This window comes from Isoptericola sp. NPDC056618, assembly GCF_042792715.1.
Lineage (GTDB): Bacteria > Actinomycetota > Actinomycetes > Actinomycetales > Cellulomonadaceae > Isoptericola > Isoptericola nanjingensis.
In genome coordinates this window covers 262,466-352,127 of record NZ_JBHTVZ010000002.1, presented here as the reverse complement: position 1 = coordinate 352,127, position 89,662 = coordinate 262,466, and the positions used below count along the sequence as shown (strand labels likewise).

The window sequence follows — 89,662 nt, the reverse complement described above, 5'->3', positions numbered from 1 at the left end:
CCCACCACCCCGGGGGGGGGCGCCGGGGGGCGGGCCCCGCCCCCCCCCCCCGCGCCCCGGAGACGGCCGACGCCTACGGTCGCGAGCCCGTCGCCGACCTCGCCCGCGAGACCCGCGACGTCGTCCAGGTGGTGCGCGACCTCTGGGACTCGTGGGAGGACGACGCCGTGATCCGCGACGTCGCGACCGGACGCTACGTGGACCGCGACCGGCTGCACCACGTCGACTTCGTGGGCGAGACCTTCTCGGTGAAGGGCCCGCTCATCAGCCCCCGGCCGCCGCAGGGGCAGCTCGTGGTGCTCGCCCCGGCCGGCGACGTCGCGCCGTCGGTACGCGACGAGCCACTGGTCGACGTCGTGCTCGTCGGCGGCTCCGACATCGCGGCCGCCCGGGCGGCGGCGCGCGCCGCGACCTCCCCCGGGCCCGGCGCGCACGACGGCGCCGCCCTGGCGGTGGTCGACCTGGAGGTGGTGCTCGACGCCGGCGGCCGCACCGCACGGGCCCGGCTCGCCGAGCTCGACGCCGCGGCCCCCACGGGGGCGCGCACGGGCTGGGGGGCGGGTGCCCTGCGGTACTCCGGCGACGCCGCGGGCCTGTCCGGTCTCCTCGCCCGGCTGGCCACCTCGGGCGACGTCGCGGGCGTGCGCCTGCTGCCCGCCGTGCTGGACGTCGACCTGCCCGTGCTCTCCCGCGACGTGCTCCCCGCGCTGCGTGCCGCCCGGCTCACCGCGGCGCCCCGTGCGGGCGCCACCCTGCGCGAGACGCTCGGGCTCCCGCGCCCCGCCAACCGCTACGCCACCCGCCCCGACGCCGGCACCCGGGCGCGGCACGCCGCCCCGCACGCCGCCGCGACCGCCTGAGGAACCCCGATGACCGCACCGACGACACCGCCCCACGCCCCCGACGCCCCGATCACCCGCCCCCGCGCGCAGGTGCACTTCGGCGTCTTCTTCCAGGGCGTCAACCACACCACCATCTGGTCCGACCCGGAGTCCGGGTCGCAGACCGACTTCGCGTCCTTCGAGCGCGTGGTCCGCACGGCCGAGCGCGGCCTGTTCGACGCGTTCTTCCTCGGCGAGGGCCTGCGCCTGCGCGAGACCCGCGGCCGGATCCACGACCTCGACGTCGTGGGCCGCCCCGACGCGATCACCCAGCTCGCCGCGCTCGCGGCGATCACCGAGCGCATCGGCCTCGTGGCCACGCAGAACACCACGTACCACGACCCCGCCGACCTGGCCCGGCGCCTCGCGAGCCTCGACGTCCTGTCCGGCGGGCGGGCGGCGTGGAACGTCGTCACGACGGACAACGCCTGGACCGGCGAGAACTTCCGCCGGGGCGGGTACCTCGACCACGCCGACCGCTACGAGCGCGCGGCCGCCGTCCTCGCGGTCGCCCGCGGCGTCTGGGACGCGTTCCCGGACGCCACCGGCGCGGCCGGGGAGGGAACGGTGGCGCGCGTGACCGTGCCCGGCACCGACCTGCGCACGCCCCGCGACCTGGTCCTCGACGCCACCACGCCCCGCAGCCCGCAGGGCCACCCGGTGATCTTCCAGGCGGGGGACTCCCCGCAGGGGCGGGACTTCGCCGCCGCGCACGCCGACGTGATCTTCTCCCGGCACGGCGCGGTCCTCGCCGACGCGCTGGGGTTCGCCGCCGACGTCCGCCGCCGCGTCGTCGCCGCCGGGCGCCCGGAGGACGACGTGAAGATCTTCCCCGGCACCGCGATCGTCGTGGGCGACACCCCGGCCGAGGCCGAGGAGAAGGCCCGCTGGGTGCGCCGCGCCCAGGTCACCCCCGCCACGGCGCTGTCGATCGTCGGCAACATCTGGGGCGAGGACCTCTCGTCCTACGACCCCGACGGTCCGCTCCCGGCGCACGACCCGGTGGTCGCCGAGCTCGGCGGCGAGCGCGGCTCCGCCACGACCGGCGCCCGCACGCACGAGATCGCCCGGCAGTGGCGCGCCGTCGCCGAGGCCGAGAACCTGTCGATCCGCGAGCTCGTCATCCGCAACGCGGGCGAGCGCGGCTTCACCGGCACCCCCGGGACCGTGGCGGACGAGCTGACCCGCTGGGTGCGCACCGGCGCCGTCGACGGATTCAACCTCAGCCCGTGGATCGTGCCGTCAGGCCTCGACGACGTCGTGGACAGGGTCGTGCCCGCGCTGCAGGAGCGGGGGGCCTACCCCACCGCGTACGAGGGCGGCACGCTGCGCGAGCACCTCGGGCTGCGCGCACCGCTGACCCGTCGTGCCCGGGACCGGTCCGGGGCCCTCGACGCCGACAGCGAACCGACGCCCGTACCGGTGCCCTGAGCACGTACGCTGCACCGGCAGACCAGGAGGCGACATGACCACCACGACCACCATGCCCGACGCTCCCGCCGGCACCCCCGACGAGGCGTCCGAGGCCGTCCTCGACAACCCGCGCTGGTCGTCGCTCACGGGGGCGCACGCCCACATGGCGGAGGGTAACGACCTGGTGCTGCGCTACCCCGCCGACGTGTCCCCGTTCGCCGCCGTGCGGTCGTGGGACGACCCGGACGTGTGGGACGCGATCGTCGACGTCGCGGGCCGCGGGGCCGAGTTCCCCGGCCCGCCGGCCGACGTCGTGCTCCCCGCGGGCTGGGAGCGCGCCTCGCTCCACGAGGGCGTCCAGCTCGTCGAGACGGACCGGCTGCGCACCCGCGCCGACGACGAGGCCGTCGTGCTCGGTGCCGAGGACGTCCCCGACATGCTGGCGCTCGTCGAGCGCTCGCGGCCGGGCCCGTTCCTCCCGCGCACCTACCTCATGGGCCGGTACGTCGGCATCCGGCGGGGTGGGCGCCTCGTCGCGATGGCCGGCGAGCGCCTGCAGCCGGAGGGCTGGACCGAGATCAGCGCCGTGACCACCGACCCCGACCACCGCGGCCAGGGCCTCGCCACGCGCCTGGTGCTGGACGTCGCCCACCACGTCCGCGAGCGTGGTGCGCGCCCCATGCTGCACGCGGCGGGGAACAACGCGAACGCGATCCGGCTGTACGAGAACCTCGGGTTCCGGCTGCGCGCCCGCACCGCGTTCGGCGCGGTGCGCACGCCCTCGGCCTGACACCGACCGCGACGGCCCGGGTCCCCGCACGGGGGCCCGGGCCGTCGCACGCTGCGCTCCCGGCGCCTGGTCGCGCCGTCGCCTCAGGCCTCCAGCAGGTCCGGCTGCGGGTGCCGCACCCCCTGCACGGCGCCGCGGGGGATGGCCTCCGAGATGGCCGCGACGTCGTCGGGCGACAGCGTGATCGACGCGGCGGCGACGTTCTGCTCAAGGTAGCGCAGGCGCTTGGTGCCCGGGATGGGCACGACGTCGTCGCCCTGCGCGAGCAACCACGCGAGCGCGAGCTGCGCGGACGTGACTCCCCGGTCCGCAGCGAGGTCCTCCAGCGCGCGGACCAGGGCGCGGTTGTGCTCGAACGCCTCCCCGGCGTACCGGGCGTGCCTGCGCCGCACGTCGTCCTCCGCGAGCTCGGCGACCCGGTCGACGGTGCCGGTGAGGATGCCGCGCCCGAGCGGGGAGAACGGCACGAAGCCGATGCCGAGCTCGCGCAGGGCGGGCAGCACGGCGTCCTCGGGGTCGCGGGTCCACAGCGAGTACTCGCTCTGCACGGCCGTGACCGGGTGCACGGCGTGCGCGCGGCGCACGGTGTCCGCGCCCGCCTCCGAGAGGCCGATCGCGCGGACCTTGCCCGCCGCGACCAGCTCGCCGAGCGCCCCGACGGTCTCCTCGACGGGCACCTGCGGGTCCACGCGGTGCAGGTAGTAGAGGTCGAGGCGGTCGGTGCCCAGGCGTGTGAGGGAGCGGTCGATCGCTGCACGCAGGTACTCGGGTCGCCCGTCGACGGGGCGGCCGTCGGGGTGCTGCCCGAGCCCGGCCTTCGAGGCCAGCACGATCCGGTCGCGCTGCGGGCCGAGCACGCGCCCGATGAGCTCCTCGTTGCGCCCGGCGCCGTACACGTCCGCGGTGTCGATGAACGTGACGCCGAGCTCGAGGGTGCGCCGCAGCACCGCCTCCGCCTCGGCGGCGTCGGCCGGGCCGTACGAGTCGGCGACGGACATGCCGCCGAAGCCGAGCGCGGACACGGTGAGGGCGTGATCGCCGGAGCCCAGGGTGCGGGTGGGCAGCGTGCCCGTGGAAGGTGTCGTCATGGCCGCAGCCGACCACCGCGACCGCCGGCGCGCAAGGGCCGGGGCGCCCCTCTCGGATGCTGGACGAGCGGTGCGCGCGAGCGGGTCAGCCGACCGAGCGGCGGTGGCGCTCGGCGAGCTCCTGGTACTCGATCGCGTTGCGGCGCACGCGCTCGGCGCCCTCGGCGTCGAGCTCACCGCGGTCCTTCGCCGGGACGCCGACGGCGAGGTGCCCGGCCGGGATCTCCTGGCCCTCGCGCACCAGCGCGCCGGCCGCGACGAACGCGCCTTCGCCGACGACCGCGTTGTTCAGCAGGGTCGCGCCCATCCCGATCAGGCTGCCGTCGCCCACCGTGGCGCCGTGGACGATCGCGCCGTGGCCGACCCCCACGCCGGCGCCGATGGTCGCGGGCACGCCGGTGTCGGTGTGCACCACGCAGTTGTCCTGGATGTTGGAGCCCTCGCCGAGCACGATCGCGTCCATGTCGCCGCGCAGCACCGCGCCGTAGAAGACGCTCGCCCGCGCGCCGATGTGCACGTTCCCCACGATCGTCGCCGTGGGGGCGACCCAGGCCGTGGGGTGGATGTCGGGAGTGTGACCGTCGAAGGGGAGCACCGTCGCCATGGCGGCGACCCTACCCGCCCCGGGCAGGCGCCACGCCACCGGCGTATCGCCACCGACGGAGCGCCAGCGACGTCGTACCCGCTGTCGCTTCCCGGCCCGGAAGCGACAGCGGGTGCTACGTCGAGGTCCCGGACAGCGCCCGGCGGCCCGGGATGGCCGTGACGAGCTCGCGCGTGTAGTCCTCCCGCGGGTCGAGCAGGATCCGGTCCGCCGCGCCCTGCTCCACGAGCCGGCCCCGGTGCATCACCCCGACCTGGTCGGCGACCTGGCGCACGACGGCGAGGTCGTGCGAGATGAACAGGTACGCGAGCCCGTGCTCCGCCTGCAGCCGCACCAGCAGCTCGAGGATCTGCGCCTGCACCGAGACGTCGAGCGCGGACACCGGCTCGTCCAGCACGACGAGCTCCGGCTGCAGGGCGAGCGCTCGCGCGATGGCGACGCGCTGGCGCTGCCCGCCCGAGAGCTCCCGGGGGCCGCGCCGCAGCACGTCGGCCGGCAGCGCGACGTCCTCGATCAGGGCGCGCGCCCGGTCGGCGCGCTCCGCGCGGTCGCCGACCCCGTAGGCGCGCAGCGGCTCGGCCACGATCTGCTCCACCGTGAACCGGGGGTCGAGCGACGCGTACGGGCTCTGGTAGACCACCTGGAAGCCGCGGCGCAGCCCACGCAGCTCCCGTCCGCGCGCGTCCGTGATGTCCCCGCCGCGGAACACGACGCGCCCGGCGGTGGGCTGATCGAGACGGAGCGCCAGGCGCGCCGTCGTGCTCTTGCCCGAGCCGGACTCCCCGACCAGGGCGTAGGTGCGCCCACGCCCCACGGCGAGGCTCACGTCGTCGACCGCGACGAGGGTGCGGCGCTCCGCCCCGCGCGGCAGGGGGAACTCCTTGCGGACGCCGTCGAGCGCGAGCACCGGCGACGTCGTGCCCTCCGCGGAGGACGTCGCCGGCTCGGCGCGCCGCGCGGCACCGGCAGCAGGGTCGCGGTCGCCGCCGACGACGAGGCGCGAGCTCGCCAGGCTCGGCGCGGCCGCCAGGAGCGCGCGCGTGTACGGGTGCTGCGGGTCGGCGAGCAGGCGGGCGGTGGGACCCTCCTCGACCACCAGCCCCTGCTCGAGCACGACGATGCGGTCGGCCCGGTCGGCGGCCACCCCCAGGTCGTGGGTGATGAGCAGCACCGCGGTGCCCGTCTCGCGCACGAGCGAGTCGAGGTGGTCCAGGATGCGCCGCTGCACGGTGACGTCGAGGGCGCTGGTCGGCTCGTCCGCGACCACCAGGCGCGGCCCGGCCGCGATGGCGATCGCGATGAGCACCCGTTGACGCAGTCCGCCCGACAGCTGGTGCGGGTACTGGCGCGCCCGGGCCGCGGGATCGTCCACGCCGGCCTGGCGCAGCAGCTCGACGGCGCGGACCTTGGCGTCCGCGCGTCGCGCCAGCCCGTGGATGACGAGCACCTCGGCGACCTGGTCCCCGACGCGGACCACCGGGTTGAGGGAGACGGTCGGGTCCTGCGGCACCAGGCCCACGTGGCGGCCGCGCACGTCCTGCCACTCCTTCGCCGTGAGGTCGGACAGGTCACGGCCCTCGAGCCTGATGCGGCCTGCCGTGACCTCGCCGCCGCGGGGCAGCAGGTGCAGGGCGGCGTGCGCCGTCGTGCTCTTGCCCGAGCCGGACTCGCCGACGAGCGCCACCACCTCCCCGGCCCCGACCCGCAGGTCCACGCCCCGCACGGCGGGGCGGGTGCCGCCGTCGGCGGCACGGTAGGCGACCTCGAGCCCCGCGATCTCGAGCACCGGGGCCCGTCGCTGACTGTCGGTCACTGGTCCTCTCCCGTCTTCTCCAGGGCCCGCGACACCCGGTTGGCGGCGAGCACGACGGCCACGATGACGAGGCCGGGCAGGGTGGTGAGCCACCACGCGGTGGCGAGGTAGTCGCGCCCGCCCGAGACGAGCGCGCCCCACTCGGGCGCGGGCGGCGGCGTGCCGTAGCCGAGGAAGCTCAGCGCGGACACGGCCAGCACGGCGGTGCCGAAGTCGAGGGCGACGAGCGCCAGCACCGGGCCGGAAGAGTTCGGCAGCACGTGGCGCCCGAGCACGGCGGGCCAGCGCAGCCCGGACGCGCGGGCCGCCTCCACGTACACGGAGGTCGACACGCGCAGCACTTCGGCGCGCATCACGCGAGCGAACGTGGCCACCGAGCCGATGCCCACCGCGACCGCCACCTTGACCGGGCCGAAGCCGAGCGCGGTGATGATCGCCAGCGACAGCAGGATGCTCGGGATCGCCAGCAGCACGTCGACGAGCCGGCCGATCAGGTCCTCCACCCAGCCGCGCAGGAAGCCCGCGAGCAGGCCAAGCAGGGACCCGAGGACGAGGCCGACGACCACCGCGAGCGCGGTCGTGCGCAGCGTGAGGGACGCCCCGTGCACCACCCGCGCGTACACGTCGCGGCCCAGGTGGTCCGTGCCGAACCAGTGCGCGCCCGACGGTGGCTGGAGCCGGTCGGCGGGAATGCCGACCAGCGGGTCCTGGGCGGTGAACGCCTGCGGCACGACCGCCCAGGCGGCGACGAGCAGCAGCACGGCCACGGCGATCAGCAGCCCCGGCTGTCGCAGCAGGTGGCGGACGGCACCCGCCGCGCGCAGGGATCGGCCGCCGCGCGCCGCGCCGGCGGCGGGCGCCGGGTCGGGAGAGGCGGCCGCCGCGGCGGGCCGGGAGAGGATCTGGAGCGTCATGCGGTCACCGCCGTGGGGCGCCTCGTGCGGGCCCGGTGCGGGGCCCGCATCTGGATCCGGGGGTCGAGCAGGGGGTAGACGAGGTCGACCACGAGGGTGACGACGACGAAGACGAGCGCCGAGAGCACGACGATCGCCAGGACCACGGGCACGTCCTGCTGGTTCACCGACTGCACCGTGAGCCGGCCGAGCCCGACGCGGGAGAACACGGTCTCGGTGACCACGGCGCCCCCGAGCAGGCCGCCCACCATGACACCGAGCACCGTGAACGCCGGGATGGCGGCGTTGCGCAGGGCGTGCACGAGGTGCACCCGGGTGCGGCTCGCGCCCTTGGCCCACGCCGTCTCGACGTAGGGCTCGCCGAGCGTGCCCCGCAGGGAGCGGGACAGGATCTGGGCGAGCTGGGCCCCGGCCGGGACGGCGAGCGTGATCGTGGGCAGCACGAGGCTGATCGCGCCGTCGTTGCCGATCGCCGGGAACACCGGCACCCGGAACGAGAACCATTGCAGCAGCACCAGGCCCACGAAGAACGTGGGTAGCGCGACCCCGAGCGGGGGCAGGGCGGACAGGGCCTGCCGCAGGAACCGGGAGCGCGGGAAGACGCTGGCCACGGCCACCGCGGTGCCGCCCACGACGGCGACCAGGAGCGCCGCCCCGGTGAGCTTGAGGGTCTCGGGCAGCGCCTGCGTCACGAGCGACGTGGCGGGCGCGCCGCTCACGTACGAGTCCCCGAAACTGCCGGTCAGCGCGCCCAGGAGGGCGTCGCCGTACTGGACGAGGATCGGGCGGTCGAGCCCGTACTCGGCGCGCAGGGCGGCGAGCTGGGCCGGGTCGACCTGGCTCACCTCGCCGCCCCCGGACGCGACCAGCGCGGCCGGGTCGCTCGGCAGCAGGTAGAGGACGAAGAACGCGACGGTGAAGGCGGCCCAGAGCACGAAGACCCCCTGCCCGGCGCGTCGGAGCACGTAGCGCGTCATCTCACTCCCCCGCGCCGTCGGTGACCCACGCGTCGTAGAAGTCCAGCCGCGACGAGGCCTCGAACGTGAGCCCCTGCACGCGGTCGGCGGCGGCGATCGTGGTCGACAGCTCGTAGACGGGGATGGCGTGCCCGCGCTCGATCAGCAGCGCCGACGCCTCGGTCACGAGCTTCTTGCGCTCGTCCGCGTCGGTGGCGGCGGCGGACTCGTCCAGCAGCTGGTCGACCTTCTCCGGGTCGCGCTGGTTGATGTTGCGGGCGTTCGCCGAGAAGATCGTGCGCAGCACGTCGGCGTCGGACCGGGTGAGGTTGTAGTAGTCGAAGTCGAAGTCGCCGGCCTCGTTGGCCGCCTCCTTCTCGGCGACCGTCACGTGCTTGAGCTGCAGGTCGACGCCGATCTGGCGCAGCTGCTGCTGCACGAGCTCGAGCGGCTCGGGCACCTGCCAGAAGGTCACGGTGGTGGTGAGCTTCTGCCCGTCCTTCTCGCGGATGCCGTCGGCGCCCTCGGTCCAGCCGGCGTCGTCGAGGATCTTCTTCGCGCCCTCGGGGTCGTAGGCGAGCAGGTCGCCCGCGTCCTCGAACAGCGGCGTCGAGTGGGACAGCACGCCCGTGGCCGGCCGGTCCTGCGGGGTCAGCACCGTGTCGACGATCTGCTGCCGGTCGATCCCCTTGACGAGCGCGGTGCGCACGGCCTCGTCGGCGGCCAGCGGGCTGGACTCGTTCGGGAACAGGTTGAACACGACACCGGGGTTGGCGCGGTACTCCAGCCAGAAGCCGTTGCCGTCGAACTGCGGCAGGTCGACGGCGTTGAGCGCGGCGGTGGCGTCGATCTGGCCGGACTGCAGGGAGCCGGTGCGCACGCTCGCCTCGGGGATGACCTTGAAGGTCACGGTGTCCAGGTAGGCCTCGCCGGTGTGGTCGTTCGCCTCCGAGCCCCAGGAGTAGCCCTTGACCTTCTCCAGCACGATCTCCTGGTCCTGGGTGTACGACTTCACCGCGAACGGGCCGGAGCCCACGTACTTGCCGGCGCAGCGGTCCTCGGCCGAGAGCTTCGCCGAGTCGGGCGACAGCAGGCCGAGGGAGAAGGTCGACGTCGCCTGGAGGAACTGCGCGCTGGGCTCGTCGAAGTCGACGGTCACGGTGTGCTCGTCCACGACGGTGGTGCCCGCGTAGCCGACCAGGTACTGGGACCCGAGGGACGCGACCGCACCCAGGTCGACGATCGCGTCGAGGTTGGTCTTGACGGCCTCGGCGTCGATCGGGGTGCCGTCGGCGAACGTGGCGTCGTCGCGCAGGTGGAACGTGTAGCTGGAGGCGTCGCCGTTCACGTCCCAGCTCTCCGCGAGCCAGGGCAGGATCTCGCCGGACTCCGGGTCCTGCGCGGTGAGGGAGGCGACGGTCTGCCGGGCGGCCGCGATCGCGTCGTTGTTGCCGACCTGCTGCGGGTCGATGCAGTGCGAGTCCACCGTGATGGCGAACGTCAGGTCGCCGCCGGCGACGGGCTCGCCGTCGGCGGAGGCGCCGGTGCCCGCGGCGTCGGCGCCCGTGGAGCAGCCGCTCAGCAGGAGGCCGGCGGCCGAGACGGTCGCGGCGAGCCCGACGACGGTACGTCGCGGGGTGCGCCTGGGGTCCTGGGTGCGCGGTGCGCGCGGGGTGGTGGTCATCGCGTGGTGTTCCTCGTGGTCATGGCGGGTCGTCCCCGCGCCGGCACGGGCCGGGGCGCGGTCGTGGACGACCGGAGCCGTGCTTACCCCGCCGCGGGCGCGGCGGGGTCAGGTCGTTCCCGGAGCACCCCGTCACGTCGAAGGGTTGCTGGCCAGCGAGCCGGGCCTGGGTGCTGGCGCTCGTCACCTGGGCGGCAGGGAAGCCGCCGCGGCCGCACGAGTCAAGGGCTGGCCGGGCCGTCTCACATCACGGACGCGGACGGGCCCCTTCGGTGCCGCAGACGCCGAAGGCCCCGCCGTCGGTGACGGCGGGGCCTTCGCGGGTCGGGTGGTGGGCGGCGGCCTCAGCGGGCGGAGGGCCGCAGGCGCGCGCCGAGCAGGTAGAGCTCGCAGCCGAGGCACAGGCCGACGACGGCGTTGAGGCCGGCAGCGACGAACGCGATCCCCGCGGCCCACGGCACGGCGGCCAGCACGCCTGCGAGCCCGAGCACGACGCCGACGCCCGTGACGACGAGGCCGACGAGCTGGGCGAACCGCGGCGGGCGCGGGTCCTCGAGCTCGACGGGCGGGGCGAGCCGGGGGCGCACGAGGGTCTTGAACAGCCAGCCCTGCACGGTCCCCTGGGCTCCGCGCACGGTGCCCAGCAGGAAGCCTGCGGCCACGACGGCGAGCAGGACGAGTCCGGCCGTGCTCGCCCCGAGGAGGACGACGACGGCGAGCAGCAGCGCCGTGATGGCGGCGCCCACCCGCGGGCCGCGCGGGTCGATGCCGGCCGGGGCCCGCGTGACGGGGGCCTGGCCGGCGGGACGCTCGGAGGTCATGGGTTCTCCTCGGGGACGGGTCTCGACGGGCTCAGCCGACGGGGACGACGGCGGCCAGTGCCTGGCGCGCCTGCGCGGGCGACATGCCGCCGCTGCTGCGTGCGGCCTGCGCCCCGGTCGCGTCGAGCACCAGCACCGTCGGGGTGGTGAGGACGCCGAGCTCGCGCACGAGGTCGAGATGGTCGTCGACGTCGAGCTCGTGGTGCTCGACGCCGGCCTCGCGCTCGACGAGGCCCTTCAGCACGCGGGCCGTGGCGCGGCACGGGGCGCACACCTCGGCGGACAGCTGGACGAACGTCGCCCGCTCGCCCAGCCGGACCCCGCGGGCCGCCCAGTCCACGGCCGGGTCGTGCCGCGCGGGCGTGGTGCGGACGCGCCCCTGGCGGGACCTCCACACCGCGCCGAGGACGGCGGTCGCCAGGACGAGCACGACCAGGATCACCAGCTGGGTGGGCTGGACTGTCACGGTGGTGGCCTCCTCACGCGGTCGACGTCGCGGTCATTCTCCCCGCCGCCCACCATCCGGTCGACAGGATGACCGCATGCCGGACACCCCGTCGGACGGTCAGACGGTCAGCGCCGCGGCACGCGCGCCGCCGTGCACCGTGGGCGCCTGCGCCGCGGTGAAGCCGGCGGCCCGCCGCTCGTCGTCGGGCCCCCAGAGCGTCGTCGTGACCTCGGCGCGGACGACGGGCGCGACCTCGGCCGCGAACCGACGCAGCACGTCCTCCTGGCGGGACGGCTCCAGCAGGTGGTTCACCGAGACGGACTGCAGCACGTGCCCGAAGGAGCCGTGGTAGTCGAGGATCTTCTCGGCGACCCGCTCGGGCGAGCCGACCAGCGCCGGGCCGCGCTCGACGGCGTCCTCGATCGTCTCGAACGCCTGGGCCTTGCCGACGTGCGTCGCGGGGTCGTAGCCGCGCGCCCGCAGCCGCGCGACCTGCCCCTCGTACAGCGGCCGGTACTGCTCGATCGCCTGCTCCGTGGTGTCGGCGAGGAACAGGCCCCCGGAGCCGGCGCCGACGAACCCGTACGCCGGGTCGTGCCCGGCGGCCGCGTACCGCTCGCGGTACCGGTCGATCAGTCGCCCATAGCTCTCCCGCGGCTGCAGCGCGTTGGCGCTCACGATCGGGTCGCCCCACCGGGCGGCCAGGTCGACGGCGAACTCGCTCGTCGCGGACCCGTGCCAGATGCGGAAGGGCCCGGCGAAGGGTCGCGGCAGGGTGGTGGCGTGCTCCAGCCGGTGGCGGTGGCGACCGGACCAGGCGACGTCCTCCGACGACAGGAGCAGCCGCAGGAGCTCGTAGTTCTCCTCGAGGTACTCGTACTGCTTCGCGATGTCGAGGCCGAGCAGCGGGTACTGCAGCTCCTCGTTGCCCTTGCCGATGACGATCTCCAGCCGCCCGCGGGAGAGCTGGTCGACGGTCGCCAGGTCCTCCGCCACCCGGATCGGGTCGAGCAGGGACAGCACGGTCACGCCGGTCGACAGCAGGATGCGGCGGGTGCGGGCCGCCACCGCCCCGAGGATCACCGTGGGCGCGGAGGACAGCACGTCGCCGGCGTGCCGCTCCCCCACCGCGAACGAGTCGAACCCGAGCTCCTCCGCCAGCACGGCGTGCTCGACGACGCGCTCGAGGCGGTCCGCGGGCGGCACCGCCTCGCCCGTGACGGGATGCGGCGGGTTGAAGACGATGTCGAGCAGCTGGAAGCGCATCAGGCCACGCGCTCCTCGTCCGCGGCTCCCGGGGTCTCGGCCTCGGCGGCCTCCGCGGCGGCGCGGTCGCGCGCGGCCACGCCCTCTCGCACCAGCGGGATGACGTACCGGCCGAAGTCGATCGCGTCGTCGAGCAGGTCGTACCCGCGCGCCGAGATGACCCGCACCCCGAGGTCGTAGTAGGCGAGCAGCGCCTCGGCGACCTGCTCGGGCGTGCCGACCAGCGCGTTGGAGTTGCCGGCCCCACCGGTGGCCTTCGCCGTGGCGGTCCAGAGCGCGGAGTCGTAACGGTCCCCCGCGGCGGCGATCTCGAGCAGGCGCTGCGACCCGGCGTTCTCGGGCCTGTCGATCGGGTGCCGCCGGGACAGCTGCCCGCCGAGCTCCGCCTTGCGCGCCTCGATCCGGTCCAGCACGCGGTGCGCCTTCTCCCAGGCCAGCTCCTCGGTGGGCGCGACGATCGGCCGGAAGGCCGCGTGGATGCGCGGCGGCGTCGCGCGTCCCGCGGCCGCGGCCTCGGCGTGCACGCGGTCGATCTGCTCCTTCGTGCGGGCCAGGGGCTCGCCCCACACGGCGTAGATGTCGGCCTCGGCCGCCCCCACCCGGAAGGCGGCGTCCGAGGACCCCCCGAAGGAGATCGTCGGCACGTGGCCCGCGGCCGGCTTCGCGTCGAGCGCGAAGTCCTCGAAGTCGTAGAACTCGCCGTGGTGGTCGAACGCCTCCGCGCTGGACCACGCCTGCTTGACGATCCGGATGTACTCGTGGGTGCGCGCGTACCGCTCGTCCTTGGTGAGCCGGTCGCCCTCGCGACCCTGCTCGTGGTCGTTGCCGCCGGTGATGAAGTGCACCGACAGCCGGCCCCCGGAGAGCTGGTCGAGGGTGGCGAACGTCTTGGCGGCGTACGTCGGGTACGAGACGTTGGGCCGGTGCGCCAGCAGCAGCTCGATGCTCTGCAGCCGCGCGGCCGTGTACGCGGCGAGGGCCGCCGGCTCCGGGCCGGACGACCCGTAGGCGAACAGGACCCGCGTCCACCCGTTGTCCTCGTGGGCGCGCACGATGCGCTCCAGGTAGGCGGGGTCGAACGCGGCGGTGGTGCGGGCGGACGTCTCGGAGGCGTCGTTCGTGGTCGCGATGCCGAGGAACTCGACGGGCATGGTGGTCTCCTTCGCTGCAGCGTGGTGGCTGGGTCGTGCCGGTGCCGGGCGGGTCAGGCGCCCGCGACGTCCGACGGCGCGGTCGCCGGGAGGCCGGCGTCGCGCCAGGCGGGGAACCCGCCGTCGACGTGGGTCACGTCGGTGTAGCCGCGGGCCGCGAGCGCCGCGGCGACGGGGCCGGAGCCGTTGATCGAGCCGCACACCACGACGACCGGGGTGTCGAGCGAGATCGCGGGTGCGTCGGCCGGCCCGAAGAGGGCGTCCAGGTCGTCCCTGTCGGCGAGCGTCGCCCCGGGGATGTCGCCGGTGGCGGCGCGGCCGCGCGCCGACCGCACGTCGACCAGCAGTGCGCCGTCGGCGACCCGCGCGCCGGCCGTGCGCGCGTCCTGCGTCGGCGGGGTGGTCGGACCGGTGCCCTCGGGGGCCGTCTCGTGCGTGGTGTCGGACGTGGTCTCGGACGTGGTCATGGGTCCTCCTGAGGGGGGTGGTCGGTCGGTGCGGGTCAGCGCGTCGCGGCCAGGGCGGGGACGCGGGGCGCCTCGCCCTCGGTCGCGCCCCACGCCTGGGCGAGCAGCGCGAACGACCGCTGCCGGTCGGCGGGGTCGTGCGTGGCGGTGGTGACGAGCAGCTCGTCGGCCCCGGTGACGCGCGCGAGGGTCTCCAGGCGTTCGACGACGGTCGCCGGGTCGCCGACGACGCGCGTGTCCACCCGGTCGGCGACCACGGCTCGTTCGGCCTCGGGGCGCTCCGCCCAGGCCGTGGCGTCGGCAGGGCGCGGGTAGGCGATCGCGCCGTCCGCCCCGCGGCGGATGGACAGCACCCAGTCGGCGAACGGCGCCGCGAGCTCCCGGGCCCGCTCGGTGGTGTCGGCGACGAGCACGTCGGCGGAGACGACGACGTACGGCTCGGCGAGCACCCCGGGGCGGAACGCCGCCCGGTACGCGGCGACGGTCTCGAGGGTGTTCGACGGGCTCACGTGGTAGTTCGCCGCCAGGGGCAGACCGAGCTCCCCGGCCACGCGGGCGCTCTCGCCGCCGGAGGACGCCAGCACCCACAGGTCGAACGCGGCGTCCTGCACGGGCGGCGACACGTACCGGCGGCCGCTGTCGTCGGCGTACGTGCCCGCCCGCAGCCCGAGCACGAGCTCGACCTCGGCGCGGAAGCTCGCCGGGGTGCGCGAGGCCCCCACCACGGCGGCCTGCGCGAGGGCGCGCTCGCGCAGCACGGAGTCCCCCGCGGTCGGCGGCGCGGGAGGCACGTACAGCCCGTCGACGACGCGCGGTCCGCTCGCCGGCGCCGCCGCCGGGGCCGGGCGCGCCGCGCCGCCCTTCGGCGGCGTGAACGCCCGGCCCAGGCCGAGGTCCACCCGCCCCGGGTGCAGCGCGGCGATCGTGCCGAACTGCTCGGCCGCCACGAGCGGGCTCGTGGTGCTCAGCAGCACCGCGCCCGAGCCGACGCGGATGCGCTCGGTGCGGGCGGCGACGGCGGCCGCGAGCACCGCCGGCGCGGCGGACCCGACCCCCGGCGACAGGTGGTGCTCGGCGTACCAGACCCGGCGGTAGCCGAGCCGGTCGAGGTCCACGGCGAGGTCGACGGCGTCGCGCACCGCCTGCGCGCCCGCGCGCCCCTCGGGCACGAGGGCGAGGTCGAGGACGGACAGGGGCACCCTGCTGCTCAGGGTCGCGGCGGGGTCGGTCATGGTGGTCTCCAGGTGGCAGGTGGCAGGTGGTGCGGGTCGGGCGGTACGGGCGTGGCGCGCGGTCGGTCAGCGCGACGGCAGCCCGAGTGCGGTGAGCGCCTCGCGCAGGCGCTCACGGCCCTTGAGCGAGCCGCCGCCGCGCAGCCGGTCGACGACCCGTCGCGACCACGAGCCGTCGAGCCGCTCGTCGCGGTAGAAGGCGTCGATGCGCGGCGCGTAGTCGGCGACGTGCGCGACGCGCCCCTCGTCGTACGTCTCGCGGTGCAGCACGGCCGCCTGGGGCAGGCGCGGCTTGACGCGCGGGGCGTGGCCGGGGTCGGGGTGCCCGACGGCCAGCCCGACGACGGCGACCGCGCCGGGCGGCAGGCCGAGCTCGGCCGCGAGGTCCTCGGGGTGGTTCCGCACCGCTCCGACGTACACGGTGCCGAGGCCGAGGGACTCGGCCGCGACGACCGCGTTCTGCGCCGCGAGCGCGGCGTCGAGGAACGCGACGACCGTCGTCTCCAGGTAGCCGGCGGCCTCGAGCTCGACGCCGTCCTGCGCGCCCAGCTGCCGGGCCCGGGCCACGTCGGCCACCCACACGAGCAGCAGTGGCGCGTGGCGCACGTGCTCCTGGTGCCCGGCGAGCGCCGCGACCCGGGCCAGCCGGTCGCGGTCGGTGACCGCGACGACGCTCCACAGCTGCAGGTTCGACGACGACGGCGCGGACTGCGCCGCCGCCACCACGGTGGGCAGCACCCACGGTTCCAGCGGCCCCGGCAGGAACGCCCGCACGGAGCGGTGGCCCAGCTGGACGTCGAGGACGGCCGGCGCGCCGGTGACCGCCGTGGTGAGCGACGCGGTGAGCGCTGCGGCGACGCCCGGCGCGGCGTCGTCCGCGTCCTCGGGCCGCACGCCGTAGCGGGCGGCGACCCGGGCGCGGGCCTGCAGGTCCCGCAGGTCCGCGGCCACGCGGGGCGTCGTCGGACGGGCGGGGCGGGGGCCGCTCGGGGGTCGCGGCACCGCGACTGCGGACGGCGTGGCGTTCTCGGTCACGTGCACTCCTCGGGACGGTCGGGACGGGGACGGGGACGGGGTGCGGACGGTCGGGTGCCGTCACTCCGTCTTCGGCAGGCCCGGCGGGTTGGTCTCGGGCTTCTCGACGGCCTCGGTCTCCAGGCCCCAGCGCTCGAGCACCTGGGCGTACGTGCCGTCGTCGAAGGCATGCTGCAGAGCGGCCGTGACGGCGGGCGCGAGGTCGTTGCCCTTCTTGGTCGCGACGGCGATCTGCGCGGTGTCGGGCCAGCCGCCGTTGAGCGTGCCGACGACGGCGAGCTCGTCGGGCGCGATCTTGGCCTGGTAGGCCAGGGACGCGTTGGGGCCGACGTAGACGTCGAGGCGGCCGGACTTCAGGGCGAGGAGCACGTCGGAGAGCTGCTCGTAGTACTCCGGCTGACCGCCGGCGAGGGGCTCGAGCCCCTCGGCGACGTTCTGGTCGTTCCACTCGAGCAGGATCTTCTCCTGGTTGGTGCCCGAGCCGACGCCCACCCGCAGCCCCGCGACGTCCTGCCGCTCGGCGATCTCCGGGACGTCGGAGCCCGCCTTGGTGAGCCAGCCCAGCTCGTCGTTGCGGTAGGAGGAGAAGTCGATCGTCTCCTTGCGCTCCTCGGTCACGGTGACGTTGGAGATGACGGCGTCGACGTCGCCCGACTGCAGGGCCAGGGGCCAGTCGGCCCAGGCCTTGACCTCGAGGCGCAGGTCCTTGCCGAGGCCGTCGGCGACGAGCTGCGCGATGTCGGTCTCGTTGCCGATGGGGGTCTTGTCGTCGTCGGCGAAGAAGCCGAGCGGAGGCGCCGCGCCGGCGCTCACGGCCACGACGAAGTCGTCCTTGTCCGCGAACGCCTCCGGCAGCAGGCCGACGGCCTCGGCCGACTCGGTCGACCGGATCCGGTCCTGGTCGGGGCTGGTGCTGACCTCGAGCCCGGCTGCGGCGGCTCCCTCGGAGCTGGTGCCGGCGGGGGCCTCGGCGCCGTCGCCGGTGCCGGCGGCCTCGGGGGCCGAGGTGCTCACACCGGCGCAGGCCGTGAGTGCCAGCAGGGGGACGGTGGCGAGCAGGGCGAGCGCGCGGGCTCGGCGGGTCGGTGCGGTCACGGGTGTCTCCAGGGGATGGGTGTGCGGCCGGGGCCGCAGGTCAGGGGGATGTGAGCGGTCGTGGGAAGGCGTCTGGGGCCGGAGAAGGTCAGAGGACCTTGTCGAGGAAGGCGCGGGTGCGGGCGTGCCGCGGGCGGGAGAGCACCTCGGCGGGCGGCCCCTGCTCGACGACCACCCCGCCGTCCATGAAGACGACGTTGTCGGCGACCTCGCGGGCGAAGCCGATCTCGTGGGTGACGACGACGAGGGTGGTGCCGGTGCTCGCGACGTCCTTGATGACCTCGAGCACCTCGCCGACCAGCTCGGGGTCGAGCGCGGAGGTCGGCTCGTCGAAGAGCAGCACCCGGGGCCGCAGCGCGAGGGCGCGGGCGATCGCGACGCGCTGCTGCTGCCCGCCGGACAGCTGCCGTGGTCGCGCGTCCGCCTTGTCGGCGAGCCCGACGCGGTCGAGCAGCTCGCGGGCCTCGGGCTCCACCTCGGCGCGGGGGCGGCGCTGCGCGGACAGCGGCGCCTCGACGACGTTCTCCAGCACGGTGAGGTGCGGGAACAGGTTGAAGTTCTGGAAGACGAAGCCGATGCGGGTGCGCTGCCCGAGGATCTCCCGCTCCTTGAGCTCCTGCAGCACGTCGCCCCGGCGGCCGCCACGTCGGGTGTGCCGGCGTCGGTAGCCCACGAGGTCGCCGTCCACCGTGACGAAGCCGGCGTCGACCTTCTCGAGGTGGTTGATCGCGCGCAGCAGCGTGGACTTGCCGGAGCCCGACGGCCCGAGGACGACGGTGACGGTGCCGGGTTCGAAGGTGAGGTCGACGTCCCGGAGCACCTCGAGGGTGCCGAAGCTCTTGTGCAGGCCGTGCACCTCGACCCGGCCCGCCGCGCCGTCGTGCGCCGTCGTGCGCGTCGTCGTGGCGGTCATGCGGGGCCTCCCGAGGTGCGGGTCGTGCGGGTGAGGACGCCGACCCGGGCGCGGGCCGCGAACGCCGGCGGCACGTGCGAGGGCACCGGGCGGCCGGTGAGGCGGGCCACGGCCACGGCGGACGACCAGCGCAGTCGCTGCAGGGGCGTGGGCGGCAGGGTGCGCACGGCGCCCTTCGCGTAGTGCCGCTCGACGTAGTACTGGACGATCGTGATCAGCGTGGTCAGCACCAGGTACCAGATCGCCGCGACGATGAGCAGGGGCACGACCTTGCCGTTGCGGCCGTAGATGACGGACGCGATGTAGAACAGCTCGCCGTACGCCAGGACGTAGACGATCGAGGTGCCCTTGAGCAGGCCGATGACCTCGTTGACGGCCGTCGGCACGATCGAGCGCATGGCCTGCGGCAGCACGATGCGGGTCACCTGGCGCCGGCGCGGGATGCCGAGCGACGCGGCCGCCTCCTGCTGCCCCTGGTCGACGCTGAGGATGCCGGCGCGCACGATCTCGGCGGAGTACGCGGCCTGCGAGAGCCCCAGGCCCAGGATGGCGGCGCCGAACTTGTCGATGACGCCGAGGGTGTCGAACCAGAGGAACTCGGGGCCGAACGGCACGCCGAGGCTCAGGTGCGGATACAGATAGGCGAGGTTGTACCAGAGCAGCAGCTGCAGCAGCAGGGGCACGGAGCGGAACACCCACGTGTACGCCCACGACACCCCGACGAGCAGCGGCGAGCGCGACAGCCGCATGAGCGCCAGCACGGTGCCCAGCGCGAAGCCCACCACCGACGCCGCGGCCGTGAGCCGGATCGTCGCCCAGGCGCCGGACAGGATCGAGGGCCAGGTGAGGTACTGCGCGACGACGTCCCACTCCCACCGGTCGTTGGTGAGCAGCGAGCTGACGACCATCGCCAGCAGCACGGCCACGCCGGCCGTCGCGACCCAGCGCCCCGGGTGGCGGGCGGGGACGATGCGCAGGGCCGCGTACGGGGTGGCCGCGGCGTCCCGAGCCGGTGCTGCGGGCCCCGGACCCTGTGCGCCAGGAGTCTGTGTGCCAGGAGTCTGTGCGCCCGGCGTCGTGACGGCGGTCATCGCGGCGCCCTCTCCCCCGCCGTGACGGCGAACGGGACGTGGTTGCCCGGGGGCGGGGCGGGGCACGTGCCGTGGTCGCTGAACGCGTACGGCAGGTTGACGGCGTGGTTGAGGTCGAGGCGTGCGACGCCCGTGTCGCCCGGGGTCAGGGACCCGCGGAGCTCGGGGCGCGCCACGCGCCAGGGCGCGACGCCAGGGGCCTCGTCGCTGAAGAGCAGCGTCGGGGCGCCCCCCGGGGAGCCGGTCAGGACGAGCGTGACCGTCCGGTCGCCGCGCGTCAGGTCGAGCTCGCCGACCGCCTGCAGCCGGTGCACCAGGCCGGGGCGGGCGGCCCCGACCACGAGCTCGCGGGGTTCGTCGTACAGGCGGACGGGCGCCTCGACCTCCCACGAGAGGTCGTGGTCGAAGACGGGCACCCCGGCGAAGTCGAGGCGCGTGCGGGCGTGCGGGTCGCGCAGCCTGATCGCGAGGCGTCCGGTGCGCCGCACCAGCTCGATCGCCACCGCGGCCGTCTCCCCTGCCTGCTGGTGGTCCGGGTCGGCGCCGTCGACGGGCTCGCGCCCGGAGGGCAGGAACGTCCCCAGGACGACGCTGCCCCCCTCGGGGACGTCGCCGTCGTACGCGCCGTCCACTACCTCCGGCCCCCGGACCCGGGGACCGCCGGTCTCCCCCGGCCGCAGGTGCGCGCCGGCGGCGTCGGCGAGCCACAGCCCGGGCACGCCTGGCAGCGGCTCCGGTCGCGAGGGCAGCCAGTGGAACCCCGCCAGGCTCAGCCAGCCGTGGGGCGCGGCGAGCGCGCGCTCGCGGTCGGCCCGCCGGCGCGCGCGCCGGGCCACGGCAGGACCGGCGACAGGATCGGCGGCCGGTGCGTGGGCAGGGGCGCCTGCGGGGTCGGTGGGGCGGACGCGCGGTGCGTCGGTGACGGTCATCGGGGACCTCCGGTCACAAGAGGGCGTGCGGCGTCGCGGCGGGTGTCGGCGACGCGGGCGGCGGGGGCGACGTGGCGGGCGTGGGTGCGGGCGGTCACGCGCGCACCAGCCGGGAGTCGGCGGTTCGGCCCGCCCGGGCGCGCGGCCGCGCGTGCGCCGACGCGGGGGCGACGACGGCGCTGCCGGCGCTGCCGGCAGGCCCCACGTCCGGCAGCCCGAGGGTCGCGCGGAGCGTGCGCGGCGCCGGTGACGCCACCGCCCGCACGCCGTCGCGCACGAGGCGCGGGAGCACACCGTCGACGAGGGCGTCCAGGTCCGGGCCGAGCGACGAGGGCCGCAGCAGGAACCCGTCGGACGCGCCGGCGTCCCGCCAGTCCACGATCGTCTCGGCGAGGTCGTCGGGGGTGCCGGCCACCACGAGCAGCCCGCCGGAGATCTCCGGGCCCTCGAGGGCCTCGACCAGCTCGAGCCGCGCCTGCGCGCTGGCGCGGTCCTCGGCCAGCACGACGTACGCCTCGGTGAGCACGCGCAGCGTGTCGGGGTCGCGGCCCGCGGCCTCGGCAGCGTCGCGCAGCCGGGAGCGCAGCCGGACGGCGCGGGCCGGCGCGGTGGCCGCGACGCGCACGACGTCCGCCGTCCGGGCGGCGAGGTCGAGCGCGGCCTCGCTCCGGGCGGAGACGACGACGGGCGGCCGGCCCTGCCGCGTCCCGGCGCCCCGGGGCCCGTCGGCGGCCCGGCTCTCGGCAGGCCGGTGCCGGCGCACGGCGAAGCGGATGCCGTCGTGGTCCACGCGGAAGCGCCCCTCGTCGTCGACGGCGACGGCGCCGGCGGTGTCACCCGCGTTCGGCCCGGTCCCCGTCGCGAGCCCGTCCCAGTGCCGCACGACCTGTGCCGCGACGCCGCGGGCCTGCTCCGCCCACGCGTCGTCCTGCACCACGGCGCCGGTGGGGAGCCCGACCTGCCACCCGGCACGGCCGGAGCTCGCCTGGTCGACGCGGGCGACGGCCTGGGCGACGTGCGCCGGGTCCACGTGCGCGGTGTCGACGGCGGCGACCAGCCCGGCCCGCGTCGTGTGGGGGGCCACCCGTGCGGCGGCCACGGCCGCGTCGAGCCGCCCGGTCACCTGCCGCCGGCCCGGGTGCAGCAGGAAGCCCTCGTCGAGGGTGACGAGGTCGAGGCCGCCGCCGTCGGCGGTGCGCACGAGCTGGACGAAGCGCTCGGCGTCGAACGACCGGGGCTGCACGATGCCGCGCGCTCGGTGCACGCCGGGCCGGGCGCCGGCCGCCGTGAGGTCGACGCCGACGACGAGAGCGGACGGGGTGCTGGGGGTGGACGTCGAGGGCAGGGAGGAGGGCACGTCGGCTCCGATCAGGGCGCGGCGGACGGACGCACTCGGGCGCGGGTCGTGGACCTGCGGGTGCGCGCCACCGCCGGGAGGGCACGGGGAGGAAGGCCCGCCGGGACCGGCGGGCGGGGCCGTCTGCGGCCGGGGCCCGGCAGGTGCCGGGCCGTCGAGGAGGGTCGTCCGCCGCGAGGGGCGGACGATCAGGCCGCGATCAGCGGCGTCGACACCACGCCCGGGCGGACGCCGAGGTCACCGGCGAGGCGGACGGCACGTGCCGGGACGACAGGGGGCGCACGGTGGTGGCGTCGCGGTGCATGCTCGTCCTCTCCTGCTCCCCGCCGGGGCGGGGGTCGCGTGTTGCCGTGCCGTCGGCGACGGCCGGCCTGGTCCTCACCCGGGGCACCCGCCCGCGCTGGGGGTTGCCGTCCGACGAGCCGGGGCTTCGCGTCGGAGCTCGTGACCACCCGGGACGTCCGGCCGCACCACCTGGGGCGCCGCGGTCGTCCGACCCGGTGCGCAGGAACGTAGGTCTCCGGAAGGGGGGTGTCAACGGTTCGTCCCGACCGTCTCGAATACCGAACAGTCCCGACCGGTTTTATCGGATTCTCGAGCGCCAGGAAACCTGGCTACCGTGGTGCCCGTGAGCCAGGACGCAGGGCAGGACGCACGGCAGGACGCACGGCAGGACGCACCGCACGAGCACCGGGACGGCGCCTCCCAGGACGCAGCACCGGAGACCCCGCACCACTCCCCCGAGGCCGCGGAGATCCGGGCTCTCGTCGACCGCCTGCGGCGGCTCGTGCTGACGTACAAGTTCGGGATCGACGAGGTCATGACCAAGATCTCGATCCTGCGCGACGAGTTCCGGCACATGCAGAACTACAACCCGGTCGAGCACGTCAGCTCGCGCCTCAAGTCGCTCGAGTCGATCGTCGCCAAGTGCCGGCGCAAGGGCATCCCGCTGACGCCCGAGGGCGTGCGCGAGCACATGTTCGACGTCGCCGGCGTGCGGGTGACCTGCAGCTTCGTCTCCGACATCTACAAGGTGCGGGACATGCTCATGAACCAGGCCGACCTCACGGTCCTGGAGGAGCGCGACTACATCGCCCACCCCAAGGCGAACGGCTACAAGTCCCTGCACCTCATCGTGCAGGTGCCGGTCTACCTGTCCGACCGGGTCGAGCACGTCATCGTGGAGATCCAGCTGCGCACCATCGCCATGGACTTCTGGGCGAGCCTGGAGCACAAGATCTACTACAAGTACGCGCGCGACGTGCCGCGCCACCTCACGGACTCGCTCAAGCTCGCCGCCGACGTCGCGTCGTCCCTCGACAGCTCCATGGAGCGGATCCACGACGAGGTGAAGGCGATCGCGGGCGCCGAGGAGCCGGTCGAGCACCGCGACTCGCTGCTCACCCCCGAGGAGATGCTCCGCAACTTCTGGAGCGCCGCCGAGGTCGAGGGCGACGCGCTGCGCACGTCCCGACAGGACTGACACGGCGTGGGCCCCACGCAGCACCAGGACGTCGCCGCCGCCACCGCGCTCGCGCTGCCGGGCGTCACCCGCACCTGGCCGTTCGGGCCCGAGCACGACGTGTTCAAGGTCCGGGCGAAGGTCTTCTGCATGACCACGGAGGTCATGGGCACCCCGCTCGTGACGCTCAAGTGCGCGCCCGACGACGGCGAGGCGCTCCGCCAGGAGCTCGAGACCGTGACCGCCGGCTACCACATGAACAAGCGCCACTGGATCTCGCTGGCCGCGGGGCCGGGGATCACGCCGGACCTCGTGGAGGAGCTGGTCCTCGAGGCGTACGCGCTGGTCGTCGCGGCGCTCCCCCGGCGCCTGCGGCCGATCGACCTCGACGACACGGAGCGGTTCCGCACCGGACTGAGCGAGCTGATCGACGGCCGGCCCCCGGCGGGCGGCTGATCCTGCCGGCCGGTCAGGACGGGCCGGCGGTGCTCGCGCGCACCACGAGCCGCGGCTCGCACGTGACGAGCCGGTGCCGGTGGGCCTCGGGCCCGGTCTCCAGCTCCTCCAGCAGGAGCCGCACCGCCTCCCGGCCGACCGCCTCCCCCGGCTGCCGGACGGTCGACAGCGGGACGGCGGAGTCCCACGCGGCGCGGTTGTCGTCGTAGCCGATGATCGCGACGTCGTCCGGCGCCCGCAGCGAGGACGACAGCAGCAGCGACTGCAGCACGCCCACGGCGAGCAGGTCGACGTACGTGCTCTGCTTCTCCTCCGACATGTCGGAGTTCGCCAGCAGCAGGTTCAGCCCCGCCCGGCCGGCCTCCTCCTCGGCGCCTCGCGCGATGTCCAGGAAGTAGGAGTTCGCGAGGTCGATGATCACGAAGCCGAGCGTCGAGCTCCGGCCGGCCGCCAGCGACCGCGCGACGCCGTTGCGGACGAACCCGAGCTCCCGGATCGCGGCCTCGACCCGGGCCCGGGTCGCCGGGGTGACGCGCACCGTGCCGTTGAGGACGTTCGACACCGTGCCCATCGACACACCGGCGGCGCGCGCGACGTCCGAGATGCTGGGGGACGAACGTCTCACCAGGGTCGTCGCTCCTCGGGCCGGCGGGTGGGGACGAGAGGAAGGCTCGGGTCGTCCCCTCGGGCGGGCACGGGCACCTGCGCCTACGGTCCAGGCATGCCGTCCACGCCCAGGGTCTGCGTCATCGCCCCCGAGCCGCTGCTCACGATCGAGATCGAGACCGACCCGGTCCGCGACGCGCCGGAGGTCCACGTCCACCCGGGCGGTCAGGGACTGTGGGTCGCGACCATGGCACGGTCGCTGGGCGCCGAGGTCGTGGTGTGCGGGGCGTTCGGCGGAGAGACCGGCGAGATCGCCGCGCACCTGGCCCGCACCCGCGAGCTGGAGGTGCGGCCGACGCGTCGCGGCGGGGGTGGCGCCCTGGTGCGGGACCGCCGCCACGGAGACGATCCCCACCACGTGGTCATGCCGTCGGTGCCGCTCGACCGGCACGCGCTGGACGACCTCTACGGCACGTCGTTGGTGGCGGCGCTGGAGGCGGACGTGTGCGTGCTGACCGGGACCCAGCACGGCGTCGGGCTGCCCCAGGACTACCTCACCCGCCTCGCACGTGACGTCGCGGCCTCGGGCACGCCGGTCGTGGCTGACCTGAGCGGGGGCCTGGCCGCCGCCATCGACCGCGCGACGCTCTCCGTGCTGAAGATGAGCCACGAGGAGATGGTCGACGACGATCTGGCGGACGCCGACTCGGTCCCCGCCCTCCGGGCGGCCGCCGGCCGTTGGGTCGCCGACGGCCTCGACGCGTTCGTCGTCTCCCGGGCCGACGAACCGACGCTCCTGGTCACCGCCGACGGCACGGCCGCGCTGACCACGCCGCCCGTCTCGACGGTCGACCACCGAGGCGCGGGCGACTCGATGACGGCCGGCGTCGCGGTCGGTGTCGGCCGCGGGCTGCCCGTCGTCGACGCGGTGCGCCTCGGTGCTGCGGCGGGCGCCCTCAACGTCGCCCGGCACGGCCTCGGCACCGGCAGCCGCGCGGAGATCGAGAGCTTCGCCGAACGGGTCACGGTCGACGATCTCGGGTGACACCGGGACCACCGCACGACAGGAAGGACCACGATGCTGGCACTGGTGACGAACGACGACGGGATCGACTCCCCTGGTCTCGCGGTCCTCGCGCGCTGCGCGGTCTCCCTCGGCCTCGACACCGTCGTCGTGGCCCCCCGCGAGGAGTCCTCCGGCGCGTCCGCCGCGCTGCACGGTGCGCAGGAGGGCGGTCAGCTGATCGTCGAGCAGCACGAGGCTCCCGGGCTGCCCGCGGGCCTGCGGTCTCTGGCGGTGGCCGCCGACCCCGCCCTCATCACCTTCGTGGCGGCGTACGGGGCGTTCGGCGACGTCCCCGACGTCGTCCTGTCCGGAGTGAACCGCGGACCGAACGTGGGCAACGCCGTCCTCCACTCCGGCACCGTGGGGGCGGCGCTGTCCGGGGCCTCGCTCGGGATGCGGTCTCTCGCCGTCTCCCTCGACGCGGCCGCGCCCGAGCACTGGGACACGGCGGAGCACGTCGCGGCGCACGCCCTGGCGTGGTTGCTGGAACACCCCCGCAGCAGGCGGACGCTCAACATCAACGTGCCCGACGTGCCGCGCGACGGCCTGCGCGGGCTGCGACAGGCACCCCTGGCCACCTTCGGCGCGGTCCACGCGCGCATCGCGCGGAGCGACGACGACCCGGGCCTCGTCGTCCGTTACGAGGGCACCGAAAGGTCCACCGAGCCGGACTCCGACGCGGGGCTGCTGGCACGCGGGTGGGCCACCGCCTCGCTGCTGCTCGCGCCGTACGCGGACGAGTCCGAGACCGTTCCCGGACTGCCCGGAGACGCCGGTCAGCACCGCTAGCCCGCGGCGAGGAGCGACGTGCAGTGCTCGAGCAGGTCGGGGTTCCCGTCCACGACGTCACGCTCGGTCATGTCGTACCGCTCCTCGCCGGCCACCCCGACGTCCTCGATCGCGAGGCCCGCGGAGGTGCCGGACCGGACCATGCGGCGCACCGCGATCGCGAAGCCGACCCCGGGCGGCAGGGGCGGGAGCGTGCGGTGGGCCGCGTGGTAGGCGTACTGGACGTCGTCACCGGTCCAGACGTTCGCGCCGCCCCCGCCGGTCGCGGCGCCCACGGCGACCACCCGCCCGATGCCGTGGTCCACGATCCCGGCCGCGAACAGGTCGCCGCACGAGTAGGTGTTGGGGTCGACGACGGCGACGACAGGTCCCCGGTAGGCGCGGGCCGCGCCGTTGCAGAGGTCGGGGTCGGCGAGCGGCAGGTGCTGGGAGAACTCCTCGCCGAGGTCGAGGGCCGCGCGCAGGGAGCCCGCCCAGTCGGCGAGGTCGGCGCCGTTGCCGTCCGCCTCGGCCAGGTCGGCCATCGCCGGCGTCGCGCGGCACGCGAACCGCACCGGCTCGACGTGCCGGTCCGTGAAGAGCTGGAACAGCCGCTCGGCCGCGTCGACGACGCCCCCCGGGTTGGAACGCAGGTCGACGACGAGCCCCTCCTGGGGCAGCCGGCGCAGGAGCCGGGCGACCTCGTCGACGAACCGGCCGGGGTGGCGCACGTCGAACGTCCAGATGCGCAGGTAGCCGAACGTGCCGTGCGACGTCGTCACCGGCCGGGCGGCGAGGGCGTCGGCCACGCTGGTGCGCAGCCAGCCGGAGCCCTTCGCCCGGGGCTGGACGCCCTGCCGGTCGCCCTCCCACAGGTCGGTGGCGAACAACAGCTTGCGGGCGCGGCGGGCGGTCTCGCCCACGACGTCGATCCCGCGGCGCGTCCGGGTCGCGACCCGGTCGTCGGCGGTCGCGGCGGCCCCCGGGCGGATCGCCCGCCACGCGAACCGGGCGGTGCGGTCGGGGTCGCCCGCCGGGTCCCCGGGAAGACGGAAGCCGACGTCGACCCACAGCTCGTCCGGCGGGGGCAGGTAGGCGAGCGGCCGCTGGGTGAGCGTCTCGAGGGCCCGCGCCCGGCGCGCGTCCGGCCGGCCCCCGGTGAGGGTGTCGGCGAACAGGTCGACCGCCCGGGTGAAGGGCACGGCGTTCCAGGTGGTGAGCCGCACCCCGGGGGCGAACGCCGGGTCGGGCACCTCGCCCGTCGTCTTGGTGACCAGGAACGTGGGGGACGTGTACGGGCCGAACGGCTCCACGAGGAAGGGCAGCGCCGCGACGTACGGCTCGGCCCCCGGTGCGCCCACGAACAGCTGGGTGTGCTGGTCGCGCAGCCGGTTGACCACCCTGGTGAGGGCCCGGAGGAACCCGGCGCTGTCGAGCAGGGGAAGCTCCCGGCGCAGGGCCGCGAGCGCCCGCAGCGGGTCGTAGCCGTAGAGCGCGCGCTTCTGCCCGGCGTGCACGTACACGTCGGTGAGGAGCGTGGTCCAGAGGTCGACGAGGTCGTGCTGCTGCGTCGCGGTGAGCGCCACCGGCTCGGGTCCGGGCTCGGCCCTCGCGGGCACCACGTCGTCGAGGCGGCTGCCGGCGCGTGCCCGGAGCGCCGCCGGGCTCGGGGTCGTCACTGCCCGAACCTCGCGCGCAGCGGGGCGAGCACGCCCTGCGGGATCGGCGCGGCGTCGAGGAGGTCGAAGTACGCCGCGTCGTGCTCCGGCGCCGGCACCGGCGGGATCCGCACCGTGGCCGGGTCCTTGGGCGGCCCCGCGCGGCCCGTGCGCCGGGTGTCGGGCATGTCGAGGAAGAGCTCGAGCTCGGCGTCCTCCGCGAAGCGTGGCCCGGCGGACGCGCGCGCCTGGGCGGTCGCGATGGCCTGCTGGGGGTCCTGCTGCACCTCCCGCAGCGTGTCCAGGACCGCCCGCCACGACCAGGCCCGCTGCGGGTCCGCGGGGTCCGGCAGCGCGACCCGGCGCCGTCGGCCCCCGACCGTGGCGGCGAAGCTGGGCGGCGCGGCGGCCGCCGTCATGAGGCTCGTGTCCCCGTAGCGCGCGACGCCGCCGACGACGACGAGGGCGACGTCCCGTTCCCGGGCGGCGACGACGCGCGTCCAGGCGTCGCCCCGCCCCCGTCCCCGCACCACGGTGACGTCCGCGAGCGCCCCCGGGACGAGGCGGCCGACGGGTCGGTGCCAGCACCGCTCCAGCAGCGTGCCGGGGTTGCTGGTGACCATCTCGACGATCTGCGCGTCGGTGAGGTCGTAGCCGAGGTGGTCGGCGGCGATGCGGGCCACCTTCATCTCGCCGAGGAGGTTCTTCGTGCCCGACGGGCCCCAGTCGCTGCCCAGGCACACGGTGATCCCGCGGGCGCGCGCGTCGTCGACGAGCGTCGTCTCGGCGTAGAGCAGGAGGTTGGACAGCGGCGACCAGACGACGCCGCCCGCCTCGGCGGCGTCCCACCGGGCCCACCCGTCCGCGTCCACCGCGCAGGCGTGCACGGCTAGCAGGGTGGGGAGCAGCCCGTCGGCGCGGTCGAGGTCCGTGTAGTCGGACAGGACGCGAGAGCCGCGGCGCCCCTCCGCGCAGTGGTAGATGAACCCGGAGCCGGCGGCCATGCGTCGGACGGCCGTGGTGAGCGCCTCGCCCGTCTTGGTGACCACCGAGGTGTAGATCAGGTCGTCCCGGCCGGTGCCGACGTCCTCGGCGTCGACGTTGCGCATCACGGTGCGGTACCCGCGGTTCGCGGTGGGCCACCCCTGCGCCGCGGTCGCTCCCCCGGCCATCGCCCGCACCTGCACGTACGCGAGCAGGGCCTCGGGGCAGGCCTTCGCGTACACCCAGGCCGGCTCGGTGATCGACTCGGTGTAGGTGTCGGCGTCCGGCCAGTGCTTGTTGTGCAGCCACGGCTCGGTGCGGCCGGGCTCCGTCCAGAGCGGCAGGGCGTTGTAGGCCAGGTGGTTGTGCATGTCGACGAACCCCGGCAGCACGACCGCGGCGCCGACGTCGACCTCCTGGGCCCGCGAGAAGCCGGCGACCCGCCGGCGCCCGGTCGTGACGTCGACGACGGTGTCGCCGTCGATCCAGACCCGTCCGGGCACCAGGGACGCCGTCGCCCCCTGCGCCATCGTCGCGACGTTCCCGGTGATGACCAGCTGCGCCATGGCCGTCCCCCTGAGGTCGACCCCGGCGGGGCGGGCGCCCGCACCGGGACTGCTCCCTCATTGTCGGCACGGGCGACAGCGTCCCACCGGCTGCGCGCACCGACTTCACCCGGTCCCGCGCGTGCGTGCGGACGCCGCGCGGCGCTCCCTGTCGGTGAGGAGGCGCCATGATCACCGACCCGTTCGACCCCGGGCCTACCGGCCGGTTCCGGACGCTGTGCCGCCGCTACCCCGACGACACGGTGTTCCGTGGCGCCGACGGCTTCCGCTCGCTGTGGGGGCCCGTGTTCTACCGGGGCCGCGCGAACGGCACCGCCAGGCTGCTCGTCGTCGGGCAGGACCCGGCCCAGACCGAGGCGTTCACCCGGCGCATCCTGTCCGGGCAGGCGGGACGGCGGGTGCAGGGCTTCGTCGAGAAGCTCGGGTTCACCTCGAGCTACCTCATGGTCAACGCGTTCCTGTACGGCATCTACAACCAGAAGATGGCGCTGCCCCACCTGAACGACCCGGAGGTCGTCGCCTACCGCCACCGGTGGTTCGCGGCGGCGCTCGCGCCGGGCCGCATCGAGGCGGTGGTGACCTTCGGCACCCCGGCCTTCGAGGCCTGGCGCACGTTCGTGACCTCGCCCGAGGGCGCCGACGTCTCCGTGTTCCACCAGCGAGCCCTGCACCCGACGGCGGACAAACCGGGCGGGCCGATCAGCCGCCGGGACCTGCTCGACAACTGGAACGTGGCGCTGGGGCGGCTGCACGCGAGGGTCCAGCAGCCCGACGAGGCGCGCCCCCTCGTCCCCTACGGCGCCGACTTCACGCCCGCCGAGCTGCCCGCCATCCCGAGCCGCGACCTCCCCGCCGGCCTCCCCGGCTGGATGCGCGACACCGACTTCTGGGCGACCCTCGGCGACCCGCCGGGCACCGAGCGTGCCAACATCAGCGTCGAGGTGCCGCCGGCCTGACGTCGACCGCCGCCGCACGCACGGTTCGACCGGCAGCCGACCGAGCCACGTGTCGCGGCCGGGCGCCCGCCCGTCCAGACTGCTCGTCGGCAGGATCGCCTCGACCGCACCTGGGAGGACCGGCGTTGGACGGATCGACACCGGCGGACGTGTTCGCCGCGACCGCCGAGCGGCGGCGCGCCGTCGCCGACCTGCTCGAGGCGTTGGACGTCTCGCAGCTCGCCGCGCCGAGCCTCTGCTCCGGCTGGGACGTGCGCACCGTCGGCGCGCACCTCGCGCAGACCGCGGCCCCCGGCGCCCTCGGGGAGTTCCTGCGCGACCTCGTCCGCGCCCGGGGGAGCATCCATCGCGCCAACGACGCCGCCGCCCGGCGCGCCGGGCGGCGGCCGGTCGCGGAGACCGTGACACTGCTGCGCGAGCGCGCCGAGAGCCGCTTCAGCCCGCCGATGACCGGCCCGAGGGCGCCGCTCACCGACCTGCTCGTCCACGAGGGCGACATGCGGCTCCCCCTCGGGCTCGCCCACGACCCGGACCCCGAGACGGTCCGTGTCGGGCTGGAGTTCGTCACGACCGGGCACGCGATCGGGTTCGTGCCGCGCGGCCGGCTGCGCGGGCTGCGCCTGGCGGCCTCCGACCTCGACTGGGCCTGGGGCGACGGCGCCGCGCTCACCGGCCGTGGCATCGACCTGCTGATGGCCGCGTGCGGGCGCTCCGCCGTCCTGCCCCGTCTCGACGGTGCGGGCCTCTCCGCCCTCGCGGGCCGGCTCTAGCCCCACGAGCCGGATTCCGCACGAGCCGGGGGGCCGACGGTGATCTCGCGGCCCGCCGGCCTCAGTCGCGAGACCTCGCCATGAAGCGGGCGGCCCGCATGCCGAACACGGTGGCGGGGCCGATCGTCGAGCCGGGACCCGGGTACGTGCGCCCCATGACGGACGCCGAGGCGTTGCCGGCGGCGAAGAGTCCCTCGATGACCGTCCCGTCCTCGCGCAGCGCCCGCCCGTCGGCGTCCGTGACGACGCCGCCCTTGGTCCCGAGGTCGCCGATGACCACCCGGTACGCCGTGAACGGCCCCCTCTCGATCGGCCCGAGGTTGGGGTTGGGGTGCACGAGCGGGTCGGAGTAGTAGCGGTCGTAGGCCGAGTTCCCGCGCCCGAAGTCCCCGTCGACGCCGGAGCGCGCGAACCCGTTGAACCGCTGCACCGTGGCCCGGAACGTCGCCGGGTCGACGGCGATGGCGTCCGCCAGCTCCTCGAGCGTGCCCGCCTTGCGCACGATGCCCGCGGCCCTCATCGCCGTGGTTGCTCGTGGGTCCATCGCGAAGGTCTGCAGGTACCGGCGCGGCGCGCGGGAGTCGAAGACGAGCCAGTACGGCCCGTCCTTGTCGTGGTCGAGCATGTGATGCCCGAGGTCGACGTACGACTCGGACTCGTTGGCGAACCGCGCGCCCTGCGCGTCGACCATGATCGAGTACGGCATCGACCGTTCCCCGACGATGAACGCCGGCGTGCCACCCGGCGGCGCCTCGATCGACGCGCCCCACCAGGCGTCGTCCATGAGCTCCAGGGCCGCGCCGGCCTCGCGCGCGATGTCGATCACCTGCCCGACGTTCCCCGGGTTGCCCGACGGGTTGCCGTCGATCCCGTGGTACTTCTGCCGCCAGTCGGAGTTCGACTCGAAGCCTCCCGCCGCGAGCATCACGCCGCGGCTCGCGCCCACCGTCACGACCTGCCCCTCGCGGCGCACCCGGACGCCGACCACCCGGGCCTCGTCGACCACGAGGTCCTCCAGCGGCGAGGACAGCCACAGCGGCACGTCCCGCTCCACCAGCAGCGCGCGACCGAACGACGTCATCAGCGCGTTCCCGATCCCCACCAGGCGCTTGCCGGTCACCAGGCCGCCCAGGGCGCGGAACACGAACCGGGCTCCCCGCACGAACCCGGACGGCGTCGACCACGCCCGGCCCAGCAGCCACACGTCGTCGGTCTTCGCCGGCAGCGGCACCGCGGAGCGGAGGGTCCCCCACCAGTCGCCGAGCGGCCGGGAGTCCAGCGGTTCGACCTCGATCGACCGCCCGATCTTCCCGCCCGGGAGCTCCGGGTAGTAGTCCGGGTAGTCCTTGCCGCGCGCGAACCGCATCCCGTGGCGCTCGGCGGTCGTGACGAAGTCCGCGACCCCGTCCACGAACGCCTCCTTGCGCTCCCGCGAGGTCGACCGGCCGACCTCCCCGACCGTCTCCTCGAGGTAGGTGAGGGCCTCCTCGCGGGAGTCGCCCGCGCCCGCACGCTCCATCAGCGGGTTGACCGGCAGCCAGAGCCCGCCCCCGGACATCGCCGAGCTGCCACCCCACTTCTCCGTGCCCTCGACGATCAGGACGCTGAGCCCCGCGTCCACGGCACCCAGGGCGGTCGCGAAGCCCGCGGACCCGCTGCCCACCACCACGACGTCGTAGGTGTGGTCGAACCGGGGCTGGGACGGCACGGGCATGACGGCTCCTCTCATCCGGACACTACTGTCCGGTTCGCTGGCACCGATCGTCCTGCACCGGAGGCCGGGCGTCAATGGGCCAGGCGAAGGCCGACAGGCCGGTCGAGTCGCACCGCGGCCCCGCTCGCCGACAACGTCCTCTACCCGCCGACTCCGGACCTGATCACGCTCGCGTCGCGTGGCTCATCGATCGACGCGTCGATCGGGCCCGTCGGGGAAATCGAGGTCGCGGCTCTGGTCTGCGTCCTGACGCAACCCCACGAGCCTCCGGACTCACCGGGACGGCTCAGTGCCCATCGGCTCTCATGCGTCTGGTGTCGTATGCCCACATCGCGACCTCGACGCGGTTGCGGGCGCCGAGCTTGGTCATCAACGATGCGACGTGGGTCTTGACCGTGCTCAGGCCGACGAAGAGCACGGTGGCGATCTCGGCGTTGGTCCGGCCCCGCGCCACCAGCGCGAGCACCTCCTCCTCGCGCTCGGTGAGCGGGTCGATGGGCTGGACCGGTACCGCCGGCGCCTGGTCGGCGAAGGTTGCCAGCAGCCGCCGCGTGACGTTGGGGGCGATCAGCGCGTCCCCGTCGGCCGCCGCGTGGACGGCCTGCACGAGGAGTCCTGGCCCGGCGTCCTTGAGCAGGAAGCCGCGGGCACCGGCGCGCAGGGCGCCGAGGACGTACTCATCGAGGTCGAAGGTGGTGATCACGACGACCGCCATCGGGTCCGTCACACCTGGCCCGGCCAGGCGCCGCGTCACCTCGACGCCGTCGAGCCCGGGCATCCGGATGTCGACGAGGAGGACATCAGGACGCAGTCGAGTCGCCAGATCGAGCGCTGCGGGCCCGTCTGCCGCCTCCCCCACGACCTCGAGGTCGGGTTGCGCACCGAGGATCATCACCAGCCCGGTCCGGACCAGGTCCTGGTCGTCGGCCACGACAACACGGATCGTCATGTCGGCGTCTCCACCGGCAGCACGGCCTCGACCACCCAGCCGCCCTCGGGTGCCGGGCCCGCGGAGAGCGACCCGCCGAGGAGCTGGGCACGTTCGGCCATGCCCAGCAGGCCGAATCCAGGCTCCGGTGCGGGCCCTGGCTCGGTCCGTCCGTCGTCGCTGACACGCAGCCTGACGGCGTCGCCCTCCCGGCGTACGTCGATCCCGACGCGGGTCGCGCTCCGGGCGTGCCGTACGGCGTTGGTCAGCGACTCCTGCGCGAGCCGGTAGATCGTGGCGTCCACGGGTCGTGCCAGCCGGGTCAACGAACCGTTCAGCGAGACCTCGACGGTGGGCGTCGCGTCGGCGCGCGCCAGAGCAAGCAGATCCGCGACACCCCGCTGCGGTGAGCAGGCGACGGCGTCCTCCTCACGCAGCACCCGCACCATGGACCTCATCTCCTCCAGGGTTCGCGACGCTTCGGACTCGATCGCAGCGAGGACCTCGACAGCCTTCTCGGGCTGGACGCCGGCGACCACGCCACCGGCCTGCGCCTGCACCGCGATGGCCGAGACGTGGTGGGCCACGGTGTCGTGCAGCTCGCGCGCCAGCGCCACCCGCTCCTGATTGCGGATCTCGCGCTGTCGGCGATGCCAGAGGTCCGCGCGGTAGCGGAACACCACCGCGAGAGCGACGAACAGCAGCAGGAGGACGGTCCCGCCGAAGACGTCGGCCCAGGTCGCGGACGAGGCGAACATCCCGAGCACGACGACGACCGCCACGAACGCCGTCCCCAGGACGATCTCCCGTCCCGAGCCCCACCGCACCAGGGAGTAGAGCAGGATCGGGACGGCGATCATGGAGTAGAGGCCGAGGTCCCCGGCGTGCGTCGTCAGCTGGAGGACCGAGAGCAGCCCGGCAACGCCCCACCCGACCAGGGCGGCCGTCAGGGGGCGGCTCCGCCGCCAGAGCAAGGCAGGGATCAGCGCCAGGGCGAGGACCGACACCAGGGGTCGCCAGGCCACGTCCGGCCGGACGATGCCCTCGACCAGGGCGGCCGCCACGAACATGCCCACCAGCAGCCAGTCGAGCCGACCGACGGGTCGGGCGCCAGCGGGCCGCGGCTCGTGCCAGATCGAGCGCCGGACTGTGACCACGGCTCCAGCCTAGGGATCGGCGTGCCCCAGCGTACCGGCCGAAAGCATGAGAGGGAGACCGTCCGATCGGCCAGGTGGGCTCCGGCCCCCTGGCCGGTGCGCACGCCGCCCGGGCTCGACGAGCGTGGACCTACCGATCCTCACCACGACGACGGAGCCCATGATGAGTACACGACAGCCCACCACCACGCTGGAAGACCCGCGGATCACGGTAAGAGCAAAGCTTGCCGCAGCATGGACCAGCTTCATGTTCCTGTACGCCTACGTCGACATCCTCGGCTTCTTCACGCCCGGCATCGTCGAAGACATCCTCGACGGCCGGGTCTTCGAGTTCGACCTCTCCCAGATCTTTTCGACCACGGCACTGACCCTCATGGCCATCCCGATCTTCATGGTCGTGCTGTCGATGACGCTGCCCGCCCGCATGAGCCGCACCGCAAGCCTCGTCGTGGCCGTGCTCTACGTCCCCGTCACCGTGTTCAACGTGGCCGGCGGGTTCTGGCTGTACTTCTACGGGCTCGGCGCCGTCCTCGAACTGATCGTCCTCGCCCTCATCCTGAGGTACGCCTGGACCTGGCCCCGCACTGCACCCACGGCAGCCGCGGCGACCAACCCGGAACGTGAAGCCGCTCGCGCCCAGCAGGAGGCGTGACCCCGAGCGCAGTCCGAAGTGACCAGCATCATCGCAGGTCAGGGACTCGCCGCTGGTCCCACAGCACGCACGGCAAAGGCCCCCTGCTCAGCGTTTCCGCTGGCCAGGGGGCCTTGCTCACGGGTGGGCGATACTGGGTTCGAAGCAGCGACTTCCGCCGCTCTGACCAGCATCGATGATGCTTCCGAACCTGCCGTGGGCCACCAGTGGGCCAACGATCCGCAGCTCGTGAGAGCCGGACTCACAACTGGAGCGAGCACCGCGCGAGGCGGCTACCGCCAGCACCAATCCTAACGATCGTGGGCGCAACCAGCCGACGCCAGGCGACGCTGGCCAGCGATTCCGAGCGCAACCCCGACGGGCACTGATCGCGCCAGCGTCCCACGTCAAGCTGCTGCCGACCTCCAGAAGCACGTACTGCAGCACGCGAGCCTGGCCGTTCCGGAATAGGAATCGCTCTTGCCCCTTCCACGATGCGTTGGCAAGACCGTGGTCGGCACCGCCTGACACGTCTAGGACTCCGCACGGCAGGGGGCGTACTCGGGTAGACCCACCTCCCAGAATGACGTGAACTCGTCAAGCACGACGGCGCACCGCGTGACGGCACCCATCAGCAGGTCGCACGCTGTCGGTTCCAAGCGACAAGATGGCCACCGTGACGACGAAGCAACTGGAGCTGCCGGCGCGGTTGTGGTCTTTCCCGGACGGCCCGCGGCCGCGCCCGCCGGTTCAGACTCGCCCGGCGCTGCTGCCCGTGAACGAGTTGACCCCGGAGAACGCGGAACGCCTGTTCACCCGACTGCTGGAAACGGAAGCGCACATCGACCACGCCACCCTGTACGGGCTGCCCGGGCAAGCCCAGGCCGGAATCGATGTGTACGCACGGATGGCACCCTCACTGGACCCATCGCCAGCGGCCGGGAGGGGTTTTGTGGCCTTGCAGTCACGCCGAGTGAAGGACCTCACCCCCGCGTCGATCACCTCGGCGGTCACTGACTTCCTCGCAGGCGAGTGGGCGGACCGATGCTCCCGCTTCTACTACGCCACGAGTTCGTCGCTGCGCGACACGAAGCTGGATGCCGCTATCCGGTCCGCGCATGACGCCCTCGCAGGGAAAGGCATCGCGTTCGAACCGTGGGGTGCGGAGGAGGTTTCCGTCCGACTCCGCGATCACCCCCGGCTCGTGGACGACTTCTTCGGCCGGGCGTGGGTGACCGCGTTCTGTGGGGAGGACCGCGCTGAGGAACTCGCCCGGCGAATCACCCCTGAGCGGGCACGAGCTGCCCGCGCCGCCCTCGGTAGCTTGTACCGTGCGGCATTCCGGGCGCAGGGTGCCGCGCCGACAGTCACCGGCACACACACGCCGGGCATGTCGTATCTCATCCTCGATACGCAGCCGGTCTCCGAGGACACATCGGCGCGGGCGGCTGCCCTGGAGCCGGAGCAGACAGAGCCGCCGGTATCGATCCGACCGCTGGAGGAGTACGCGGGAACGCCCCGAGTGATGCGTCGGCGCACCCGCCGACCTGCGCCGCGGAACCCGGTGCGGACGGCGGATGAGGATCGGGCACGCACACCTGTCGACGAGTGGGCCGAGTCCGCGCGCCTCCGGCTGCTCGTCGGCGCGCCCGGGTCAGGCAAGTCCAGTTTCCTGATGTTCGCTGCCGCGGACATCCTTGCGTCCGAACCTCAGTCCGCGGCGCTGCAGCGTGCACATGGCGGTGACTTGCCGCTGTGGTTGCCGTTCGGGTTCCTTTGCCGTCATCTCGACGGGTCCACCACGAACTCGGTCGTATCGGCCATCCAGGCCTGGGTCACCCAGCAGGGTGGACCGTCGGCGTGGGATCTCACGCAACCGGCGCTCGACGACGAACGGGCGATCCTGCTCGTCGACGGCGTCGACGAGTGGAACGACCCTGCTTCTGCGGAGTACGCGCTCGGGCTCATCGAATCGTTCGTGGCCCAACGCAGTATTGGTGCAGTCCTCACCGCCCGCCCCTACGCGGTGGACCGGTTGAACTGGGTGGCGCCCTGGGCGAAGGCGGTCCTTGCCCCGCTCTCGCACGCTCAGCAGGTCGGCCTGGTCACCCGGGTGTTGTCCGAGTCCGACACGATCGGTCGAGACGGGCCGTCCACCCCGCATGCAGAGGCGTTCCTGGCCGAACTGAGCCAGGTACCGGCGTTGAGCCCTCTTCTAGGCACACCGCTGTTCCTCGGCCTACTGGCGAAGTCGTGGCGTGGTGAGTCGCTACCACCGCAACGGTTCCGCCTGTTCTCCGCACTCGTCCAGCTTCTGGTCGACAAGCATCCGCAGATGCGCCGCCGCGCCTCCTCCGCGGCGGGATCCGAGTTCTCCACCAGCGACATGCTCACCGTGCTCCGGGGTGTCGCCTACCAGGTCCGGGTCGAGGGGGGATCTGCGATTCTCCCTAGGCGAGAGGCAGAGCGACGATTCCGGGAGGAGCTGCGCCGCGATGACGGTCTCGCATACCCGGCGGCCGACGCGGCCCGGGTCGCAGCGGCGGTGCTGTCGCAGGCGGAGGACGAGTACGGGCTGCTCGTGCCGCAGGGCGTTGGCATGGTCGGGTTCTTGCATCGTGTTCTGCTCGATCAGCTCGCCGGCGAGCACCTGGCCAAACTCCGACCCGACGAGCAGGAGAGCGCCCTGACCGCCCGGGCCGGCGACCCCACCTGGCGGGACGTCCTCATTGCCGGGCTGGCCACGCAGGTCAACGCACATGTGAACGCGTCCTTGCTCGCCCGGCTCAGCGAGCATCCCGACGTGGACCCGGTCGACAAGTACGAACTTGTCGCCGAGACCATCGCAGCCAACGTCGCTCTCACCGCGCAGACGCAACTACAGTGGGTGACGCAGATCGTCGACCGAGTCAACGAGCACGCCGTCACCGCCCACAGGGCCACGCTGATCGCGTCGCTGGTTTCGATGACGAAACACGCCTCGCTGCGACCGCTGCTGCTCACAACCTTCAGACGATGGCTCAACGCCGCGCACCCCGAGCCGACGTCACCGCTGTGGATGCTCCGCGACGCCGCGGTCGCGGAGACGGGCGTCCTACCTGCGCTGCAGTGGGGGCTGCGGCACGAGGACGAGGCGGTGCAGCTCAACGCTGCTCATGCCATCGCGATTCGCTACGCCGGCGATGCTTCGGTCGGCGCCCGCATCGAAACGAACGTCCGTGAGGGTGCCAACGCCATCGACCAGGCGTTCGCGCTGCTGTGCCTGGGGACAGGGTGGCCAGACTGGCCGCAACTGCCCGCCCTCCTGGAGTGGGCAAGAGCGCAGATCACCCCGGAGCTGCGAGTGTGCGCTCTGCACCTGATGCGGGAAGCCGCGGGACGGCAGTTCGATCACCTCTCCGCCGCCGAGCGCCACTGGTTCGGAGGGTTCTTGTGGCGTGAGGGGTTGCGGCCGCGAGAGCACTGGACGGACCTCGCCATCCCGTTCGTGCAACATGTGCTGTCCGAGCAACCGAAAGCGGCGCAATTCGTCCTGCAGACGCTTTCGGGCAACGGTCAGAACGGCGGCGACAGGTCGATGGCTTGGCTGCTGGCCTGCACCACCTTCAGCAACGACGACGCGATCAAGAACTGGGTGGCCAGTGAACTGGAACACCCCGACCGCCACGGGCTCATACTGCACAACCTCGCGCTCATCCCGGAGTCGTGGCGCGCAGACCCCGCTTTCGCGAGCAGCGCCGTGGCGACTATTCGCGAAAAAACTCCAAACCCTCCGTTCAGCGAAGGCATAATCACCCTCGCAGAATCGTTGCCCGACGACGAAGCGCTCGATGTGCTCCTGCCCGCCCTGGACTCGTGGCGTCCCGTGCGTGTCGGGGCCGCGTTGCTGCAACGCTTCGGGAAGCGTCCCGAGGTGCGCGCGCTGTTCGATGAGCGCCTGCACGGGCCTCTTGAGTCGGCGGCACCGCTCGCGCCGCTCGCGCTGGAGGCGCTCGGTGCCGCGGAAGGCTTCCGGGTGCTCGTCGCGTTGTTGCGTGCCTCGGCCGACGAAAGTGACGGGGAAGCGCGGGTCCTGGTCGCGATGTCCGTCGCCGACGCCTGGGCGCAGTTCGCCAACAGCCCGGAGGATCCTGAGTCCATTGCGATCCTGCGCGAGTACGACCCTGGCGAACTCGCGATGCGCTGCACCGCAGTCGGAACCGGGCACCTCACCTGGCATGTCGACTCGATCATTGCCGCGTGGCCCACGCACGAGGCCGTCGTCGCATTCGCGTTGCGGGACCTGAAGCACCCCCGGTACATCAGCAGCGGCATCCACGACCCAGCACCCCCGGCGATCGTGCGCGCGTATGGCGCCCGCGCCGACGCCACCGCCAACATGATGATGGATGCGGTTCTCGACCAGCTTGCCTACCTGCCACCGCACCTGCGGGAGGTGCTCGTCGATGCTCTGACCCGCTCCGATCTGGCCCCCGCGACCCTGCGAGAGCTTCTCGGGGACTGGGGTGAGGACACGGACCCCTGGGTACAGCGCGCCGCACTCACTGGACTGGTCCGTCGCGTCGAGCGGTACCGGATCTCACCGAACGCTGAGCACAGGCAGACCGAGCAGACCAAAGACTGGTTGCGCGCACAGGTTCGGGCCGAACTGTGCGGGTACGGGCAGGCTCACGATGACCGCCGGCAGACCGGCTGGGTCGCAATGTTGCTCCTAGGTGAGCTCGGGCTCCATGACGGGCTACTGGAGACCATCGGGCAACCTACTCGACCGGGCGTGCGCCTTCGGCTCCTATTCGGAGGCGTCGACCGGGAGCTGGTCGACCTGCTCAACGCCAACTGGGACAAAGTGTCAACGCACTTCGGCGATGAGATCTTTGCTCTGCTGTCCGCCTCCAACGCTAGGGACATGCCCGCGGACGCTCGAGCAGCCGTGCTCGGGCAGTTGAGCACCTGTTCGTCGCCGCACCCCGCCGTCAGCGAGCTCATCCGCGCGGAGGCGGACGCGAACCCCCAGTTCCGCAACAGCGCCGAGTATCTGCTCTGGTCGCATCGCACTGGACGCCACGATGTCGACCTCTATCGTGCCTGCCTAGAGCACGCGGGATCCTCCACCTTTAGACGGACGGAGCCAGACGAGGTCTACGACCTCCTGGTCGACCCGGACTTGTGGCAGATCCCGGTCGAAGCGCTCCGCGACGCCCTGACGCAGCAGCCCTACTTCGAGATCGATCCGCGACTGCGAGCACTCTTCTGCGAGCTGTTCCCGAACGACAGACGCAGCCGCGCGATGTTCGCCGATCTGGTGGCTTGGTTCCAATCCGACGAGCCCCGAGATCGCCGCGAATGGATCGACTCACTCACCATCGCCATCCGGTGTTCACCAGCGAACGTCCTCCCCGCAATCGTCGAACGGGCACACCAGCAGCTCATGCTCCAAGACGCCTCCGACCTGTCCCCCATGCTCACGGGCCCGCTGCTGCGCCGACTGCGCCACGACGCGAGCGCAGCCACCGCGCTCCGCTCCGCAATCGTGGACCCTGCCTCCGCCGATACCAACACGCCGATCTGGGCCCAGGCACCCCAGGCCACAGAGACCCGTGACCCGGTGATGAACACCCAACGGTCCTACCTCTTGGCAACATTCCTCGACCACGCCGGGCTGCTCGACGACGGCACCGCGGCAATAGCACGGACCATGCTCACCGCCACCAACCCGAACGTGGTGGTCCATGACCCGTTCACCGGTGTCGAACGCAGCGCACGTGCGGCAGCAGTAACCCTGGACTACCCTCCCACCGGCCCGGGACTAGCGCTGGTCTAAGGCGAACCTGAGTGGCCTATGTTCCGTCGAAACTGTTGTGAAGCTGGTCAAGCGGAGGCTCGGAAATGACGCCTCGACAGTTGTCGGAGCAGTGTTGTGATGGTAGCGGGTGTCCTCGAGGTCGGCGGGCGGACCATCCCGATCTCGCTGTCGAGACGCTTTGGCGGCAACGTCGTCGCACGCGTACCCGACGGACCCGACCCAAGCATCGATATCGTGCTCGGGCAGCCGGTGGGTGGACGCGATCGAGGTTGCATGGGACCAGGCGTCGGAGTGGTGAACCAGTCGCGACTGGTCGCGCCATCGGTGCGGCGGGTTCCAAATCGCCATCGAACAGATCTCCGGACCTATAGTCAGACCCGCGCCCGTGCTCGCGAAATCTCTCGTCGCGCCATCTGCAATAGAGCACGCAGACTTCAATTAACCTGATACCTGTAGTTCGAGCATCGTGCGCTGGACTTCACGGAAGAACTCGACCGAAGTAAGACCGCTAGAACCACGACAAACAAACTCGACCGACAAATGTATCTCTCGACCCGTGCGGGGATTAACGATCCCAACTGATTCAATCTCGACACCGCTCGCCGCATACATTGCACAATATGTCAACAGCTGCCGAAAGTCACCGCTCCTAAAGGGTCGAGTAACGCACTTTACTTCCAACAGTCGCAAGCCGCTCAGAATATCCCCGCGTGCGGAATCTACGACACCGCATCCCGGAATCTCCGGCCAAAACTCGATCGTCGGCATCAATGAAACATTTGTTCCCAGTGAGCGCGCCAGTCCACGGACCTCCTCCAATTCCTCAGCATCGAGGTTGGTCGCAGGCATTGGATACTCGCCGACTCGAAGTACGTATTCCCGCACTATCCGCAGGTCCGCATTCGAGAACGAATCCCACGAACGCCCGCTTGCAACAAGCCCAAACGCTGCCTCAGCGATTAGGGCGTTATTGGCAGGCTCGCCTCCATTTGCTGGAACAGGATCAGAAAATTCAGTGTAATTCTCGTTCGCCCAGCGCACCACCGGCTCGAGCGTTGGCGCCAAGTTGGCCCAGATGGACCGCTGACGCGAGAATACTCGGGTCGAGATCATAGCGGAATCCGCCAATCTAGCAGCTGCACCTTGTCGCCAGCCCACTCAAGCATCAGTTGATCGTACTCAATCATCGCCTTCTTATTCGCGCGACGCCAATGTCGCCCTTCGTCGCCCAACGAGTAGGAAGCTACCGCGAAAGCCCGCTTGACCCATGGGTGCATTGTTTGATACCTAGACCGCTGGTCGCTAAGCCAGAAACGCACCTCCCAGCGCCCCAGCACTAGCATAATGTCCCGCTGAATCAGTGGAGATGGCGCGTTCCTATAGCCGTGTCCTCGATCGTACAACCTGATTAGGAGTTGCTCGGTCTCGGGCGAATGATCCATAGCTAGCAGCCGGATCATGTAGGCGAGATTCAGTTCAACCCGAGCAAGATAGTGGTCTCCTTCAATTCTAGACCGAATCTCTTTACAAACGAAAGCAACGAATTCGTCGCTGGCCCCTACAAGAGCCGCTCCAATCGACATTAGCACCTGTGGCATTATTGGTGCTAACCGTTCAAAATTGCCTTGATCAAGGAGCGACCGGACGGCAAGTTCTCGAGACTGGACATCCAGAAACCTCAGCGCTTTTACAAGCTTCTTCGTGACCGAGGTGTGCACTTGCCCCTTGAGCAGTTCTCGTCGCAGGAGGTCCAGGATATCGAACTGATCAATCTCACCCCGCAGACGCTCGTAGTCCTCCAAAGGAGTTTCGGAGTACGGATCAAAATGCAGATGTAGCTTTAGAAAGCGAGATGCGCTACCTTCTGGCGGATCTGTCGGGTCTAGAATCGCAAGATACTCGTCACCACGCATGATGGTCGTCTTGCTTTTCTGGAGCGACAGTCCTTGATTCAGGAACAGCTTTTCTGACAGGAAGCCAACCGCATGGTGCGCTGACTGGAGATCGTCGACGAAGATTCGATAGTCGTCTGCGAATCGGCAGAACTCCCCGTTCTTCAATTCTGCCAGTAACAGTCGGTCAATCTGATCGATCGTAATCTCCGAGAGGATTCGCGCCGCAGGGCCACCAACCGGTAGTCCGTATGACGTCGAATTGGATAGGCGAATCAGTATATCCATTATCTGGCCGGTCTTGGCGCCGGTGGCGTCGAGGGGCTGCAATGCGTTTTCGATCCTATGGTGGTACAACCTAGGGTAGAAATCCGCTATATCGGTGACGACCACATACTTGTACCTGGAGGCAAGTTCGCGAGTTCGCTCTTGAAACGCTGACCACCCATCTGACCAGAAGAGGCGGTCAGCCTCGGGCTCGAAGCGATACGAGTACACGTGTCCGCTCGACCTTGGGATCCGCGCGGCCTCGATCGACTGGGCTAAGGATAGCGTCACTCCCAGAAGGTACGCGTTCCAAAGAGGATCGATCTGAGTTGCCCAGCGAAACCCGCTGTATCCGACCGGCGATAGTGTCGAGTGGCTTAGGACTGGGTAGGCATGCAGCGACGCTGTCAGGTCGCTTCCCATTCCTTCCAGAATCCTTGCCAGTTCCGGTGCCTTGTCGTGCGCCACGTGATTATCGATGGGGAACGGAAAAATATCCGTATCGCCCCAGTGTGCAATATTGTGAATCGCACGTTCGAAGAAAGTTTTGTCCACCAGCGGCACTGATGGCTCCTTTGGCGTTGGAGGGTTTAAGGAATAAGGGATCAAGCCTGACCTGGGTTCTTTGGCCATGACTGACACGAGTTTTGTTGCGCATTCTCCAATCTGCCCTACCGTCTCCAGGTCCTACGGCCCGTTCTTGCTCGCCACCGCGGCGACCACGCCCGCGCCACGATGGTAGCGGGGCACCCTCGTCCGGATGCGAGGTTCAGGACAGCTGCGGTGATCTCTTACGACGTCGCAGAGCTCCATGACGCCATACGGGTCAGTGGGCTGATCACTCCTCTGGGCATCAGGGACGCCGAGGTCGGCGACGGCCCAGGCGCTGTGGGACCGGCGCGGCCGATCGCCGTGGGCCCCGCAAGGGCGCGACGGTCTGTCGCAGCCCATCCGTCGGCCCGCGGCTCGTGCATGGCAACGTCACGAGTATCGATGGCGATGGGATGAGAGGCCAGCCAAACACACTCCACCGCACTTGGGGCCCGGCACACTCGGCAGACGGCCGATACCCACGCGGTCGTGTTCAAGCGGCGACGACATGCCGTTGGGCGACAAGCGGCTGTGGCCACGGGTGAGTCTGTAGTACTCGCCCGGCACCTATCACGGGTCTCGCACCAGGGCGACGGCCCCCGGCGCTTGTCTGTTCGTCGCGCGCTTTGCGGCACGGTCGTCGCTCCGCCGGAGCGACGACTTGGGCGCCTGCGTGAGGATCGCTGCGAAGTCGGCGCGCTGCGTGACGGCGCTTGTCGCGGGTAGCGTGGGACGACGCTGCGGCTCGAGCGTGCGGAGCAGACGGAAGAAGTTCGGGTTCGACTGCGGAGTCACGACATCGAAGACCGACCGCCGACGACGGACGCCGCCCGCGCCGGGCGCATCCAGCGTCTCCTCACCGGTCGCCACGAGGAGTGTTCCCTCCGCTGCGCCTCGTCGCGTGGCGTGGGCGATGCGCAGGTCTACTTCGTCGAGTGCCTCGACCAGGCGTGAGGCCTGCTCGGCGGTGATCGTTGTCGTCCGCGCGACCTGGTCGGTGGCAACAGTGCCGTAGGCGACGACGTACAGGCCGTCACCGAGTGTCCCGCTGACATTGCGCATGGCGGTGACAAGTCCGGCGTAGATCTTGCCCCGGACGTTCAGGGCCGCTGCGCACTTGGTGTCCCCGGCCGCCAGCGCGAGCTTGCTAGCGAGCACCGAGAGCTTCCGCTGGGACCGGAACAGGATGCGCAGCGACAGGGGGCGCGGGAAGTCCGCATCGATCACGGCCGAGAGGTTCTGCAGCGCCGTGATCGCGCCGTCGACGGTTCCGCCGGCTACGTCGAGCCTTGGCTCAGGCTGATAGCCAATGCGATCGACGGTGAAGCCGTCCGGCGTGATCTGCCGCGCGATCCATTCGTTGAAGAACCTTGTCGTCGCACTTAGCCCTCGCGCGTGCTCCCCTGTCGCGGCACGTGATGGCCGGTCAGACCTGATGCCCTTGGTGCCTGCGAGCCCGTGCCAACCGGGCAGCCGGCCGTGGCGGTCGTCGAGCCGGATGAGCGCACGGATGACGTCGGCGACGTCCTTGAGCACGACGACGTTCTGCTCGGCAGTGATCTGCTCGCGCATCGGTGCGAACTCCCGCTCCCGAGCGATGAAGGCCGCGACGGCGGCGCGGCGCCACAGCTCGACGATCACATTGTGCTGCTCGGTCCCGAGCTCGGAGGCGTTGGCGAACCGACCGCCCGGCAGTTCGTCCCGTGACGGGACGGCGCGTTCGACCCAGCGCAGCCAGTTCTCGACGATCGTCACGTCGCGCGGGAGCCCGGCAGTGTGGGTACGGGCCAGCTCCGCGCTGTACTGAAGGACGGCGGCGCGGTACCGCTGGATGAGGTCAGCGCGTTCGCGGAACCCATCCAAGGGCGTGTCACGGCTGTAGTGCTTGCCTCCGAGCTCGTAGTAGGGCCTGGCGTGTGTGAGCAGCTCGGCCAGCGACTCGCGCAGTCGGGTGGCCACTTCTCCGTAGGTCATGGCGCAGCCCTCACGGCGCCGGGATCCTCGGCCCAGGCGGCGTCGAGCAGGTGGCGAGCCTCGAGCAGGTTGACGGGGTCCAGGCCATAGCGGCCGAGGTCCTCGATCGCGCGGCGCGCGGCGACGTACATCGCGTACCGGCTGACGCCGCGCACGGGCAGCGCGACGGCGAGCTGGTCCGGCGGGTGCAGGAAGTCGATGACGTCCAGCACGTCCCAGTAGTCATGCAGGCGCCCCGTCTCGGTCGCATCGGCGAGCGCACAGAGGTTCGATCGGGCGACCTGGTACGTCAGGTAGTGGCCGAGCAGCATGGGCTCGCCGCCACGCTTGACGGCGGCCGCTTCAGGGCCCGTGTGGATGGTCATCGCAGTTCTCCGAGGTCTCGGGCACGCCGACGGCGGTCCCCTAGTCAGGAGGAAGGTGTGCGCGCGGTACCAGCGGGCTACGCGGCACGCCACCGGCGGTAGGCGTCCACCCGGCGCACGGCGCGGCGGCGCAACACGCGGTAGGCCCACGCGAACGGGCTGCGGATGGCGACGTGCGCGAATTTGATCGCATTGAGCGCTGCCCACAGCGTGGGCACCCACCACCAGGCGGAGCCGTCGGCGCTCAGGTGCTCGCCGCTCCAGGTCATGGCCAGGTAGTACGGGGGCGTCAGCGCGGCTCCGACGGGCAGGCCCCATGCGATGCCGCGGTCAGTGTCGAGCCAGCGAACCAAGTGGTTCGTGGGCATCCACGCCTGGCAGAAGGCGTAGCACCGCCGCGCGAGAGTGAACCAGAAGCGGAAGAGGAGGTAGAAGAACACGAGGTTGCTCCCTTCAGGCCGGGGCCGGCTCGCGGTGAACCGGCCTCGCAGCGAGAGTGCGCGCGGTAATCCTCCTGCGGTGCGAACGGCCATCGTCCTGTGGACAAGGCGCTCCGGGACCTGCGGATAGCCGTCGTTTCGGCCGTGAGGGCGACCGGAGGCGCCGCCCTGTCCACAGATTGCTGACCAGGGGTTTCACTGCAGGAGACGGTCGCGCACGCTGGATCTCATGCGTGTGGTTCCGCGGAAGTGCTGGCGGGTGCTAGAGGGTGCGCCCGTACGCGTGAGCGCCGCTTTGCCTGCTCGCGCGGGACTGGGTGAGTGCCTCGGCGCGGTGCAGTGCCTCGGCCGCTCGACGGCGGTCTCGTTCCTGGATGACGGTCCGCGTCGAGGCGCCGAGCGGCGCCTGCCCCGTGACGTCGTACCGGTCGCGGTAGGCCGCGATCACGGTCAGCTCGACCAGCCACTGCTCGCCATCACCGGCGCCAGCTGGCCGGTCGCCGACGCGACGCACCCACGACACGCGGTCACGTGCGGCAGCCTCGGCGAGGGTGCGAGCGCGCGTCTCGATCAGGTCGCGGCGTTCGGCCAGGGCCAGGGCGACGTCGGCCGGCAACGGCCCGGAGGCTGCGGGGATGAGCCCGGCGACGAGGTCCGGCGTCGCCCCGCGGGCGGGTCGTCCGGCGGCGCGTGCGAGGCGGGCAGACAGGGCGGAGGCGACGTCGTCGGCGTCGAGCAGGCTGCGCTGGGCGACCAGGCGCGGGAGGAGAGCCGCGACGTCGTGCCGATTCGCCTCGGCCCTGCGCAGCTCGGCCATGAGGACGGCGAACGCCTCGGACTCGATGACCTGTCCGGCCTCGGCCGGCGTGAACCCGCCCGAACGAACGAGGGTGTCCTTGACGAGGGCGGTCCAGCGGTCCCGCTGCGCGGCGGTGGCGATGGTCTCGTACTCGGCCGCCACCTGTGCGATGCCGGTCCACCGCTCTTGCTCGGCGGCGGTGGTCTCGTGCGCGGACAGCTCGAGCCCGGAGTGGTTAAGCACCCCGAACAGGATCGTGCGGGCGGAGACGTCGTCCTCGACCGGGGTGTCGTGCAGCGGATCGGGCTTGTCCAGAGCGACGTACGCGGTGTTGGAGCAGCGGCCGCGGGTCATCGAGACGTACAGGTTCTCGCGGGTGGTCGACGGCGACACGACGACGTGCGCGGTGTCGACGGTCAAACCCTGAGCGCGGTGCGCGGTGACCGCGTATCCGAGGTCGACGTGCCGGGCCACGTACTCGGCGGGCAGCGTGACCGTCCGACCCGCGGGGTCCCCGTTGCGGCGGACGGCGGCCGTCCCATGACGGCCGACATGTGCGACGGTCCACCGGTCGCCGTTGCGGACCCAGCTGCCGTCACCGGTGCGCAGGCGGCGGTCGTTCCGACGCGTGATCACGACGTCGCCGGCCGAGGCGCGCGCCTCCTCGCGCAACGCGACGTCCCGCACCGCCGACGTGACGCCGGTCTGGATCCGTTCGGCGCGGGCACGTTCGTTGAGCTGGCGCACGGACTCCGCGGCCTCAGTGAGGAGGATCGAGGATCGCCCCTCGCGGAGATCGTCCTGCCACGCGTCGAAGGCGGCGTCGATCATGGCCTCGGTGGTGCCCTCGCGGAGACGTTCGTGGCTCTGGTAGACGTCGATCGCGGTGACGTCGCCGTCACGCAGGGCAAGCGATGCGCCCCTCTCCCACGCGTGGACGAACCGCCGGACCTCGACCAGGCTAGGCACGTCGCCGTCGCGGGCGGCGGCGAGCATGGAGACCGCTCCCCCGGCCTCCACCGACTGCAGCTGGGCGGGGTCGCCGACCAGCACGACCTTCGCGCCGACCTCAGCGGCGCGGGCCGCAATGACGTCCAGTGCACGGGTCGAAGCGAGCGTGGCCTCGTCGAGGATGACGAGCTGCCCGGCACGGAAGTCGGCCCTGCCATGCCGGTGGTCGTGGATCCACTTGGCCGTGTTGTCGCAGCCGATGCCAAGGTCTTCGGCGAGCACCTGGGCCGCGCTGGCCGAGGGCGCCATCCCGACCACCGATCCGGCGCCGTGCTGCACGGTCCAGGCACCGAGCAGCGCGGCCATCGCGGTGGACTTGCCCGTGCCGGCGGGGCCGATCAGCAGGTCCAGCCGCCGGCCCGAGATCAGAACCTGCGCGAGCGCCGCGGCTTGTTCGGCGTCGATGACCACGCCGTCCACGCGGGCACCAGGCACCTCATCGATGATCCGCTGCGAGACGACGAGATGCGGATCGCGGTCGTCCACGAGCGCGAGGAGCCGGTTCTCGGTCGCGAGCACGTGCTGGCTGGAGAGGTACGTGGAGTGTCGAGTGCGCAGGGTGCTGGTGCCGTCGTCGCGGCGCATCGCGGCCGGGCTGGAAGCGATCTCGTTCGGAGTGAGCGGGACGGACTGGCGGGTGGCGGCGTCGGCGATGAGTGCGACGACGAACTCGCGGTCGTCGACGGTCCCGAACCTCCAGCCCATCGTGCGGCGGGAGGCTTCGGCCCACAGGTTCCAGTGCCGCCACGTCGACCGCTTCTCCGCGACGGCCTCGACCACCTGGGCGGCGACCTGATCGATCATCAGCATGGGCACCGACTCGTGCGTGAGCGACGTGGTCGGTGTGGCGGTGGTGAGCCGGCGTGCCCATTCGGTGGGGTCGCCGTGGATGATGCCGTGCGCGCGGCGGCGCCACTCGGCTGTCAGGTCCGACAGGGCGCGGATCGTCTTATCGGGACGGGTATCGAGGGTGGCGTCTGCCCGCATTCGCACGATGTGCCTGTCGGACGGACGGTGGCCGTGCTCGCGCTCGTAGTCGTCAATCTTGGCGTCGGTGGCGACGTCGATGTCCCGGGCGCGGGAGGAGAATTCGCGCACAAGGTCTTCGCTGATGCCCTGGATCTCCCATTGCGGGTTGTGGCCGTCGCGTTCGCGCCGCTCCCAGGTCAGGCCGAAGGTGCCGGTGAGTCGGTCGGCCAGGACGGCGTTGTAGTACTCGGACAGCGCGACGATCGAGTGGTGGATGGCCCTGGAGTCCAGGGTGCGCCACTTCCCGTCGTGGGCGGTCAGCACCTTGTTCGACACCACGACATGGGTGTGCAGCTGCGGGTCGTTGGCGCGCGAGTCCCAGTGGTCGTAGGCGGTGGCGGCGATCCCGACAACGGGGACCTGCGCGACGCCGGCGTGCCCGACGCGGGTGGCGGCGACCTCGCGCTCGAAGAACGCCAGCACCTGTGCGACGGCGGCGTGGTGGGCCTCGGCGATCAACTCCTGGGTGTTCGCGTCGGCGACGCCCCACAGCACCGAGACCGACTTCGGCACGGAGAACGTCAGGTCGAACCCGGCGGTCGCGGTCTGCCGTCCGCGGGCGGCCTCGGCGGCCTGGATGCGGGTGACCTCGGCGTCGAACTCCTCGGCGGGCAGTGTCCGGTCCACGCGAGTGGTGAGCGTCGCCGTGCGCTCGGCGACGGTCGGGTACTCGCGGAACGGCCGGCCGAGGTTCTCGCCGTTGACGGGGTCGTTGCCGCGCCCCAGGAGAGTCTGGAGCTGCTCGGGCGTGACCGTCATCCCGGGGCGCAGCTCGCCGTTCCCGAAGTAGGCGACACCCTTGCCCATCCATACCCCCGGCGGTGTGCCCGCCTCGGCGAAGTACCGCGTGAACGCCGTCGCCTGCGCGGCGTCGCCGTCCGACTGCACGACCGACCGGAGCAGGTAGCCGTAGCCCTTGCCTGCCGAGACCACTCGCAGCGAGACCGTCACACCCGCCAGGTGCGCGACTCGATCCGCGTCGGGTGCCAGAGGTGTCGGGATCACGGATCGGCGACGTTCGGGGTCAGGCACGGATCCGGGTGGCGACGGCCGCACACCTGGGTCTCGACGCCGCCCTCTGGCTTCGGCACGAAGCCTCGGGCACGGTTTCGGATTGCAGGACGGGGTGAGTGATGGCATACCTGAGCAAGTACGTCTTCATCCGCGCTTGTCGCGGTGGAGTCGTTCGTGTACCGCCCGAAGGAGTGCGGTGCTCGGCGAAGGGCCTCGCAGGAATGCGCCAATGGGGACGAGCTGGGACGCCGACGACAGCAGTCCTACTGCTTGCCGTCCTCGTCGCATGCACCCCGAGCACCGAGGCCTCCCCCACGCCCACCCCAACCACGACGTCGTCGACGAGCACGCCGACGTCGGATCCTTCACCCTCACCGACCACCGACTCCGAGGTCGCCGCACAGAACGCGACGGAACTGCTGCACCAGTACTACGCCGTGATCGACGCCCTCGGCGCGGAGCCGGATGAGCCGCTGTCGCGCCTCGAGTCGGTAGCCATCAGCAAGGACCTGAGCGTCTGGGAGCAGCAGCTCAAGCGTGACCGCCGCGACGGATACCGCCAGACGGGCGAGACGAAGCTCGTCGAGGTCGCGGTCGGGTCGGTCAACCTCGACAACTCCGATCCTGACGCCGGCACCGTGCCCACCATCCAGCTCGACGTCTGCTACGACGTGTCCGGTGTCGACGTCGTCGATGCCGACGGGAAGTCGATCGTCGCCGACGACCGGGCCGACACCGGCTGGGTCCGCCACACCGTGAGCAACTACTCGTGGGACACCGACCCCGACGACGGGTGGCGGGTGTCCACGAGCGTGGATCTCGAGCAAGCGCCATGCGACACCGAGTCCTGACCCGCGCGCTGGGCCTCTTTGTCGCCCTCGCGGGCCTGATCTCTCAGGCCGCCCCCGCCGCCGCGGGTGGAGCTCCGGATTGCGAGCGGACCGATCCCCGAACCGGCCAATGTCTCGTCGCGGTCGTCGTCCCCCCTCGCCAGGACGAGAACGCCCAGCCGGCCGCAGATAACGGGAATGGCGCCGACCACAAGGATGGACCGAAGGATTCCGGCTCGGGCTCACCGTGCTACTTCGACCCGTCGAAGCAGGGCTTCACGACGGTGAAGGCCGGCCCGGTGCCTTGCAAGAGCGACCTGGGGTACTGGTCGAACGCGCACCAGTGCTACATCCGGGTCCTTGAACCGCAACCCGGTCCCGACGACCCTGCGTGGCAGGGCCACTCCCCCGACGACGACGGCGCGGTCTACGGGTGCCACCAGCCGCTGCCGGTCGACATCAGCGTGTACATGTGGCTCGCCGCTCCCCCGGACGCATCCGGCACGGGGCCCTCGCCACGGCAGGTCGCGGAGATGGCTGTCGACAAGATGGACCTGCACGCGATCACCATCGGGATCGCACCTGAACCGGGCGAGGGATCCCAGGGTGTGGTCGGGATGCCGGTGTGGATGTGGGCGGTCGACCCCGGTCCCAGCACCGTGGGCCCGGCGACCGCATCGGCCTCCGCGGGTGGCATCACTGTGACCGCGACCGCCCGGATCCACGACATCGCCTGGGACATGGGCGACGGCACCGTCGTGACCTGCCAAGGGGCGGGCACCCCGTACGCCGCCAGCTACGGGCGTTCGGAGTCCCCTGACTGTGGCCACGTGTACTCGACCTCGAGTGTGGACCGGCCGGGCCAGCAGTTCACCGTCTCGGCGACCTCGGACTGGGTCGTCACCTGGGAGGGCGCCGGACAGACCGGCACCATCCGCCTGGACGGGCTCACCGAGTCGGTCCAGATCGCGGTCGGAGAGGTGCAGGTGCTCACGACGGACTGAGGCATACCTGCGGGAGAGAAGGTCACCGATGACCACCACAACCTCACGTCAGACGACCGAACCGGCACCACCGGCCCTCGGTCCCCCACCGCGGCTGCGCCGGCGCCCTGCCGTCGTTGCAGCCGGGGTCGTGGTGGCCCTCGTGTCCAGTCTCGCGGTGGGGTGGATGTGGACACGCTCCAACGACCGGATCGAGGTCCTCGTGGCCGCCAGTGCGGTGCCGCGCGGCGCTGTCATCGATTCCGAGGACCTGACCACGGCGCACATCAACTCCGACGACGCGCTGAACCCGCTTCCAGCCTCGCGTGCCGAGAACATCGTCGGGCAGCGGGCAGCCGCGGATCTGTCGGCCGGTTCCCTCATCACCGGCGCAATGCTTCAGGCCGACGCGGTTCCCGCCGACGGGGAATCGCTGGTGCCGGTGACGCTGCCCGCAGAACTGGCGACCGGCCTCGACCTGCAGGTTGGCGACCGGGTCAAGGTCGTCCTCACGCCCGGCTCCGGGCAGGAGGCCGCGGGCAATCCCGCGTTTACACCCGCCGAGGTCGCAGGCGTCAGCTTCGCACCCGAGACCGGCGCGACCGTGGTCTCGGTGCTCGTCCCCGAGACGGACGGACCGGTGCTCGCGGCCAGGGTGGCGGCGGGCAACTTCTACCTCGTGCTCGACTCCCGGAGCAGGTGACCCCGATGGCGGTGATCGCCCTGTGCTCGGCCACCGGCTCGCCGGGGGTGACGACGACGACGGTCGGCCTGGCGACGGTCTGGCCACGGCCGGTGCTGCTGATCGAGGCGGATCCCTCAGGCAGCAACGGACTATTGGCCGGCTTCCTGCGCGGTGCCCGCGAGTACGAGTCCGGACTGCTCGAGCTCGCCTCGTCACCACTTCCGGTCGCCGATGCTCTCCGCGACGTCGTTCGCCCCATCGAGGGAACCACCGTGAGCTACCTCGTCGGAGTGCAGTCACCCGCCCAGGCGGGCGGGCTGCACGACCTGTGGGCCCCGCTGGCGGAGGCACTCGCCGACCTCGAGCGCGGCGGCCAGGACGTCCTGATCGACGCCGGCCGTCTCGGCCTCACCGGCTCGCCCGACCACCTCCTCGCCTGGGCGGACCTGACGCTTCTGGTCACGCGCACCACCCTGCCCGCCCTCGCCGGGGCCCGGCCCCGGGCCGAGGATCTGCGCGCCCCCGCCGGCCAGTGGCGCCAGCCCGGCCTGATGCTGATCGGTGAAGGGCAGCCGTACCGGGCCAAGGAAGTCACCAGGGCGCTCGGCCTGCCTGTCGTCGCGTCGATCGTCGACGACCCGGCCGGCGCCGCGGTCTACCACCGAGGCGCGACGCCGCCACGCCGGTTCTCCTCCGACCCCTTGTCCCGGAGCCTGCACGCCGCGGTCGCGGCGATGACCACCGCGGTGGCACGGCACCGTGACGAGCTCACCAGCGACGTCACCGGAACCACCGGACCGAAGTCAATGGGCGGTGCGGCATGACCACTGTCGACCCCATCCGCACCGCGAGAGCGGCAATCTCCGTCGACGACGTCGACTGGCAGCTCGTCGCGCAGCTGCGGTCCCGCGCTTCGAACCAGCTGTCCGAGGCCGTGAGCGAGCACGGGACCCTGACCAAGGGCGACCAGGAGGAGCTCGGTCGCACCATCATCCTCGACCTCGTCGAAGCTGCTCTCGCCGACCGCATCGACGCCGGCCTACCGGTGTGGACGCTACCGCAGCAGCAGGCGTTGGCGAGAGCGACCTTCGACGCTCTGTTCCGCCTCGGCCGGCTCCAGCCGCTGGTGGACGACGACCGGGTCGAGAACATCATGATCACCGGGCACGACAATGTGCTGCTTGAGCTGGCCGACGGGACCGTCCTCACCGCGCCCCCGGTGGCGGACTCCGACGAGGACCTCATCGAGTTCCTCGTCTTCCTCGCCTCCCGCTCCGAGGTCAACGCCCGCGAGTTCTCCGAAGCACACCCCACCTTGCACCTGCGCCTGGACGGTGGCGCGCGGCTCGCGGCGAACGCCTGGGTGTGCCCCCGCCCTCAGATCAACATCCGGCGCCACCGCCTGGTCGAGGTCACTCTCGACGACCTCGTCAAGCTCGGGATGCTCACCCCGGTTGCGGCGTCGTTCCTCGTCGCGGCCGTGCGGGCGCGCAAGTCCATCGTGGTCTCCGGAGCGCAGGGCGCCGGGAAGACGACTCTCGTGCGGGCGCTGTGCGCGCAGATCGACCCGTGGGAACCGATCGGCACCTTCGAGACCGAGTACGAGCTGCACCTGCACGAGCTGACCGACCGGCACCGGATCGTGCGCGCCTGGGAGGCCCGCCCCGGCACCGGTGAGATCGGACCCGACGGGCGCCGGCCAGGAGAGTTCACCCTCGACGAGGCCCTCGTCGACTCCTTCCGCTTCAACCTCTCCCGCCAGATCGTCGGCGAGGTCCGGGGCAAGGAGATCTGGGCGATGATCAAGGCGATGGAGTCCGGCACCGGCTCCTTGTCCACCACGCACGCCTCGGGAGCCGTGGCCGCGATCCGCAAGCTCGTCACCTGCGCAATGGAGGCCGGCCGCCACGTCACCCAGGAGCTCGCGACCTCGAAGCTCGCCGCCACGGTGGACCTCGTCGTCCACCTCGACCTGTCGGCCACCAGCAGCCCCGGCGGCGACCTCGAGCGGACCCGGCGGATCGCCGAGATCGTCGCCGTCGCGCCGGGCGAGCGGGAGACCGGGTACGCGACCACCCACATCTTCACCTCTCGTGCCGGCGGCGACGCCGTCCCCGGTGTCCTGCCCGACGACTACCGGGTGTTGGCCGACGTCGGCTTCGACCTGCCCGGCTACCTCGCCGCCCAACACCGCGCCGAACACGGGGAGGCGAGGTGATGCTGCCGATCGTCATGGTCTTCGGCGCCCTGATCGGCGTCGGGCTCATCGCCATCGTCGTCGGGCTGATCCCCAGCCCACCGCCGACCCCGCGCGCTTCGACGGCTGCCCGTCGAGGCCTGGCCCCCCGGACTCGGCTGATGCTCGTCGCCGGCCTCGGCGGCGGACTCCTCGCGTGGTGGGCCACCGGCTGGGTGCTGGCCGTGATCGCGGTCCCCGCCGCGGTACTCGGCCTGCCCGCACTGATGTCCACCACCAGCGCGAAAGCCCAGATCGCACGCCTGGAAGCGATGGAGGAATGGACCCGCTCCCTCGCCGGAGTGCTCACCGTCGGCATAGGCCTCGAGCAGGCGATCATCGTCTCGATGCGCTCGGCCCCCGAGCCGATCGCCCCACAGCTGACGCGCCTGACCGCCCGGCTGCGGGCCCGCTGGCGTACCGAGGACGCTCTGCGCGCGTTCGCGGACGAGCTCGGCGACGCGACCGGCGACCTGATCGCCGCCAACCTCATCCTCGCGGCCCGCAAACGCGGCACCGGCCTCGCCTCCGTCCTCGAAGGACTGGCCGAATCAGTCGCCGAAGACGTCCGAGCTCGCCGCCAGGTCGAGGCCGACCGCGCCAAGCCACGCGCCACCGCACGCTGGGTCACGGCCATCTCCGCCAGTGTCCTGGTCGTGCTGTCCCTGGCCAGCACGTACACCCAGAACTACCGGACCCCCGTCGGCCAGCTGGTCCTCGTCCTCCTCCTGGCCGCGTACGTCGCGACGCTGGTGTGGATGAAGCGCATGGCCGCCGGCAAGCCGTGGCCCCGCATCCTGATCCCGACCGCCGACGGCACCCCGGCCGCGGCTGCCTCCACGACGTCTGGGGCCCGGCCATGACGTCGTCCCTGGTGCTCGTGATGGCACTGGCCGCTGCGACGGGGCTCAGCGTCGTCCTCCTGGTCGCCCGCCTGCGGCCAGGTCACGTCGACGTCACGGACGCCTTCGAGCGCATCACCCCGGCGCGCAACCGAGCCAGGCGCACGATGACCGGCAGCGGAGAGCTCGCCGGCAAGGAGCGGCTCGGCGTGTGGGCGATGCGCACCCTGCCGCCGTCGCTGTGGGTACGCACCCCGGTGCGCGAGCTCGCGCTGCTGCGCATCCCGTTGACGCGGTTCTACGCCGACAAGCTGATCTTCGCCGCGCTCGGGCTGGCGATCCCGCCATTCCTCGGCGCGGTGTTCCTCCTGCTCGGGATCGACCTGCCCGTGGCGATCCCTGCCGTAGCGGGCCTCGGGCTGGCCGCCGTGATGTTCTTCCTCGCGAACTACAACGCGCTCGACGACGCGAAGAAGGCACGCGCCGAGTTCCGCCGCGCCCTGTCCGCCTACATCGACCTGGTCGCGACCGAACGACACAACGGCGCGGGCACCCGGCAGGCCATGGAGACCGCCGCCGAGGTCGGCAACTCCTGGGTCTTCACCCGCCTCGCCGAGGAGCTCCGCCGCTCCCGCTGGTCAGGTACCCCACCTTGGGACGCCTTGCGATCGCTCGCCGACGAGCTCGGGCTACCCGAGCTCGCAGACTTCGCCGACATCATGCGCCTGTCCGGCGCCGAAGGTGCCGGCGTCTACACGAACCTGCGCGCCCGGTCCGCCGCGATGCGCACCGCCATGCTCGGGGACGAACTCGCCGAGGCCAACGCCATCGGCGAACGCATGTCCATCCCGGGCTCCGTCCTCGGGGTCGTGTTCATGGCACTCCTGCTCACCCCCGCCGTGCTCGGCATGCTGCAGAGCACCTGACTAGGAAGGAGGAACCTCCCATCACCCGCGACACCAGTTCCTCGGGGAACACGTCATGAAGGGACTGCTCCCATGCCTCACCTCATCGCCGCCCTGACCATCCTGCGCGCTCACCTGGCCCGCCCTGACGACGAGTCCGACCGCGGCTCGGTCACGATCGAGCACGTGCTGTGGGCCGTCGCCGTCATCGCCATCGTCGCCATCGTCGTCGCCGCGATCACGAGCTATGTCACCAGCCAAGCCGGCAAGATCACCTGACCGCCGGGCTCCCCGGCACGCCGGCCCGCGACAGCGACGTCGGACGGACGAGCGCGGCTCCGCATCGGTCCAGCTCGTCGTCCTGCTGCCTGCGCTCGTTGCCATCGTCTTCCTCGCCCTGCAGGGAGCGCTCTTCGTCCACGGCCGGTCGGTCGCCATCGCCGCCGCTGCCGAAGGTGCCCGAGCCGCCGGCACGCTGCACGCCACCACCCAGATCGGTCAGGCCGCAGCCGCGGACTTCGTCGCCGACGTCGGCGGCGACGCGCTCAACGACGTCGCCGTGAGTGGGCAGAGCACGACCACCACCGCCACGATCACCGTGACCGGTCGATCGATGTCCGTCATCCCCGGCTGGCGGCCGGTGGTCAGCCAGTCCGCCAGTGTCCCGGTCGAACGGCTCACCGCACCATGACCGGCTCCAGGCGTCGATGCCACGTCTCGCGGGGATGGCTCGAGGACGGCGAACGCGGCTCGGCCGCCATCGAGGCGGTCATCGGAGTTCCGGCCTTCGTGCTGTTCGTGGGCCTGGTCATCGTCGGCGGTCGGATCGCCATCGCCCATCAGGCCGTCCAAGCCGTCGCCGCAGACGCCGCCCGCGCCGCGTCCATCGCCCGCACCGTCGACGACGCGCAAGCCGCCGCAGCCCAGGGGATGAGCGCCGGACTGGCCAACCAGGAACTACGGTGCGCCGCCACCCACCTGACCCTCGACACCACAGGCCTGGCCAGCCCGCCCGGAGTCGCGGGCACCGTGACGGCGACCGTTTCGTGCACGGTTGACCTCGCCGACGTCTCCGTGCCCGGCGTCCCTGGTGCGCACACCGTCATCGCGACGATGACGAGCCCCGTCGATGCCTGGAGGGCCGACCCATGAGCCTCACGCGCCGCCGGCGCAGCCTCAAACGTGGCACGACGTGTGCCCGGCAGGTCGAGCGCGGCTCGGTGAGCACCTGGCTCGTCCTTGCCTCGTTCGCGATGGTCATCGTGGTCGGCCTCGCCGTCGACATCTCTGGTCAGGTGCACGCCCAGCAACGCGCTCGCGACGTCGCCGCGCAGGCTGCCCGCACGGGCGGTCAGTACCTCGACTCCGCCGCCGTGCAAGGCCGATACCCCTCGATCGATGTCGGGCAGGCTCGGGCCGCAGCACAGGACTACCTCGCCGCCACCGGGGTCAGCGGCACAGTCACGGTGACCGGCGGGACAACGATCCGCGTCGACGTCAGCGACACCTACGACCCGCTGTTCCTCGGCGTCATCGGCATCCACGACCTCACCGTCACCGGGGACGCCACTGCCCGCGTCATCCGCACCATGGGAGACGACGAAACATGAGCACCCCGACGACGCCCGACGCTCGGCAGCGACTCGCAGGTGCGGCGGCCACCCTCGGCCTCCTTGCCCTCGTGATCGGCGTCCCGCTTGCCCTCATCGCACTCGACCTGAGCCCCGCCCGGATCGCTGCCCACCCGATCTGGACCAACCTGCTCGCGCCCGACGACGGCACGCTGCTCTGGGTCGCGTTCGGCGTGCTGGGCTGGATCGTCTGGGCCGTCCTCGCCGGCCTGGTCGTCCTCGAGGTGGTGTCCGAGCTGCGCGGCGTCCACGCACCTGACATCCGCCGCCTTGCAGGACCCCAGCGCGCAGCCCGCACCATGATCGCGTGGGCATCACTGCTGTTCGTCGCCGCACCAGCAACCGGCTCGCTCGTCAGCGCACCGGCCGCGGCCGACGAGCTGCCGGCCGTCCTCACGACCGCGCCGATCCGACCTACCACCGTCGCCCCACCGCGAGCAGCGGCGCCCACGGCCCGAACGGGGTCCCCGGCCGCGAAAGTGGCGACGCCCACAGGCCTCGAGCCGCGCGCACCCGTGGCCGGAACGACCCCCTACCAAGTCACTCGGGGCGACAGCCTATGGCGGATCGCCGACAAGATGCTCGGTGATCCCCTGCGCTACACCGAGATCGCCGAGCTCAACAAGGACCTCCTCGGCGACAACCCCGACTTCATCGCCCCGCCCATGGTCCTGCTCATCCCGGACGACAACCACGGCGGCGCCACGCCAGACGATGCGGAAGCGGACTCGAGCACCTACACCGTGCAGCCGGGCGACACTCTCTCCCAGATCGCGCTCGAGGAGCTCGATGACCCGAACCGATACCCCGACATCGTCGAGGCGTCGCACACCGTGCAGCCCGACGGCGAGCGCCTCACCGACCCCGACCTCATCCTGCCCGGATGGAAGCTGACCATCCCCGACGAAGACTCCGCCCCACCCGCCAACCACCAGCCCCACACTGTCACCACGCACGACCGGAAGCTCGGCGAGAGCGCTGCCGACAAGGGCCCGAGCACAGATCACGCTGAGCCCTTCACGGAGCCGATCCCCACACGCGCTGGGGACACTTCAGTACCCCACGGCCAACTTCCGACTCGCGCTCCCGCCGCGGACAAGCACCTGCCCACGCCCACCGCCAACAGCACCCCTGACGCGGGCGACACGTCGGCTCCGGCGTGGCTGGTGCCGGGTCTCGCCGGTGCCGGGGCACTCCTCGCGGGCGCCGTCTTCCTGACGATCCGCGCCCACCGACGGTCGCAGCTACGCTTCCGCACTCCCGGGATGCTCATCGGCCCCGAGCCCGCCGCGACCATGCCCGTCGTTCGCACGAGCCGGGTCGTGGGCGGCCCGAAGGCACCCAGGATCCAGGCGCTCGACGCCTTGTTGCGCTCCCTGGCCTCGGCGTTCGCCGAACCGTCCGGCTACCCGCCGCTGCTCGCCGTCGAGCTGTCGGCCGAGACGGCGACCCTGCACCTGGCCGACGATGCCGAGCTCGGCGCACCGTGGACCGGCGCGGGCACCCGCTGGACCGCACCCCTCGACACCAGTGTCGAGAGCACGGACGATGTCGCGCCGTACCCGATGCTTGTGTCGATCGGTGCCGACGACGCAGGCGTGGCGTGGCTGCTCAACCTGGATCGGTTCGGCGTGCTGACCGTCGCCGGCGAGGCCGAGGCGACGCAGCGGTTCGGCCGGCACCTGGCCGCCGAGCTGGCCCTGTCACCGTGGTCCACCCTGGTCCAGGTCCATGCGCTCGGGTTCGGCGACGAGCTCGCCGACCTCGACGAGTTCCGGCTCGTCTCCTACGCGGCCGGCGACGCCCGCGCGCTCGACGCGGCCACCCGGTCGGCGGTGGCCTCGGACGGCGACGACCCCGAGGAACTGCACGTCGTGGTCATTGCCTCGGGGGCCGCCCCCGCAGAGGGCGTTACCCGGCTCGCCGAGGTCATCGCAGCGCACGCGTCACGGCCGGGCGCGGTCGTCGTCACGCTCACCGATCCGGCCACGGCTTCGGCGGTGATCATCAAGGTCGACGACGAGCGCCTGCGGGTCCCCACCCTCGGCATCGACCTCCGCGCGCCCGGGCTGAGCGAGCCCGAGGCCGCGGCGGTCGCCGAGATCGTCCGCGCCACCCAGAGTCGAGTGAACGTGCCCGTGCCGGTTGATGTCACGATCACCGAGGGATACAGGGCGTTCATCAACCAGACCGGCGCGCTGCGCGAGCCGCTGGTCGACGAGCGTCCCGCGCCTGACGTGGAAGCCGGGCCGACGTCGCTGCTGCCTAAGCCTGCCACGGCCTACGTGGAAGCCGCGGCCACCACCGAGCAGGACGTCGCCGCGCTTGCCCCGCCCGTACCGCCGTCGACCACCGACACCGTGCTCGCCTCCGACCCGACGCTCGACGCCGACCTCGAGCTGTGGCGCCTGGGCGACAAGTGCCCGGTTCCGCGCGTCATGCTCCTGGGCAGACTCCGCGCTACCGCGCACGGCGTCAGCCAGGAAGTTTCCGAGCGCAAGCACCACTACATCGAGCTCATGACGTACCTGTGGGCCCGACCGCATGGGGTCCCCTCGGCCACGCTGTCCGACGAGTTCGGGTACACGCGCGAACGCGCCCGCGTCGACGTCAGCCACCTGCGCAAGTACCTCGGCGTCGATCCACGCACAGGCGAGGAGTACCTGCCTACAGCCCCGAGCACCCGCGAGCGCAGCGAGAACGGCTGGACTGGGTACACGCTGCACGGCGTGCTGTTCGACGTCGACCTATTCCGCCGCCTGCGCGCCCGCGCCCAAGCGCGTGGCACCGACGGCCTGCCCGACCTGGTCGCCGCTCTCCGGCTGGTGCGCGGCGAGCCGTTCGCCGACCTGCGCGCCGATTCCTGGACGTGGATGTTCGAAGGCGAACGCTTCGACCAGGAGTTCGCCGCCGCGATCACCGACGTCGCCCACCTCGTCGCCACCCGCTCCATGAAGGACGGCGAACTGCCCACCGCACGCCGCGCCGCCGAGATCGCGCTCAGCGCCTCCCCATACGACGAGACCGCCCGGCTCGATCTCGCGAGGATCGCCGAACTCGAAGGCAACCACGCCGAGGCAGCGCAGATCAGAGGTGAGGGGATTTTCCAACGCACCGACGACTACCGCCCGCCGCTCGATCCGTCCGAACGTACGCAGAGGATCGACGCAGCCCGAAGACGAGGTTCCAAGCTGTAGCGGGTCGATCGGAATGATTCACCCACCGTGGACTACGCGACGCGGTCGCAGCCGCGTAGCGTCCCGGGCATGGCACTCCTGATGACTATGTCGCTGGCGAGCGCGCCAACGAGCACCACGGCGAGCACGGGTTTCGACTGGACGGCGGTCGGTGGGTTGGCGGCGGCTGTGACGGGTATCGTCGCTATCCGGACCCTCGTCCACGCCGCCAACGACAGCCGAGAGCGCAGCCGCCCGGTGATCGTGGCCGAGTACCGAATCCCCGAGAGGGCGTACAAGCGCATGGACCTCGTGGTGCGCAATGCTGGCCCCTCGGTCGCGCGTGACATAGATGTCACGTTTGATCCGTCGCTGGGCACCCTTCCTCTGATGAAATCTGGACCGGAACTCCGGGAGGCCATTGTCGTGCGCTACGGGCGGCGCATCGACAGCCTCGGGCCTGGCCACGAACTGACGAACATAGTGTCGGTGGACCTCGCTGCCCAGGGGGAGAGCGACCTCCCGCTCGACGTCACGGTGACCGTGTCGTATCGGCGGAGCCGGCGTCGTAGATACGAGGAGAAGTACCGGCTCGATGCGGTCATGTACGCGCAGCACTCCTTCTCGACGCAGTCGGACTCACCGCTCGGGCAGTTGACGGCGATCCGCCAGGAATGCAGAAGCTCACCGGCTCATCCCGAGGGAAGAACTCCCTCGCGGAGATTCAGCAGGAGTTGCAGGCCATCACGACGGAGTTGCAGAAGCGGAACGAGGACGACGCCACGGCTCACAACTAACCGGCACGGCCAGCCACACCGGCCAGCGCCCGCGCGAGCCCTTCGGAGCAATCTCGCGTGCCACGGTGACATAGAAAGGCCCGGCACCCTGGGGTGCGAGGTCCTGGACCGTCCGCAAGCGACAGTGCGTACGGGGTGGCGCAGCGAGTCGGGTGTCGCCGCCCACCAAGGCTGGTGCCAGCCTTCTTGAAACGATTCCCCGTACGCACTCTGACCTGGGCGAATGTCAGAACAGTTGGTGCGTACGGGGTACGTACGGGGTGGTGCACCCCGTACGTTTCCGGTAACGCACCCGGCGCAGCGTGGCGCGCATGGAACGCTCTACCGCTCCCGTGGGCTCGACGCAGGCGACACTCATCGCGGCGTCGTCCACGCCGTCTCTCGGGCAGGCAGCGCTCGCCTACGCACGGGCGGGTGCTGCAGTGTTCCCTTGCCGGCTGGCGGGGAAGGCGCCGCTGACGCGGCGTGGCTTCCACGATGCCTCGCGCGACCTGCGGCAGGTGACCGCGTGGTGGCGCCGCTGGCCGGAGGCGAACATCGGCCTGCCGACCGGCGCCGCGTCCGGGGTGGATGTCGTCGACATCGACGCGCACGACGGCGGCAGCGGGTTCGCCGGGTTCGAGCGCGCCCGACAGGCGGGCCTCGTGGGGTCGTGGGCGTGGGTGGTACGCACACCGTCGGGCGGCGTCCACGCCTACTTCCCGCACGAGCCCGAGCAGCGGTCGTGGACTCTCGCGACGGCGCACGTCGACTTCCGCGGCGACGGCGGGTATGTCGTCGTCCCGCCGTCCCGGGTCCGAACGGCGGACGGCGTCGTGCGCGAGTACGAGGTGATCGTCGTCGCTCACCGCTCCCCCGCGCCGGTGGACGCTGCCGCGCTGCGGGACCTGCTGTCGCCGCCGCGCCGCGAACCCGCGCCGGGCGGCGCCGCGCCCGTAGTGAACGCCTCGCCGCAGCACCTGGCCGAGTGGGTGGCCTCGCGCCCGGAGGGCGGCCGCAACGGGGGGCTGTTCTGGGCGGCGTGCCGGATGGTCGAGGACGGTTTCGACCGCGTCTCGGTGCTCGGGCTGCTCGGCGATGCGGCCGAGCGTGCCGGGCTCGGCGCCCAGGAGACGGCCGCGACGATCCGCTCGGCATTTCGCCGCACTGGTCCGCGTGAACCGGCTGCCCGTCGACGCGGCCACTCACGTGCCCCGTCACGGTCGACCGAGGCGGTGACCCGATGAACCCCGACGACGACCACATGCAGCACGACGACGAGCGTCACCCACCTTCCCCGCCCACGAAGTGGTCTCAAGACCATCGGCCGATCGCCAGCGACGAGGCACCCACCGGGGTCCCCGACGGCGGTGGCGGCGAGGCCGAGTCGAGGCCGGAGGTGCCGTGGGTGCGGCCGTCCGAGCTGCCGATGGTCGTGGTCGCTCCGGCGCTCGGCAAGGTCGTCGAGCGGAGCCTGGCGGCGCAGTCGAGGGCGACCCGGCCCGTCGTCCTCGCGCCAGCCGTCGTTGCGCATGCGGCCTCGCGGCGGGTGCGGGCCCGTCGGGCGACTCAGCGGGCGAAGGGACTGGACCGATGAGCACCCCGCGGTTCACGTGCGCGGCCGGTCTGCGACGGATGCTGATCGAGCTGCACCGCTGCCCGGCGGGGTGGGACGGGCCGGAAGCCCAGGAACTGCTGAGCCACTGCGCCGAGCGGTACCGGGGCCTGGCACGCAAGTACGGGCAGACGGGCGAGGACGCTGCCACGACCGCCTACGAGGCGCTCACCGCGCCGGCGACGCGCTGGGCGCGGGACCCGTGGGGCGTGGTGACCCAGGCGGTGCAGCGCACGTTGCAGGCCGAGCACCGGGCGAACGGCCTGTTGTGCGGGGTCGAGCAGGCTCGGCACCTGATGCATGAGCCGCTGTTCGACGCGAAGCGGTTTGCCGAACACGTCTCGGTCGAACGCGAGCTCACGGCCTGCGGCGCCCACGTCGAGGACTCCCTCGAGACCACCATCGGCGTCGAGCCGGTCTCGGCGCGGTTCGTGCCGACGGCCTCGGCACTGGCCGACGCGGTGAGGGTGTTCTCGTTCTGCGGCTGGCCGGCCGACGTCGCGTGGGGCGCACTGGAGCTGATCTGTTCGCGCCTCGTCGAGGCCGGGCAGCGGCGCCGCGCGTTCGAGTACCTGCGCCGCCACCGGGAGGGGTGGGCGCACCTGGACCTGAGCCAGGAGCAGTGGACGCGGGTACTCACCGTAGTGCTCGGGGCGCCAAACCCGGACCTTGCCGCGACGGACCTCGGCCGGGGGCTGCTGTGGCGGCTGGTCGTCGGCCAGTCGCGCGAGGAGATCTGCTGCGACACGCGCGTGACGCGTGCCCTGGCGAGGTCCGCGCCGCTGTGCCTGGAGGTGCGGCATGCCTGAGGCGAAGGACTACCTCGGCGCAGAGCGCCTGGTCTCCTCGATCACCGTCGGGATCCGCCACCGCGTCGAGCTCGGTGACCTGACGGCGCTCATGGCGTCGATCGAGCGGGTCGGCCTACTCCAGCCGATCACCGTCACTCCGGACGGTGTGCTCGTGTGCGGGCGGCGGCGCCTGGAGGCGATCACCCGGCTCGGCTGGACGAGCGTGAAGGTCTGGGTGCGGGCCGGGATCTCCGACCCCTTGTCCGGGCTGCTCGCCCAACAGGACGAGAACGCGCTGCACAAGCCCCTCGCCCCGACCGAGGCCGCCAGGCTCTACCGAGAGCTGAAGACGGTCCTGGCCGAAGACGCACGCCGTCGGCAGAAGGCCTCTCGCTTCGGCGGGAACGGCGACGTCGGGGAAGAGAACGGTGGTGAGGACTCCTCACCACCGCGTAGCGACTCCTCGCGCACCCGCTTCCGCGCCGCCGTGATGGTGACCGGATCCGGTTCCTTCCAGCGGATGGAGCAGATCGGCCACATCCAGGACGTCATCGACGACGAGTCCTACCCGCTGGAGGTCCGCCGTCTCGCCGAGGCCGAACTGGACAAGATCAACGACGGCGGCCCGGTCGACCCCGCGTACCGGGCGGTGATGGAAGCGGTCGAGCTCCGCGCAATCGTTTCGGAGCCGGGCAACGAGGCCGACCTCGAGGATGAGCCGACGCCGGAGGAGATCGCCCAGCTGAGCGCGAAGGCGTTTGCTAGGGCCAAGGAGGAACGCAAGCGGCGCGTAGAGCTGCTGTCCTCGCACCGCGTCCCGCAGGCGCCGGTGAAGCGGTCGGTCACAGCGCTGGTGATGTCGTGGACGGACCTGGACGGCTGGACCCAGCACTACGACGCGGCCGAGGTCGCGGCCAAGCTCTCCGAGGCCGACTGGGAGATGCTCGAGCGGACCGTCGCCGAGTCCACTCGCTTCGTCGACCTCGTCCGTGCTGCCCGCGCGGGCGCGGCGTGAGGAGGCCGGCGATGCGTCCCGTCTCGTGGTCCGCCGCCCGGCCGCTGCATCGCGTGCGCACGGTGCTCGGCGTCGTGCTGGTGATCGCGGCAGTCGCGTTCGCCGTCTACATGCTCCTCGCACGCCACGACTCCCCCGCCGCGTTGCCCACGGACACCACGACCCGGCCAGGTTCGACGGCCTCGGCCGACGTCCCACCCTCGCCCGCGCCGACGTCGAGCGAGCTTGCACCGATCGCGACAACGACGGACGAGGTCATCTTCGTGACCGAAGTCGCGCACGCCCTGTTCGAGTGGGACACGACAGGCCCATACACGCTCGCCGACCACAAGGGCCGCCTGCTGGCCGTGGCCGACCCGAGCGGCGTCGACTCCCCCGGCCTGGTCGCGGACCTCGACGGCTACCTGCCCAGCAAGCAGGCCTGGGACTTCCTCGCCGACTACGAGACCCGGCAGTGGATCGCCATCGCCGACGTCGTCGTCCCGGACCAGTGGGCCGACGCCGTCGCGGGCGCGGGCGACGACGTGGCTCCTGGAATGACGGCGCTGACCGTCACCGGGGTCAGGCACCGGGCCGGCGTCTGGGAGTCGAGTCCGGCCAGCGATGCGTTCGACGTCGCGTTCACCGCCGTCGTCGCCTGCGAGCCGGCTTTCCCGCGGTGCTACCTGCTGCGCCTGTCCCGCCTCGATGAGCCGCTGCGGTGAGGAGCCGGTGATGAAGCGACTGATCCTCGCCGGTGCCGCGGCCGCCGTGGTAGTCGCACCCCTGAGCGCGGTGCCGCTGGTCGCGCTGACCGTCGCCCCCGGCGCGACGGCGTCCTGCCTCGCACCGGGCCTCGTCGTCGGGCAGGTTCCCGACCATCTCGACGTCACGACGGCCGAGGGCACGTCCGTGCGCCTTGGCCGGGCCCAGCTCGCGCACGCGGCGACGATCATCTCTGTCGGCTCCGGGATCGACGGGGTCGGCCGCGAGGGCCTGATGGTCGCGCTCATGGCGGCCCTGACCGAGTCCCGCCTGCTGATGTACGCGAACACGGCCGCCTACCCCGAGTCGGCGTCGTTCCCGCACGACGCGGACGGCTCCGATCACGACTCGCTCGGGATCTTCCAGATGCGCCCAGCGGCCGGGTGGGGCACTGTCGCCGACCTGATGGACCCCGAGTATCAGGCGAGGGCGTTCTTCGGCGGGCCATCTGGGCCCAACGGCGGCTCCCCGCGCGGCCTGCTCGACATCCCCGGCTGGGCATCGCTGCCCAAGGGCGCCGCGGCGCAGGCCGTGGAGGTGTCCGCCTACCCCGCCCGGTACGCCGTCTGGGAGCCGGCCGCCCGGCAGATCCTCGCCGCGCTCACCTCCGGGCAAGCCGCGCCTTCGCCGGGGACGACTTCCCCCGCCCCCGGCGACGCCCTCCCCTCTGTGACGACCACGGTGTTTCCGCTTCCGGTCGGGACCTGGACACGCACCAGCGGGTACGGGATGCGCCGCAACCCAGTGCTCGGAGTCCGTCGGCTGCACGCCGGCGTCGACCTCGCCGCCCCGGCCGACACCGCGGTGCTCGCGACGGCGGCCGGACAGGTCGCGTACGCCGGGAGCAGCGGAGGGCTGGGCAACCACGTCGTGTTGGAGCACCGGGTCGACGGGCGCGTCGTGGCGTCGGTCTACGGGCACCTGCGCGATGGCGGCATCCACGTCCGCGCGGGCGACCTCGTCACCGCCGGGCAGCACATCGGCGACGTGGGGTCGACCGGCAACTCCACCGGCCCGCACCTGCACTTCGAGATCCGGCCCGGCGGCGCGGCCAGTGCCGCCGTCGACCCCGGCACGTGGCTAGCCACCACCGAGAAGTCGGGGGACGTCGCGGTAGCTGCCCCCGCACCGGCCCGGTGCCCGGCGGTGACGTCATGACCGCCGTCGCGATCGCCGTCACCGGCGCCGTCACTGCCGCCATCGGGCCGGACTTCGGTGCCGTGACCGCCTCGGGCGAGCTGACCCGGATCATCGGCGCGCTGCTCACTGTCACGCTCGTCGTCGCCGTCGGAGCCCTGGTGGTCTGCGCGGTCACGTGGGCGCTCACCGCCTCCAGCGGCCACTGGCACACCGCGATGCGCGCCCGCACCGGCGCGTGGGTGGCACTCGGCGCCGCGGCGCTGGCCGGCGCCGGGCTCGCCTGGGCGAACTTCCTCCTCGACGTCGGGGCTGGCATCTAGGCCCGCCCCGCCCCCACCCATGGATGCGGAGACCAGTCATGGACATCAACGGCGTCGGCGTCTTCGTTGCCCAGGTCGCAGCCCAGATCGACATCGCCCCGAACAGCGACGGGCTGCCCGGGATCGCACAGCTGCGCACGATCGTCGGCGCCGTCATGACCGTCGGCCTGATCCTCGCGGTCCTCGCCCTGATCGTCGCGGCGATCGTGTGGGCGATGGGCGCCAACTCCTCCAACCCGCACCTGGCCGGCCGCGGGAAGACCGGCGTGCTCGTCGCGCTCGGCACCGCGATCCTGTGCGGCGGCGCGGTCACGCTCATCAACTTCTTCTGGGACGTCGGTCAGGCGGTCTGACATGGGCGCCTGTGACCTGCCGGTCCTGAACGCGGTCTGTGACACCGTCGGCGAGGGCGTGGCGACGGCGGTCATCGCCCCGTTCCGTTGGCTCGCCGACGCCGCGGTCGCCGCCGCCGGCTGGACCGTCGACATCATGTGGTCGGCGTTCGAGACCACGACGTTCGTCGACATCACCAGCGGCCAGTTCACCGCGATCTACAACATCGTCTTCGGCATCGCGGTCTTCGTGATGCTGATCTTCTTCCTCGTCCAGCTCATCGGCGCTGTCGTCCGCCGCGAACCGGCGGCGCTGTCCCGCGCCGTGGTCGGGCTCGGCAAGGGCATCATCGGCTCGTTCATCGCCCTCGGCCTGCTGGCCGCGGCCCTGGAGATCACCGACCGGCTGTGCCTGGGCCTCGTCGCCGCCGCGGGCACGACCGTCGAGGAGATGGGCGGGCGAGTCTCCTCGCTGACCGCGGGTCTCGCGCTGTCGGGCGCGGGTGGACCCGTGATGCCGATCCTCGTCGTCATCGCCCTGGCGGGGCTGACGGTCGCGGCGGCGTTCGTCGTGTGGATCTCGCTGCTCGTGCGTAAGTCCCTGCTGCTGGTCGCGGTCGTGCTCGCACCGATCGCGTTCGCTGGCGCCACGTGGGACGCCGCACGCGGCTGGGCGGCCCGCTGGGGCGCGTTCGTCCTCGCGCTGATTGCGTCCAAGCTCGTGGTCGTCGTGATCTTCCTGCTCGCCACCACCCAGGTCTCCGCTCCCATCTCCGCCGACCTGCAGTCCTTCGCCGACCCGATGGCAGGCGTCGTGCTGATGATGGTCGCTGGGTTCGCGCCCTACCTGACCTACAGGTTCATCGGCTTCATGGGCATCGACACGCACCAGGCCACGGGTGCCGAGCAGGAGACCAAGCACGCTCTTGACCGGCCGATGCCCACACCTCACCGCGCCCCGCCGCGACGGGCGCCGTCGAAGGTGCTCGACGACGAACAGCCCGCACCCAGCGTCCGCAACGAGAACGCGCCGACCCCGCCCGGGGGCGGGAACCCTGGCGGTTCGCCCGCGTCGCCCCCTCGAGGTGGAAAGCCTGCACCGGCCGGCGCGGGAGCTGTTGCCTCGGGTGGCGGCGCGACGACCGGCTCGAGCGCGGGCGCGGCTGGTGGAGGCGCGACGGCGGGTGCGGGTGCAGCAACAGGCGGCGTGGCCGCGGGTGCTGCCGCCGTCACCGGCGAAGCCGCCAAGGCCGGCGCGGCGACCGGCCGGTTCGTCGCGGGATATGCCGCGCAACAGGACGAGAGGGCGCGGGGCGAAGGCTCATGACTGCTCACCGAGACGAGGCCGGCCTTGAGCCGGTGAAGTTCTCCCGCCTGGCCAAACGCGGCGTGCTGCTCGGACTGTCGGCGCCGCAGCTCGCCGTCGTCGCCGTCGCGGCGGCGACGTTCGTCGCCACGCTCTACCTCGGGCAGGCCGCCGTCCTGTTCGCGGCCCCGGTCGTCGTCGTGTGCGCGGCGCTGGTGTGGGTGAAGGTCGCCGGTCGACCCCTGGTCGAATGGATGCCTCTCGCCAGCCGCTGGCAGGCCCGCGCCGCGACCGGGCAGCTCGAGTTCCGGGCCCGTATCGGCAAGCCCCGCCCCGCCGGGACCCTCGCCCTGCCCGGAGACGCTGCCCGGCTGCGTCAGTGGGTCGACGCCGACACCGGCGCTGTCTACGTCCACGACCCTCATGGCGGGACCCTCACCGCCGTCCTCGAGGTCTCCCATCCCGCGTTCATCCTGCTCGACCCCGCCGACCAGACCCGCCGAACCACGGGCTGGTCCCGCGTGCTGGCCACTGCATGCCGGTCCGGTCGCGTCGCGTGTCTGCAGGTGCTCGAACGCACGTTGCCCGACTCCGGCAAGGGCCTCGGCGACTGGTGGACCAGCCACGGATGCGTCGACGGCTCCTTCGTCTCGGCCATCTACGCCGACCTGATCCGCCGCGCCGGTCCCACCGGCGAACGTCACGCGACCACGATCTCCGTCGCCCTCGACCTGTCGGCCGCGGGCCGCGCGATCCGCGTAGCAGGCGGCGGGATGTCGGGGACCGTCGCCGTGCTGCGGCAAGAGGTCGAGACTCTCACCGCGGCGCTGCGCGCCGCCGACCTCTCGCCGTCCGACCCCATCGACCCTGGCGAGCTGGCGCTCGTCCTGCGCTCGGCATACGACCCCACCCGCGCCGCCGCCCTGGAACGCCACGGCGGCCTCGGCCGCGAGCTGGCCACCGCCGGCCCCGTGTCGGTCACCGAGGCCTGGGGGCACCTGCGCTCCGACTCCGCCCACCACGCGGTGTTGTGGATCTCCGAGTGGCCCAGGTCCCTGGTCTACCCCGACTTCCTCCACCCGGTCCTCCTGGCGTCCGGGGTGCGGCGCACGTTCTCATTGCTGTTCACGCCTGTGCGCGCCGACGTCGCCGCTCGCGACATCCGCAGGAAGAAGACCGAGTACATCTCCGATGCCGCCCAACGCGCCCGCATCGGCCAGATCGAGGACGCCGCCCAGAGCGCTGAGTACGCCGACGTCCTCCAACAAGAGGCCGACCTCACCTCCGGCCACGGCATCCTGCGCGCCGTCGGCCTCATCTCCGTCAGCGCGCCGTCGCCGGACGAACTCGAGCGCGCCGTGGCCGCCATCGAGCAGGCCGCGATCCAGGGCTCCTGCGAGACCAGGCGCCTATGGGGCCAGCAGGCTCAGGCATTCGCGGCGGCAGCGCTGCCCCTGTGCCGGCCCACGTAGCCTTTCCGAGCACCCTCTCGCGTGACGGCGACCAGCGTCCCGCCCTACGATCCTCTCGAACACTAGTTCGAGCGCAGGAGGATGTGTTGACTGGAGATGGCCGACGGATCCTCAGCGACCGCGGTATCGAGATGGTGCCCATGCGCGACCTCGCGCACGACGCACCCAGGGAGCAACGCGTCGGGCAGAGGATCATCGAGCCGTCGGACCCGATCCCCGTGAAGGTCTGGATCGAAGCGCGACAGTCCGGGAGCCACGAGTGCGACGGTGACGCCATCGGCTGGACCGAACGGCAAGTGCATGTGCGCTACATCTCGATCCACGGCAGGGAAGGCTTCGCCTGGGTCTGGGCGAACGCCGTCACCCGTCGCTGACGTCAACCGGCTCCCGATCCGGATCCGCCCCTGACGCCGTCCTCAACTTCGTCGCGCTCTGGCGACAACCCGCCTTGGCTCTGCCATAGGGCGGCCCGCTGCCCGTCTTCGATCGTGGAGTATGTCGCGCACCTGCCGGATGCACCTGCCTGCGAGGAGGCCCGCCATGCCAGCCCCGGACTACGACCGCCCCGTGACGTCCGCTGACGACGCCGCCGAGCACTTGCGTGCCCTGGTCCACGCGACGCGCTGGTTCGACGACCCGGGCGACACCTACTGGGTGACCGCCGACGTCCTCGTGATCGCCCGCCGTCTGCAGTCCGTGCTGGTCAACGTCGCCTCCGCGCACATGCATCACCGCGAGCTTGCACGCACCGACGACGGCAACCAGTTCGAGGGCCGCAATCACGCTTATGACGCGGCGATGACCCTGCGCAAGGCGTCGCTGCTGCTCGAGAGGGCCGAGGGCCTGATCGACGAGGCGCAGTCGCACTCCGGACGGATCGCCTGGCGCGGGGCCGAACCCGACGGCGTCGAACGCGAGCCTCGGGGCCCGCGGGCCAGAGTCGTCGACATGCGCGGCAAACGCGCCCGCCGCCAGCAGCCCGGCCGGACCTTGTGAACCGCGAGCGGCTGCACACCGCCGTCCTGATCGCCCCGGCCGGCGAACGCCGCCGCCTGCGCAAGGCTCGCCGCCTGGCCGCGGCCCGGATCGCCGCTGACGACCGTGCCGCACGCGTCGCGGCAGCCCGAGCGCGCCGCGCGGCAGAGTTGGCCGAACGTCGCGCCACCGTGCTCCTGCCGAAGGCCGGCGAACCCGGACCTGCGGCGTTGCGAACCCCCGGGAGGTTCCTCCTGCCTAAACACCAGGACACCTCCGCCACCTGGTGCGGCGCCTACCCGTTCCTCGCCGAAGGCGGGCTCGGGGCCGACGGCATGTTCGTCGGGCAGGACCTGTACTCAGGGTCCGCGTTCGTCTTCGACCCGTGGGTGCTGTACGCGCGCGGGCTGATCACCGCGCCCAACGTCGTCGTCGCCGGCATTGTCGGGTCGGGCAAGTCGTCCCTGGCCAAGTCGCTGTGCACGCGGTCCGTCCCGTTCGGACGGCGCGTGTACGTGCCGTGCGATCCGAAGGGCGAATGGACACCGGTCGCCCAAGCCGTCGGCGGGCAGGCCATCGCGCTGGGTCACGGCCAGCCCACCCGGCTCAATCCGCTCGACGAAGGCCACCGCCGCACCGACATCGACGACGCCACCTGGACCGCGCAGCTCGCCGCCCGTCGCCGCGACCTGCTCGGGGCCCTCGCGGAGACCGTCCTGGACCGGCACCTGTCCCCGCTGGAGCACACGGCGATCGACGTCGCCCTGAACGACGTCGTCCGTACCTCCGACGTGCCCGTCCTCCCGATGGTCGTCGACCGGCTCCTTGCCCCCGACCGGCGCGACGACATCGACGGCCGCCTCGCCGAAGATGGACGCCTGCCCGGGCACGCACTGCGCCGCCTGGTGGCGGGCGACCTGGCCGGGATGTTCGACGGCCCTTCGACGGTCAGGTTCGACCCGACCCTGCCGATGGTCACCCTCGACCTCTCGGCCGTCGCGGAGAACAGCACTGCGATCTCGCTGCTGATGACCTGCGCTTCTGCTTGGATGGAGTCCGCGTTGCTCGACCCGTCGGGTGGGCAGCGGTGGGTCGTCTACGACGAGGCGTGGCGGCTCATGTCCCACCCCGCGCTGCTGCGCCGCATGGACGCCCAGTGGCGCCTCGCACGCTGGTTCGGCATCGCGAACATGCTCATCTTCCACAAGCTGTCCGACCTCGAGAACGTCGGAGACTCCGGCTCCGCCATGCGCGCGCTGGCCACCTCACTCCTCGCGAACGCCGAGACCCGCGTCATCTACCGCCAGGAGTCTGACCAGCTCGGCTCCACCGCCGCCGCACTCGGCCTCACCCGCACCGAACGCGGCCTGCTGCCCACCCTCGATACCGGGCAAGGGCTCTGGCACATCCGCGAACGCTCCTTCGTCGTCCAGCACCAGCTCCACCCCGCCGAAGCCGAACTGTTCGACACCTCTGCCCGCCTCACCGGGGTGTGAGCGGCGGTACCAGCACACCTACCGAGTGTCCCAACGCTGGAGGTGCGAGATGGGTCGCTGGAACGCCGATGTCGAAGCTGCCGCCGCGACGCGCGAGCGCAAGATCGACGAGGCGCACGAACGCCTCGCCGACGCTGTGGAGGCGATGGCGGCCGACGGCGGGTTCCGGCGGGCGATCGAGTTCGCGGCGCGGTTCCGCACCCGGTCGTTCAACAACTGCGTCCTGATCGCCGTCCAGCATGCCGAGGCGTTTGAGGCCGGCCGGGTGCCCACACCTCAGCCGACGTACGTCGCGGGGTATCGGCAGTGGCAGCGGCTGGGCCGACAGGTCACGAAGGGCCAGTCGGGGTACGTGATCCTCGCGCCGTTGACCGCGAGGTACGCAACCGACAACCCCGCCGTCGGGCCATGGCGGCTGCTCACCCGCGGTGAGCAGCCCGCGCCTGGAGAGGTCGTGCGCGCACGCCTCAAGGGCACCAAGCCCGCCTACGTGTGGGACGTGAGCCAGACCGAGGGTGACCCGATCCCCGAACCGCCCATGCCGCAGCTCCTGGAGGGCGCGGCCCCGGCGGGCTTGTGGGATGGGCTGGCCTCGCAAGTGGTCGATGACGGTTTCGCGCTGCTCTCTGTACCGACGGCGGCCGGGATCGGTGGGGCGAACGGCCAGACCGACTTCCTCGCCAGAACGGTGACCGTGCGCGGCGACCTGGACGACGCGGCACGGGTCAAGACGCTCGCGCACGAGCTCGGGCACGTGCGCCTCCACGCCCCGGACGCGGCCGACGCCCAGGCGCACCGGGGCGTGATCGAGGTAGAGGCCGAGACCATTGCCCTGATGATCGGGGCCGCGCACGGCATGGACACCTCCACGTTCTCTGTGCCGTACGTGACGAGCTGGGCCAGCACCGTCCGGGACAAGTCGGTGTTCGACGTCGTGACCTCGACGGCCGAACGTGCGCGCAAGGCCGCCGTCGCGGTCCTTGACCGGCTCGAGACTCGCCAGATCGGTGACGGCGAACCGCCCGGCCTGGGAGCGGCCCGCGGCGACCCTCCACGCACGCGCGAGGCTCCCAGGTCCGCCCGACGAGCGGCATCCTCTCGATCGACGGCGGTGACACGGTGAAGCACGACGACCCGCAGACCGACCTGCCCAGCGTGCACATCGCCTACCGGCCGGACTGGACCCCCGACGTCACGGTGGCCGACAAGCCGTACAAGCTGCCCGAGCCGCCGGTCCCGATCAACGTCCGTGACCCGCGAGACGTCGGCCGGCTGGTCGCGCTCGACCTCGGCCAGGCCGTGCACGTGATAGCGGTCAACCCCGAAGGCGGCATGTACACGGAGATCTGCGAGGCCGAACCCATCCCTCCCGCGACCGGGCCGGAGCCGACAGCGCCATCGACATCGGTCCCTGAGCCGACGTCACACGCCGAGTTCCCGCTCGGGGTCGTCGGGCGAGGGTTCCTGCCTGGAGAGCAGGTGTGCGTCGCAGTCGTCGTGGCCGCGCGCGACGCCGACGACGACGGCCGCGCGACGCTGCCGCTACCCGCCCCGTTGCTCGAGCGGCTCCCTTCCGCCGTCGTGCTGCTCGGCCGCACCTCGGGGACCGTGGTCGTGCACGACCCCGCCATCGACGCTCTCGCGGCAGGCGTGGCGTGAGCGCGTCGGCGTCCTCCCACGGCGGGGACGAACTGACCAATCTGGGGCTGATCTTGCTGATCTCCGGCGTCGTGCTCGCTGCAGTGCTGCGCGTGGCAGGCCACCTCGCCGCGCTGATGTCCCACGTCGAGGCTCCGACGTCGGGCCTGGCCGCCGGGGTCAAGGTCCTGATCACGCCCGCCGACCCTGCGACTGCGCTCGGCGCGCCCGGTCTGAGCCCGGTCCCGTACTGGGCGGTGGTCGGTGCGCTGTTGGCCGTGCTCGGTGCGGGAGCATTCGCCGTCTGGCGCGTGTTCCGGCGCGAGACGACCAAGACGCCCCGCGATCCGCACCAGCTCGCGGGAACTGCCACGGGCCGCGACGTCGCCAATGCCGCCTCCACCCGCGCTCTGCTCGCCCGCTCGGGCACGCTGCGGCCCTCGCTGACCAAGCCCGCACCGTCCGACGTCGGCTACCTCCTCGGAACCGCCAGAGGCAAGAAGGTATGGGCGTCGGTCGAGGACTCCGTGCTCGTGCTCGGCCCACCCCGCTCGGGCAAGGGCCTGCACCTGGTCATCAACTCGATCCTCGATGCCCCCGGCCCGGTCATCACGACCTCGACCCGGCCCGACAACCTCACCGCCACCATGAAGGCGCGGGAGCGGCGCGGCCCGGTGGCTGTGTTCGACCCGCAGCACCTTGCGGAAGGCCTGCCCTCCGGGCTGCGTTGGTCGCCCGTGCGGGGGTGCGAGAACCCGTTGACCGCGATGATTCGCGCCACCGGGTTCAGCTCCGCCACCGGGCTGTCCACCGGCGGGGTCGAGTCCGGCGGGTTCTGGGAGGGCAAGACCCGCACCGCCCTTCAGGCGCTGCTGCACGCCGCCGCGCTCGGGCAGTGCACCCCCAGGGACCTGTTCGCCTGGTCCCTGTCGCCGTCCGCCGCCGCCGACGCCGTCGCGATCCTGTCCTCCAACCCCCGCGCCGCGCCCGGCTGGGCCGAGTCACTGGAGTCGACGATCGGGTCCGACCCACGCACGCGGGACTCGATCTGGATGGGCGTCTCCCTCGCGCTGACGTGCCTGGCCGACCCACGGGTCCTGGACGCCGTCACCCCGCGCGACGGCGAGTCGTTCGACCCCGCCGAGTTCCTGCGCTCCGACGGCACGCTCTACCTGCTGTCCACCGGGGCAGGCGCGTCGGCGTCGTGGTCGCTGGTCGCGGCCTTCATCGAGGACCTCGTCGAGACCTCCCGAACCCTGGCCGCCGCATCAGCAGGTGCGCGCCTGGACCCGCCGCTGCTGCTCGCTCTCGACGAGATCGGCAACCTGTCGCCCTTACCGTCCCTGCCCGTGCTCATGGCCGAGGGAGGCGGCACCGGGATCACGACCATGCCCGTGCTGCAGTCGTTGTCCCAGGCGCGCGCGAAGTGGGGCGACCACAACGCCGGCGCAATCTGGGACGCGTCCATCGTCAAGGTCGTCCTCGGCGGCGCGTCCGTCGCCAAGGACCTCCAGGACGTCTCCGCCCTGATCGGCGAGCGCGACGATGTCACCGACAACGTCTCGGTCGGCGACGGGTCGCGCTCCGTCCAGCGATCCGTGCGCCGCGTGCCCGTCATGCCGCCGGAGACCATCCGCATGCTCCCCTTCGGCACCGCGCTGGTGCTCCTGCGGTCGGCTCCCTCGGTCGTCACAGACCTGCGCGCCTGGACCAAGCGGCCCGACGCCGCCCGGCTCGCCACCGAGCGCGGCGCTGTCGAGCAGTGCCTGCGGCGCGGCTGACAGACCACCCACCTCGGACGCGCTCGTGACCCGTCCGCTCGATGCCGTGCGCGGTCAGGCCCGTCGACGACCAGGTGATTGCTGGTCGGCTCCGCAGCGGGCCACGCCGACAGATACCGTTCCCGACGGTGTCTGTCGGGCGCAGGGAGAGGGCCCTACTGACCCATCCCACCGACTCCGTCATTGCACCGCGTTCCACGAGCAGTTGCGCGCGTTCAAAATCGACCCGGGCCGCTGGGCCGGTATGGACGAGCGCACCGAGGCCGTTGGATGGTCGGGCACGAACCGCGCGCCCTTGGGACCTCGGGGAATCTAGCTTGCGTCCGTCCGTCCCGAGGTGGGAGCTGTGCCGTCGGCGGGAGCTGTGCCGCCTTCGGGCGGGGTCCCCCCGCCGCCGGGGCCGCCGGTCATGCCGCTGGCATCTTGCTGGGTGACGCTGCCGGCGTAGTCGTTCTCCGGGTCGCGGTAGATGGTGTGGATGTGGCCCCACCCGGCGGTGACGACGCCGTTGACGTCGGCACCGGCCGAGCCTTGCTGGTTGGAGAACTCGATGTAGACGTCCGGGCCGGAGATCTGGAAGTAGATGCCGTCGCCGGAGGTCATGTCGTACTCCGTGGCGCCGGACCAGTTGATGTATGTCTCGTCGAGGGTGGCCTCGATCTCGGCGAGCGCGGCGTCGGTGGTCTCCTGATCGGACAGGCCCACCCAGTTCGCGATGACGTCCAGCAGCAGTAGATTCTGCTCGTCGGTCAGGTCCGCGCCGGAGATCCCGGTGCCGGTCGGGTAGTCGCACGTGCCACCCGGGGCGCACACCAGGTTGCTGACGTCCTCGCCCTGGTAGAGCTGCTCCTTCTGCTCGTCCGTCAGGCTGTCGTAGAACGCGAACGCGGTGTCGTACATCCCGGCTAGCGGCTGCACCTCCTCGCCGTCCTTGTTGGTGTAGACGGCGGGCTGGGAGCCCAGGTGCGTAGGCGCGAACGTGACCTCGTCGCTCGACCCGTCGAGTGTGGCGTTGATACCCAGGTGGTGCCCACCGAACTGCACTTCCCACGCGCTGGAGTCGGACGGGTCGCCGAAGAACGCGATGTAGTACTGACCGAGTGATTCCTCGGTCGAGTTGCTGTTCTGCGCCAGGTATTCGTCACCGCCGATGATGCCGGTGACTGTCTCGTAGCCCTCGTCGCTCAGTAGTGCCTCGAGCACCTTCATGGCGGCGGCCTGCTGCTCCTCGGTCAGGTCGGTGAGGTTCAGCCCGGCCCGCTCGACGAACGTGACCGGGAAGTTCGACCACGAGGTCGTCTTCGTCTCGTCGTCGTAGTCGTACAGCACCTGCTCACGCTGCTCATCGGACAGCGTCTCGAGGAAGGCCTGAGCTGCGGCCGCGGTGTCCGAGATGGTCGCCGTGGTCGTTCCTGATGACGATGTCTCATCTGAGGTGGTGCTGCCCGTGCTGTCCGAACCGCTGGTGTCCGTGACAGCCGGACTCGCACCGGTGGTGGCGGTGGAGTCGTCACTGCTCGTCGCGCTGCAGCCGGAGAGGGCCAGGCTGCCCGTCAACAGCACTCCGAGGATCGAGGCCGTCACCCGATGGCGGGGGCGACGGACGGTGGCCGTGGTGGTGGGTTCGTAGTTCGTCATGGCGCGACGCTACGGATATTGCCTCCATCGCCCCTTGCTGTTCCCTGGGAATCTGCCCCGAAGGCGCGATCGGAACTGGCGACACACGCTGCGTCGACAACGATTCGCGCGTAACCGAAAGTGGTCGCCATGCGGCGAACGTTGCAGACCCCGCCGACGTTTCGAACCGTCGGTTTCCTGGATTCTTGAACGGCGTGTCGAGGGCGCAGCGCGGGCGTGTCAGAAGCTGTCGGCTCTGAGGCGGCGCTTCACTTGTCGACGAGCGGCTGCGGCGGTGGGCTACGACTCCAAGTGTCGGTGAGTCTTGAAGCCTGCTAACTGGTGGAGCGCTCCGCGATACGCCGCTTGGCGGTAGTGAATGGCGGCTGTGCGAATCGCAGAGTGTCTAAGGGGTGCGGCCTGCGTACGACAGTCTTGCGGTGACTGAATGTGTCAACCGAGTACTGGCCGTGGTACGCGCCCATTCCGCTGGCGCCGACACCGCCGAAGGGCAGTTCGGCGATCCCGGCCTGGAGCATGGGCGCGTCCAGGCCGACGCCGCCGGAGGAGGTGTGGGCGACGAACGCCTCGCGCGTCGCGGCCGAGTCGCTGAAGACGTAGAGCGCGAGCGGCTTGTCGCGCGCGGCGATGTAGTCGATCGCCGCGTCGACTCCCGCGACGGGGAGAATGGGCAGGATCGGGCCGAAGATCTCCTCGCGCAGATAGGCGGGCTCCTCGGTCGTGTGTGGCGGGCCCGGCGCGTGCACGACGGTGGGTGCGATGTACCGGTCGTCCGCGTGATGCTCGCCGCCGACGGCGACGTCCGCGCCCTCTAGATAGCCGGTCAGTCGGGTGAAGTGCCGGTCGTTGACGATGCGGCCGTAGTCGTCGCTGGCAGCAGGGTCCGCCCCGTACATGTCGGTGATCGCGCGCTGCAGCGCCGCGGTGAGCGCGTCCACCCGGTCGGGGGTGGTGAGGACGTAGTCCGGCGCGACGCAGGTCTGGCCTGCGTTGAGGAACTTGCCCCAGGCGAGGCGACGGGCGACCTGGTCGAGGTGTGCGTCGTCGTCGAACCAGGCCGGGGATTTGCCGCCGAGCTCGAGGGTGACGGGTGTGAGGTGCTCTGCTGCGGCGTGGGCGACGATCTTCGCGACGGTGCCGTTGCCGGTGTAGAAGATGTGGTCGAACCGCTGCCTCAGAAGTTCGGTAGAAACTTCCACCCCGCCCTGGACGACGTGGACGGCGTCCGCGTCCAGGTAGCGCGGGACGAGATCAGCCATGGCCGCGGACACGGTGGGGGTCAGTTCGCTGGGCTTGAGGACGACGGCGTTGCCTGCGGCGAGGGCGCCGACGAGCGGTGCGAGGAGGAGCTGCACGGGGTAGTTCCAGGGTGCGATGACGAGCGCGACGCCGAGCGGCTCGCGGACGAGGCGCCCGCTGGCTGGCTGCAGGGTCAGCGGTAGCGGCTGACGTCGCGGTCTGGTGAAGCGCCGCAGGTGGCGCAGCGTGTGGCGGATCTCGGCAAGCACGACCCCGGTCTCCGCGAGCCGGGCCTCGGTCGCGTTCTTGCGCAGGTCGTGCCACAGGGCGGCCTCGATCACCGGGCCGTTCTCGAGCAGTAGTCGTCGCAGCGCCTCTAGCTGTGCGCGGCGCCACGATAGCGGGCGGGTCGCGCCGGTGACGAAGCGATCGCGAGCGGTGCTGACGATGTCACCGATGGTGTTGATCGGCGTCTCGGGGTTTGCGGGCGCGGCCGTTCGCATCTCAGACGGCCTCAGCACGGACGCGTTCGCGCAGGGCGCGGGCGGACTCGATGAGCGTGACGCCGTCGGGGCCCCACATCAGTCGCATGTAGTGGCGCTCGAACGGACCGCGCTGCATCATCCAGACGAACGGGAGGGCGAGCTTGGCGACGAGGACGGCGAGTCGCGAACGCCCCGGGCTCATGCCCAGCGATGCGCGCATCTTGCCTGATGAGGCGCCGGCGGCAAGCTGGCGGAACAGGCCGTGGTCGAGGACTCCGGCGTAGAAGACTGCCGGCAGCTGGGAGCGGTGGAAGTTCTTCTTGAAGAGTCCGAACATCTGCTTGGCGAAGTTCTCGCCGGAGTCGGGCCAGATCGCCATCGTCTCCGGGGTGCCGAACAGGTCCGCGTACTTCTCGTACAGCGCGTCCATGTCGGCCTTCGAGTGCGGGATGTCCTCCTCGGGTGCTCCCACCAGGCGGCAGTAGGCAGCAACCTCGGCGAAGTACCGGTCGCGCTTCTCCGGGGAGAGCCGGTGCGGCAGCTTGCCATCACGGAAGGCGAACGACTCGTAGAGCCACAGCATCGAGTGCATCTCGGTCAGGGCCGCCCACATCGCGTCCCGCGCGCCGGCGGCCGCGTACCCGCCGAGCTCGGGTTCGCCGATGTCGATGGTCGGCCCGGCGACCTTGCTGTGGATCTGGTGCAGGTGCTTCCACATCCGCTGGGCCGACTCCGTGTCTCCGAGCCACATCGGCGCGTGCATCCCAGAGTTGCGCTGGCCGCGTTCGAAAAGGTCGAAGAACGTCACCGTGCCCTTGAGGGTCTTGCGCGACAGGGGGTCGTGGTCCCGGACGCCGGCGATGACCGGACGGTAGGTCGACTGGATCAGGCCCTGGAAGGCGTACTGGAACACGATCGTGGCCGGGTGCAGCAGCACTTCCCACACCACCGACTCCGGTCCGAAGAGGCCGTAGTCGGGTGTGCCCCCCGCGTTGAGCGATCCCCCGGCGGGTGTCGGCTCGCCGAATCGCCGCCATCTTTGGGCGTTGCCCTCGAGCCGCTCCTTGCTCACGATCCTGTAGTCCCGTTCTGCTGCGACGCTCACGCTCACTCCTTCGTCCGAGAGCCTTAGTTCCCGCCCGGGAACTCGCTGGTGGAGTGAACGTATGCTGGCGCCTGCCCCTCGTCAACTCCCTCGAAGGCGACACATGAGCACTGAACGAACCGCTGTACGCGGCGCGACGCGGCGAGCCATTGGCGTGCGCGCCGGGCTCACCCTCCCGAAGATCGTCGACGCTGCTCGGTCCCTCGACCCCGACGCCCTGACGATGCAAGCCTTGGCCGATCACCTCGGCGTGGACCGCAAGGCGCTCAACCATCACGTCAGCGACCGCGACACGCTGCTCGCCCTCGTCGCCCTGGACACCTTCTCCAGTACCTTCTCCGCCGTCGAGATCGCCGCTCACGCCGGCTGGCAGGACGCCTGCCGCAGTTATGCGCGCGGCTTCACCGAAAGCGCCATCGCCGCCGGTGTGCTCGCCGAGCGCATCCGGCTGACCGATGCCTACGTGACCAAGGTGCTCGAACCGACCGAAGCCGTCCTGCAGACGATGGTCGCCGCCGGGTTCGACGACGAGACGGCGATGCGCACTCTGTCGGCGCTCACCAACATCTGTCTCGCCTACGCGCGGGACGTCGTCCTCGCGACCCGCAGCAACACCAGTCCCCGCACAGCCATCCTGCGTGACGCACTCGCGCAGCGGGATGCCGACAAGCTGCCCACGCTCGCGCGCATCGCTGAGCTCCCCGTCACCACGTACGACCAGACGCAGCTCGACCTGAGCATCGACACGTTTATCGCCGGCGCCGAGGCCCGGCAGCGCAACGGCCGAACCTCGGCGCAGCAGCACCCTTGACCCGCGAAGTTCAGGTGCGCGGCGTGGGGTCCTTTGCGGTCAGCCAGGTGCGGTGCGGCCACAGGGACAGCGTGCCGCCGTCGGCGCCGGCCCAGGTCTGGTAGCCGCCGGAGTACAGCCGCTGACCGAGCCACTGGTAGCCCGGGCCGGGCTCCCTCCGGAGCGTGACCGCGACGAAGTTCTCCGCGTGGTCGGTGCTGCCCGTGCCGTCGTACCGCGCGACCTGCGGGTACGCGAAGACGGGCCGCGTGCGTTCGACCGCGCCGTCGTCGGCGTACGACGTGGCGGTGAGCCGGTCGGGGGCGGTACCGCTCTCCACCCAGGCCATGACCGGGGTGAGCACGTCCGTGCTGTTCGGACCGTCGCCGCCGCCACAGTGTGCGACGCCGGGCAGCATGAAGAGACGGGCGAAGGCGTCCACGCGGCGCTCCCCCACCGACCCGTTCATCGCGTCCCAGTACGCCAGGGTGGACTGCGGCGAGATGTGCTGGTCGTTCCAGCCGTGCCAGAGCAGGAGGCGGCCGTCGCTGCGGCGGAAGTCGGACAGGTCAGGGTCGAGGGCCGACATGTAGCTCGACGACTGCACCGTGTCCCAGAAGCCGTCACGGGTGAAGGACAGGTCGGACAGGGTGAAGCCGGGGTCCTGAGCGCCCGGCCACGCCAGGTACCGAAGGTACGAGAGGGCGAAGTCCTCGCTCTGGGAGTGGCCGTCCGCCGTGGCGGGCACGAAGAGCGTCCATTCCAGCTCCGAGCCCCACTCGTGCGCGATCTCCGGCTCGAGCCGCCACTTCCCGTCGTCGGTGACTGCGCCGTCGTGCAGGCGGCGCACGACGGCGGCCTCCTCGGTGGACAGGCACGTCTCGCCGACCTGCCTGTCGGTGCAGACGAGCGTCGCCGGGTCGAAGTCGCAGCGGCGCGGGTCGTCGAGGACGCCGTCGACCACCCCGTCGAGGCCGTCGCAGGCGTCGAGCACCGCCTGGTGCACCAGCGGCAGCTGGTCGGCGAGCAGGATGAACCGGCCGGCGTCGTCCTGGTTGGCGAGCACGTTCCAGGCATGGTGGTAGGTGTTCTGCACGGCCATGTTGTTCGCCGGCGCGCCCGCGGCGATCCCGTCGAAGTCATCCGGGTAGCGCTGCGCCTCCATGAGCGCCTCACGCCCCCCGTCCGAGCAGCCGGTGAAGTACGAGTACGCGGGCGCCCGCCCGTAGAACGCCGTGATCACCGCCTTCGCCACCTGGGCGGTGACGTGCACACCCCGATAGGCGAAGTCGATCTGGGCCTGCGGGTCGTCGAGGGCCCACGAGCCGTCGTTCTGTCCTTGGTGGCCCATGTCCGTCGTGGCGCTGGCGACGGTGCCGTCCTCCACGACCGGACAGCCGTCGGCCTGGCCGTAGCTGATCCGGGCGCTGCCGCACAGGCCGCCGCACCCGGTCTGCACGTAGCGCTGCGTCCACCCCTCGACGGGCAGCCGGACGACGAACGTCACCGCGGGCGCGACCGTGCCCGTGACCTCGCAGTACGGCGCGACCGCGTCGTCGACGACCTCCGCGGAGGTAACGGTCACAGAGGCGTCCGTGGCGTCGCCCAGGTCGAGTCCGAGAGCGTCGTCGCAGGACATCATGGGCGGCAGCGCCGCGAGGTCGCGCAGCCCGTCGGCGGTCACGGCCGGTCGCCCGCCGCCGTGTCCGCCACCCCTGCCTCCGGCATCGGCCGCCGCCGCGGTGGGCAGGAGCAGCGCGAGGCCGGCGAGCGCCGCGAGAGCGGCGCGAGCGGTCGTGGTCTTCCTCATGAACCATCCTCCGTTCCGTCCGACGGCGCGGGGCGCCGTCCCTGCTTGGCCTGCTGGATGAGCGCGTAGACGTGGCCGCGCAGCTCGCCGAACCGTCGGGTGGACCTAGTGGTGAGCTGGTCGCGCTCGCGCGGCAGGTCGATGAGCACGTCCTCGACGAGCACCGTGGGCCGGGCAGAGAGCACCAGCACGCGCTCACCCAGGTAGACGGCCTCGTCGATGTCGTGGGTGACGAACACGACCGTCACCCCGAGCCGCTCCCACAGGGAGCGCACCAGGTCCTCGAGCTCCGCCCGGGTCTGCGCATCGACGGCGGCGAACGGCTCGTCCATGAGGAGCACGGTGGGTTCGTACGCGACCGCCCGGGCGATGGCGACGCGCTGCTGCATGCCGCCCGAAAGCTGCCAGGGGTGTGAGGCGTGGCTGTCGGCGAGCCCGACGGCCGCCAGCGCGTCCGCCACAGCCTGCTTCCGCGCAGCGCGCGACAGCTTCTTCTCCTTGAGCGGCAGCTCCACGTTCTGCGCCACGGTGAGCCAAGGAAACAGCGAGCGGCCGTACTCCTGGAAGACGACGGCCATGCCGGCGGGCGGGCCGGTCACAGGCTCGCCGTCGAGGAGCACCTGGCCGGCGGTCGCGCCCAGCAGCCCGGCGATGCAGCGCAGCAGCGTGGTCTTGCCCGCGCCCGAGGGCCCGACGACGCACACCAGCTCGCCGCGGCGGATGCCGAACGACAGGTCGTGGATCGCCTCGACCGTCCGCTGCGTGCTCTCGTAGGTCTTGCGCAGGCCGCGGACGTCGAGGGCGACGGGGTCCCGGGCGTCGATACCGGCGGCGTCGGGTGCGGGCGCCGCTGCGGCGCGGGGGGTGCGGGTGAGCGGCATGTCAGGCTCCTCGTTCGACGGCGCGCTGGCCGTGGTACCAGGCCAGGACGCGGGACTCGGCCAGGTGGAACAGCACCGACAGCCCGACCCCGACGAGGCCGAGGAGGATGATGCCGGTCCACATCTGGGGGATGGCGAAGCTGCGCTGGAACTGCACGACGGCGGCACCCAGGCCGCGTGTGGCGCCGAAGAGTTCGCTGATCACCATGAGGATGACCCCGATCGAGAGGGCCTGGCGGGCACCGGTGACGATGCGCGGCGCGGCGCCGGGCAGGACGACGGCGGTGAGCCTGCGCACGGGCCCGAGCCTGTAGCTGCGTGCGGTGTCCAGCACGACGGGTTCGAGCCCTCGCACGCCGTCGACCGTGTTGAGGAGGATCGGCCAGAGGCAGCCCAGCGCGATCGTGATGATCTTCGACGTGGGGCTGGTGTACCCCGCGAAGAGGGCGATCACCGGCACCAGCACGGGCGGCGGCAGGGCCCGGAAGAACTCCATCGTGGGCTCGGTGGCGGCGCGCAGACGGCGGGAGGAGCCGATCGCGGTGCCGAGGGCCACGGCCACGACGAGCGCGGCGAGATAGCCGACGGCGAGCCGCCCGAGGCTCGGCGCGACGTCGTGCGCCCAGCGGTCGGCGTCCCAGGTCTGCGGGAAGATCTCGAGGATGGTCCGCAGCGCCGGCCAGTACAGGTCGGTACTGCCGTCGGTCGCGATCCACCACGCCGCGAGCAGCACCAGCGGGAGCGCGAGCGCCGCGACGACACGACGCACGGCACGGCGCACGCCACGACGCGCCGTCATGACGCGCTCCGCACGGACGGGTGCCACGCGAGCGCCTTCTTCTCGACGGCCCGGGCGAGGAGGTTGACCGCCACACCCAGCAGTCCGACGACGATCACGAGCGCGTAGGTCGTCTCGACGGCACCGGAACTTTGCGCCACACCGATCGAGTGCCCCAGCCCGGGCACACCGATCACCAGCTCCGCGGTGATCTCCAGGACGAGCGCCACCGCCGTCGCGAGCCGGAAGCCCGTCACGACGTACGGCAGCGTGGTCGGCCACACCACGGCGCGGGCCGTGCGCCAGGCGGAGAAGCGGTAGGACCGGGCGGTGTCGCGCGCGACCGGGTCGACGTCGGCGACGCCGTGCAGCACCTGGACGAGCACCTGCCAGAAGGCGGCGTAGACGACCAGGACGATCGACGACGTGGGACGCGTGCCGAACAGCAGCACCACGAGCGGGATCAGCGCGACCGACGGGATGGGGCGCAGGAACTCGACGGTCGATGCCGTGAGCTCCCGGACCGGCGGCAGGCTGCCGATCACCACACCGAGCACCACGCCGAGCGTCGTCGCGATCAGTAGCCCCACGGCCCATCCCTGCACCGTGTCGACCACGGCCTGCCAGAACGCCGGCTCGCCCAGCCGGCGCCCGAGTTCGGCGACGATCGCCGAGAACGGCGGCAGGTAGTCGGCGTCTACCACCCCGGTGCGGGTGAGCACCTCCTGGAGCGCGACAACGGCGAGCGCGCCCGCGGCGCCCAGGGCGGCGTCACCGCCCCGGGCGGACCGACGGACCCGCCTCGCCGCCGTGACGGCGGCCGTCACGGCAGCAGGGTGCTCAGGTCAGGCGCCTCCGGCATGAGGCCGTCGGCGACCGCGAGGTCGGCCAGGAGCTGCACGGAGTCGGTGTCGATCTCCGCCGGCCAGCGGGGCAGCGTCAGGTCCTTCAGCGTGGCCTCGTCGATCTCGGTGTAGGTCGTGAGCACCTCGCGCACCGCGTCGGGGTTGTCCTGCGCGTAGGCCAACGACTCGGCCATGGCGTCGGTGAACGCCTGCACCGTGTCTGGGTCCTGCTGCGCGAAAGCGTTGGAGGTGAAGTACATGGCGACGGTGAGGTCCGGGTCGGTCACGGCGTAGTTCGAGACGACCTGCTCGAGCCCCTGGCCGGCGGCCTGCGTCAGGAAGGGCTCGACCACCTGCCCGGCGTCGACGTCGCCCTTCTGCACGGCGGCCACGATGTCCGGGAAAGCCAGCTCCGTGTACGTGATGGTCGACGGGTCCCCGCCGTCCGCCTCGACCGCCTTGTTCACCGTGGTGGTATTGATGTTGTTGAGCGTGTTGACGGCGACCGTCTTGCCCTCGAGGTCCTTCGCCGAGGCGATGCCGCTGTCTGCGGGGGCCACGACGGCGCCGAAGTCTGCACCCTCCTCCCCCGTGCTGGAGACGCCCTCCGCGACCGCCTGCAGCTCCAGGCCGTTCGACGCGGCGAGCAGCAACGACGTCGTGTTGCTGAACCCGAACTGGTACTGGCCGCTCACGACCGCCGGAACGATCGCGGCACCGCCCTGGGCCGACTCGAGAGTCACGTCCAGGCCGTGCTTGTCGAAGATCCCCTCCTGCACGCCCAGATAGATGGGGGCGACGTCGACGATCGGGATGACCCCGACCGTCACGGCCGTCGTGCCGCCCGACGAGCCGTCGTCCTCACCGCCCTCCGCGGTGCCCGTGCCGCCCGAGCTGCACGCCGCGAGCGACACGGCGGCGGCAGCGAGCGTCGCGATCAGGATGGGTCGACGCCGTCGCGGCGTCCTACGGGTGCGTGCCGGTGCCTGCATCACGTCTCCTCCTCGAGACAGGTGCCACTCGTCGGCGAGCAGCGTCCAGCGTGATGCTAGCAAAATTGTTGACAATCGTGTCAACAACTTTTGGGTAACGGTCTCCGTCAGACAAGCGCGCGCAGCGCGTCCATCACCGAGGCGATGTGCGCCCGCATCGCGGCCTCGGCGGCGGCCGGGTCCCGCTCGACCACGGCCTTCACGATCGCCTCGTGCTGGACCAGCGAGACGGACGAGCGGCCCGGCACCCGCGACAGGGCGAACTGGTGGCGCACCATCTGCGCGTGCAGCTGCGCGACGATCCGGTTAGCGGTCTCGTGCGCCGCGACCTCGCGCAGGGTCGAGTGCAACTCCGCGTTGAGGTCGCTGTATGTGGTCGCGTCCCCGGCGTCGACGGCCTTGCGCATCCGCTTGCCGATCGACGTGAGCCGGTTCGCGTCAGCCGAGGTCACCTGCTCGGCCGCACGCGCAGCGACGAGGCCCTCGACGACCATGCGGATCTCGCTGATCTCGATGGCCTCGGAGAGGCTGATCTCGCGGATGCGGGCACCGCGGTTGGGCTGGCGCTCGACCAGACCCTCGGCCACCAGGTCCTGCAGCGCCGCGCGCACGGCGAATCGGCGCGCTCCGAACTGCTCGCACAGGTCGGCCTCGACCAACCGCTGTCGCGGGGCGAAGTCACCCCGCAGGATCGCCGCTCGCAGCTCGTCTCGCACCTGTGCGTCGTCCACCATGCCGTCCCCTCCGCTGTTGCCCGCCGCCGCCCTGACGAGGGGCATTGTCAACAATAGCGGCGGACGTCGGGGCGGCCGCGCGCCGCCCCGACGTGGCTCAGGCTCCCGCCTCGGGGTGCCGGCGGATCAGGACGCCGGCCAGCGTCATCATCACGACGCCGAAGACGGCGGCCGCCGCGAACATCGCGAAGCCGAGGTCGGCTCGCCCCGCGGCGAGCAGGAGGCCACCGGCCATCGGTCCAAAGACCGCCCCGAAGCGGCCCATGCCGGACACCCAGCTCAGCGCGGTGGCACGGTCGGCGTCGGTGTGGTGGATACCCACGGTGGCGTAGACCATCGTCTGGGCGCTGAACAGGAGCAGGCCCGCCAGGAACAGCACCGCGTACAGCGCACCGGTCGGCATGTGCACGCCCAGCAGGAAGACGAACACCGCCGTGAGGGCGAACCAGATCACCACGATGCGGCGCGGGCCGAAGGCGTCGGCCAACCGACCGGCCACGAGCATGCCGACCACGCCGCCCAGGTTGAGCATGCTGGAGAACATCAGCGCGTCCCCGGTCGCGTAGCCGAGGTCTCCCATGATCTTCGGCAGCCACTGGCCCACGCCGTACACGAGCATCAGGCCCGCGAAGGCCGTCAGCCAGAAGCAGAGCGTGATCGCCCACTGGTGACGGCGGAACAACGCCTTGAGGCTCTCCGACCGCGTCGCGGCCCCGGGGCGGGGGGGCCGCGGGGCGGGGCCCGGGACCGCGCGCACCCCCGGCGCGCGGGGGCGCCCCCCCCGCGGGTCAACCGGGGCGGGGGGGGGCCGGGGGTGGGTG

The 89,662-nt window shown here is 72.0% G+C and carries 80 protein-coding genes and 2 riboswitches; of the genes, 40 read left to right on the top strand and 40 right to left on the bottom strand.

Annotation, left to right across the window (positions count from 1 at the left end; translation table 11 throughout):
• From ACFQ8T_RS04675 to ACFQ8T_RS04665, 3 genes are all read left to right on the top strand, one after another.
• A partial coding sequence (locus tag ACFQ8T_RS04675) for a nitrilotriacetate monooxygenase (protein WP_430545388.1) occupies positions 1 to 860 on the top strand: 860 nt, incomplete at its 5' end.
• Between the two features lie 9 nt (positions 861 to 869).
• Positions 870 to 2,312: an LLM class flavin-dependent oxidoreductase gene (locus tag ACFQ8T_RS04670; protein WP_430545387.1), complete on the top strand. Its 1,443-nt coding sequence runs from the start codon at positions 870 to 872 to the stop codon at positions 2,310 to 2,312.
• A gap of 52 nt (positions 2,313 to 2,364) precedes the next feature.
• Entirely contained in the window at positions 2,365 to 3,084 is a 720-nt protein-coding gene (locus tag ACFQ8T_RS04665) for a GNAT family N-acetyltransferase (RefSeq protein ID WP_430545610.1), read from the top strand.
• An 83-nt stretch (positions 3,085 to 3,167) separates the two neighbouring features.
• Here ACFQ8T_RS04665 and ACFQ8T_RS04660 read toward each other — a convergent pair whose 3' ends face one another.
• From ACFQ8T_RS04660 to ACFQ8T_RS04575, 18 genes are all read right to left on the bottom strand, one after another.
• Positions 3,168 to 4,172, bottom strand: a complete 1,005-nt coding sequence (locus tag ACFQ8T_RS04660) for an aldo/keto reductase (protein ID WP_430545386.1) — start codon at positions 4,170 to 4,172, stop codon at positions 3,168 to 3,170.
• 85 nt (positions 4,173 to 4,257) lie between these two features.
• Positions 4,258 to 4,776: a gamma carbonic anhydrase family protein gene (locus ACFQ8T_RS04655; RefSeq protein WP_430545385.1), complete on the bottom strand. Its 519-nt coding sequence runs from the start codon at positions 4,774 to 4,776 to the stop codon at positions 4,258 to 4,260.
• 115 nt (positions 4,777 to 4,891) lie between these two features.
• A complete protein-coding gene (locus ACFQ8T_RS04650) occupies positions 4,892 to 6,589 on the bottom strand; it encodes a dipeptide ABC transporter ATP-binding protein (RefSeq protein WP_430545384.1) in 1,698 nt (565 codons plus the stop codon).
• Positions 6,586 to 7,503, bottom strand: coding sequence for an ABC transporter permease (locus tag ACFQ8T_RS04645; protein ID WP_430545383.1), 918 nt, complete (start codon positions 7,501 to 7,503; stop codon positions 6,586 to 6,588). Before ACFQ8T_RS04645 ends, ACFQ8T_RS04650 begins: the two co-directional genes overlap by 4 nt.
• Complete coding sequence (locus tag ACFQ8T_RS04640) at positions 7,500 to 8,480, bottom strand: ABC transporter permease (RefSeq protein ID WP_430545382.1); 981 nt, start codon at positions 8,478 to 8,480, stop codon at positions 7,500 to 7,502. The genes ACFQ8T_RS04645 and ACFQ8T_RS04640 overlap by 4 nt, the downstream gene beginning before the upstream one ends.
• A gap of 1 nt (position 8,481) precedes the next feature.
• Positions 8,482 to 10,143, bottom strand: coding sequence for an ABC transporter substrate-binding protein (locus ACFQ8T_RS04635; protein WP_430545381.1), 1,662 nt, complete (start codon positions 10,141 to 10,143; stop codon positions 8,482 to 8,484).
• 74 nt (positions 10,144 to 10,217) lie between these two features.
• Positions 10,218 to 10,331: riboswitch (SAM riboswitch) on the bottom strand.
• Between the two features lie 156 nt (positions 10,332 to 10,487).
• A complete protein-coding gene (locus ACFQ8T_RS04630; RefSeq protein ID WP_430545380.1) occupies positions 10,488 to 10,964 on the bottom strand; it encodes a DUF4395 domain-containing protein in 477 nt (158 codons plus the stop codon).
• Positions 10,965 to 10,995: 31 nt separating this feature from the next.
• Positions 10,996 to 11,430 carry a TlpA family protein disulfide reductase gene (locus ACFQ8T_RS04625; protein WP_430545379.1) on the bottom strand — a complete coding sequence of 145 codons (435 nt, stop codon included), beginning with the start codon at positions 11,428 to 11,430 and terminating at the stop codon, positions 10,996 to 10,998.
• A 99-nt stretch (positions 11,431 to 11,529) separates the two neighbouring features.
• Positions 11,530 to 12,678, bottom strand: a complete 1,149-nt coding sequence (locus tag ACFQ8T_RS04620; protein WP_430545378.1) for an LLM class flavin-dependent oxidoreductase — start codon at positions 12,676 to 12,678, stop codon at positions 11,530 to 11,532.
• Positions 12,678 to 13,829 carry an LLM class flavin-dependent oxidoreductase gene (locus ACFQ8T_RS04615; RefSeq protein WP_430545377.1) on the bottom strand — a complete coding sequence of 384 codons (1,152 nt, stop codon included), beginning with the start codon at positions 13,827 to 13,829 and terminating at the stop codon, positions 12,678 to 12,680. Before ACFQ8T_RS04615 ends, ACFQ8T_RS04620 begins: the two co-directional genes overlap by 1 nt.
• A gap of 53 nt (positions 13,830 to 13,882) precedes the next feature.
• Positions 13,883 to 14,296 (bottom strand): rhodanese-like domain-containing protein, encoded by a 414-nt coding sequence (locus ACFQ8T_RS04610; protein ID WP_430545376.1) that lies wholly within the window; start codon positions 14,294 to 14,296, stop codon positions 13,883 to 13,885.
• Positions 14,297 to 14,331: 35 nt separating this feature from the next.
• Positions 14,332 to 15,528, bottom strand: a complete 1,197-nt coding sequence (locus ACFQ8T_RS04605; protein WP_430545375.1) for an LLM class flavin-dependent oxidoreductase — start codon at positions 15,526 to 15,528, stop codon at positions 14,332 to 14,334.
• 66 nt (positions 15,529 to 15,594) lie between these two features.
• A complete protein-coding gene (locus tag ACFQ8T_RS04600; RefSeq protein WP_430545374.1) occupies positions 15,595 to 16,563 on the bottom strand; it encodes an NADPH-dependent oxidoreductase in 969 nt (322 codons plus the stop codon).
• A gap of 60 nt (positions 16,564 to 16,623) precedes the next feature.
• The gene (locus ACFQ8T_RS04595) at positions 16,624 to 17,658 is read right to left on the bottom strand and encodes an ABC transporter substrate-binding protein (protein WP_430545373.1); all 1,035 of its coding nucleotides are present in this window, start codon (positions 17,656 to 17,658) and stop codon (positions 16,624 to 16,626) included.
• An 88-nt stretch (positions 17,659 to 17,746) separates the two neighbouring features.
• The gene (locus ACFQ8T_RS04590; protein WP_430545372.1) at positions 17,747 to 18,571 is read right to left on the bottom strand and encodes an amino acid ABC transporter ATP-binding protein; all 825 of its coding nucleotides are present in this window, start codon (positions 18,569 to 18,571) and stop codon (positions 17,747 to 17,749) included.
• Positions 18,568 to 19,662, bottom strand: coding sequence for an amino acid ABC transporter permease (locus tag ACFQ8T_RS04585; RefSeq protein WP_430545371.1), 1,095 nt, complete (start codon positions 19,660 to 19,662; stop codon positions 18,568 to 18,570). The genes ACFQ8T_RS04590 and ACFQ8T_RS04585 overlap by 4 nt, the downstream gene beginning before the upstream one ends.
• Entirely contained in the window at positions 19,659 to 20,591 is a 933-nt protein-coding gene (locus ACFQ8T_RS04580; RefSeq protein WP_430545370.1) for a DUF1684 domain-containing protein, read from the bottom strand. Before ACFQ8T_RS04580 ends, ACFQ8T_RS04585 begins: the two co-directional genes overlap by 4 nt.
• Before the next feature lie 94 nt (positions 20,592 to 20,685).
• Entirely contained in the window at positions 20,686 to 21,948 is a 1,263-nt protein-coding gene (locus tag ACFQ8T_RS04575; RefSeq protein ID WP_430545369.1) for an LLM class flavin-dependent oxidoreductase, read from the bottom strand.
• A gap of 336 nt (positions 21,949 to 22,284) precedes the next feature.
• A riboswitch (SAM riboswitch) is annotated at positions 22,285 to 22,398 on the bottom strand.
• Between the two features lie 304 nt (positions 22,399 to 22,702).
• Between ACFQ8T_RS04575 and ACFQ8T_RS04570 the strand changes: the two genes are divergently transcribed.
• Positions 22,703 to 23,431: a GTP pyrophosphokinase family protein gene (locus ACFQ8T_RS04570; protein ID WP_430545609.1), complete on the top strand. Its 729-nt coding sequence runs from the start codon at positions 22,703 to 22,705 to the stop codon at positions 23,429 to 23,431.
• Between the two features lie 6 nt (positions 23,432 to 23,437).
• Entirely contained in the window at positions 23,438 to 23,866 is a 429-nt protein-coding gene (locus tag ACFQ8T_RS04565; protein ID WP_430545368.1) for an MmcQ/YjbR family DNA-binding protein, read from the top strand.
• Between the two features lie 13 nt (positions 23,867 to 23,879).
• Here the strand turns inward: ACFQ8T_RS04565 and ACFQ8T_RS04560 are convergent, their stop codons facing one another.
• Entirely contained in the window at positions 23,880 to 24,491 is a 612-nt protein-coding gene (locus tag ACFQ8T_RS04560) for a LacI family DNA-binding transcriptional regulator (protein ID WP_430545367.1), read from the bottom strand.
• A 96-nt stretch (positions 24,492 to 24,587) separates the two neighbouring features.
• Here ACFQ8T_RS04560 and ACFQ8T_RS04555 point away from each other — a divergent pair, with 96 nt between their 5' ends.
• Together ACFQ8T_RS04555 and surE are read left to right on the top strand one after the other, a co-directional pair.
• Entirely contained in the window at positions 24,588 to 25,517 is a 930-nt protein-coding gene (locus ACFQ8T_RS04555; protein ID WP_430545366.1) for a PfkB family carbohydrate kinase, read from the top strand.
• A 45-nt stretch (positions 25,518 to 25,562) separates the two neighbouring features.
• Positions 25,563 to 26,327 carry a 5'/3'-nucleotidase SurE gene (gene surE / locus ACFQ8T_RS04550; RefSeq protein WP_430545365.1) on the top strand — a complete coding sequence of 255 codons (765 nt, stop codon included), beginning with the start codon at positions 25,563 to 25,565 and terminating at the stop codon, positions 26,325 to 26,327.
• On the opposite strand, the gene ACFQ8T_RS04545 is transcribed toward surE, so the two are convergent.
• Together ACFQ8T_RS04545 and ACFQ8T_RS04540 are read right to left on the bottom strand one after the other, a co-directional pair.
• Positions 26,324 to 27,985, bottom strand: a complete 1,662-nt coding sequence (locus ACFQ8T_RS04545; RefSeq protein ID WP_430545364.1) for a S41 family peptidase — start codon at positions 27,983 to 27,985, stop codon at positions 26,324 to 26,326. The genes surE and ACFQ8T_RS04545 overlap by 4 nt on opposite strands.
• Positions 27,982 to 29,514, bottom strand: a complete 1,533-nt coding sequence (locus ACFQ8T_RS04540; protein WP_430545363.1) for an amidohydrolase family protein — start codon at positions 29,512 to 29,514, stop codon at positions 27,982 to 27,984. Before ACFQ8T_RS04540 ends, ACFQ8T_RS04545 begins: the two co-directional genes overlap by 4 nt.
• A gap of 167 nt (positions 29,515 to 29,681) precedes the next feature.
• Here ACFQ8T_RS04540 and ACFQ8T_RS04535 point away from each other — a divergent pair, with 167 nt between their 5' ends.
• Together ACFQ8T_RS04535 and ACFQ8T_RS04530 are read left to right on the top strand one after the other, a co-directional pair.
• On the top strand, positions 29,682 to 30,470 hold the full coding sequence (locus ACFQ8T_RS04535) for a hypothetical protein (protein WP_430545362.1): 789 nt from the start codon (positions 29,682 to 29,684) through the stop codon (positions 30,468 to 30,470).
• 125 nt (positions 30,471 to 30,595) lie between these two features.
• The gene (locus ACFQ8T_RS04530; protein WP_430545361.1) at positions 30,596 to 31,240 is read left to right on the top strand and encodes a maleylpyruvate isomerase family mycothiol-dependent enzyme; all 645 of its coding nucleotides are present in this window, start codon (positions 30,596 to 30,598) and stop codon (positions 31,238 to 31,240) included.
• A 61-nt stretch (positions 31,241 to 31,301) separates the two neighbouring features.
• On the opposite strand, the gene ACFQ8T_RS04525 is transcribed toward ACFQ8T_RS04530, so the two are convergent.
• The 3 genes from ACFQ8T_RS04525 to ACFQ8T_RS04515 form a co-directional block, all read right to left on the bottom strand.
• On the bottom strand, positions 31,302 to 32,954 hold the full coding sequence (locus tag ACFQ8T_RS04525; protein ID WP_430545360.1) for an FAD-binding protein: 1,653 nt from the start codon (positions 32,952 to 32,954) through the stop codon (positions 31,302 to 31,304).
• 286 nt (positions 32,955 to 33,240) lie between these two features.
• Entirely contained in the window at positions 33,241 to 33,903 is a 663-nt protein-coding gene (locus ACFQ8T_RS04520) for a response regulator (RefSeq protein ID WP_430545359.1), read from the bottom strand.
• Positions 33,900 to 35,039 carry a sensor histidine kinase gene (locus ACFQ8T_RS04515; RefSeq protein WP_430545358.1) on the bottom strand — a complete coding sequence of 380 codons (1,140 nt, stop codon included), beginning with the start codon at positions 35,037 to 35,039 and terminating at the stop codon, positions 33,900 to 33,902. The genes ACFQ8T_RS04520 and ACFQ8T_RS04515 overlap by 4 nt, the downstream gene beginning before the upstream one ends.
• A 163-nt stretch (positions 35,040 to 35,202) precedes the next feature.
• Between ACFQ8T_RS04515 and ACFQ8T_RS04510 the strand changes: the two genes are divergently transcribed.
• Positions 35,203 to 35,691 (top strand): DUF6326 family protein, encoded by a 489-nt coding sequence (locus ACFQ8T_RS04510; RefSeq protein WP_430545357.1) that lies wholly within the window; start codon positions 35,203 to 35,205, stop codon positions 35,689 to 35,691.
• A gap of 655 nt (positions 35,692 to 36,346) precedes the next feature.
• Positions 36,347 to 41,491 carry an NACHT domain-containing protein gene (locus tag ACFQ8T_RS04505; RefSeq protein ID WP_430545356.1) on the top strand — a complete coding sequence of 1,715 codons (5,145 nt, stop codon included), beginning with the start codon at positions 36,347 to 36,349 and terminating at the stop codon, positions 41,489 to 41,491.
• Positions 41,492 to 41,911: 420 nt separating this feature from the next.
• Here the strand turns inward: ACFQ8T_RS04505 and ACFQ8T_RS04500 are convergent, their stop codons facing one another.
• From ACFQ8T_RS04500 to mobF, 6 genes are all read right to left on the bottom strand, one after another.
• Complete coding sequence (locus ACFQ8T_RS04500; protein ID WP_430545355.1) at positions 41,912 to 42,586, bottom strand: hypothetical protein; 675 nt, start codon at positions 42,584 to 42,586, stop codon at positions 41,912 to 41,914.
• Positions 42,583 to 44,196, bottom strand: coding sequence for an RNA-directed DNA polymerase (locus tag ACFQ8T_RS04495; RefSeq protein ID WP_430545354.1), 1,614 nt, complete (start codon positions 44,194 to 44,196; stop codon positions 42,583 to 42,585). The genes ACFQ8T_RS04500 and ACFQ8T_RS04495 overlap by 4 nt, the downstream gene beginning before the upstream one ends.
• 597 nt (positions 44,197 to 44,793) lie before the next feature.
• On the bottom strand, positions 44,794 to 46,197 hold the full coding sequence (locus ACFQ8T_RS04490; protein WP_430545353.1) for a hypothetical protein: 1,404 nt from the start codon (positions 46,195 to 46,197) through the stop codon (positions 44,794 to 44,796).
• Positions 46,194 to 46,562: a hypothetical protein gene (locus ACFQ8T_RS04485; protein ID WP_430545352.1), complete on the bottom strand. Its 369-nt coding sequence runs from the start codon at positions 46,560 to 46,562 to the stop codon at positions 46,194 to 46,196. The genes ACFQ8T_RS04490 and ACFQ8T_RS04485 overlap by 4 nt, the downstream gene beginning before the upstream one ends.
• A gap of 77 nt (positions 46,563 to 46,639) precedes the next feature.
• A complete protein-coding gene (locus ACFQ8T_RS04480) occupies positions 46,640 to 47,002 on the bottom strand; it encodes a hypothetical protein (protein WP_430545351.1) in 363 nt (120 codons plus the stop codon).
• Between the two features lie 262 nt (positions 47,003 to 47,264).
• On the bottom strand, positions 47,265 to 50,846 hold the full coding sequence (gene mobF / locus ACFQ8T_RS04475; protein WP_430545350.1) for a MobF family relaxase: 3,582 nt from the start codon (positions 50,844 to 50,846) through the stop codon (positions 47,265 to 47,267).
• 128 nt (positions 50,847 to 50,974) lie between these two features.
• On the opposite strand from mobF, the gene ACFQ8T_RS04470 reads away from it, so the two are divergent.
• The 28 genes from ACFQ8T_RS04470 (at position 50,975) to ACFQ8T_RS04335 (ending at position 77,544) form a co-directional block, all read left to right on the top strand.
• Complete coding sequence (locus ACFQ8T_RS04470; RefSeq protein ID WP_430545349.1) at positions 50,975 to 51,706, top strand: hypothetical protein; 732 nt, start codon at positions 50,975 to 50,977, stop codon at positions 51,704 to 51,706.
• Entirely contained in the window at positions 51,688 to 52,689 is a 1,002-nt protein-coding gene (locus ACFQ8T_RS04465) for a hypothetical protein (protein WP_430545348.1), read from the top strand. Before ACFQ8T_RS04470 ends, ACFQ8T_RS04465 begins: the two co-directional genes overlap by 19 nt.
• 28 nt (positions 52,690 to 52,717) lie before the next feature.
• Entirely contained in the window at positions 52,718 to 53,371 is a 654-nt protein-coding gene (locus ACFQ8T_RS04460) for an SAF domain-containing protein (RefSeq protein ID WP_430545347.1), read from the top strand.
• 5 nt (positions 53,372 to 53,376) lie between these two features.
• Positions 53,377 to 54,177, top strand: a complete 801-nt coding sequence (locus tag ACFQ8T_RS04455; protein WP_430545346.1) for a hypothetical protein — start codon at positions 53,377 to 53,379, stop codon at positions 54,175 to 54,177.
• On the top strand, positions 54,174 to 55,571 hold the full coding sequence (locus tag ACFQ8T_RS04450; RefSeq protein ID WP_430545345.1) for a CpaF family protein: 1,398 nt from the start codon (positions 54,174 to 54,176) through the stop codon (positions 55,569 to 55,571). The genes ACFQ8T_RS04455 and ACFQ8T_RS04450 overlap by 4 nt, the downstream gene beginning before the upstream one ends.
• The gene (locus ACFQ8T_RS04445) at positions 55,571 to 56,452 is read left to right on the top strand and encodes a type II secretion system F family protein (RefSeq protein WP_430545608.1); all 882 of its coding nucleotides are present in this window, start codon (positions 55,571 to 55,573) and stop codon (positions 56,450 to 56,452) included. The genes ACFQ8T_RS04450 and ACFQ8T_RS04445 overlap by 1 nt, the downstream gene beginning before the upstream one ends.
• Complete coding sequence (locus ACFQ8T_RS04440) at positions 56,449 to 57,357, top strand: type II secretion system F family protein (RefSeq protein WP_430545344.1); 909 nt, start codon at positions 56,449 to 56,451, stop codon at positions 57,355 to 57,357. The genes ACFQ8T_RS04445 and ACFQ8T_RS04440 overlap by 4 nt, the downstream gene beginning before the upstream one ends.
• A 72-nt stretch (positions 57,358 to 57,429) precedes the next feature.
• Positions 57,430 to 57,615 carry a hypothetical protein gene (locus tag ACFQ8T_RS04435; protein ID WP_430545343.1) on the top strand — a complete coding sequence of 62 codons (186 nt, stop codon included), beginning with the start codon at positions 57,430 to 57,432 and terminating at the stop codon, positions 57,613 to 57,615.
• Entirely contained in the window at positions 57,584 to 58,027 is a 444-nt protein-coding gene (locus ACFQ8T_RS04430; RefSeq protein WP_430545342.1) for a TadE/TadG family type IV pilus assembly protein, read from the top strand. The genes ACFQ8T_RS04435 and ACFQ8T_RS04430 overlap by 32 nt, the downstream gene beginning before the upstream one ends.
• Positions 58,024 to 58,488: a TadE/TadG family type IV pilus assembly protein gene (locus tag ACFQ8T_RS04425; protein ID WP_430545341.1), complete on the top strand. Its 465-nt coding sequence runs from the start codon at positions 58,024 to 58,026 to the stop codon at positions 58,486 to 58,488. The genes ACFQ8T_RS04430 and ACFQ8T_RS04425 overlap by 4 nt, the downstream gene beginning before the upstream one ends.
• Entirely contained in the window at positions 58,485 to 58,946 is a 462-nt protein-coding gene (locus ACFQ8T_RS04420) for a TadE/TadG family type IV pilus assembly protein (protein WP_430545340.1), read from the top strand. Before ACFQ8T_RS04425 ends, ACFQ8T_RS04420 begins: the two co-directional genes overlap by 4 nt.
• On the top strand, positions 58,943 to 62,164 hold the full coding sequence (locus ACFQ8T_RS04415) for a LysM peptidoglycan-binding domain-containing protein (RefSeq protein WP_430545339.1): 3,222 nt from the start codon (positions 58,943 to 58,945) through the stop codon (positions 62,162 to 62,164). Before ACFQ8T_RS04420 ends, ACFQ8T_RS04415 begins: the two co-directional genes overlap by 4 nt.
• 69 nt (positions 62,165 to 62,233) lie before the next feature.
• A complete protein-coding gene (locus tag ACFQ8T_RS04410) occupies positions 62,234 to 63,130 on the top strand; it encodes a hypothetical protein (RefSeq protein WP_430545338.1) in 897 nt (298 codons plus the stop codon).
• 121 nt (positions 63,131 to 63,251) lie between these two features.
• Positions 63,252 to 64,166: a bifunctional DNA primase/polymerase gene (locus tag ACFQ8T_RS04405; protein WP_430545337.1), complete on the top strand. Its 915-nt coding sequence runs from the start codon at positions 63,252 to 63,254 to the stop codon at positions 64,164 to 64,166.
• Between the two features lie 346 nt (positions 64,167 to 64,512).
• Complete coding sequence (locus ACFQ8T_RS04400; RefSeq protein ID WP_430545336.1) at positions 64,513 to 65,343, top strand: hypothetical protein; 831 nt, start codon at positions 64,513 to 64,515, stop codon at positions 65,341 to 65,343.
• Positions 65,336 to 66,340, top strand: coding sequence for a ParB N-terminal domain-containing protein (locus ACFQ8T_RS04395; protein WP_430545335.1), 1,005 nt, complete (start codon positions 65,336 to 65,338; stop codon positions 66,338 to 66,340). The genes ACFQ8T_RS04400 and ACFQ8T_RS04395 overlap by 8 nt, the downstream gene beginning before the upstream one ends.
• Positions 66,341 to 66,351: 11 nt before the next feature.
• Complete coding sequence (locus ACFQ8T_RS04390; protein ID WP_430545334.1) at positions 66,352 to 67,044, top strand: hypothetical protein; 693 nt, start codon at positions 66,352 to 66,354, stop codon at positions 67,042 to 67,044.
• Between the two features lie 10 nt (positions 67,045 to 67,054).
• Positions 67,055 to 68,242, top strand: coding sequence for a M23 family metallopeptidase (locus ACFQ8T_RS04385; protein ID WP_430545333.1), 1,188 nt, complete (start codon positions 67,055 to 67,057; stop codon positions 68,240 to 68,242).
• Positions 68,239 to 68,544, top strand: a complete 306-nt coding sequence (locus ACFQ8T_RS04380) for a DUF6112 family protein (RefSeq protein WP_430545332.1) — start codon at positions 68,239 to 68,241, stop codon at positions 68,542 to 68,544. Before ACFQ8T_RS04385 ends, ACFQ8T_RS04380 begins: the two co-directional genes overlap by 4 nt.
• Before the next feature lie 38 nt (positions 68,545 to 68,582).
• Positions 68,583 to 68,897, top strand: a complete 315-nt coding sequence (locus tag ACFQ8T_RS04375) for a DUF6112 family protein (protein WP_430545331.1) — start codon at positions 68,583 to 68,585, stop codon at positions 68,895 to 68,897.
• A 1-nt stretch (position 68,898) separates the two neighbouring features.
• On the top strand, positions 68,899 to 70,203 hold the full coding sequence (locus ACFQ8T_RS04370) for a conjugal transfer protein TrbL (RefSeq protein WP_430545330.1): 1,305 nt from the start codon (positions 68,899 to 68,901) through the stop codon (positions 70,201 to 70,203).
• The gene (locus tag ACFQ8T_RS04365; protein ID WP_430545329.1) at positions 70,200 to 71,654 is read left to right on the top strand and encodes an SCO6880 family protein; all 1,455 of its coding nucleotides are present in this window, start codon (positions 70,200 to 70,202) and stop codon (positions 71,652 to 71,654) included. The genes ACFQ8T_RS04370 and ACFQ8T_RS04365 overlap by 4 nt, the downstream gene beginning before the upstream one ends.
• Before the next feature lie 140 nt (positions 71,655 to 71,794).
• Positions 71,795 to 72,028 (top strand): hypothetical protein, encoded by a 234-nt coding sequence (locus ACFQ8T_RS04360; RefSeq protein ID WP_430545328.1) that lies wholly within the window; start codon positions 71,795 to 71,797, stop codon positions 72,026 to 72,028.
• 166 nt (positions 72,029 to 72,194) lie between these two features.
• Positions 72,195 to 72,650: a hypothetical protein gene (locus ACFQ8T_RS04355; protein WP_430545327.1), complete on the top strand. Its 456-nt coding sequence runs from the start codon at positions 72,195 to 72,197 to the stop codon at positions 72,648 to 72,650.
• Positions 72,647 to 74,125: an ATP-binding protein gene (locus ACFQ8T_RS04350; protein ID WP_430545326.1), complete on the top strand. Its 1,479-nt coding sequence runs from the start codon at positions 72,647 to 72,649 to the stop codon at positions 74,123 to 74,125. Before ACFQ8T_RS04355 ends, ACFQ8T_RS04350 begins: the two co-directional genes overlap by 4 nt.
• A 49-nt stretch (positions 74,126 to 74,174) precedes the next feature.
• Positions 74,175 to 75,248 (top strand): ArdC-like ssDNA-binding domain-containing protein, encoded by a 1,074-nt coding sequence (locus ACFQ8T_RS04345; protein ID WP_430545325.1) that lies wholly within the window; start codon positions 74,175 to 74,177, stop codon positions 75,246 to 75,248.
• Positions 75,245 to 75,784 (top strand): hypothetical protein, encoded by a 540-nt coding sequence (locus ACFQ8T_RS04340; RefSeq protein ID WP_430545324.1) that lies wholly within the window; start codon positions 75,245 to 75,247, stop codon positions 75,782 to 75,784. Before ACFQ8T_RS04345 ends, ACFQ8T_RS04340 begins: the two co-directional genes overlap by 4 nt.
• Entirely contained in the window at positions 75,781 to 77,544 is a 1,764-nt protein-coding gene (locus tag ACFQ8T_RS04335) for a TraM recognition domain-containing protein (protein ID WP_430545323.1), read from the top strand. Before ACFQ8T_RS04340 ends, ACFQ8T_RS04335 begins: the two co-directional genes overlap by 4 nt.
• 312 nt (positions 77,545 to 77,856) lie before the next feature.
• Here the strand turns inward: ACFQ8T_RS04335 and ACFQ8T_RS04330 are convergent, their stop codons facing one another.
• The 3 genes from ACFQ8T_RS04330 to ACFQ8T_RS04320 form a co-directional block, all read right to left on the bottom strand.
• On the bottom strand, positions 77,857 to 79,182 hold the full coding sequence (locus ACFQ8T_RS04330) for a DUF3500 domain-containing protein (protein WP_430545322.1): 1,326 nt from the start codon (positions 79,180 to 79,182) through the stop codon (positions 77,857 to 77,859).
• A 314-nt stretch (positions 79,183 to 79,496) separates the two neighbouring features.
• Positions 79,497 to 80,924, bottom strand: coding sequence for an aldehyde dehydrogenase family protein (locus ACFQ8T_RS04325; RefSeq protein WP_430545321.1), 1,428 nt, complete (start codon positions 80,922 to 80,924; stop codon positions 79,497 to 79,499).
• Between the two features lies 1 nt (position 80,925).
• Entirely contained in the window at positions 80,926 to 82,011 is a 1,086-nt protein-coding gene (locus ACFQ8T_RS04320) for an oxygenase MpaB family protein (RefSeq protein WP_430545320.1), read from the bottom strand.
• Between the two features lie 103 nt (positions 82,012 to 82,114).
• Here ACFQ8T_RS04320 and ACFQ8T_RS04315 point away from each other — a divergent pair, with 103 nt between their 5' ends.
• Positions 82,115 to 82,822, top strand: a complete 708-nt coding sequence (locus ACFQ8T_RS04315) for a TetR/AcrR family transcriptional regulator C-terminal domain-containing protein (RefSeq protein ID WP_430545319.1) — start codon at positions 82,115 to 82,117, stop codon at positions 82,820 to 82,822.
• A gap of 10 nt (positions 82,823 to 82,832) precedes the next feature.
• On the opposite strand, the gene ACFQ8T_RS04310 is transcribed toward ACFQ8T_RS04315, so the two are convergent.
• From ACFQ8T_RS04310 to ACFQ8T_RS04280, 7 genes are all read right to left on the bottom strand, one after another.
• Complete coding sequence (locus tag ACFQ8T_RS04310) at positions 82,833 to 84,611, bottom strand: tannase/feruloyl esterase family alpha/beta hydrolase (RefSeq protein WP_430545318.1); 1,779 nt, start codon at positions 84,609 to 84,611, stop codon at positions 82,833 to 82,835.
• Positions 84,608 to 85,492 (bottom strand): ABC transporter ATP-binding protein, encoded by an 885-nt coding sequence (locus ACFQ8T_RS04305; RefSeq protein WP_430545317.1) that lies wholly within the window; start codon positions 85,490 to 85,492, stop codon positions 84,608 to 84,610. Before ACFQ8T_RS04305 ends, ACFQ8T_RS04310 begins: the two co-directional genes overlap by 4 nt.
• A gap of 1 nt (position 85,493) precedes the next feature.
• Entirely contained in the window at positions 85,494 to 86,318 is an 825-nt protein-coding gene (locus ACFQ8T_RS04300; RefSeq protein ID WP_430545316.1) for an ABC transporter permease, read from the bottom strand.
• Positions 86,288 to 87,097, bottom strand: a complete 810-nt coding sequence (locus tag ACFQ8T_RS04295) for an ABC transporter permease (RefSeq protein WP_430545315.1) — start codon at positions 87,095 to 87,097, stop codon at positions 86,288 to 86,290. Before ACFQ8T_RS04295 ends, ACFQ8T_RS04300 begins: the two co-directional genes overlap by 31 nt.
• A complete protein-coding gene (locus tag ACFQ8T_RS04290; RefSeq protein ID WP_430545607.1) occupies positions 87,094 to 88,107 on the bottom strand; it encodes an ABC transporter substrate-binding protein in 1,014 nt (337 codons plus the stop codon). The genes ACFQ8T_RS04295 and ACFQ8T_RS04290 overlap by 4 nt, the downstream gene beginning before the upstream one ends.
• Positions 88,108 to 88,214: 107 nt before the next feature.
• A complete protein-coding gene (locus tag ACFQ8T_RS04285; RefSeq protein WP_430545314.1) occupies positions 88,215 to 88,841 on the bottom strand; it encodes a GntR family transcriptional regulator in 627 nt (208 codons plus the stop codon).
• A 97-nt stretch (positions 88,842 to 88,938) separates the two neighbouring features.
• Positions 88,939 to 89,523 (bottom strand): MFS transporter, encoded by a 585-nt coding sequence (locus tag ACFQ8T_RS04280; RefSeq protein ID WP_430545313.1) that lies wholly within the window; start codon positions 89,521 to 89,523, stop codon positions 88,939 to 88,941.
• Positions 89,524 to 89,662: the final 139 nt, after the last annotated feature.

Coding starts and splice junctions, on each gene's coding strand:
- ACFQ8T_RS04290 (WP_430545607.1), bottom strand. CDS start 88,107: ATGCAGGCACCGGCACGCACCCGTAGGACGCCGCGACGGCGTCGACCC.
- ACFQ8T_RS04535 (WP_430545362.1), top strand. CDS start 29,682: ATGATCACCGACCCGTTCGACCCCGGGCCTACCGGCCGGTTCCGGACG.
- ACFQ8T_RS04375 (WP_430545331.1), top strand. CDS start 68,583: ATGGACATCAACGGCGTCGGCGTCTTCGTTGCCCAGGTCGCAGCCCAG.
- ACFQ8T_RS04645 (WP_430545383.1), bottom strand. CDS start 7,503: ATGACGCTCCAGATCCTCTCCCGGCCCGCCGCGGCGGCCGCCTCTCCC.
- ACFQ8T_RS04395 (WP_430545335.1), top strand. CDS start 65,336: ATGCCTGAGGCGAAGGACTACCTCGGCGCAGAGCGCCTGGTCTCCTCG.
- ACFQ8T_RS04420 (WP_430545340.1), top strand. CDS start 58,485: ATGAGCCTCACGCGCCGCCGGCGCAGCCTCAAACGTGGCACGACGTGT.
- ACFQ8T_RS04590 (WP_430545372.1), bottom strand. CDS start 18,571: ATGACCGCCACGACGACGCGCACGACGGCGCACGACGGCGCGGCGGGC.
- ACFQ8T_RS04445 (WP_430545608.1), top strand. CDS start 55,571: ATGCTGCCGATCGTCATGGTCTTCGGCGCCCTGATCGGCGTCGGGCTC.
- ACFQ8T_RS04670 (WP_430545387.1), top strand. CDS start 870: ATGACCGCACCGACGACACCGCCCCACGCCCCCGACGCCCCGATCACC.
- ACFQ8T_RS04440 (WP_430545344.1), top strand. CDS start 56,449: ATGACGTCGTCCCTGGTGCTCGTGATGGCACTGGCCGCTGCGACGGGG.
- ACFQ8T_RS04500 (WP_430545355.1), bottom strand. CDS start 42,586: ATGATCTCGACCCGAGTATTCTCGCGTCAGCGGTCCATCTGGGCCAAC.
- ACFQ8T_RS04640 (WP_430545382.1), bottom strand. CDS start 8,480: ATGACGCGCTACGTGCTCCGACGCGCCGGGCAGGGGGTCTTCGTGCTC.
- ACFQ8T_RS04520 (WP_430545359.1), bottom strand. CDS start 33,903: ATGACGATCCGTGTTGTCGTGGCCGACGACCAGGACCTGGTCCGGACC.
- ACFQ8T_RS04345 (WP_430545325.1), top strand. CDS start 74,175: ATGGGTCGCTGGAACGCCGATGTCGAAGCTGCCGCCGCGACGCGCGAG.
- ACFQ8T_RS04455 (WP_430545346.1), top strand. CDS start 53,377: ATGGCGGTGATCGCCCTGTGCTCGGCCACCGGCTCGCCGGGGGTGACG.
- ACFQ8T_RS04380 (WP_430545332.1), top strand. CDS start 68,239: ATGACCGCCGTCGCGATCGCCGTCACCGGCGCCGTCACTGCCGCCATC.
- ACFQ8T_RS04485 (WP_430545352.1), bottom strand. CDS start 46,562: ATGACCATCCACACGGGCCCTGAAGCGGCCGCCGTCAAGCGTGGCGGC.
- ACFQ8T_RS04555 (WP_430545366.1), top strand. CDS start 24,588: ATGCCGTCCACGCCCAGGGTCTGCGTCATCGCCCCCGAGCCGCTGCTC.
- ACFQ8T_RS04665 (WP_430545610.1), top strand. CDS start 2,365: ATGCCCGACGCTCCCGCCGGCACCCCCGACGAGGCGTCCGAGGCCGTC.
- ACFQ8T_RS04525 (WP_430545360.1), bottom strand. CDS start 32,954: ATGCCCGTGCCGTCCCAGCCCCGGTTCGACCACACCTACGACGTCGTG.
- ACFQ8T_RS04365 (WP_430545329.1), top strand. CDS start 70,200: ATGACTGCTCACCGAGACGAGGCCGGCCTTGAGCCGGTGAAGTTCTCC.
- ACFQ8T_RS04435 (WP_430545343.1), top strand. CDS start 57,430: ATGCCTCACCTCATCGCCGCCCTGACCATCCTGCGCGCTCACCTGGCC.
- ACFQ8T_RS04430 (WP_430545342.1), top strand. CDS start 57,584: ATGTCACCAGCCAAGCCGGCAAGATCACCTGACCGCCGGGCTCCCCGG.
- ACFQ8T_RS04465 (WP_430545348.1), top strand. CDS start 51,688: ATGCGACACCGAGTCCTGACCCGCGCGCTGGGCCTCTTTGTCGCCCTC.
- ACFQ8T_RS04450 (WP_430545345.1), top strand. CDS start 54,174: ATGACCACTGTCGACCCCATCCGCACCGCGAGAGCGGCAATCTCCGTC.
- ACFQ8T_RS04415 (WP_430545339.1), top strand. CDS start 58,943: ATGAGCACCCCGACGACGCCCGACGCTCGGCAGCGACTCGCAGGTGCG.
- ACFQ8T_RS04325 (WP_430545321.1), bottom strand. CDS start 80,924: ATGCGAACGGCCGCGCCCGCAAACCCCGAGACGCCGATCAACACCATC.
- ACFQ8T_RS04410 (WP_430545338.1), top strand. CDS start 62,234: ATGGCACTCCTGATGACTATGTCGCTGGCGAGCGCGCCAACGAGCACC.
- ACFQ8T_RS04355 (WP_430545327.1), top strand. CDS start 72,195: ATGCCAGCCCCGGACTACGACCGCCCCGTGACGTCCGCTGACGACGCC.
- ACFQ8T_RS04540 (WP_430545363.1), bottom strand. CDS start 29,514: ATGGCGCAGCTGGTCATCACCGGGAACGTCGCGACGATGGCGCAGGGG.
- ACFQ8T_RS04635 (WP_430545381.1), bottom strand. CDS start 10,143: ATGACCACCACCCCGCGCGCACCGCGCACCCAGGACCCCAGGCGCACC.
- ACFQ8T_RS04310 (WP_430545318.1), bottom strand. CDS start 84,611: ATGAGGAAGACCACGACCGCTCGCGCCGCTCTCGCGGCGCTCGCCGGC.
- ACFQ8T_RS04490 (WP_430545353.1), bottom strand. CDS start 46,197: ATGACCTACGGAGAAGTGGCCACCCGACTGCGCGAGTCGCTGGCCGAG.
- ACFQ8T_RS04655 (WP_430545385.1), bottom strand. CDS start 4,776: ATGGCGACGGTGCTCCCCTTCGACGGTCACACTCCCGACATCCACCCC.
- ACFQ8T_RS04585 (WP_430545371.1), bottom strand. CDS start 19,662: ATGACCGCCGTCACGACGCCGGGCGCACAGACTCCTGGCACACAGACT.
- ACFQ8T_RS04425 (WP_430545341.1), top strand. CDS start 58,024: ATGACCGGCTCCAGGCGTCGATGCCACGTCTCGCGGGGATGGCTCGAG.
- ACFQ8T_RS04400 (WP_430545336.1), top strand. CDS start 64,513: ATGAGCACCCCGCGGTTCACGTGCGCGGCCGGTCTGCGACGGATGCTG.
- ACFQ8T_RS04470 (WP_430545349.1), top strand. CDS start 50,975: ATGGCATACCTGAGCAAGTACGTCTTCATCCGCGCTTGTCGCGGTGGA.
- ACFQ8T_RS04285 (WP_430545314.1), bottom strand. CDS start 88,841: ATGGTGGACGACGCACAGGTGCGAGACGAGCTGCGAGCGGCGATCCTG.
- ACFQ8T_RS04620 (WP_430545378.1), bottom strand. CDS start 12,678: ATGCGCTTCCAGCTGCTCGACATCGTCTTCAACCCGCCGCATCCCGTC.
- ACFQ8T_RS04605 (WP_430545375.1), bottom strand. CDS start 15,528: ATGACCGACCCCGCCGCGACCCTGAGCAGCAGGGTGCCCCTGTCCGTC.
- ACFQ8T_RS04510 (WP_430545357.1), top strand. CDS start 35,203: ATGAGTACACGACAGCCCACCACCACGCTGGAAGACCCGCGGATCACG.
- ACFQ8T_RS04385 (WP_430545333.1), top strand. CDS start 67,055: ATGAAGCGACTGATCCTCGCCGGTGCCGCGGCCGCCGTGGTAGTCGCA.
- ACFQ8T_RS04610 (WP_430545376.1), bottom strand. CDS start 14,296: ATGACCACGTCCGAGACCACGTCCGACACCACGCACGAGACGGCCCCC.
- ACFQ8T_RS04660 (WP_430545386.1), bottom strand. CDS start 4,172: ATGACGACACCTTCCACGGGCACGCTGCCCACCCGCACCCTGGGCTCC.
- ACFQ8T_RS04460 (WP_430545347.1), top strand. CDS start 52,718: ATGACCACCACAACCTCACGTCAGACGACCGAACCGGCACCACCGGCC.
- ACFQ8T_RS04390 (WP_430545334.1), top strand. CDS start 66,352: ATGCGTCCCGTCTCGTGGTCCGCCGCCCGGCCGCTGCATCGCGTGCGC.
- ACFQ8T_RS04305 (WP_430545317.1), bottom strand. CDS start 85,492: ATGCCGCTCACCCGCACCCCCCGCGCCGCAGCGGCGCCCGCACCCGAC.
- ACFQ8T_RS04315 (WP_430545319.1), top strand. CDS start 82,115: ATGAGCACTGAACGAACCGCTGTACGCGGCGCGACGCGGCGAGCCATT.
- ACFQ8T_RS04370 (WP_430545330.1), top strand. CDS start 68,899: ATGGGCGCCTGTGACCTGCCGGTCCTGAACGCGGTCTGTGACACCGTC.
- ACFQ8T_RS04360 (WP_430545328.1), top strand. CDS start 71,795: ATGCGCGACCTCGCGCACGACGCACCCAGGGAGCAACGCGTCGGGCAG.
- ACFQ8T_RS04615 (WP_430545377.1), bottom strand. CDS start 13,829: ATGCCCGTCGAGTTCCTCGGCATCGCGACCACGAACGACGCCTCCGAG.
- ACFQ8T_RS04405 (WP_430545337.1), top strand. CDS start 63,252: ATGGAACGCTCTACCGCTCCCGTGGGCTCGACGCAGGCGACACTCATC.
- ACFQ8T_RS04580 (WP_430545370.1), bottom strand. CDS start 20,591: ATGACCGTCACCGACGCACCGCGCGTCCGCCCCACCGACCCCGCAGGC.
- ACFQ8T_RS04330 (WP_430545322.1), bottom strand. CDS start 79,182: ATGACGAACTACGAACCCACCACCACGGCCACCGTCCGTCGCCCCCGC.
- ACFQ8T_RS04630 (WP_430545380.1), bottom strand. CDS start 10,964: ATGACCTCCGAGCGTCCCGCCGGCCAGGCCCCCGTCACGCGGGCCCCG.